We start from the raw sequence: 113,005 nt of genomic DNA on the forward strand, positions 1-113,005 counted from the left end.
ATCTCGCCCAGCATGAAGGACCAGTGGTCCGGGAAGATCTTGCGGAGGTTGGCCCTGGCCAGGGAGTAGATCCCCAGCCGGCCGTCCGTCCAGTCAGCGGCCTGCTCCCACTTGTTGGCGGGCTTGGCGCGCGTACTGGCGGGCTTGGCGGCACCGGACGTGGTGCTGCTCGCGCTACTCATCGAGCACGCTCCCAGTAGCTCGGGCCGACGGGCTCGTCGAAGTCGCCGGTGGCGACCAGGAAGCCCTTCTCGTCAGTGGTGATCTTCAGCTGCGGCAGCGGGTGGCCGGCCGGGCCGAAGATGACGCGTGCGCCGTCCGCCAGGTCGAAGGTCGACTGGTGGCAGGGGCAGAGCGCGTGGTGGGTCTGCTGCTCGTAGAGGCTGATCGGGCAGCCGACGTGGGTGCAGATCTTCGAGTAGGCGAGGATGCCCTCGAAGCCCTGCTCCCGGGAGCGGTCGTCCTTGATGTCCTCCGGCGCGATGCGCACCAGCATCAGGGCGTCCTTGGCGATCTGCTGCTGGAAGTCCTCGTCGTGGACGTGCAGACCCTCCGGCATGGCGAAGGTCAGCGAGCCGACGATGATGTCCTCGGCCTTCATCGGCGTGTTGGTGTTCATGTTGATGAGCTGCAGCGGCTTGGCCTCGGTGGCCTCGCGCCAGCCGGTGTGCGCCAGCTTGTCCTCGGGCAGCGGGCCCAGGTCGCGGAGCAGGACCACGCCGGAGAGCGGGACCAGCGCCATCGAACCGATGAGGGTGTTGCGGATCATCTTGCGGCGGCCGAAGCCGGACTCGGCGGCACCGGTCTTGAACTGGTCGATGACGTCCGCGCGGACCTCGTCGTCAGCCTCGATCGGGTGACGCTCGGCCGGCACCTCGTGGTCGGACATCAGGGTGCGGGCCCAGTGGACCGCGCCCGCGCCGATGCAGAACAGCGCCACACCCAGGGTCAGGCCCAGCGCGAAGTTCAGCGCGCTGATGTGACCCAGCGGGAAGACGTAGACGATCTTGTCCGGGTCGATGGCCACGTAGGAGGCGATGAAGCCCACGGTGGCGAGCATCGAGACCACGAACATCAGCGAGACCTGGCGCTCGGCCCGCTTGGCGGCCCGCTCGTCGATGTCGGTCCGGCGGGGTTCGTGGGCCGGCAGGCCCGGGTCGGCGAACGGGTCGCCGTGGGCGGCCACCTCGTGGTGCCCGGCGGAGCCGTGCGGCTCCGGCAGCTTCTCTTCTGACATGTCGTGGCTCATGACTTCTTGGCCTTGGTGGTGTGGGCGGCGACCCAGATCGCGACCGCGATGAGCGCGCCGAGACCGAAGATCCAGCCGAACAGGCCCTCGGTCACCGGACCGAGGCTGCCGAGCGTGAGACCGCCGGGGTTGGGCTCATCGTTGGTGGCGTGGCGAACGAAGGCCACGATCTGCTTCTTCTGCTCCTCGGGCATGGTGGTGTCCGGGAACGACGGCATGTTCTGCGGGCCGGTCTGCATGGCCTCGTAGATGTGCTTGGCGTCCACGCCCTCCAGCGACGGGGCGTACTTGCCCTGGGTCAGGGCACCGCCCTGACCGGCGAAGTTGTGGCACTGGGCGCAGTTGGTGCGGAACAGCTCGCCACCCTTGGACACGTCGTCCGGGTTGGTCGAGGTGTACTGCTCCGGGTCCGGCCGCACCGGGCCGGGGCCGAGCGAGGCCACGAAGGCGGCCAGCTGGTCGATCTCCGACTGCGAGTAGATGTTCTTCTTGCGCGGCACCTGGGCGCCGGGCTGCTGGGCCGGCATGCGGCCGGTGCCGACCTGGAAGTCGACCGCGGCGGAGCCGACGCCGACCAGGCTGGGACCGTCGCTGCTGCCCTGACCGTTCAGGCCGTGGCAGGAGGAGCAGCCCACGGCGAAGAGCTTCTTGCCCTCATCGATCGCGAGCGACTGCGCGGCGACGTCGGCCTGCGCCTTGTCGGCGGGCGCGAACGCGGCGTACAGCCCCCCGGTTGCCGCCAGGGCGAGAAGTAGGACGACCAGCGCCGCCAATGGGTGGCGCCGTCGTGCGGAGAGCTTTTTCACGGAATAACCCCGGTGTCAGGATCTGGTCGACTGGTGGGTGCACCCGGCGGCCGGTCTGGCCGGCACGAGGCTGCCTGTTCTAGGGCTGCGCGCGCGGTCGGTCGGTGGGAGCGTCGGCACCGGCAAAGAGGCCCGTCGCCGGTGAGGGCGGGGACCGGAGCCGGTGGCCAGTGACCTGATCAGCTGGTTACTTGATCAGGTAGATGGTCGCGAACAGGCCGATCCACACGACATCGACGAAGTGCCAGTAGTACGACACCACGATGGCTGCGGTGGCCTGCTCGTGCGTGAAGCGCTTGGCTGCGTACGTCCGTCCCAGGACCAGCAGGAAGGCGATCAGACCACCCGTCACGTGCAGACCGTGGAAGCCGGTGGTCAGGTAGAACACCGTGCCGTACGGGTCCGAGGACAGCGAGAGGCCGTCCTTCTTGACCAGCTCGGTGTACTCGAAGATCTGGCCGCCGATGAAGATCGCGCCCATCACGAAGGTGATGACGAACCACGAGCGGAGCTTCTTCACGTCCCCGCGCTCGGCGGCGAACACGCCGAGCTGGCAGGTCAGCGAGGAGAGCACCAGGATCGTGGTGTTGACCGAGGAGAAGGGCACGTTGAGGGCGTGCGCCTTCTCGCTCCAGAACTCGGCTCCCTTGACGGAGCGGAGCGTGAAGTACATCGCGAAGAGGGCCGCGAAGAACATCAACTCGGAACTGAGCCAGACGATCGTTCCGACGCTGACCATGTTCGGCCGGTTGACCGATCCGTGCGCGTGCCCGGTTTCTACTGCTGTTGCTGTCGCCACGACGGACATTATGTCGGTCCCTTATTCCGTCTTCACGCCGGGGGGTGTCCCTCGGAGTGTCCGGTGCGTGCGGTATGCCCCCCCGGGGGCCGACGGGGCGTCCGGATGGCGGCTGAGCAGCGGCGTGTCCCTTTTCTGACGGTTCTTCGAAGGCCCCTTCGACCCTGTTGCCCTGCGTGTCGCTGCATGGTTCGGGGGTGGGTGGGGAGTAAAGGAGGGGCCGCCGTGTCGACCGTACGGGTGACTGCGAGGTCTGGGGTGACGGGCCGTCCTCCGACTGGGTGAGTCGTGGGCGCGGCGGCTTGAGAAGGGATCGCGCGGGAGGGACCGGCGGCAGGTGATCGGGAGTAGCATCCGGATCAGGCGAACGTGGTCCGGATCACACTTGAGGGAGCAGGGCCCATGGCGTACAAGACCGACGAGACGCTCACCGTTCTCGTCTACAGCCACGACCGCAACACCCGCGAGCAGGTGCTGACGGCGCTCGGCCGTCGGCCCGCCGAGGATCTGCCGGAGCTGTCCTACCTGGAGTGCGCGACGACCCCTGCCGTGCTCAAGGCGCTGGAGAAGGGCGGGGTGGACCTCTGCGTCCTGGACGGCGAGGCGGTGCCGGCCGGCGGCCTCGGCCTCGGGCGGCAGCTGAAGGACGAGATCTACGGCTGCCCGCCGGTGCTGGTGCTGATCGGACGGCCGCAGGACTCCTGGCTCGCCGCCTGGAGCCGGGCGGACGCGGCGATCTCCCGCCCGGTGGACCCGGTGGCGCTGGCCGAGTCCGCCGCCACCCTGCTCCGCGCCCGGCTGGAGAAGCGGGCGCCGGTCGCCCGCTGAGCGGTGCCGTCTCACTCCTAGAGAAGGCGGGTGCCGGGGCGGACCGGGGGACCTCGCCGCTCGATAGGCTGATTCCATTCCTACGGATGTCCCCGACCCCGGGGAACCGACAAGAGCTGGAGTCAGCCATGGTGAACGTGCACCCTGCGAACGGCGGCAACGACCCCGCGCAGGTGGTCCGCACCTGGCCGGACATCCTGTCGGCGCTGCTGAGGGGCGAGCACCTGAGCCGGTCGGCCACCGCCTGGGCGATGGACCGGATCATGAGCGGCGAGGCCTCCCCGGTCCAGGTGGCCGGCTTCATGGTGGCGCTGCGGGCCAAGGGCGAGACGGTCGACGAGATCTCCGGCCTGGTGGACTCGATGTACGCGCACGCCGAGCCGCTGGACATCCCCGGCCCGGCCGTCGACATCGTCGGCACCGGCGGCGACCGCGCCAAGACCGTCAACATCTCCACCATGTCGGCGATCGTCGCGGCCGCGGCCGGCGCCAAGGTGGTGAAGCACGGCAACCGGGCCTCCTCCTCGGCCAGCGGCTCCTCCGACGTGCTGGAGAAGCTCGGCATCGGCCTCGACCTCTCCGCGCGCCGGGTCGCCGAGGTGGCGGAGGAGGTCGGGCTCACCTTCTGTTTCGCCGCCAAGTTCCACCCGGCGATGCGGCACGCCGCCCCGGCGCGGCGCGACCTCGGGGTGCCGACGGCGTTCAACATCCTCGGCCCGCTGACCAACCCGGCCAGGGTGACCTCGCACGCGATCGGCTGCTTCGACACCCGGCTGGCCGGGCTGATCGCCGGGGTGCTGGCACAGCGCGGCTCGAACGCCCTGGTCTTCCGGGGCGACGACGGTCTGGACGAGCTGACCATCTCCACCACCTCGCAGGTCTGGATCGTGCGCGACGGTGTCGTCACCGAGGAGTCCTTCGACCCGCGCCAGGTCGGCATCGAACTGGTCGGCATCGAGGCGCTGCGCGGGGCGGACGCGGCGTACAACGCGGAGGTCGCCCGTCGGCTGCTGGCGGGGGAGCACGGGCCGGTGCGGGACGCCGTCCTGCTCAACACGGCGGCCGCGCTGGTGGCGCTGGAGCTGACCGGTGCCCCGCTCGCCGAGCAGCTGGCGGCCGGGATCGAGCGGGCCGCCGAGGCCATCGACTCGGGCGCGGCGCAGGACGTCCTGAAGCGCTGGTCGGAGGCCACCGCCCGGGCGTGAGAAGGCAGTTGGGGCCGGTGGCGGCGGGTCGCCACCGGCCCTTCGGCGTCTTCGCGGGGTGTCCGGATGGTGAAACCGTGTTTGACCGCCCGGCGGGCGCGACCTAGAGTCTTCGCCAGGTCATGAGTGACAGCGCAAAGCCCCAGCTGGCTGTCCGGCAACCCTCCGTCCGTGGCGGGGTGCCCTGGGTGAGGACCGGGTCACGCGGCAAACCGTCCGGGTGGCAAGCGCGGACACCCGGACGACACGCACTCCCGGGGTCCTGGACCCAGAAGGAGTGCATTCCCATGTCCCTCTCCACCGAAATCTGCGCCCCGCTCGCCGTCCTCGGTCAGGACGTTCAGGTCCCGCTGGTCAGTGGCGAGAAGGTCACCTACGCGGCGCTCGACTACGCGGCCAGCTCCCCGGCGCTCCAGCGGGTCTGGGACGACGTCGCCGCCTACGCCCCCTACTACGGCAGCGTGCACCGCGGCGCCGGCTACCTCTCCCAGCTCTCCACCGACCTGTTCGAGCAGAGCCGCCGCACCGTCGGCGAGTTCCTCGACCTGCGCGAGGGTGACCAGGTGGTCTTCACCCGGGCCACCACCGACTCGCTCAACCTGCTCGCCGGGGCCGTCCCGGCCGGCACCCGGGTGTTCGCCTTCGAGACCGAGCACCACGCCTCGCTGCTGCCCTGGCGCCACGCCGGCCTGGCGGTCAGCTACCTGCGCGCCCCGCGCTCGCACGCCGAGGCGGTCGCCGCCCTGGACGCCGCGCTGGCCGAGGCGCCCGAGGGCCCCAAGCTGCTCTGTGTCACCGGCGCCTCCAACGTCACCGGTGAGCTGTGGCCGGTCGCCGAGCTCACCGCGACCGCCCACCGGCACGGCGCCCGGGTGGTGCTGGACGCCGCCCAGCTCGCCCCGCACCACCGGGTCTCGGTGCGCGAGCTGGGCGTGGACTGGATCGCCTTCTCCGGCCACAAGCTGTACGCGCCGTTCGGCGCCGGGGTGCTGGCCGGCCGAGCCGACTGGCTGGACGCGGCAGAGCCGTACCTGGCCGGCGGCGGTGCCACCCGGACCGTGGCCCGGGAGGCCGACGGCTCGGTGGCCGTCCAGTGGCACACCGGCCCGGCCCGCCACGAGGCCGGTTCGCCGAACGTGATCGGTGTCTACTCCATCGCCTCGGCCTGCCGGGCGCTGACCGAGGCCGGTTTCGACGCGCTGGAGGCCCGGGAGCAGCAGCTGATCGCCCGGCTGAAGGCGGGCCTGGCGGACGTCCCGCAGGTGAAGGTGCTGAACCTGTTCGGCGCCGACTCGGCCCGGGTGGGCGTGCTCTCCTTCGTGGTCCAGGGCTGGAACAGCTCGCACTTCTCGGCCGCGCTCTCCGCCGAGTACGGCATCGGCGTGCGGGACGGCCTGTTCTGCGCGCACCCGCTGGTCCGCACCCTGCTCGGCGACGAGGACGTCGCGCCGTCCGAGTGCGGTGCGCCCGAGCCGTCGCTGCCGGGCGAGCGAAGCCTCAACGCGATCCGGGTCAGCTTCGGCGCCGGCACCCCGGACGAGCACATCGACCGCTTTCTGACCGCCGTCCGCGAGCTGGTCACGGACGGGGCGGCCTGGAACTACCGCAACGAGGGCGGCCGCTGCGTCGCGGACACGCGCCGCGCGGGCTGATCGTCCCGCTATTCGTCCAGGCCGAGGGCGAAGGCGGCTTCCAGGTCGTGCTGGGAGTAGGTGCGGAAGGCGATCTGGGTCTCGGTGTGGGCCACCCCCGGGACCTTGTTCAGCCGGCCGGGGATGACCTCGGCCAGGTCGTCGTGCCGCCGCACCCGCACCATCGCCACCAGGTCGTAGCCGCCGGTGACCGAGTAGACCTCGCTGACGCCTTCGATGGCCGCGATCGCCTCGGCGATCTCCGGGATGCGGTCGACGCTGGTCTTGATCAGGACGATGGCGGTGATCACTGTTCGGGCTCCTTTGTGGGGTGCCGCCAGGGTATCGGGCGTCAGACGGGCCGTCGCGGGGGGCGGCCGGCCGGTGTGCAGGCGTACAGGAAGCCGGCCGAGAACCCGATGACATGGACCAGGTAGGCGACGCCGGGGCCGGCCGAGTGGACCGACCACCACTGCAGGGCGAACCAGAGCCCGAGCACCAGCCAGGCCGGGAACCGCAGCGGCAGGAAGAGCAGCAGCGGGACGAGCGTGGTCACCCGGGCCCGCGGGTGGAGCCGCAGATAGCAGCCCAGCGCCGCCGAGATCGCCCCCGAGGCGCCGATCAGCACCGTGGTCGAGCCGGGCGAGTGCGCCTGGGCCAGTGCGAAGCCGTAGGTGGCCAGGCTGCCGGCCGCCAGATAGAAGACGGCGAAGCGGGCCCGGCCCATCCGCTTCTCCACGGTGGGGCCGAAGACGTAGAGGAAGAGCAGGTTGCCCAGCAGGTGAAGCCAGCCGGCGTGCAGGAAGAGCGCGCTGAGCACGGACAGGGCCGGGTGCTTGCCCGGGGTCGGGGCGGCCGGGCAGCCGGGCGCCGGGTCGGGGGCCTCGGCCAGCTGTCCGGCGGTCAGCGGGCGGCCGGCCAGCAGCTCGGCCGGTACCGCGCCCCAGCGCTGCTCGTACCGCTGCTCCGCGCAGACCCTGGCCTGGCCGCGGCCGTAGAGCGGGTTGAGCCCGGCGGCCGGGCCGAGCAGGAAGACCACCGTGTTGAGCGCGATCAGGGCGTAGGTGACGGCCGGGGCGGGCGCGGCCGGGGGCCCGCCGCGTGCGCCGGTGTGGTCGAGGACCGTGATCGCCATGCGGCCAAGCATCCCTCCGCCCGGCGCGGGCGACACCGCGCTGTACGGCAGGTGGGCTACCGTCCCGATCGCCGCGACCGGTGGTCGGGACGGTTGCCTCAGGCAATAGGCTTGGGGCGGGCATTCCCGCCTCCCGCCGCCGACGCCGGGGCTCCGGGGGGAGCGCCTGAGCCCACCCAGGGACCACCCGAGAGGACCCCCGATGACCGTCCCCGCCCTGACCGCTGAGACGCGCTGGCGCTGCACCCTGTGCGGCAACCTGACCCGCTTCGACGTGACCCGCTCCGCCCGGGTGACCGAGTACCTGCACTTCGACCTGGCCGGCGAGTCCAAGGTGGAGGAGACCGAGGTGCTCAGCGAGACCATCGAGTCGGTGCGCTGCCGCTGGTGCAACGCGGTGGACCAGGTCGAACTGGTGGCCCGTCCCGGGGCCGAGGCCGGAGAGGCCGCCGCTGAGCAGGGCTGACGCCCGGTCCGTGGGGTGGACGGTGCGCGGCCGTTCACCGCACGGGGACAATACAGACAGAACGCACGGAGCGTGACGACGAGGGCGACGGCCGCGGGCCGTACCCCGCTGGACGAGGATCGGAGCCGAGGACGTGGTGGACGCAGCGAAGGAGCCCGCCGGGCCGCAGGGGCGGCAGCCCGCTGTGGACGGGCAGGCGCCGGACGCGGCCGAGGCCGCCCCGTCCGGTACCGGGGCCCCCGCCGAGGAGTCGGGCGGTGACGAGCCGGCGGCAGACCGGGCCGTCGAGACGCTCGACCGGCCGCTGCCCGAGGGTGTGCGCCGCCGGGTGGTGGGCCTCGCCGCCGACGCGCTCGGGGGGCTGCCGCCCGCCGAACTGCCGCAGAGCCTGCGGCAGTACGCCAAGTTCACGCCGGCCCGGCGGGCCAAGTACGCGGCCACCGCGCTGGCCGCCGCACTGGAGTCGGAGCCGGCCTTCCGGCTCCGGATAGCGGAGCGGCTGCGGCTGGGCCAGCCGGACCTGGTGAAGGCGCTGGAGGCGGGCCATGTGCCCGGCGCCGCCGACCCGATGGACGTGGCGGCCGCCGCCTATCTGGTGCGGTCGGCGGGCTGGAGCCGGCTGGTCGCCGAGGCGGGGGAGCAGGCCGAGCGGGCCGGCGCCGAGGGCGCCGCCGCCGAGGCGGCCCGGCTGGCGGAGAAGCTGCAGGCGGAGCTGGCGGAGGTACGGGCCTCCGCCCGGGCGGACCTGGACCGGCAGCGGGCCGAGTCGGAGGACGTCCGCAAGGAGGCCGAGTCGCTGCGCAAGAAGGTGCGGTCGCTGGAGAGCGACACCCGCCGGGCGCAGGCGGAGACCCGCCGGGTCACCGCCGAGCTGGAGGCGCTGAGGACGCAGGCGGCCGCCGAGCGCAGCGCGGGTGAGAGTGAGGCCCGGCGGCTGCGGCACCGGATCTCCGAACTGGAGACCGCCGCCGAGCAGGGCCGCCGTTCGGCCCGCGAGGGGCGCAGCGTCGAGGACATGCGGCTGCGGCTGCTGCTGGACACCGTGCTGCAGTCGGCGCAGGGCCTGCAGCGGGAGCTGGCGCTGCCGGTCTCCCAGATCCGCCCGGCGGACCTGGTGGAGGCGGTGGTGCCGGGCTCGGCCTCGCCGCACGACGTGGCCCGGCGCGGGCTGGCGGAGGACGATCCGGCGCTGCTGGACCAGCTGCTGGCGATCCCGCAGGTGCATCTGGTGGTGGACGGCTACAACGTGACCAAGACCGGTTATCCGGCGCTGCCGCTGGAGCAGCAGCGGATCCGGTTGCTGGGTGGGCTGGCGATGCTGGCCCAGCGCACCCAGGCGGAGGTCACCTGTGTGTTCGACGGGCAGGACCTGGACGTGCCGGTGATCATGGCGCCGCCGCGCGGGGTGCGGGTGCGCTTCAGCCGGACCGGGGAGACGGCGGACGAGCTGATCCGCCGTCTGGTGCGGGCCGAGCCGCAGGGCCGGCCGGTGGTGGTGGTCTCCACCGACCGGGAGGTCGCGGAGGGCGTGCGCAAGGCGGGCGCGCGCCCCGTCGCCTCCGTCCTGCTGCTGAACCGGCTGGCCCGGCCCTGATGCCGGAGGGACCGGAGTGACCGCTGGTCAGCGCCCGGTTTGCGGCAGTGTGTGGATCCCGTGAAGTCAGGCCGCCGGTGGAGGTTCACGCCATCGGGGGAGTGGCGGAAAGCGTGGATCTTCACTAGGGTCTGGCGTCAAACCTATTTTCCGGATCCTCACTCAAACGGGTGAGTCCGTTGGAAGAAGGAACCGATCACTTTGGCCTCCCACCGCCGTCCCAAGCAGCCGAGCCGCGCGCGGGTCTCCGTGCTCACCGCTGCCGCTGCGACCGCGGTCGCCCTCTCCGCCCAGGTCGGCGCCCACGCCGCGCCCTCCCCCAAGAAGGAGGACGTGAAGGCGCAGATCGACCAGCTGAACGAGGAGCAGGAGCAGGCGGCCGAGAAGTACAACGGCGCCAAGGAGCGGGCCGACCAGCTGCGCAAGCAGGCGGACCAGCTCCAGGACCAGGTGGCCCGCGGCCAGGACCAGATGACGCAGCTTCAGGCCGGGCTGGCCGAGGTGGCGGGCGAGCAGTACCGCACCGGCGGCATCGACCCGTCCGTGCAGCTGATGCTCTCCTCCGACCCGTCGGGTTACCTGGACAAGGCCTCCAGCGTCCAGCAGGCCAGCTCCAGCCAGTCCGAGGCGCTCAAGGGCCTGCAGGACCAGCAGCGCCGCCTGGACCAGCAGAAGGCCGAGGCGGCCGCCGTCCTCGCCTCCCTGGACAGCACCACCAAGGATCTGAACCAGGCCAAGGCGGACGTCAACCAGAAGCTCAAGGAGGCCCAGACGCTGCTGAACTCGCTCAGCGCGGCCGACCGGGCCGCCCTGAAGGCGCAGCAGCAGCAGGACGACCGGGCCTCGCGCGGCAGCGAGCGCACCGACCTGAGCAGCCTGCCGCAGGCCGGCGGGTACGCCGGGGTGGCCGTCGCCAAGGCGATGAGCAAGCAGGGCTCGCCGTACGTCTGGGGTGCCATCGGGCCGAGCACCTTCGACTGCTCCGGTCTGATGGTCTGGGCGTACAAGCAGGCCAATGTCTCGTTGCCGCGCACCTCGCAGGCGCAGGCCGGCGTCGGCACCCGGGTCCCCTCGCTGGACCAGGCGCAGCCCGGTGACCTGATCATCTACCGCGACGACCGCAGCCATGTCGCGATGTACATCGGCAACGGCATGGTGGTGCACGCGCCGCACACCGGTGACGTGGTGAAGGTGATGAAGGCCGACGCGATGAAGATCAACGCCATCCGCCGGGTCTGACGGTTCGTCGATTGGGGGCAGAAGCCCCCGATCCGGACATTCCCTGATAGGTCGACACGCCCGGCCGGGCCGGCCCGCTGCTGTGATGTGGGACACGCCCCGGTCGGGCGCTCTCGACCCGCATTGTGAGTAATGATCAGCCCCGCGTGCGGTTGTGATCACATTCGGTCATATTCACAAATGAACTTGGGTATTCTTCCGTCTTTTTTCTGACAAGGATTTGAACGGATCACGGTTCTGTTACTAGGGTCATGCCTCGAACCACCGTGCAGTCGATCACCCATCCCGGGTGACGGCGGGGGTTACCGTCGAGTTCGTGAAGCAGCGGGGCAGGTGACTGCCCGACGGGGAGTCCAGCAGTCGGGGACGCTGTGGAGCGGAGCCGGGGAACCAAGTTCCTCCGGGGTGAATCGGCGCCAGGTCGACCGGTGGAACGGTCGGTGAGGCGCCGTAGGGCACGCTTCCGGCCCGAACCCGTCAGCTCACCCGGTAGGCGGACGTAGGAAGAAGGAGTCCGCCTTCGTGGCGTCCCATCGTCGTCCCAAGCCCGCCGGCCGTGCCCGCGTCTCCATCCTGACCGCAGCCGCCGCAGCGGCCGTGGCCCTCTCCGCGCAGTCGGGCGCGCACGCCGACCCGACGCCGACCAAGGATCAGGTCAAGGAGCAGGTCGACAAGCTCAACGAGCAGGCCGAGGTCGCCACCGAGCAGTACAACGGCGCCCAGGCCAAGCAGCAGGAGCTGCAGAAGCAGGTCGGCGAGCTCCAGGACAAGGTGGCCCGCCAGCAGTCGCAGGTGACCGATCTGCAGGGCGGCCTCGCCGAGATCGCCGGCGAGCAGTACCGCAACGGCGGCATATCGCCGACCGTTCAGCTGATGCTCTCCTCCAGCCCGGACAACTTCCTCACCCAGGCCGGCACCCTGACGCAGGCCGGCAGCTCGCAGTCGGGCCAGCTGAAGGAGCTCCAGGAGCAGCAGCGCAGGCTCGACCAGGACCGCACCGAGGCCCAGAACAAGCTCGGCGAGCTGGAGGCCACCACCCAGCAGCTGAAGGCGTCCAAGGAGGAGATCCAGGGCAAGCTGGCCAAGGCCCAGGAACTGCTCAACACGCTGACCGAGCAGGAGCGCGAGGCGCTGCGCGCGGCCGAGGAGAAGGCCGCCGCCGAGGCCAAGGCCAAGGCGGACGCCGCCAAGGCGACCGCGAAGGCCGAGGCCGACCGGGCATCCCGCGACAACGGCCGCGGCGACCTGGGCACCCCGTCATCCTCGCCCGTCACCAAGCCGTCGGCGTCGTCCACGCCGTCCACGTCGTCCGCGCCCAGCGCCCCGGCCGCCAACGGCTCGCGGGCCGCCGCCGCGATCGCGGCCGCCGAGAGCAAGCTCGGCGCGCCGTACGTCTACGGCGCCACCGGCCCGAACTCCTTCGACTGCTCCGGCCTCACCAGCTGGGCGTACGCCCAGGCGAACGTGTCGCTGCCGCGCACCTCGCAGGCCCAGGCCAACGCCGGCACCCGGATCGGCTCGAACATCGCCAACGCCCAGCCCGGCGACCTGGTGATCTTCTACGGCGACAACCACCACGTGGGCATCTACGTCGGTGGCGGCCAGGTCATCCACGCGCCCAAGCCCGGCGCCTCGGTCCGCTACGAGTCGGCCTCCAACATGCCGGTCTCCACCATCGTGCGGCTCTGACCCCGAGTCAGGCTTTCGCAGGCCCGGTCTCCCTCGCGGGAGGCCGGGCCTGCGGCTTTTCCGGCCGGCCGGACGCCTGTCCGATTCAGGGTCAAATATTCGGGTTGGTAGGGGTTTGGACTCGCTCGCCCGGACTCGCTAACGTCTGCCACCGGACACCCGCTTCCAGAGCCGCCCGCACCGGAGCGGCCACAGGCCGGGACGCAGAATTGGAGCCGCAGTCGGATGGCCGTGCACCGCCGTTCCCCACAGTCGGGTGCGCACACCCTCGCCCGCGCGCTGGTGCTGACCGCGGCGGCCACCACCGTCCTGGGCGTGGCCGTGGGCGGCAGCGCCCATGCCGCCCCGGGCTCACCGGACGGGCCGCAGAACCGCAAGGACGTCAAGGTGCGGATCGACCAGCTGTACGACGAGGCCGAACAGGCGTCGGAGAAGTACAACGCGGCGCTGGACGCGCAGCAGCGGCTGCAGAGCGAGGCCGGCACGCTCCAGCAGCAGATCGCCGTCGGCCAGGACGAGCTCAACCGGCTGCGCGGCGACCTCGCCACCGTCGCCGGCGCCGAGTACCGGGCCGGCGGCCTGGCGCAGACCGTCCAGCTGATGCTCTCCACCGACCCCGAGGGCTATCTGTCCCGGGCGCGCTCCCTCGACCAGGCCGCCGAGCGGCAGAACGACACGCTGCACGAGGTGGTGTCGCGCCAGCGCCGGCTCGACCAGCGCCGGGCCGAGACCTCCGCCAAGCTCTCCGAACTGGAGCAGATCCGCCGTGCCCTCGCCGACAGCAAGCAACAGATCCAGCAGCGGCTGGCCGGGGCGCAGAAGCTGCTCAACGGTCTGAGCGCCACCGAGCGGGCCAGGATGGCGGCCCAGGACGCCCGGGAGGCCGAGCAGCGTGCCACCCGCGGTACCGACCGGCTCGACCTCGGGAGCGTCCCGCCCGCCTCGGAGCGCGGTGCCGCCGCGCTGGCCGCCGCCGTGAAGATGATCGGCTCGCCCTATGTGTACGGATCCGCCGGACCGCGAGCGTTCGACTGCTCCGGTCTGATGTACTGGAGCTGGCAGCAGGCCGGAGTGACCCTGCCGCGGACCTCGCAGGCCCAGGCGTTCGCCGGCCGGCGGGTCAGCCTCTCAGACGCGCGACCGGGAGACCTGGTGATCTTCTACCGGGACATGCACCACGTCGGCATGTACGCCGGCGGCGGGGTGATCGTGCACGCCCCCTACCCGGGTGCCAAGGTCCGCTTCGAGAGCGTCAGCGCGATGCCCGTCGCGGGGGTGGTCCGGCTCTGAGGCGGACCGGCCGGACCTCTGCCACCGACGCCGGAGCCCGCTGTGGCGTGCTGTCCCGGCGCGGTGCGCTGCTGCTCGCGGTGGGCGGACTGGCCCAGCTCTCGCTGCCCAGGGCCGCCCCGGCGGCGCCGGTCGCGGGCCGGGTGGCGGATGACGGGGCCGCGGTGGCGGCCCTGCTGACCGAGCGGGCCCAGGCGCTGGCGGGGTCGACGGGCCTGTCGCTGGTCGACCCGGGCTACCGGAACCTGGTGCTCGGCGCCGGTGCCGGGCCGGGCCGGCTCACCGCCGGGGCCGAACTGGCCGTCCGGGTGGCCGGCTACGACGACCAGCCGGTGGTGTACCCGCGCCGGCTCACCCTGCTGCGGACCGCGGCCGGCTGGCAGGTCGAGCGGGAGGAGAGCGCCGGCGGCCCGCCGCCGCTGTGGGACCTCGGCACCCTCCGGGCCGTACGGGGCGACCACTGCCTGGTGCTCGGTCTGGCCGACGGCCCCGATCCGGCGGAGCTCGCGGCCGTGGCGGACCGGGCCGTACCGGCGGTCAGCGCGGTCTGGGGCACCGGGTGGGCGGGCCGCCTGCTACTGGAACTGCCCGCCACCGAGGCCCAGTTCGTCCGGCTGCTGGAGGGCGAGCCGGCCGACTGGACGGGGATGGCGGCCGTCACCACCGCGGCGCCCGGGGCGCCCTGGCACACCCCGGCGGACCGGGTGCTGGTCAACCCCGGGGCGTACCAGCGGCTCAGCGACTTCGGCCGCCAGGTGGTCACCACCCATGAGGCGACGCATGTCGCGACCCGGGCGGAAACCCGGGCCTGGACGCCGCTCTGGCTCTCCGAGGGCGTCGCCGACTGGACCGGCTACCAGGGCTCCGGGCGCCTCCCGCGGCAGATCGCCCCCGAGCTGGCCCGTGACGTCGCCGCCGGGAAGGTGCCGGCCGCGCTGCCCGCCGACAGGGACTTCACCGCCGGCGCCACCGGCATCGCCCAGGCCTACGAACAGTCCTGGCTGGCCTGTGACCTGATCGCCCGCCGGTACGGGCCCGAGCGGCTGGTCGCGTTCTACCGGGCGGTCGGCGCGGCGGGCCCGGGCGCCGACCGGGACCAGCGGCTGGACCGGGTGCTCCGGGATCAACTGGGCCTCGGCCTGGCCGAGTTCACCGGGCTCTGGACGGCCGAGACGGTCCGGCTGCTGGAGCCCTAGCGCTCGGGGCGTCCCGAGCCCCGCTAGCGCCGTTCGGCCCGTGCGCCGGGCCGGTCGATGCCGTCCAGCAGGTCCTGCTCGTACGCGATGCCGGGCCGTACCGGGTAGGAGGCGGTCGTCGGAAGGGGCACCGAGGAGGCCAGCACGACGGTGGGCGGCAGCTGCGCCGGACCGCGGGTGGAGCGCCAGAGCCGGACGCAGGAGAGCACCGTGGCGACCAGCAGCAGCAGGTTGCGCAGGGTCAGGACGGTGACCGCCAGCGGGTCGCTGCCGACCACCTCGGTGAACATCAGCGGGAACTCCAGCAGGGTCAGCGGAGTGGCGGCCAGGACCAGCAGCACCACCGGCCGCTGGCTGCTGCCGCGCACGGTCAGGCAGACCGCCGCCACGCCGACCAGCCAGACCAGGTACTGCGGGCTGATCACCCGGCTGGTCACGGTGAAGATCAGCAGCGCGGTCAGCGCGGCGTCGTACATGGTGGCCGCGTTGCGGCGCTTGGCGGTGAAACGCCAGAGCAGCAGCCAGGCGAAGCCCAGCACGGTACCGGCCATCATGACCTTGCCGACCACGTCCACCCACGGCCCGAGCATCTCGACCGAGCCGTAGTTCATCATCACCCGGCCGTCCCAGGCCCCCGCGATCCGGGCGAAGTGCAGCGGCAGCGCGCCGACCGACTCGACCTCGACGCCGCGGTCCTTCTGGAACGTCAGGAACTCGAACGCGCCGTTCATCCCGGCCGCGAGCAGGAAGCCCACCGCGACGGCGGTGGCCGCCGCGGTCGTCCAGGCCCGCCGGGTGCGCCGGCCGGACGGTGTGCCGATCAGGGCGAGCAGCGGCCAGATCTTGATGATCCCGCCCAGGCCCAGCAGCAGTCCGCCGATCGCCGGGCGGCGGATCAGCGCCAGCAGGCCGGCCACCGCGATCGCGGTCACCACCACGTCGTACCGGTTGTAGATCATCGGGCCGAGCAGCGGCACGCCGGCCACCCAGACCCAGGCGCCGGTCAGCGCCCGACCCTTGCGCAGACCGGTCCGCACCAGCAGCGCCATCGCGACCGCGTCGGCGACCCCGCAGATCACCCAGAACGAGACCAGGTAGGACCAGGGCAGCAGCCCGGGCAGCAGGATGACCAGGGCGGCGCCGGGCGGGTACTGCCAGGTCACGTCGTCCAGCGGGAAGGTGCCGGTCTGCAGCACGCCGTACCAGCCGTGGTAGATCAGCCAGACGTCGGTGGTGATGTCCCCGCCGGCCATCTTCAGGACGCCGGTCATCAGCAGCACCAGCAGCGCCCGGGTGGCCAGCCAGCTCGCGCCGAGCGCGCAGAGCGCCCCGGCGCGCCCGGAGGGGCGCGCGGGTGCCTGCGGGGGCTCCTGGCGGACGGCCAGCGCCGTGCCGGGGCCTTCGGCGCCGCTGGGTGTACCGGACTCGGTGGCCGGGGCCAACTCCACTGCGCTCCCTCGTTCGTCTCGGACGTCCTACCGGAGGCGTCTCGCGACGGACGCCCGGGCCGTCGGTGGTGGGCACGGCGCGTTCGGCCGGGCCCCACCGGCTGCCTAGGTACTAGGACAGGCCCTGGGGTGAAACGGTTGCCGTGCGCGAATCCGTTCCCGGTGGGCCATGGTGTTGACCTATCGTACGGATCACCCAGCGGTACACCGAGCACCCCCCGACCGAGCGAGCCGTGGCCTGATGCACAGAACCTTGATCGTCACCAATGACTTCCCGCCGCGCCCCGGCGGCATCCAGGCCTTTGTGCACAACATGGCTGTGCGTCAGCCCGCCGGGAGCATCGTGGTGTACGCCTCGACCTGGCGCGACGGCACCGAGGTGGCCCGCTTCGACGCCGAGCAGCCGTTCCCGGTGATCCGCGACCGGACGAAGGTGATGGTTCCCACACCCCGGGTCACCCGGCGGGCGGCCGAGATCCTGAAGGCCGAGAAGTGCGACTCGGTCTGGTTCGGCGCCGCCGCGCCGCTCGGGCTGATGGCGCCGGCGCTGCGCCGCGCCGGGGCCGGCCGGCTGCTCGGCATGACCCACGGGCACGAGGCCGCCTGGGCCCAGCTGCCGGTGGCCCGGCAGCTGCTGCGCCGGATCGGCGCGGGCACCGACACCCTCACCTACCTCGGCGAGTACACCCGCTCCCGGATCGCCGACGCGGTCGGGCCCGAGGCGGCCGCGCGGATGGTCCAGCTGCCGCCGGGCGTCGACGAGCGGACCTTCCACCCCGACTCCGGCGGCGCCGAGCTGCGCCGGCGGCTGGGTCTGGCGAACCGTCCGGTGGTGGTCTGCGTCTCCCGGCTGGTGCCGCGCAAGGGCCAGGACACCCTGATCGAGGCGATGCCGCAGATCCTCGCCGACGTGCCGGACACCGTGCTGCTGATCGTCGGCGGCGGCCCGTACCAGGCGGACCTGGAGAAGCTCGCCGACGCCCGGGGGGTGCGGGCCGCGGTGCGCTTCACCGGCGCGGTGCCGTGGTCGGAGCTGCCCGCGCACTACGGCGCCGGGGACGTCTTCGCGATGCCCTGCCGGACCAGGCGGGGCGGGCTGGACGTGGAGGGCCTGGGCATCGTCTACCTGGAGGCCTCGGCGACCGGCCTGCCGGTGGTGGCGGGGGACTCCGGCGGCGCGCCGGACGCCGTGCTGGAGGGTGAGACCGGCTACGTGGTGCCCGGCGGATCGGCGCAGGCCGCGGCCGAGCGGATCGTCCGGCTGCTGAACGACGAGGAGCTGCGCCGCCGCCTCGGCGAGGCCGGACGGCGCTGGGTGGACCGCTCCTGGCGCTGGGACCTGCTGGCCGGGCGGCTGACCGCGCTGCTGGCGGGCTGACGGCGCGCGCGGGCCCCCGCCGGGGCGGGGGCCCGGAGACAGCGGGAGGTCAACGCTGGTAGAGCGCCTCGATGTCGGCCGCGAAGTCCTTCAGCACGAGGGTGCGCTTCAGCTTGAGCGAGGGCGTGAGGTGCCCGCTCTCCTCGGAGAACACGGTGTCCAGCAGCCGGAACTTCTTGACCGCCTCGGCGTGCGAGACGGCCGCGTTGCCGTCGTCCACGGCGGCCTGGACGGCGGCCAGCAGGTCCGGGTCCTCGCTCAGTTCGGCCAGCGTGGCGGTGGCCGGCTTGCCGTTCAGCTCCTTCCACTTGGGGAAGAAGTCCTCGTCCACGGTGACCAGACAGGCGACGAACGGCTTGCGGTCGCCGACCACCATGACCTCGCCGATCAGGGCGTGCGCCCGGATCCGGTCCTCGATCACCGCCGGGGCGACGTTCTTGCCGCCCGCGGTGACGATGATCTCCTTCTTGCGGCCGGTGATCGTCAGATAGCCGTCGGAGTCGAGCGAGCCGAGGTCACCGGTGGAGATCCAGCCGTCCTTCAGCGCCTCGGCGGTGGCCTCCGGGTTGTTCCAGTAGCCGGTGAACACCTGCGGGCCCTTGAAGAGGACCTCGCCGTCCTCGGCGATCCGGACGGCCGAGCCGGGCAGCGGCTGGCCGACCGTGCCGATCTTCGGCTTGTCCCACGGGTTGAAGGCGGTGGCCGCGCAGGTCTCGGTCAGGCCGTAGCCCTCCAGCACGGTGAAGCCGATGCCCCGGTAGAAGTGGCCGAGCCGCTCGCCGAGCGGCGCGCCCCCGGAGATCGCGTGGGTGGCCCGGCCGCCGAGCGCGGCGCGCAGCTTGCTGTAGACCAGCTTGTCGAAGATCTTGTGCTTGATCCGCAGCACCGGGCCCGCGCCGGCGCCGTCCAGCGCCCGGCTGTAGGCGACGGCGGTGTCGGCGGCCTTGTCGAAGATCTTGCCCTTGCCGTCGGCCTGGGCCTTGGCGCGGGCGGTGTTGTAGACCTTCTCGAAGACCCGGGGCACCCCCAGGATCAGGGTCGGCCGGAAGGCCGCCAGCTCCGCGGTGACGTCCTTGATGTCCGAGACGTGGCCGAGCTTGATCGGGGCCATCGCGGGGGCGATCTCGGCGATCCGGCCGAGCACGTGGGCCAGCGGCAGGAACAGCAGTACGGAGCTCTCACCGGTGCGGAAGAGCGGCGCCAGACGCTCCACCACGTTGCCGCACTCGGCCAGGAAGTTGCCGTGGGTCAGCTGGCAGCCCTTGGGGCGGCCGGTGGTGCCCGAGGTGTAGACGATGGTGGCGATCGAGTCGGCGGTGGCGACCGAGCGGCGCTCGGCGACGGTGGTGTCGGCGACCTTCCGTCCCGTCTCGGCCAGCGTGGCCAGCGCGCCGGCCTCGATCTGCCAGACGTGCCGCAGCTCCGGCAGCCGGTCCCGGACCTCGCCGACCACCGCGACGTGCCGGTCGGTCTCGGCGAGCACGGCGACCGCGCCGGAGTCACCGAGGATCCACTCGACCTGCTCGGCGGAGGAGGTCTCGTACACCGGCACGGTGATCGCGCCGGCCGACCAGATCGCGAAGTCCAGCAGCGTCCACTCGTACCGGGTACGGGACATGATGCCCACTCGGTCGCCGGGCCGGATGCCCGAGGCGATCAGGCCCTTGGCCGCGGCGTGCACCTCGACCAGGAACTGGGCGGCGGTCAACTCCTGCCAGCGGCCGTCCACCTTGCGGCTGAGCACCACGACGTCCGGGTGCCGCTCGGCGTTCTGGTGCACGAGGTCGGAGAGGTTACCGCCGCTCGGTACCTGGTAGAGGGCCGGAAGGCTGAAGTCGAGCAAGACTGCTCCTCGTTCGCGACGCTGCGGGACGGCAGGACGTTACTGCTCGGTAGGCAGCTTCGACCAGGGGGGTCGGCTCCGGTGTTCGAAGTGTCACACCTTTACCGGGTCCGACCAGGCCGTGACCGGGTCGTTCGAATGGCACCCTACGGCAGCACCGACGTGACCGGCCGGTAGCCCGCACCGCCGCCGGTCGCCCGGGGAGCCGAGCGGATCGCCGGTCGCGATAGCCTGCTCCGGGCGCACCCGACCGAGCACCCTCGGCCGGACCAGCAGGTTAGGGACGACGCGGAGGGCCATTCCATGGCGGAGCACACCAGGTCGAGCATCACCATCGACGCGACCCCGGCCACGGTCATGGCCGTGATCGCGGACTTCGCCGCCTACCCGGCCTGGACCGGCGAGGTCAAGGAGATCGAGGTGCTGGGCACCGCGGAGGACGGCCGCGCCGCCGAGGTGCGCCTGCTCCTCGACGCCGGCGCCATCCGCGACGAGCACGTCCTCGCCTACACCTGGGACGGTGACCGCGAGGTCTCCTGGACGCTGGTCCGCAGCCAGATGCTCCGCTCGCTGGACGGCTCCTACACGCTCGCCCCGCTCGACGGCGGCCGCACCGAGGTCACCTACCAGCTCGCCGTGGACGTCAAGATCCCGATGCTCGGGATGATCAAGCGCAAGGCCGAGAAGGTCATCATCGACCGGGCCCTGGCCGGCCTGAAGAAGCGCGTCGAGGGCTGACGCCGAGGAAACGGGGGGCTGTTCGGTATGACGGCACAGCGCACCATCCTGGTCAGCGGCGACGCGGCGGCCCCCACGGTGGCCGCCGCCACCGCCCTGCACGCCGCCGGACAGGGCCGGCGCACCCTTCTGCTGGCCGCCGACGACCCGCACCGCACCCTGGACACCGTCCTCGGCACCCGGCTGGAACCGGAAGGGACCCCGTACGCGCCCGGGCTCACCGTCGCCCGGATCGACGAGCAGGCCGCCTTCCGGCACGCCCTCGGCGAGATCGGCGGCCGGCTGAAGCCCGCCCTGGACCTGCTCGGTGCCGAACCGCTCGACCCCGAGGAGCTCACCGCCCTCCCCGGCACCGCCCGGCTCGCCCTGCTGCGCGCCCTGTCCGCCGTCGACGCGGACGTCCTGGTGGTGCTCGCCCCGCCGCCCGCCGAACTCGTCGCCACCCTCGCCCTGCCCGAGCAGCTGGAGCGCTACCTCGCCCGGCTCGCTCCCGAGCAGCGCCAGGCCGCCCGGGCGCTGCGCCCGCTGCTGGCCGGCCTCGCCGGGGTGCCGATGCCGGCCGACTGGCTGTACGAGGCCCGGGCCAAGGCGGTCGCCGCGCTGGCCGAGGCCCGCGCGGCGATCACCGCGCCGGGCACCAGCGTCCGCCTGGTCACCGCCGCCGACGGCCACCCGTACGAGGAACTGCGCCGGGTGCGCGCCGGGCTCGCCCTGCACGGGCACCGGCCGGACGCCGTGGTGGTGCACGGCGCGCTGCCGGACGGCGCGGCCGACTCGCCCGACCCCTGGCTGGCCGGGCTGGCCCGGCGCCGGCGGGAGGAGCTGGCCGCCCTCGTCGCCGCGAGCGACGTCCCGGTGCTGGTCACCGGCCTTGCCGAGGTCACCCTGGAGGCCGTCGCCGACCGGCTCTACGGGGCCGGCCCCGGCCCCGCGCGGCTCGCCCCCGAGCCGTGGACGGTCGAGGACCGGCTCGCCGAGGACGGCCTGCTGGTCTGGCACCTCGTTCTGCCCGGCGCCGAGCGGGCCGACCTGGACCTGGTCCGGCGCGGCGACGAACTCGTGGTCGGTCTCGGCGCCCACCGCAGGGTCCTCACCCTGCCCTCGGCGCTGCGCCGCTGCACCGTCGCGGGCGCCGGTCTGTACGACGGGGTGCTCGCGGTGCGCTTCGCCCCCGACCCGGCGCTCTGGCCCCGGGGCTGAGGTCCGCCCGGCCGGTCCGAGAGCCCGTCCGAGCCGGTCCTGAGCCGTGCCCGCGCGGGTTCCGCGCCCGGCTCCGCGCCCGCACGGGGCCGCCCGGCCGGTCCGGTAGCGTCGGGGCAGGTGGCCGCGGGTGCGGCCACAGCTGAGGAGGCGCCCGCGATGACCACCACCGACCGGACCGAGCCGACCGCCGAGCAGGGCGGCCAGGAGGGGCACCCGTTCGGGCCGGAGCTGGGCCCGCTGGTGGACGAGGTGCGCCGGCTCGCCACCGCGGTCGGGCAGAAGGCCCAGGAGGCGGGCGCCGAGACCCTGATCTCGCTGGCCGGCCTCGCGGACCAGCTGCGTGAGAAGCAGCCCGAGGTCTACGGCCATCTGGCTGCCGCCGGGGGTGAGCTGCTGGCCGCCTACCGGGCCGCCGTCGCCGGCCACGAGCACCGCTGGACCGCCGGCCGGAGCGCCGGCAGCGAGCGGATCGACCTCGACACGCCTGACGGGCCGTCCGACAAGGAGTGAAGTCGCGAGTGTCCTGTGGTGACACTGTGCTTCAGGTGTCTGACGGAACGGATGCGACTGTACGACTTTTGAAGAATTCGGCCGGGTTGGCGAATGATTGTCTTCGGTTAATGTATGCGACGGTGTGCACGGGGGGCAGGGTTGGGCGGTACCGTTCCGTCCAGCGGGAACGAGTGAATAGCTGAGGGACACATGGCTCTGACCATTGGCGTCGATGTCGGCGGGACCAAGATCGCGGCAGGCGTGGTGAACGAGGCCGGCGAGATCCTGGCCCGGACCAGGGTGCCCACCCCGGCCGACCCGCAGTGGGCGGTCGACGCCATCGCGCAGGCCGTGCGCGAGCTCAAGGAGGAGTACCCCGACGTGGCGGCGGCCGGTGTCGGCGCGCCCGGCTTCGTCGACCGCGACCGCTCCACGGTGATCTTCGCCCCCAACATCGACTGGGAGGACGAGCCGCTGCGCTCCCGGATCGAGGAGCTCACCGGCCTCGGCACCGTCGTCGAGAACGACGCCAACTGCGCAGCCTGGGCCGAGTTCCGCTTCGGCGCGGGCGCCGCGTACGAGGACATGGTGCTGATCACCGTCGGCACCGGCATCGGCGGCGGCATCGTCCTGGACGGGCGGCTGCACCGCGGCCGGTTCGGGGTGGCCGGCGAGATCGGCCACCTCAACATGGTCCCCGACGGCCTGACCTGCGGCTGCGGCGGCAAGGGCTGCTGGGAGCAGTACGGCTCGGGCCGGGCGCTGCGCCGCTACGGCCGGGAGAAGTCCGCCGCCGACCAGATCCGCGGCAAGCGGATGCTGGAGCTCAACGACGGCGTCGCCGAGACCATCCGCGGCATCCACATCACCCAGGCCGCCGAGGAGGGCGACCCGCTCGCCCTGGAGTGCTACGCGGAGCTGGCCGACTGGCTGGGCCGGGGCATGGCCGACCTCGCCGCGCTCTTCGACCCGGGCGTCTTCGTCCTCGGCGGCGGCGTCTCCGACTCCGGCCGGCTGCTGCTGGACCCGGTCGCCAAGGCCTTCGAGCACTATCTGACGGGTGGGGTGCACCGCCCGCGCGCCGAGGTCGTGCTCGCCTCGATGGGCTCCGCCGCGGGCATCGCCGGGGCGGCCGACCTGGCCCGCACCCGCTGACCCGACCTTCTCCGCCGGTGGCGGCGCGGACCGGGGCCGAAGGGCTCCCGGCCGTGCCGCCACCGGCGTGTTCCCCTGCTGCCGTACGGTCGTCACCGGACGAAAGGGGAGGACCATGACCACCGGCTCGACCGGACTGCCGCCCTCCGGCCCTGGGCCGGACGGCTCCCGCCGGGTGCGGCTGCTCAGCTACAACATCCGTTCGCTGCGCGACGACCGGCAGGCCCTGGTGCGGGTGATCCGGGCCTGCGAGCCCGATCTGGTCTGCGTCCAGGAGTCGCCGCGCTACTGGCGGCCGCAGGGCCAGGCCGCCTGGCTCGCCCGGCGCACCGGCCTGGTGATCCTGGCGGGCGGCGGCCGGATCGCGGCCGGCCCGCTGCTGCTCGGCCGGCCCGGCACGGACGTCCTCGCCGTCCATGACCGGCTGTTGCCCAAGACCCGCGGCCTGCATGCGCGCGGCTTCGCCTCCGCCCTGGTCCGGGTGGCCGGGTCGGCGCCGTTCACCGTCACGAGCTGTCATCTGAGCCTGGACGCCGATGAGCGCCTGGCCCAGTTCGAGCTGCTGCTCGACCAGGCCGGGATCGCCGAACTCGGCGTCGTGGCGGGAGACTTCAACGAACACCCGGACGGTCGGGGCTGGCGGCTGCTGGCCGCCCGGCTGCGGGACGGCCACCTCGCCGCGCCCTGGGGCGGCACCTTCACCTCGGTACCGGAAAACCCCTACCAGCGGATCGACGCGGTCTTCACCACCCCCGGCATCCAGGTCCTCGCCTGCGGCGTCCCGCACGGCCTGCCCGGCGTCGGCGAGGCCGACCTGCGGGCCGCCACCGACCATCTGCCGGTGCTCGCCGTGCTGGAGCTCCCGGCCGGCTGAGCCGCCGTCGGGGGCGGGAGGCCCGCTCCCGCCCCGACGGGCGGAACTCAGACAGGTGGAACTCAGACGACCGCGCCGCCGTGCGGGTCCTCGGGCTCGTCGTCGTCCCGGTCCTTCATCCGGACCACCAGGGTGGCGAAACCGCCCAGGAAGGCCGTGACGCCGACCCAGGCGGGCCAGCCGGAGACCTCGCGCCAGACCACCGCGTCGAACAGCAGCAGCGCCGGGCCGCCGAGCACCGCGAGCCAGGCGAACTTGGCGGTGACGTCGGCGGGCGGCAGCGGTGGCGGCTCCGGCGGGACGAAGTGCCCCTCGTCCGTCTCCTCGGCCAGCTCGAAGTCGCGCGGGCCGGAGCCTGCCGCCGGCATCACCGGCCGGGTCGAGCGGGGGCGGGGCTGCGGCGCCAGGTCCGCGAGGTCGCCCGGGCCGGTGCGGTTCTCGGTGCCGTCCTTGAAACCGCCCTTGAGCTCGCCGCGCGCCCGAAGGTCCTCGATTTCCGGCCAGTTCGGGTTGTTGAGGTCGACGGGATCGTCGAACTGGGCGACCAGCGCGGCGAAGATCTCGTCCTGCTCGGCCTGGCTGCGCTCGGGCGCACGCCGCGCCCGGGGCTCCTCGGGCGTCGCCGGGCCGGCGCCGTCCGCCGCGGGAAGCGCCTTCGCGCCGTCCGCCGTCCCCCCGCCCGCCGTGCCGCCGTCCTTTGCCACGCCGTCCTCGCGGGGTGCCTCGTCCTCGCCGCCCGCCGTGCTGCTCTCGTGCACTTCCGGCCCTTCAGCCTTGGTGATCGTCGGATTCGACCCGGGTGACGCCCGCCGCGTGCGCGGGAGCCAGCCGCCGGATGAAGGCCAGGCAGGCCGCGAATATTTCCGCCGCGTCGTGGTCCAGCGTCGCGACGTGGTAGCTGCGCTGGCACAGCCGTTCCGTCACATCGGTCGAGGATATCCGGGCCAGCACCAGTTCCGAGTTGGCCGGCGAGACGACATGGTCCTGCGGGCTGTGGAACAGCAGCACCGGCTGGGTCACCTCCGGCAGCCGCCGCTGGACGTCCTTCCAGAGCAGGGACAGCGACCAGGCCGCGTGCAGCGGCGTCCGGTCGTAGCCGAGCTCGACCGCGCCGGGGCGGGCGATGTCGTTGGCGATCCCGGGCAGGCTCGGCACCACGTGCCGCAGCGCCGGGAGCAGCACACTCGCGGGGTTGTCGGAGCGCACCGACGGGTTGACCAGCACCAGCCCGGAGACCACCGGCCCGTGCAGCGCGGCCAGCCGCAGCGCCAGCGAGCCGCCCATCGACAGCGCGCAGACGAAGACCTGCTCGCACTCGGCGGCCAGCGCCAGCAGCTCCCGCTCGACCTCGGCGTACCAGTCCTCCCAGCGGGTGACCTGCATGTCCTGCCAGCGGGTGCCGTGCCCGGGCAGCAGCGGCAAGGAGACCGTGAACCCCGCCGCGGCCAGCTCCTCGGCCCACGGGCGCAGCGACTGCGGCGAACCGGTGAAGCCGTGGCAGAGCAGTACGCCGACCGGCCCACCCCGGTGGCGGTACGGTTCGGCACCGGGCAGCGGCGGCATGGCGGGCTCCTTCGCGGGCAGGGACTGCGGGGAAGCGGAAGCTGGGCGGAGCTGGCTGGCAACGGAGAGGCTGCGGAAACCGCATCGTCCCACGGGCCCGCCCGTGCCGTACAGCCCTGTCCGGCACGCCGCCGGAGACCCGGCCGACGGCCCGGCGGGGCGGGGCGGGGCGCGGGCGGTGGCCGCGGGGCATTAGGATCGACCGGTCCGCATAACAGGAGGCCCGGGTTGTTCTACCGACTGATGAAGATGATCGTCGCGCCACTGCTACGGATCTTCTTCCGGCCGTGGATCGAGGGCGAGGAGAACATCCCCGCCGAGGGTGCCGCGATCATCGCGAGCAACCATCTCTCCTTTTCGGACTCCTTCTTCTTCCCCGCGCTGATCAAGCGACGGGTGACCTTCATCGCCAAGGCGGAGTACTTCAACACCCCGGGCGTGAAGGGCAAGCTGACGGCCGCCTTCTTCAAGGGCGTCGGCCAGCTGCCGGTGGACCGCTCGGGTGTGCGTGGCGCCGGCGAGGCGGCGATCCGCAGCGCGATCGCGGTGCTGGATCGCGGCGAGCTGTTCGGGGTCTACCCGGAGGGCACCCGTTCGCCCGACGGCAAGCTCTACCGCGGCAAGGTCGGCGGCCTGGCCCGCGTCGCGCTGGCCACCGGCGCGCCGGTCATCCCGGTCGCCATGATCGACACCGAGAAGGTGCAGCCGCCCGGCCAGGTGGTCCCCAACTTCGGTATCCGCCCGGGCATCCGGATCGGCCGCCCGCTGGACTTCTCCCGCTACCACGGCATGGAGAACGACCGTTTCATCCTCCGTTCGGTGACGGACGAGGTGATGTACGAGATCATGCGGCTCTCCGGCCAGGAGTACGTGGACATCTACGCGACCGCCGCCAAGCGGCAGATCGCCGACGACAAGAAGCGCGCCGACGCCGAGCGCAAGGCCGTCCAGAAGGCCGAGCAGGCCGCCGCCAAGGCCGAGAAGGCCGAAGCCGAGCAGGCCGAGAAGGCCGCCGAGGCAGAGCAGGCCGGGTCCGCGGAGACCGAGGCCGCCAAGGCGGAGCGGGACGAGAAGGAGACCGGGTCGGCCTGATCCGGCCGCCCGGGGGAGGGGCAGCGCAGATGACGGACGGCGGCAGAACCGGGGCGGTCGGGGGGACTCTCGCGGCCGGCGGCATGTCGGTCGAACTGCCCCTCTGGCGCGCCATCTCCTTGTTCCGGGTGCTCGCGCTCTGCTACGCTGTCCTGCGCTACTTCAACGCGTACCTGGGGTTCCTGCACCCCGTCGCCGGCTGGATCTACCTCGGCGCGCTCACCCTCTGGACGCTGGCCAGCACCCGCGCCTTCGCCGGCCCGCAGCGCTGCACCTGGTACGTGCTCGGCACCGACCTCACCCTGGCCGTCACCGGCATCGTGATGAGCGGGATGACCGACGACCCGGTCCGGATCGGCCACGGCGCGCCCACCCTCCCCACCATCTGGGCGGCCGGCACGGTGCTCGGTTTCGCCGGCAAGGGCGGCTGGCGCTGGGCGGCGGCGGCCGGTTCGGTGATCGGCCTGGCCAACATCCTCGGCCACGGCGGCCCCACCGGCGACAACATCCACAACATCGTGCTGCTGATGGTGGCCGGCTGCGCCATCGGCTACGTCATCGAGCTGGCCCGCGCCAGCGAGGCGACGCTCACCCGGGCGCTCCAGGTGGAGGCGGCCACCCGGGAGCGCGAGCGGCTCTCCCGGGACATCCACGACGGGGTGCTGCAGGTGCTCGCCCTGGTCCAGCGCCGTGGCGGCGAGGCCGGCGGGCCCGGCGGCGCGGACTTCGCCGAACTCGGCCGGCTGGCCGGGGAGCAGGAGCGCGCGCTGCGTGCGCTGATGAGCGGCGGCCCGCTGCCGGCCCAGCGCGAGCCGCTGGCCCCGCAGGACCTGCGTACCCTGCTCGGCCCGTACGCGGACGAGCGGATCACGCTCTCCGCCCCCGGCACCCCGGTGCTGCTGCCCGCCCCGGCCGCCGCCGAGCTGGCCGCCGCCGTCGGCGCGGCGGTGGACAACGTCCGCAAGCACGCGGGGGACGGGGCCCGGGCCTGGATCCTGGTGGAGGACGAGCCGGAGGCCGTCACGGTCAGCATCCGCGACGACGGCCCGGGTTTCGCCCCCGGGCGGCTCGGCGAGGCGGAGCGGGCCGGGCGGCTCGGCGTCTCCCAGTCGATCCGCGGCCGGCTGCTGGACCTCGGCGGCACGGCCGAGCTGTACTCGGCGCCCGGCGACGGCGTCGAGGTCGAACTGCGCTTCCCGAGGAGGGGTTCCGATGACCGACCAGCCGATGACCGACCGGCCGATGACCGACCGGCCGGGCACCGACCGGCCGCCGGTCCGGCCAGCTGACCGTCCGGTCGACCAACTGGCCGACCAGCCGGTGCGGGTCATGGTCGTGGACGACCACCCGATGTGGCGCGACGCCGTCTCGCGGGACCTCGCCGAGGCCGGGCTGGACGTGGTGGCCACGGCGGGCGACGGCGAGGAGGCCGTCCGCCGGGCCCGCGCCTGCGGCCCGCAGGTGGTGGTGCTGGACCTCAACCTGCCGGGCCTGCCCGGCGCCGAGGTCTGCCGCCAGGTGGTCGCCCAGGACCCGTCGGTGCGGGTCCTGGTGCTCTCCGCGAGCGGCGAGCACCAGGACGTGCTGGAGGCGGTGAAGTCCGGCGCGACCGGCTACCTGGTCAAGTCGGCCGGCCGGGAGGAACTGCTGGACGCGGTGCGCCGCACCGCCGTCGGCGACGCCGTCTTCACCCCGGGCCTGGCCGGCCTGGTGCTCGGCGAGTTCCGCCGGCTGGCCGCCGAGCCCGCCCGGGCCTCCGCGCCGGCCGCCCCGCAGCTGACCGCCCGGGAGACGGAGGTGCTGCGGCTGGTGGCCAAGGGACTGTCGTACCGGCAGATCGCGGACCGGCTGGTGCTCTCCCACCGCACGGTGCAGAACCACGTCCAGAACACCCTCGGCAAGCTTCAGCTGCACAACCGGGTCGAGCTGGTCAGGTACGCGATCGAGCAGGGCCTGGACGACGGGATCTGAGCGGGCGCGCCGGACGGCACGCCCGCTCGCGGACGCGGTTCAGCCGCGCAGCGCCGCCGCCTCGCGCAGCAGCCCGGCGACGATGTCCACGCCGTCGCGGGTGAGCACCGACTCCGGGTGGAACTGGAGCCCGGCGAAGCCGGCGCCGCGCAGCGCGTGCACGTCGCCGGTCAGCGCGTCGCGGGAGACCTCGATGCCCTCGGCGGCCAGCCGGGCCGCGTCCTCGTCGGAGCAGCGCGCGGTGAAGGTGTTGTAGAAGCCCACCGTGCGCCGGGTGCCGAAGAGGTCCACCGTCTCCTGCGCGCCCTGGTACGGGACGTTCTTGCGGGCCAGCGGCAGGCCGAGCGCGTCCGCGAGCAGCTGGTGGCTGAGGCAGACGGCGAGCAGCGGCGCGGTCCGGGCGCCGGAGCGGACGGCGGCCAGCGCGTCGGCGACGACCGGGCGCAGGACGGCCATCTTGGGGTCGTCGGCCACGGCCGGGTCGCCCGGGCCGGGGCCGAGCACCAGCGGGCCCCGGTGGGCGGCGACCCGCTCGCGCAGGCCCGGCTCGTCGTAGCGGACCACGGAGACCTGGTGGCCGAGCGAGGTCAGCAGGTGGGCGAGCATCGCGGTGAAGGTGTCCTCGCCGTCCACCACCAGGGTCGGCTCGACCTCGGTGATCTCGGCCGGCGCCTGCATCCGCAGCCAGAACGGGGCGAGGCCGGCGCGCCGGTCGTCCAGCGCGGCCTGGACCCGGTGGTCGTCGGCCAGCCGGGGGCCGGTCGGGTTCGGCACCCGGCCGGAGGCGGGGCGGGCGCCGATCGCGGTGAGCACCCCGGCGGCCTTGGCGTGGGTCTCGGCGACCTCGGAGTCCGGGTCGGAGTGGCGGACCAGGGTCGCGCCGACGCGGACCACCAGGCGCCCGGTGGCCGGGTCGATGTCGGCGGTGCGGATGCAGATCGGGGAGTCCATCAGCTGTCCGCCGCTGGCCGAGCGGCCGATCAGGGCGAGCGCGCCGGAGTAGTAGCCGCGTCCGCCGGGCTCGTAGCGCTTGATCACCCGGGTGGCGTTCTGGACCGGGCTGCCGGTGACGGTGGCGGCGAACATCGTCTCCTTGAGCACCTCGCGGACGTCCAGCGAGGTGCGCCCGCGCAGCTCGTACTCGGTGTGGGCGAGGTGGGCCATCTCCTTGAGCCGCGGGCCGAGCACCTGGCCGCCGAGGTCGCCGACGGTGCACATCATCTTGAGTTCCTCGTCGACCACCATGGTGAGCTCCTCCAGCTCCTTGGGGTCGTGCAGGAAGGAGAGCAGCGAGTCGATGTCCGCGCCGCCGGCCGGGTAGCGGTAGGTGCCGGAGATCGGGTTCATCACGACCGTCCCGCCGCTCTGCCGGACGTGCACCTCGGGCGAGGCGCCGACCAGTACGCGGTCCCCGGTGTGCACCAGGAACGTCCAGTAGGCGCCGCGCTCCTGCTCCAGTAGCCGGCGGAACAGCGAGAGCGCGAGCGCGGGGGAGAAGTCGTCCAGGGTGGCGCGGAAGTCGCGCCGGATCACGAAGTTGGCGCCCTCGCCGCGCCCGATCTCGTCCTCGATGACCCGGCGGACGATCCCGGCGTACTGCCGGTCGTCGATGTCGAACGAGCCGCCGGACAGCGAGACCGGCAATCGCGGCAGCACGGGGGCCACGTCGGCCAGCGGAAGGGCGTACTGCTCGGTGACCGAGAGCGCCTGCAACGGGGTCGCGTCGTCGTGCGCCTCGAAGCCGCGTTCGCGGATCTGCCGGTACGGGACGAGCGCGAGCAGGTCGTGCACCGGCCCGCCGGACGGCACCCCGTCGCGGACCGGCAGGTCGGCCAGGTGCTCGTAGCTGCCGACGGTGCCCAGCAGCACCTCGACGGTGTCCGGGGCGAGCCGGGGGGTGCGGCGGTGCAGCAGCGCGAACGCGGGGGCGTCGGGGCCGGTGAGTCGGGCGATCAGGTCGGCGGCGGTGGTCACGGTGGCGGCTTCCTTCCGGGGGAACTGCGGGGTGCGGTGCTGGGTTCCGCTCCCGGGAAGGCCGTCTGTCCAGACGTCGACGGCCGCCCCGAGGGGCGGCCGTCGTGTTCGTCTAGGAACGCGTGATCGGTGGGCCACCCTTGGGGTTGGCCCACCACCAGGAGTGGCTGTGCGGCGCGTTCATGCTTTGAGAGTAGCGGATGGCCCGATGGGGTGAGGCGGATCACGTGATTGTCCGAGATGTGTCTCACCCACCGGGCAGCGGTCACGAATTGGCTGCCGCACCCCGTAGCCTTGCGGTGTGACCGTGACGAATCCCCACTCCTGGCAGTCCCTGCCCGCGGCGCAGCAGCCTGAATGGCCGGACCAAGAGGCTCTGCGCAAGACCCTTGCGGAGCTTGCCTCCTATCCGCCGCTCGTCTTCGCGGGCGAGTGCGACCAGCTGCGCGCCCGGCTCGCTGCCGTCGCGCGTGGTGAGGCGTTCCTCCTGCAGGGCGGCGACTGCGCCGAGGCCTTCGACGGCGTCTCGGCCGAGCACATCCGCAACAAGCTGAAGACCCTGCTCCAGATGGCGGCCGTGCTGACGTACGCCGCCTCGGTGCCCGTGGTGAAGGTCGGCCGGATCGCCGGTCAGTACTCCAAGCCGCGGTCCAAGTCGACCGAGACCCGCGACGGGGTGACCCTGCCGGTCTACCGGGGCGACTCGGTGAACGGCTTCGACTTCACCCCCGAGTCCCGGATCCCGGACCCGGAGCGCCTGAAGCGGATGTACAACGCCTCCGCCGCGACGCTGAACCTGGTGCGCGCCTTCACCACCGGTGGCTACGCCGACCTGCGCCAGGTGCACGCCTGGAACCAGGACTTCGTGCGCAACTCGCCGGCCGGCCAGCGCTACGAGCAGCTCGCCCGCGAGATCGACAACGCGCTGGCGTTCATGAACGCCTGTGGCGTGGCGCCGGAGGAGTTCAGGACGGTCGAGTTCTACTCCTCGCACGAGGCGCTGATCCTCGACTACGAGACCGCGCTGACCCGCGTGGACTCGCGCACCGGCGAGCTGTACGACGTCTCCGGCCACATGGTCTGGATCGGCGAGCGCACCCGCCAGCTGGACCACGCGCACATCGAGTTCGCGTCGAAGGTCCGCAACCCGATCGGGGTGAAGCTCGGCCCGACCACCTCGGTCGACGAGGCGCTCACCCTGATCGAGAAGCTCGACCCGGAGCGCGAGCCCGGCCGGCTCACCTTCATCACCCGGATGGGCGCGGGCAAGATCCGCGAGCACCTGCCCACCCTGGTGGAGAAGGTCACCGCGTCCGGCGCCCAGCCGGTCTGGATCTGCGACCCGATGCACGGCAACACCTTCGAGGCGTCCAGCGGTCACAAGACCCGCAGCTTCGACGACGTGCTCGACGAGGTCAAGGGCTTCTTCGAGGTGCACCGCGCGCTCGGCACCCACCCGGGCGGCATCCACGTGGAGCTGACCGGCGACGACGTCACCGAGTGCGTCGGCGGTGGCGACGAGGTGCTGGTCGACGACCTGCACCAGCGCTACGAGACGGCCTGCGACCCGCGCCTCAACCGCAGCCAGTCGCTGGACCTGGCGTTCCTGGTGGCGGAGATGTACCGCGGCGGCCAGTGACCGGTCCCGCCGTAACGGCCTGATGTGACGAAGGCCCCTCCGGATTCGGTTCTTCCGAGCCCGGAGGGGCTTTTTCGTACCCGGATCGCCAGGTAAGGTGAGGCTTAGTGAACTAAGGCAACCCTTAGTCAAGATCGTTCCGCACCACCCCGGGAGAGTCCTCGATGTACGTGTGCATGTGCCATGCGGTCACCGAGGACCAGGTGAAGAAGGCGATCGACGCCGGCGCCGACACCCCGCGCCGGATCGCCAAGGGCTGCAAGGCCGGCACCGACTGCGGCTCCTGCGTCCGCCGGATCCAGGCGCTGCTCGGCGAGTACGGCGCCCGGCCCTGTCCGACCGCCCGGCTGGCGGCGAAGCTGGGGCTGGCGGACCCGGAGACCGTCGATCGGGCCCCGGCCGCGGTGCCGGACCGGCCGGCTCCGCTGCGCGCGGCCTGAGCCGCCGCCTTCCCGCTCCGCCGTGGCTCAGGAGTCCGGCTGCTCGATCAGCTGGGCGATGTAGAGCGCCTCGCCGAGCTTCTCCACCAGTTCCAGCTGGGTGTCGAGGTAGTCGATGTGGTGCTCCTCGTCCGCCAGGATCGACTCGAAGATGTTCGCCGAGGTCACGTCGTTCTTGGCCCGCATCACCACGATCCCGCGCTTGAGCCGGTCGATCGCCTCGACCTCGACCTGGCGGTCCGCCTCGAACATCTCCTTGACGGTCTGGCCGATCCGGACGTGGAAGAGCCGCTGGTAGTTCGGGAGCCCGTCCAGGAAGAGGATGCGGTCGGTGAGCACCTCGGCGTGCTTCATCTCGTCGAAGGACTCGTGGCGGGTGTACTTGGCGAGCTTCGTCCAGCCGAAGTTCTCCTGCATCTTGGCGTGCAGGAAGTACTGGTTGATCGCGGTCAGCTCGGCGGTGAGCTGCTCGTTGAGGAATTCGATGACCTCTGCGTCGCCCTTCATGGCGGCTGCCTTCCTGCTCTGCGTCCGGGAACCACGGCCGTACCGTCCGGCTGCACGCATCCTGGCACCGCTATGGGAGGAAATTCCAGTAAGTTCACACTCACTAGGACATGTGTCGGAATATCCCATTTAGGCACCTATTGGCCTGTGTGGGCGGGCGCGCGACCTCGGAAAGGGGCGCGCGCAGATGGTTGTCCGCCGTCTGTCACCATGGACTCATGGGTCAGTCCGAATACGAAAAGCTCCCGCCGTCTGACCCGAGACTCCCCCCGGGGCAGCGCCCGCAGCGCGGCTGGCCCGCCCTGCACTACGGACCCGTGCCCCGTTTCAAGCCGCTGACCTGGGACTTCCAGGTGTTCGGGGCGACCGCCTCGGCGGAGAAGCACAGGTGGGACTTCGCCGGCTTCAACGCGCTGCCGCGCACCACCGTGCGGGCCGACTTCCACTGCGTCACCAAGTTCTCGGTGCTCGACAGCGACTGGACGGGCGTGTCGGCCTCGGTCGTCCTCGACGAGGTGCCCCCGGCACCCGGCGTCACCCATGTCATGGTCTGGGCCGAGTACGGCTACAGCGCCAACCTCCGGCTCGCCGACTTCGCCGACCCCCGGACGGTCTTCGCCACCCACCGCAACGGCGAGTCGCTCACCGCCGAGCACGGCTTCCCGGTCCGTCTGGTCGTCCCGCAGCTGTACGCCTGGAAGGGGCCCAAATGGGTCAGGGCGGTGGAGTACATGCGGGCCGACCGCCGCGGTTTCTGGGAGGAACGCGGCTACCACAACCTCGCCGACCCCTGGCGGCAGCAGCGCTACTCCCACCAGGAGGAGCCGGGCGACGGCCCGCTGCGCTGACGGACATCCTCTAGAGGAACGGGAAGCTGACCGTTACCACCGTGTGCTGCGGGCGGCGCTCGCCGGCGGCGGGGGACTGGCTGGAGACCTTGCCGGTGCCGAACAGGTTGACGCCGCTGCTCTGCATGGCGAACCCGGCGGCCTGGAGCGCCTTGGCGGCGTCGTCCTTGGACATCCCGGTCACGTCCGGAACGGGCACCATGCCCTTGCTCACCACCAGCGAGACCGGGGTGTTCTCCGGCAGCCGCTGCCCGGCCGCCGGCGAACTGCTGATCACCGAGCCCTCCGGCACGGTGTCGTCGTACGTCTCGGTCACGCCGCCCCGGGCCAGCTGGACGCCGGAGAGGGCGGCCGCGGCCTGCTCGGCGGACTTCCCGGTGACGTCCGGCACGGCGATCCGCTTGGGACCCCGGGAGACGGAGACGGCGACGGCGTCGCTCTTGCGGGCCCGCGCCCCCACCCCCGGATCGGAGGAGATGATCTGCCCGGCCGGGACGGTCTCGCTGTACACCTCGGTGAAGCGCCCGTGCATGCCGACGCCGTCCAGGATGCGCTGCGCCTCCGCGCGGTCCTTGCCGAGCACGCTCGGCACCGTCCCGTACAGCGCACCGGAGAGCGCGTACGTGGTGCCGCCGACCAGCAGCGCCAGGACCGCCAGCACGGAGGCCCAGATCAGCGGGGTGCGCGGCAGCCGGCGCAGCGGGCCCGGGCGCCGGGTGCGCACCGGCGCCGGCTCGTCGTACGGGCGGGGCTCGGTGAGCAACTGGTCCATCAGCTCCGGCGGGACGTCCAGCACGCTGGTGCGCTCGGTCTCCGGGGCGGCGGGACCGGCCGCGGGGCGGATCACCGAGGTCGGCTCGCTGGTCGGGTACTGCGGGCTGGGCCGGGTGGAGGCGGGCGGCTCGGCGTCCAGCCGGGCCGGGGTGAGCGTGCGGCGTACCCGCTGGAGGGCGGCCAGCAGCTCGACCGCGTCGTACGGGCGGGCCTTCGGGTCGCGCGCGCAGGCGCCGGCCACTATGGCGTCGAGCTCGGGGCCGACCCCGGGGACGGCCAGGGACGGCGCGGGGACGTCCTCGTGCAGGTGGCGGTACATGACCTGGACGGGGTTCTCGCCGGTGTGCGGTCGGTGGCCGGTGAGCATCTCGTACAGCAGGATGCCGGCCGCGTAGACGTCCACCCGCTGGTCGGTCCCGGCGCCGGGGCGGATCTGTTCGGGGGCCAGGTAGGAGACGGTGCCCAGGACGGTGCCGGCGGTCGCGGTGGTGGAGGTGGCCGCGCCGTCGGCGGTGTTCAGCACCCGGACCAGGCCGAAGTCGGCGACCTTGACCAGGCCGTCGTCGGTGATCAGCACGTTCTCCGGCTTGACGTCCCGGTGGACCAGACCGGCCCGGTGGGCGGCGCCGAGCGCGGCCAGCACCGGCTCCAGGATGTCCAGGGCGGCCCGGATGGAGAGCGCGCCGCGGTCGCGCAGCAGGTCGCGCAGGGTGCGGCCGGGCACGTACTCCATCGCGAGGAAGACGGTGCCGCCGTCCGCGCCCTGGTCGAAGACGTTGACCACATTGGGGTGCGCCAGCCGGGCCACCGCCTTGGCCTCGCGGATGAACCGGCCGGTGAAGCCGTCGTCCCCGGCGAGCGAGGGGTGCATCACCTTGAGGGCCACGACCCGGTCGAGCCTGGTGTCGGTACCCCGGTACACGGTGGACATCCCGCCGGCCGCGATGCGCTGCTCGACCCGGTACCGGCCGTCGAGCAGGGTACCGATCAGCGGGTCGTGCAATGCCATGTCCACCCGGTGATTCTAGTGGCGCGGGCAGGGGCGGGACCCCGGGCGACACCGCGCCCGGGGCCTCTGTGCCCGGCTTGTGACACGCCCCGGCGCGCCCGGGTCAGAACGCCGGGTGCTCGCGGGTGTCCAGGTCGGCCCGGCCGGCCATGGCCGAGGAGGCCTCGGCGTGGAAGCGGCGCGGGATCCGGCCCGCCCGGTACGCCAGCCGGCCGGCCTCGGCGGCGTGCCGCATCGCGTCGGCCATCAGCACCGGGTCCTGGGCGCGGGTCACCGCCGAGGCCAGCATCACCGCGGCGCAGCCCAGCTCCATCGCCAGCGCCACGTCCGAGGCGGTGCCGGCGCCCGCGTCCAGGATCACCGGGACCCGGGCGCTCTCCACGATCAGCTGGAAGTTGTGCGGGTTGCGGATGCCCAGGCCGGAGCCGATCGGGGAGCCCAGCGGCATGATCGCCGCGCAGCCGACGTCCTCCAGCTTCCGTGCCAGCACCGGGTCGTCGTTGGTGTAGGGCAGCACGGTGAAGCCGTCGTCGACCAGGGTCTCGGCGGCGTCCAGCAGCTCGATCGGATCGGGCAGCAGGGTCCGCTCGTCCGCGATGACCTCCAGCTTCACCCAGTCGGTGCCGAGCGCCTCGCGGGCCAGCCGGGCGGTCAGCACCGCCTCGCCGGCCGTGAAGCAGCCGGCCGTGTTGGGCAGCACCCGGATGCCGTTGCGGACCAGCACGTCCAGGACGGAGCCCTGGGTGGTGGCGTCGACCCGGCGCATCGCCACCGTGGTGAGCTCGGTGCCGGAGACCCGCAGCGCCTGCTCCAGGATCTCCAGGCTGGGCGCGCCACCGGTGCCCATGATCAGCCGGGAGCCGAACGTGGTCCCGGCGATGTCCAGCAGGTCGTCCGCCATGGTCAGCCTCCCTGGACGGCGGTGAGGATCTCGATCCGGTCACCCGCGGCGAGCCGGGTCCGCGGCCACGAACCACGCGGCACCACGGTCTCGTTGAGCGCGGCGGCGACGCCGGAGTTGGCGGCGCTCAGCGCGGCCACCACCTCGGCGAGGGTGGTGGTGGCGGGCACCTGCCGGGGCTCGCCGTTGACGGTCAGTGCGATCTCGCTCATGCGGGGGCCTTCGTGGTGGAGCGGGCGGGGGAGAAGCGGGTGGGGGTGAACGGCGCCGCCAGGGCGGGCGTCTCGCCGGTGGCCAGGTACTCGGCGACCAGATCGGCCGTCACCGGGGTGAGCAGCACGCCGTTGCGGTAGTGGCCGGTGGCGGCGACGAGGCCGGGCAGGGCGGTCGGACCGATCAGCGGGGCGTTGTCCGGGGAGCCGGGGCGCAGTCCGGCGGAGGTCTCCACCAGGGGCAGCTCGGTGATGCCGGGGACGAGCTCGTGCGCGTCGCGCAGCAGCTCGTACACCCCGCCGGCGGTGACGGTGGTGTCGTACCCCTGCTCCTCGCTGGTGGCACCGATCACCAGCTCGCCGTTCTCCCGGGGCACCAGATAGAGGTGCCGGCCGCGCACCACCGCGCGCACGTTGCGGGAGAGGAACGGCCGGTACGGCTCGGGCACCCGCAGCCGCAGGATCTGCCCCTTCACCGGGCGGATCGCGGGGAGCACGCCCTCGGGCAGGCCGGGCAGCCGGTGGCTGTGCGGACCGGCGGCGAGCACGATTCGGTCGGCGGTGACGGTCTCCAGTGTGTCCAGCCGGGCGCCGACCGCGCGGTCGTTCTCGACCAGCAGTTCGGTGGCCTCTGCGCGGTGCAGCAGGACGCCGGCCCGCTCGCAGGCGAGGACCAGCGCCCTGACCAGCCGGCGGCCGTCCACCTGGTGGTCGTCGGTGACGTGCAGACCGCCCCGGACGCCGGGGGCGAGCATGGGTTCGAGCCTGCGGGCCTCGCGGCCGGTGAGCCAGTGCGAGTCCAGGCCGAGCCGCTGGTGGAAGGCGTGCAGTTCACGCAGTTCCGCGCGGTCGTCGGAGTCCAGGGCGACGGCGACGGTGCCGCACTGGCGGTAGCCGGTGTCCTGGCCGCCGCTCGCCTCGGTGAGTTCGGCGGCGAAGGCGGCATAGCGCTCGTTGGATGCCATCCCGAGGCGGAGCAACGGCTCCTCGCCGTACTGGAGTTCGGTGACGGGGGCGAGCATGCCGGCCGCGACCCGGGCGGCGCCGCCGCCGTGCGCCGGGTCGATCACCACGATGTTCCCCAGCCCGCGCCGGGCCGCGCGCCAGGCGACGGCGAGGCCGATGATGCCCCCGCCGATCACCAGGACGTCGGCATGCGCGCCCTTGGCCAAGCGTGTCAAAGTCGCTGCTCTCCCTTCGCCGGTATGACCCGGATCAGGTTCGGACGGTCGCAGGCCGTGTCAGCCCGCCTCTCAGCCCGGTCCGCCGGGCTCCCGTGAATTGGTGCCACCACCTTAACTCCGCGTCCCGCCCCGGCCGAAGGCGCGTACGAGGGGTGGACCCGAGCCCGGGTGGGGCCCGGACGGACGGCCGCCGCTGAGTACAGTGACGGCGTGGCAGAGCTGAGCGGGACGGATCAGGTGGTCGTGGTCGGGGCCGGGCTGGCCGGGGCGCAGTGCGCCGCGGGGCTGCGGCAGGGCGGCTGGCGGGGGCGGATCGTGCTGGTCGGCGAGGAGCCCCACGCGCCGTACGACCGGCCGCCGCTCTCCAAGGAGGTGCTGCTCGGCAAGGCCGATGCCACCACCCTCGACCTCGACTTCGCGGACCTGGGCGTCGAACTGCTCACCGGCCGCCGCGCCACCGGCCTCACCCCCGGGGTGCTGCACACCGACGCCGGCGATCTGCCGTACGGCACGCTGGTGATCGCCACCGGTGCCGCCCCGCGGGCCCTGCCCGGCGCCGAGCGCGCGCACCTGCTGCACACCCTGGACGACGCGCTGGCGCTGCGTGCCCTGCTCCGGCCGGGCCTGCGCCTGGTGCTGGTCGGTGCGGGCTGGATCGGCGCCGAGGTGTCCACCGCCGCCCGGGCGGCGGGGTGCGAGGTCACGGTCGTCGAGATGGGCCCGGCGCCCGTCCCCGGCGCGCTGCCCGCCGGGATCGGCCGGGCGATGGCCGCCTGGTACGCCGAGGCCGGGGTGGACCTGCGCTGCGGCGTCGGGGTCGCGGCGGTGGAGCCCGGCGCGGTGCTGCTGGCGGACGGCTCGCACCTGCCGGCCGACGAGGTGCTGGTCGGGATCGGCGCCCGGCCGGCCACCGGCTGGCTGGCCGGCTCCGGCGTCGAACTGGACGCGGCCGGTGCCGTCCTGGTGGACGAGCGGCTGCGCACCAGCCTGCCCGGCGTCTTCGCCGCGGGGGACTGCGTCAGCTATCCGTCGGCGCGCTCCGGCGTCCGGCTGGCCGTCCAGCACTGGGACCACGCGCTGCAGTCCGGCGCGGCGGCGGCCGCCGCCGTCCTCGGCGCGCAGGCGCCCTACGATCCGGTGCCGTACTTCTGGTCGGAGCAGTTCGGCCGCATGGTCCAGTACGCCGGGCGGCACGGGGCCGGTGACGAGCCGCTGTGGCGCGGTTCACCCGGGGAGCCGTCCTGGTCGGTGCTCTGGCTGCGCGACGGTGTGCCGCGCGCCCTGCTCGCGGTGGACCGTCCGCGCGACCTCGCCCAGGGCCGCCGGCTGATCGAGCGCGGTACGGCGCTGGACCCGGCCCTGGCGGCGGACCCCGCGGTGCCGCTGAAGTCGGCGCTCGCCGGGTAGCGCGGCGGGGCCCGCAGGCGGCCGCCCGGTGCTCGACGGACCTGTGACGGGTGTGCGGCGGGTGGTGAGTGGTGCGCGGCGGGCCGTGGAGGTGGCAGTCTGGTGGCGTGAGTGAGATCGAAAGCAAGATTGAAACCCTCGTTTCCGAGTGGATGTACCTGCCCGACATCTCGGAGCAGTGGGGCGTGCGGGTCACCGAGGTCCGCGACCTGGTCCGCAGCGGCGGGCTGATCGCGGTCCGGCGCGGCCCGAACAAGTCGCTGCAGGTGCCTGCCGCGTTCATCGACGGCCAGGGCCTGGTCAAGCACCTGTCGGGCACCCTGACCGTCCTGCGCGACTGCGGGTACAACGACATGGAGATCCTGGAGTGGCTCTTCACCGAGGACCCGTCGCTGCCCGGCAGCCCCATCCAGGCGCTGTGTGAGAACCGCGGCACCGAGGTGAAGCGCCGCGCCCAGGCGATGCTGATCTGATGGCGGCGGACACCCCGCGCCGGCGGCTCGCCGACGCCCGGCTCTACCTGTGCACCGACGCCCGCCGCGAGCAGGGCGACCTCGCCGAGTTCCTGGACGAGGCGCTGGCCGGCGGGGTGGACATCGTCCAGCTGCGGGACAAGGGCCTGGAGGCCAGGCAGGAGCTGGCGGCCCTGGAGGTCTTCGCCGACGCCTGCCGCCGCCACGGCAGGCTGCTGGCCGTCAACGACCGCGCCGACGTCGCGCACGCCGCCCGCCCCGACGTGCTGCACCTCGGGCAGGACGACCTGCCGGTGCCGGCCGCCCGGGCGATCCTCGGCGAGGACGTGATCATCGGACGGTCCTGCCACGCCGAGTCCGAGGTGGACGCGGCGATCGCCGAGCCCGGCGTGGACTACTTCTGCACCGGGCCGGTCTGGCCGACCCCGACCAAGCCCGGCCGCCACGCGCCGGGCCTCGGCCTGGTCTCGTACGCGGCCGCGCGGGACACCGACCGGCCGTGGTTCGCCATCGGCGGCATCGACCTCGGCAACCTGGACCAGGTGCTGGCGGCCGGCGCCCGCCGGATCGTGGTGGTGCGCGCCATCACCGGCGCGGACGACCCGCGGGCGGCCGCCGCCGAGCTGTCCCGGCGGCTGCGGGCCTGACCCCGCCGGGCCCGCCGCCGTCCGCCCGTACCCGCCCGCCGTACCCCCGGTACCGGTCAGTACTTGCGGACGGTGGCGGCCTCGGCCAGCGCCAGCAGCACCTCGCGGGCCCGCTCGTCCGCCAGCGGCGCCGCCTCCAGCGCGCCGAGCGCCTGGCGCATCAGCTCCTCGATCCGCCGCTCCACCAGCCCGGGCGCGCCGCTGCGCTCCACCAGCGCGCGCAGCCGGGTGACCTCCTCGGTCGCCAGGTCCGGTGCCCCGAGCCGCTCGTCCAGGTGGCGGGCGTCGGCCGCGGACAGCCCGCGCATGGCGTGCGCCACCAGCAGGGTGCGCTTGCCCTCGCGCAGGTCGTCCCCGGCCGGCTTGCCGGTGACGGCCGGGTCGCCGAAGACGCCCAGCAGGTCGTCCCGGAGCTGGAACGCCTCGCCCAGCGGCAGGCCGAACGCCCCGTACGCCTCGACCAGCCCGGGCCCGGCGCCGGCGAGCAGCGCGCCGATCTGGAGCGGGCGCTCGATGGTGTATTTGGCCGACTTGTAGTGCAGGACGGTCTGGGCCCGCTCCAGCGCGCCCGCGTCGGCGGAGTCGCCGGCGACCGGCTCCAGGACGTCCAGGTACTGGCCGACCATGACCTCGGTCCGCATCAGGTCGAACACCGGCTTGGCGGACAGCACCGCGGCCGGTTCCAGGCCCGAGCGCAGGAACAGCTCGTCGCACCAGATCAGCAGCAGGTCGCCGAGCAGCACCGCCGCGGAGGCGCCGTACTGCTCGCGGTCGCCGCGCCAGCCGCTCTCGCGGTGCAGGGCCTCGAAGCGGCGGTGGACGGAGGGCAGGCCGCGCCGGGTGTCGCTGCGGTCCATCAGGTCGTCGTGGACCAGCGCGCTGGCCTGGAGCAGCTCCAGAGCGGCCGCCGCGTGCGCGATGCCGTCGCCCCCGGCCGGGCCGCCGGCGCCGCGCCAGCCCCAGTAGCAGAACGCCGGGCGCAGCCGCTTGCCGCCGTCGAGCAGGAAGTCGCGCAGGGCGTCGGCGGCGGGTGCCAGCCGCGGGGAGATCTTCCCCAGCAGCGCCGACTGGCCGTCCATGAACCCGGCGAGCGCGGCGTTCACCCGCTCGCGCACGTCCTCCACGTCAATGGGGCTGGCCGGGCGGCTGGTGGGCGAGGTCACGATGAGGCTCCGGAGGTTCGCTGGGGTGCGGCAAGCCTAGCCGGGCGGCTGGGAACGCCTGTACGGACGACGGCCGGCCGGGATCCGGAATGCCGTCCACCGATTGTCTCAATCCGTGGACCTCGGTTGTCCGGGTCCTTTGCCCGACGGTTAACCTGCCAGCATGGCACTCGGCGTCGCTTCCACCAGAACAGACCGCGCGCAGACGGTTCGCGAGCTCCTGGCGGCTGGCAAGCGCTCCTTCTCCTTCGAGTTCATGCCGCCGCGCACCGAGGTCGGTGAACAGCGGCTCTGGGACGCCATCCGGCGGCTCGAACCGCTCGACCCGAACTTCGTCTGCATGACCTACGGGGCCGGCGGCTCCTCGCGCGAGCGCACGGTCAACATGGTCGGCCGGATCGCCACCGAGACCACGCTGACGCCGGTCGCCCACCTGACCGCGGTCGACCACTCGATCGCCGAGCTGCGCAACATCATCGGCCACTACGCCGACCAGGGCGTACGCAACGTCCTCGCGGTGCGCGGCGACCCGCCCGGCGACCCGACGGGCGAGTGGGTGAGCCACCCGCAGGGGGTCACCTACGCGTACGAGCTGGTGGAGCTGATCAAGGGGATCGGCGACTTCTGCGTCGGCGTCGCCGCCTCCCCGAACATGCACCCGCGCTCGACCGACTGGGACGAGGACATCCGGCACTTCGTCGGGAAGATCCGCGCGGGCGCCGACTACGCGATCACCCAGATGTTCTTCGAGGTCGACGACTACCTGCGGCTGCGCGACAGGGTCACGGCGGCCGGCTGCGAGGCGCCGATCATCCCGGAGATCATGCCGGTCACCAACGCCAAGCAGCTGGACCGCTTCCCCCAGCTGAGCGGCTCGGCCTTCCCGGCCGACCTGGAGGAGCGGCTGCGGGCCGTGATCGACGACCCGGTGGCGCTGCGCGAGGTCGGTATGGACCACGCCACCGCGATGTCCGAGCGGCTGCTCGCCGAGGGCGCCCCCGGCCTGCACTTCATCACGCTCAACCACTCGACCGCGACGCTGGAGATCTACCAGAACCTCGGTCTGCACCAGCGCTGAGCGGCCCGGCCGCCCCGGCCGGAGAAGTGCCGGGGGCGGCCGGGAACGCGATGCGGTACCCGGGCCGTTGAACCGGTACAGTCGCCGCACACGCGCGGCGCGCGCGGGCACGCGACTGGAGGTAGCGGGCGGATGGGTGTCGGATACCTGCTGCTGTACGCCGCGTTGGCGGTGGTGGCGCTCTGGCTGGTGGCCGAGCTGCTGCTGCAGAACCGGGCCCCGATCCACTGGCGCGGTCTGGCCCTGGGCGGCTTCCTCGGGGTGGCCGCCGGGATGGCGATCGGCTCGGTCGTGGTGATCGGTGCGGGCGCCGCGCTGTTCGCGGTCGGCCAGACCTTCGTCACCCTCTCGGTCAAGCGCGGCTACACGTCCGGCTGGTCGCTGCGCAAGGCCGACGGCGGCCTGCCCGGACCGCTGGCCAAGGTCCCGCTGCTCGGGGCGCTGACCGGCGGCGGCGCGGTGGCCGCGGCCACCGTGGCGGCGGCCAGGATCGGCGAGGTCGGCGCGGTCGAGGAGCCCCCCGGGCCCGCCCCGGTGGCGGCCGAGGCCGTCCCGGCCGTCGAGCAGACCGCCGCCTTCGAGATGCAGGAGCTCGCCGCGGACGGCGTCTACGCCCCCGCCTACTACGAGCAGCAGCACGAGCAGCAGCAGGCCGTCCAGCCGGACCCGTACGCCGGGGCCTACCAGTCCGGCTACGACGTCCAGCAGCAGCCGCAGCCGCCGGGCTACGACCAGCAGCAGTGGCAGACCCAGCAGCAGCCGGCGTTCACCTACGACCAGGGCTACGGCGGCTACCAGCAGCAGCCGGACCCGTACGCGGGCTATCAGCAGCAGGAGCAGTACGCGGGCTACCAGCAGCAGCCCGCCTGGGACCCGAACGCCCAGCAGCAGTGGCAGCCCGAGCAGCACCCGCAGCACCCCGAGCAGCACCCGCAGCAGCAGCCGGTCATCCCCCAGCAGCCGTCCTACGACTACGGCTACCAGCAGCAGAACACCTGGCAGCAGGGCTGACGGCCGCCGGGCGTGGCCCTGGGCGGGCAGGCCCTAGGCGGGACCGACCAGGTTGGCCACGATGCAGGCGGACATGCCCACCCTGGCCAGCCCGCCGCCGGGGTGGGCGGCGCCGCCCACCAGGTAGAGACCGGGGAAGTCCTCGTTCGGCGCCTGGAGCAGCGCGCCGTCGGCGCCGGCCAGGGCGGGCGGGGGCACCGAGCCGAAGAAGGAGGCGGTCTCCCGCTCGGTCTCCTCGGGCGTGCGCACCACCCGCCACAGCACCCGCTCGCCGAGGCCCAGGCCGGCCGCGTCGACGTGGGCGAGCATCCGGTCGGCGAAGCGGTCGGCCGCGCCGGGCGCGCCCCAGTCGAAGTCCAGTGAGGGCGTGGTCGCGGTGAGCACCACGCTCTCGTGGCCCTCGGGGTGGAGCGACGGGTCGTCGGGCCGCAGCACCTGGACGGTCGGCCGGTCCGCGAGCGGGGCTCCGGGGGTGAAGATCCCGGCGAGTTCGGCGGCCGGGTCCGCCGCGTGCACCACCGTGCGGTGCGCGGTGCCGGCCGGACGGGCGCCGCGCAGCGCGAGCAGCACGCTGACCCGCCCGGGCACGCCGTGCAGCCGCTGGGCGGCGGCGGGCCAGTCGTCGGACGACTCGGCCGGGCCCGTCCAGCCGGTGTGCAGCACCCTGGCGTCCATCGAGGAGACCACCAGATCCGCGTCGAGCCGGTCGCCCTTGGTCTGGACGCCGCAGACCCGGCCGTCCCGGGTCGCCACCTTGGTCACCGGCGTGTCGAAGCGGAACGTCACCCCGCGCTGCTCGCACCGCCGGTACACCGCCTCGGCCAGCGCGCGGATGCCACCGCGCACGTACCAGACGCCGAAGGACTGCTCCATGTACGGCAGCACGGTGGCGCTCGCCGGGGCGGTGCGCGGGTCGAGGCCGAAGCGCAGCGCGTGCTCGTGCAGCAGGGCGGTCGGGCCGGGGTGGCCGCCGAGTTCGCGGGCGGCGACGTCGGCGAGGGTCCACGGGCGGGGCCGGCGCAGCCGGGCCAGGCCCTGGCGGGGCGGGGTGGGGTAGGGGTCGCCGTGCAGCGGGGCCGGGTCGGCCGGGAGGGGCTCCTCCAGCAGCGGGCGGCGGGTGGTCTCCCAGACGGTGCGGCCGTGGTTCATCACCTCGCTCCAGCGGGCGCCCGAGCCAGGGCCGAACGCGGCGTCCAGGGCCTGGATGTAACCGGCCCGGGAGGCGTTGGGCAGGGTGAGGACGGTGCCGTCCGGGAAGAGGTGCAGGCTCTCCGGGTCCACCGGGACCAGCTCGACCAGCTGCTCCAGCGGCTCCTTGCCGGTCTTCAGCGCGAGGTCGCGGTAGACGGCCGGGAGGGTGAGCAGACCGGGGCCGGTGTCGAAGGCGAAGCCGGCCCGCTCGTACCGGCCGACCATGCCCCCGTACGTGCCCCCGGCCTCGCAGACCGTCACCCGATGTCCGAGGGTCGCCAGCCGGGAAGCCGCCGCGAGCCCGCTCATTCCTGCGCCGATGATGACGATCCGTGCCATGGCACCCGATCCTATGACCGCGCCGCCCACGATCCTTCCCCCACCTCACCGGCCGCGGCCTCCGCCGGTCGCGGGCCGGCCGCGCGGGCGGCCCTGCGCTCGCGGCGGCGGGCCCGGAAGCGGCGGATCCGGCTGATCGCGAACCAGACCAGCAGCAGGCCGACGGCCAGCAGCACGGCGGCGACCGACGCGGCCAGCCACGGGTGGAAGATCGCCAGGGTGACCAGCCCGGCGACCGAGACGTCCTCGGCCAGGCTGACCACGATGTTGCTGGCCGGTTCGGGCGAGGTGTTGACCGCCATCCGCAGCGAGGCCTTCACCAGATGGCTGACCAGCGCGGTGGTGCCGCCCATGGCGCCCGCCGCGACCTCGCCGAGCGAGCCCGGGTCGGCGCTCGCGAGGAGCGCGCCGACGGTGGCGCCCGCGACCGGGCGGATCACGGTGTGGACGGCGTCCCAGACGCTGTCCACGTAGGGGATCTTGTCGGCCACCGCCTCCAGCAGGAACAGCGCGGCGGCGGCGATCAGCACATCGGTGCGCTCCAGCGCCGACGGCACCGAGTCGGCCCCGGCGAACCGGCCCAGCAGCCCGAGCAGCAGCACCACCGCGTACGCGTTGATCCCACTGGCCAGCCCGCTGGTGAAGATCAGCGGCACGATCGTCATCGGTCTCCCTCCTCGGAGCGCCTGCCGGGTCCACCCGGTCTCGCCGTACCGTACCCGGGACGCCGGCCGGGGGCGGCCGGTTCCTGGCCCGGAAGGGACTGAGTACGGATACTCAGAAAAGCGGTTGAGTATCTGAGCGGATGGCCTCCGACCTGCGGGGACGGGACAGTAGGGGCACCGGGACGGAGAGCGCGTCGGGCGCGCCGGACCGGGAGGCGGACAGGTGCCGTCCACCGGCCGTGAGAGGCCGGCGGGACGGCACCGGCGGGTCCGTACGGGAGCCGGCCGGAGGCCGCGCACCGCCGACACGGGGCGGCGGAGCACGGCCGGGGGGCGGCGACGGGGGAGAGCCGGAACGCCGTCCGTGGGGGGACGGCGCTTCGGCCGGTGCGGGGCGGTGGTGCGGGGCCGGGAGGACCGGCCGATGCCCGCCGCCCACACGCACGCCCGCACGCCCGAGGGCGGCTATCCGGAACCGGGCCCGTTCATACGCAAATACGCACGCCCACCCGAATCACGCCCACCCGCACGCCCGGACGTACGCCCGCGCGCACACCTGTGCGCCCGCACGGCGAGTGGCCGCGCCATCGCTCGCGACCGCGTTGTCAGTGGTCCGGTTCACGATGGAGGAGCACGGGCCACCCGGCTCGCGCGCTGCCTCGGACCGGGGGAGACCATGACCATCAGCCACCCTGAGCCCGTCACCGCCCGCCTCCACCCCGCCTCCCACCCACCGGCCTCCCCCCAGCCCGCCGCCCGTCCGGGCCGCGGGGACGTCCACCCCGTGCCGCGCCGGGCCGCCGCCCCGCCGGCCGCGCTGGACCTGCTCGCCGACGCCCACCGCACGCTCGACCGCGCCCGCGCCCTGGAGGACCCGCTGGAGCGGTACGCCGCCGCGCATCTCGCCGCGCTGCGCACCGTCGCGGCCGTGCTCGCGGTGCGCGGGCGGCCGGAGAAGAGCCCCCGGCGGCGCAAGGCCATCCGCAGCGCCTGGGAGGTGCTGCCCGAGGTGGCGCCGGAGCTCGCCGAGTGGGCGGTCTACTTCGCGGCCGGCGCCCGCCGCCGGGCCGCCGCCGAGGCCGGGATCAGGGGCGCCGCCTCCGCCCGCGACGCCGACGACCTGATCCGCAACTCGGCCCTCTTCCTGCGCCTGGTCGAGCGCCTGCTCGGCCTGCGCCCCGCGCCGCCCGCCCCGAGGCTGCCGCTGGACGACGACGGCGGCGGCAGCGACAACGGCGGTGCTGACGGCGGTGCCGACGACGACGGCGGTGACCGCCCGGCCCGCCGCCGGTGACCGGCGGCGCGGCCCGGTCCGCGGCCGACGGCCGGCGGCGCGGCCCGGCCCGTCGGCCCGGACTAAGGTGGAGGCATCCTGATCGATCTGCATGTGCCGAGGAGCCCCGCCTTGTACCCGACGCGTCCCCGCAGCGCCCTGCGTACCGCCGTGGTGTGGGAGGTGGTCCGCACCGCCCTGGAGAAGCGGGCGGCCGAGCTGGACCAGCCCGTGCTCGACGTGGTCGACACCGGCGGCGGCACCGGCAACTTCGCCGTGCCGGTCGCCCGGCTCGGCCACCGGGTCACCGTGGTCGACCCGAGCCCCGACGCCCTGTTCGCGCTGGAGCGGCGGGCCGCCGAGGCCGGTGTCACCGACCTGGTCCGCGCCGTCCAGGGCGACACCCAGACGCTCCCCGAGCTGGTCGCGCCGGGGACGGTCGACGCGGTGCTCTGCCACGGCGTGCTGGAGGTCGTGGACGACCCGGCCGAGGCGCTCGGCAGCCTGGCCGGCACCCTGCGCCGGGGTGGCCTGGTCAGCCTGCTGGCCGCCAACCGCAACGGCGCGGTGCTGGCCCGCGCGCTCGCCGGCCACTTCACCGAGGCCCGGACGGTGCTGGGCGCCGCGGACGGCCGCTGGGGCGAGAACGACCCGATGCCGCGCCGCTTCACCGGCGAGGAGCTGGGCCGGCTGGCCGACGGCGCCGGTCTGCGGGTGGAGTCGGTGCACGGTGTCCGGGTCTTCGCCGACCTGGTGCCCGGTGTGCTGGTGGACACCGAGCCGGGCGCGCTGGAGGCGCTGCTGAAGCTGGAGGAGGCCGCCGCCGGGCAGCCCGCCTTCCACGCCGTGGCGACCCAGCTGCACGTCCTGGCGACGCTGGCCTGACCCCCGGCGGAGACGTTTCGCACACCCGCCCCACACACCCGCTCCGCAGAGGTTTCGCACACCGTCCGCCGGGTGTCCGGCGGCGGTTCGCCCACCGGTCTCCTGCCGGTCGTCTCCGAAGGTCCCCAGGTCTCGGCCGATTCCATCGGATCGGGCACTTGTCCGGGGTGTGCGGCGTTGGGCACAGTGCGGCCGGGACCGGTCGGGGTGGCCCGGCCCACGCGAAGCCGACCACCCCGTAACAGGTCCGTGGACCGTATGATCTGGGTAAAGCCGGAAAGCATGACAGCCGGACGCATGGGGCATATGGACGACACGGGTCGGGTCCCCCCGCACAGGCGTCCGACCGCGTGCCCTGATGGCTGATTGGACTTGCCTCCCCGACCGGGGCGGCGGACCGGTCGCACCCGCGACCGACGAGTAGGAGGACTCCGTGCCGCTCTCGGAGCACGAGCAGCGACTGCTCGACCAGATGGAGCGAGCGCTGTATGCCGAAGATCCCAAATTCGCGTCGGCGCTTGAGGGAACCGGGCTGCGCACCTACACCCGCCGGCGGGTCTACCTGGCCGTCGGGGGATTCGTGGTGGGCATCGGCCTGCTGATGGGCGGAATGGTCGTCCCCGACCAGATCTGGGTCAGCATCGTCGGGTTCCTGGTGATGCTGGGGTGCGCGGTCTTCGCCGTGACGGGCTGGCGCCGTGGTCCGGCGAGCCAGGGCTCCGGCCCCCGGCCGGCCGCCGCGCCGCGCCGCAAGGCCGGGATGATGGACCGGGTCGAGCAGCGCTGGCAGCGCCGCCGGGACGAGCAGAGCGGGCTCTGAGCCGAAGGGCCGGAGCCGTCGGGGCCCGCGGTTGAACGGTCACACCTGGAACAGCCGCCGAGGGCGGGCAGTCGGACCGACTGCCCGCCCTCGGCGTTCCGTCCCGGGGGCGTCCCTCAGGACTCCCCGGACTCCCCGCCGCCCTTCCGGCGCCGTAGCCCGCCCCAGGCCCGGCGTACCGGCCCGGTGACCGCCCCGGTCACCCGGGAGACCCGGCCACGGACGGCGAGCCGGGCGGCCAGCACGGCGTCGGAGATCCGCCACGACAACTGGGCCGAGGACGGCGGCAACAGCATCGCCCTGGTCCGGCCGGTCCGGCCGGCTCCGGCCCACAGGCCGTCCCGGGCGGTCCGGACGTCCGCCGCCAGCGGCGCGGCGATCCGGGCGTCGCGGGCGTAGAGCACCCGCTCGGCGGCCAGCGCCACCCGCCCGGCGGCCGCCGCCGAGGCCTCGTCCAGCTCGGCGGTCTCGGAGATCCGGCGGGCGGCGGACCTCGGGGTGCGCGACTCGTCCGGCGGGATGCCGAGGTCCCAGGCCGAGTCGACCAACTCGTCCCAGGCGGCCAGCACCTGTTCGTCGGTCAGCTCCGCGGGCCCGCTGCCGCCCGGCCGGCGGCGCCCGCCCGGACCGATCCGGCGCCGGCGCAGCATCGTCCGCCAGAACATCGGGGTGAGCAGCAGCGCGATCAGTACCAGGACCCCGGCGAGGGTGCCCAGCACCTGCCAGGACAGCAGCCAGGACTCCTCGTGGGCGCCGGCGGCGGTCTTCTTCCGGTCCTCGCACTCGCCCAGCCGACGCAGCCTGGGGTCGCAGTCGCTGCCGACGGAGGGCGCGGCCACCGGGGCCGTGCTCTGCGCGGCGGCGGTCGGCTGCTGGGTCGGAGCGGTGGCGGGGGCGGAGACCGGGTCGGCGTAGCTGGGCTGCACGCCGCGGCTCTTGGTGGGCTCGAAGCGCGTCCAGCCGAAGCCCTCGAAGTACAGCTCGGGCCAGGCGTGGTACTTCTGCCCGGTCACCGAGAACTGGTTGCCGCCCTTGGCGTCGCCGGGGGTGAAGCCGACCGCGACCCGGGCGGGGATCTTCAGTGTGCGGGCCATCGCCGCCATGGTGGAGGCGAAGTGGACGCAGAAGCCCCTGCGGTCCCGCAGGAAGGTCTCGATCGCGGAGCTTCCGGTGCCCGGCTGGATCTTGGTGTCGTAGGTGAACTCGGGACCGGTGAACCACGACTGCAGGGCCAGTGCCTTGTCGTACGGGGTGCGCGCCTTCGCGGTGACGGCCAGCGCCTTCTCCGCGACGACCGGGGGCAGTTCCCTGGGCAGCTCGGTGTAGTGCTCGACGATCTGGGCCGGGGCGGCGGGCGCGGTGCGCAGCTCCGTGGCGGTCGGCCGTACGTCCAGGGCGCTGACCTGGTACTTCAGGCCCTTGATCGCCTTGTCCTTGGTGGGCTGCACGGTGTCGGTGAGGGCGTCCACCTGCCAGCTGTCGGGGTTGGGGACGGTGATGCTCCTGGCCGGGTAGGGCACCGGCAGCCAGGCCGACTCCAGCCGGTCGGTGACCTCGAAGTCGCCGTCGATCGTGGGGAGGTCGGCGTCGGTGAGCCCTGCGGGGCGGGGGAGGTTCTTGAGGTCGCCCAGCCCGGTGCTCACGAGCTTCCACGAGGCGCCGTCGAAGGTGTCCAGCGAGCCGGTGCGCAGGTAGGTGGACTGGGCCTGGTCGCCGTCCATGCGGTAGTTGAGCAGCACCTCGTCGCTGGGGCTGTTGAACGCGGCCTCCAGCGTGACCAGCGGGTCCAGGCTGGCCGCGCCCCCGGAGCCGGAGCCCTTGCCCGAGCCCGGGCCGGACGTGCCGTGGATCAGGCCGGCGTCCCAGCGCGGCAGGAAGACCGGCAGCAGCAGGGCCAGCGCGAGGGCCAGTACACCGACCCGCTGGCCGCCCTGGCTGAGCGCGCCGGTGCCCCCGGTGCCGCGCGAGCTGCCGCGGAAGACCCGGCCCCAGCGGGAGACCCGGTCCTGGCCCTCGGCGAAGAGCAGCACCAGGTAGCCGCCGGCCGCCAGTGCGAACCAGATCCAGCTGCCGCCGCTGCCGGCCAGGCCGTTGCCGACCGAGTACAGGGCCAGCAGGGGCAGCCCGGCCAGCGCCGAGCGCCGGTAGGTCACCGCGACGGTGTCCACCACGACGGCGATCAGCCCGACGGAGGCGACCAGGATGAGTCGCAGGCCCGGGTTGGGCGGCGCCGGGATGGCGTACTCCTGGATGTTGTCCAGCCCGGTGCCGAGGACCTGGCCGAGGGCGTGCACCGACCGCGGCCCGGGCACGACGCCGCCCCACACGGCGGTGGAGCCGGCGAAGCCGACCAGCAGCAGGACGAACAGGACGAGGAGCTGCCCGAGCGGCACCGTCCAGCGGTAGAAGGGCGTCCGGCGCAGGCCTGCGCCGACCGCCGCGACCGCCGCGATCACCACGAAGGCGTTGATGATCCAGCTCTTGGTGGTGAGCAGCGGGGTCAGGCAGAGCGCGGCCAGTGCGGTGGCCAGCGCCGAGTACACGGTCAGTTTGGCCCGGGTGGTCACGCGCCGGCCTCTTCTCGGTAGGGGGAGGACGCCTTGGCCCGGTCGGCGGCCTGCCAGAGGTCGGGGGCGGAGTCCCCGGCGCGGACCGGCAGCACCGTCCAGCCGGCCTCGCGCAGCTGCTGGACGCGGGCGCGGAACTCGTCACCGCCGGTCTCGGGGGCGAGCAGCCGCAGGCCGGCCCAGGTGTCGGTGTCGAGCAGGAAGACCACGGCGCCGCCGGTCCGGCCGCGCAGCCGGGCCAGCCGGGCGGTCTGGGCCTCGTCCAGCTCGCCGAGGACGGCGACCAGCAGGCCCTCGCCGGAGGCCCGCAGCGGTTCCTCGGCGCGGGAGAGCCCGCCGCCGTCGGAGAGGTCGACCACCGCGAGCGCGTCCAGGATCAGACCGGAGGCGTCGGCCGCGGTGTTGCCGCCGCCGGCGGCCGGGCCGGGCACGCAGTGGCCGGTGTCGGTGAGCAGCCGGGTCTGGTAGCCGCGTTCCAGCAGGTGGACGGCGACCGAGGCGGCGCAGCCGACCGCCCACTCGAAGGAGGACGCGGGGCCGTTGCCCCGGTGGCCGACCTCCCGGGTGTCCAGCAGGACGCTGGCCCGGGCCTTCTGCGGCTGCTCCTCGCGCCGCACCATCAGTTCGCCGTACCGGGCGGTGGACTTCCAGTGCACCCGGCGCAGGTCGTCACCGGGCCGGTACTCGCGCAGGATCACGTCGTCGTCCCCGGCCAGCGCGAGGGTGCGGGTGTGGCTCTCGCCCTGGCCGGCCCACTCGCCGCTCAGCCGCACGTGCGGCAGGGGCTGCGCCTGCGGGACGACGGTCAGGGTGTCGGAGGCGGTGAAGGAACGGTTCAGCTCGCACATCCCGAACGGGTCGGAGAGGCGCAGCTGGAGCGGGCCGAGCGGGTAGCGGCCGCGCAGGTCGGAGCGGACCCGGTAGGAGACCTCGCGGTTGCCGCGCGGCTCGACCCGGTCCAGGACGAAGCGCGGGCGCGGCCCGAGTACGTACGGGACCTTGTCCTCCAGCAGCAGCAGGCCGGTGGGCACCCGGGAGACGTTGTCGACCCGCAGATGGACCCGGGCCTCCTGGCCCGCGGTGGCGCGGCGCGGGCTGAGCCGGCGGCCGCTGGCCACCCGGTAGCGGGTGCTGGCCAGCAGCAGCGCGGCCGCCAGCGGCAGCGCGGCGAGCAGCACGCCCACGCGCAGCAGCGCGTCCTGGTCGAGGAGGTAGGCGCAGACCACCGCGGTCAGCCCGGCGGCGAGGAAGGAGCGGCCCCGGGTGGTGAGGCCGCGCAGGCCGGCGCGCAGGCCTGACGGTGCGTCGGACGGCCCCACCTCAGCCCCTCCGGACGGCCGGGCTGCCCTGCGGGCGCGGCAGCGGCAGCCGGGCGACCAGGTCGACCACGATCTGCTCGGCGGTACGGCGGCTGAGCTGGGTCTCCGCGGTCGGCATCAGACGGTGGGCGAGCACCGGGACGGCGAGCCGCTGGATGTCGTCCGGGGTGACGTAGTCGCGTCCGTCCAGGGCGGCGGCGGCGCGGGCGGCCCGCACCAGGTGCAGGGTGGCGCGCGGCGAGGCGCCGAGCCGCAGCTCGTGGCTGCTGCGGGTGGCGGCGACCAGGTCGACGGCGTAGCGGCGGACCGGCTCGGCGATGTGCACGGTGCGCACCAGCTCGATCAGCTTGAGGATGTCGGCGGCGTGCGCCACCGGCTGGAGGTCCTCCAGCGGGCTGGCACCGGCGTGCACGTCGAGCATCGCGAGCTCGGCCTCGGTGCTCGGGTAGCCGATCGAGATCCGGGCCATGAAGCGGTCCCGCTGGGCCTCCGGGAGGGGGTAGGTGCCCTCCATCTCGACCGGGTTCTGCGTGGCCACCACCATGAACGGCGAGGGCAGTTCGTAGCTGGTGCCGTCGATGGTGACCTGCCGCTCCTCCATCGACTCCAGCAGCGCGGACTGGGTCTTCGGCGAGGCCCGGTTGATCTCGTCGCCGACCACGATCTGGGCGAAGATCGCGCCCGGGCGGAACTCGAAGTCGCGCTGGTGCTGGTCGTAGATGTTGGTGCCGGTGACGTCGGAGGGCAGCAGGTCCGGAGTGAACTGGATGCGCCGCACGGTGCAGTCGACGGACCGGGCCAGCGCCTTGGCGAGCATGGTCTTGCCGACGCCGGGGACGTCCTCCAGCAGCAGGTGGCCCTCGGCGAGCAGGACGGTCAGCGCGATCCGGACGGCCTCCGGCTTGCCCTCGATCACGCTCTCGATGTTGGCGCGCACCCGGTCGACGACCGCGCCGAGCTCGGGCAGACCGGCCGGGTGGGATTCCCCGGTCCGCCGGCCGCCTCCCGCACGACCTTCGAGACCGGCCTGATCGTTGTAGCTCGTCACCCGTTCGCTCCCTGGCACGCTGTGCCCGCCTCACCCCGAGACCGGCCCCCACCCCATGCTTGACGCGGCCCCTCCGGGAGCGGTTCCGAACAGGGAGCCGGTGCCGGGGTACGGCCTGCGGCCTGGCCGCCCCAGGTGGTTCGGGGTCAGACCGGCAGGCGCATTCTCCCCCGGGCGGTGGCCAGAAGTCACCATCCGGCCCGGAAGCACCGGGGAAGCGGTCAGGGGCGGAGCGGAAGCGCTCCGAGACGGTACGGGCGGACGCCCGGCGGGGCCCGGGCGACGCTGGCCGGGCCTGGACGTGGCCGGTGGGACGGGAGGGGTCAGCCGATCTCGCGGAGCAGCCCGGTGTGGACGTCGAAGACGAAGCCGCGCACGTCGTCCGTGTGGAGCAGGAACGGCGAGGTGCGGACCCGCTGCATGGACTGCCGGACGTCGCTGTCGAGGTCGGTGAAGGCCTCCACCGCCCACTGCGGGCGCTGGCCGACCTCCTGCGCCAGCTCGCGGCGGAAGTCCTCGGTGAGGCCCAGCAGGCCGCAGCCGGTGTGGTGGATCAGCGCGATCGAGCGGGTGCCCAGGGCGCGCTGACTGATGGTGAGCGAGCGGATGGTGTCGTCGGTGACGACGCCGCCGGCGTTGCGGATGACGTGGGCGTCGCCGAGTTCGAGGCCGAGCGCCGCGAACAGGTCGAGCCGGGCGTCCATGCACGCCACCACGGCGATCTTCTGGACCGGACGGGCGTCCATGCCCCCGTCGCGGAAGGTCACCGCGTACTCGCGGTTCGCCGCCACGAAGCGGTCGATGATGGTCGGCTTGGCGGAGCCGGCAGCGGCGGTCGGCGTGGGCCGGTCGGGGGTCACTGTCATGCTGGAGACGTTAGTGCGATTTCCGCGCTCGTGGTGGGGTGGGGGGCTACAGAGCGGGCGGCTGTGACCGAGCGCATATCCACAACGCGGCAGGTCCCGGAGGTGCTGGTCAGGGCGTTCTGACCCCATTCGTCCGGATTCCCGGAGGCCCGGCGGGCCGGTGTGCGGGGCAGTCCCGCGCGCCTCCGGGGCTGCGCCGACGGCGGTCCGCCCCGGCGCTCGCGACCTGCGGCGATCCGTACCGCCGCCCGGGTGGTGCGCCGGAGCGGGCCATTGACTGACCGGGTGCGCGCGATAGAGTTGCCGCGCAGTGGAGCACACCCGCCGGACCCCGTCAACCGGGCCTTTCCGGCCGGTGCCGCGGTCGACGCGGCCCGTGGCCTCCACCCGCTCCGTGCCACCTGGCGCACCTTCCCCGGCGCCGGGCGGTCACGACCTTCCCCTTGAGCGGGCGGGGACCACGGGCCGCGTCACGGCCCCATGCGTCGGCTCCGGTGCGCGGTGGGCCAAAATGGTCGGAGCTCCCGGACATCGGGCTGCTTCGCACCGAGGAAGGGCGCCACCGCGCATGAGCACCAACGATCCGGCCCCCAAGCACGTCCCTGTGATGCTGCAGCGGTGCATGGACGCGCTGGCCCCGGCGATCTCGCGGCCGGGCGCCGTGGTGGTGGACGCCACCCTCGGCCTCGGCGGGCACAGCGAGGCCCTGCTGACCCAGTTCCCGGACGTCCGGCTGGTCGCGGTGGACCGTGACCCGGCCGCGCTGAAGCTCTCCGGCGAGCGCCTCGCCCCGTTCGGCGACCGGGCCACCCTGGTGCACGCCGTCTACGACGAGATCCCCGAGGTGCTGGAGCGGCTCGGCATCGCCGAGGTGCAGGGCATTCTGTTCGACCTCGGCGTCTCCTCGATGCAGCTGGACGAGGCGGAGCGCGGCTTCGCGTACGCCCAGGACGCCCCGCTGGACATGCGGATGGACCAGACCCGCGGCCTGAGCGCGGCCGAGGTGCTGAACACCTACAGTCACGGGCAGCTGGCCCGGATCCTCAAGGTCTACGGTGAGGAGCGGTTCGCGGGCAAGATCGCCTCGGTGATCGTGCGGGAGCGCGAGAAGGAACCGTTCACCACCAGCGCGCGTCTGGTCGATCTGGTACGCAACGCCATCCCGGCCGCCACCCGGCGCACCGGCGGGAACCCGGCCAAGCGCACCTTCCAGGCGCTGCGGATCGAGGTCAACGGCGAGCTGGAGGTGCTGGACCGCGCGATCCCGGGGGCGCTGGACGTGCTGGCGCTGGGCGGGCGGATCGCCGTGATGTCCTACCAGTCGCTGGAGGACCGTCTGGTCAAGCAGTACTTCGCGGCCGGGGCGACCAGCAGCGCCCCGCCCGGGCTGCCGTTCATCCCGGAGGAGCACCAGCCCTGGCTGAAGCTGATCACTCGCGGTGCCGAACTGGCTACCGAGGAGGAGATCGAGGAGAACCGGCGTGCCGCGCCCGTGCGGCTGCGGGTGGCGGAGAGGATCAGGGACCGAAGCACCCGGGGCTGACCAGGCTCCGGGGCGGTCCGAAGGGCGGAGGAAGAGCGTGGGGCCGGTGGCCGGAGGCGGGGCGGGGAGAGCAGTGCTCCCCGGACAGGGCGGCAGGGCGCGGATCACGGTCCGGCCGGGGCGGCGCTCCCGGGGGCGGACGCCGTTCGCCGTCCTGGTGGTGGTCCTGCTGGCGGCGGGGATGCTCGGGCTGCTCGCGCTGAACACCGCGCTCAACGAAGGCTCCTTCGAGCTGTCCAAGCTGCAGCGGCAGACCACGGTGCTCACCGACGAGCAGCAGGGCCTCCAGCACCAGATCGACCAGAGCTCCGCGCCGGACGCGCTCGCGCGCCGGGCCGGCGAGCTGGGCATGGTGCCGGCCGGCGGGATGGCCTTCCTCGATCTCCAGAACGGTGGCACGGTGATCGGCAAACCCGGTCCGGCCCAGGACAGCCCCCCGGTGAAGCGGTCCACCGCCGAACCGTGGCCGGGCAGGCAGCCCGCGCCGAGTGCGCAGCAGAGCGCCCCGGCGCCGGCGGCCACCGTCGGTGACGGCACCGTCCAGATCAACCCGGCGCCGCCCGCGAGCGGAGGTGCGGGCCGATGAGCACGCCCCGACAGCCCACCGGCGGCACGGGCGGCCGGCGGCCGCCCGCCCCGCGCGGCCAGTCCGGCAAGGCCCAGTCCGGCAAGGCCCAGCCCGGCAAGGCGCAGCCGGCCAAGCCCCAGTCCGCGCGGTCGAAGCAGCCCCCGAAGACCCAGGCGCCCAAGGGGCAGCCCCCCAGGGCGCAGCAGCCGTCCGCCGCGAGGACGCCCCGGGCCCCGCAGCAGCGCCGCCCGACGGCCCGGGGTCAGGCGGGCGCCAAGCCGCGCCCCAGGCCCCGCCCGCCGCAGCGGCCGAAGGGGATCCGGCTGGCCGACCCGCGCCGCCGGCTGCGGGTGATCACCGTCGTGATGTCGCTGGTGTTCTCGGTGTTCGCCGGCCGCCTGGTCCAGCTCCAGCTGCTGGACTCGGACGCGCTGGCCGCCGACGCCAACACCAACCGCTACCAGAGCATCCCGATCACCGCCGAGCGCGGCTCGATAACGTCCGCCGACGGCGTGGCGCTGGCCACCACCGTCGACGCGTACGACATCACCGCCGACCCGGCCATGTTCACCCCGGCGTCCTCCGGGATCCCGGACGCGCCGGAACAGGCGGCCGCGCTGCTGGCACCGATCCTCGGCCTGCCCAAGGAGAAGATCGCCGCCGACCTGCACACCCCCAAGACGCGCTACAAGCGGCTCGCCGCCCAGCAGACCCCGGACACCAAGAACCAGATCAGCGACCTCAAGTCGAGCCTGGAGAAGAAGGCGAACTCCAAGGCCTGCCTGGCCCAGAAGCGGCTGCTGAACAAGCCGGCCGAGGAGGGCGGGCGGACCAGGGTGGACAACGAGTGCGCCAACCCGCTGGCCGGGGTCTTCAACCGGGACACCCAGAAGCGGGTCTACCCCTCGGACGGCCTCGCCGCCAACCTGGTCGGCTTCGTCAACGCCGAGGGCGAGGGCGCCGGCGGCCTGGAGCAGCAGTACCAGAAGCAGCTGGCCGGCAAGGAGGGCCACAGCAGCTACGCCCAGGCGGGCGGCCGGCTGGTGCCCACCGCCGGGGGCTCGCTGGACCCGGCCGTGCCCGGCACCGACCTGCGGCTGACCATCAACCGGGACATCCAGTGGGCCGCCCAGCGGGCCATCACCGACCAGGTCGCCAACTCCGGGGCGGAGAAGGGCTATGTGATCGTCCAGGACGTGAAGACCGGTCAGGTGCTGGCGATGGCCTCCTCGCCCGGCTTCAACCCCAACGACCTGAGCACGGCCAGGTCCTCCCAGCTCGGCAACCCCGCGCTGCAGGACGCGTACGAGCCCGGCAGCACCGCCAAGCTGATGACCATGGCCGCCGTGCTGGACTCCGGCAAGGCGACCTGGGACACCAAGGTCACCGTCCCCAACCGGCTGGTCCGGGCCGGCCAGGAGTTCAAGGACGACATCGACCACAGCACCTGGTACCTGACGCTGGCCGGGGTGCTCGCCAAGTCCTCCAACATCGGTACCATCGAGGCCGCCGAGACGCTCGGCGCCGACCAGGCCGAGGCCAACCGGATCCTCGACGGCTACATGCGCAAGTTCGGCGTCGGCGAGCCCACCGGTCTCGGCTTCCCCGGGGAGACCGCCGGAGGGCTCAAGAAGCCGGAGGACCTGGTCGCCTCGGAGAAGTACAACATCTCGTTCGGCCAGGGCCCGCTGACGGTCAACGCGCTGCAGGCCACCTCCGTCTACTCCACGATCGCCAACGGGGGCGTGCGGGTGGCGCCCAGCGTCGTCCAGGGCACCACCGCGCCCGACGGGAAGTACACCCCGGCCGCGCCCGGCGCGGAGTCCCGGGTGGTCAGCGAGCAGACCGCCAAGACCCTCACCGAGATGCTGGAGTCGGTCGTCTCCGACGAGCAGGGCACCGGCGGCAAGGCGGCCATCCCCGGCTACCGCATCGCGGGCAAGACCGGTACGGCCAACCGGGGGGCGGCGAACGGCAAGGGCTACGACGGCTACACCGCGTCCTTCATCGGCTTCGCCCCCGCCGACGCTCCCCGGGTGACCGTCTCCTGCGTGCTCCAGGGCCCGGTCAACGGCCACTTCGGCGGCCAGCTCTGCGGTCCGGTGTTCAAGCAGGTGATGGAGTTCACCCTGAAGACCCTGCAGGTGCCGCCGAGCGGTAGCGAGGCGCCCAAGCTGGCCGTCGAGTGGAAGCCGTGATCGACCATGAGCAACGAGCGGGCGGGGTGGGACGACGGCGCGGCGAGGGCCCGGTTTGGCCCTGGACACCCTTCGGCGGATAGCCTTCCCGCCGTGCCGAAACCCGATCAAATCACCGTGAGCCCGCCCCGCCCGGCCGAGACGGCCGCCCTGCCGCTCGCCGAGCTGGCCCGCCTGCTGGGCCTCGCGCCCGTCGAGGGAGGCCCGGTCACCGGCGTCACCCACGACTCCCGCGCGGTGCGCCCGGGCGACGTGTACGTGGCCTTCCCGGGCGCCAACCACCACGGCGCGGCCTTCGCGGCCCAGGCCGCCGCGGCGGGCGCGGTGGCGCTGCTCACCGACCCGGCCGGCGCCGAGCTGGCGGCCGGCACCGGCCTGCCGCTGCTGGTGGTCGACCGGCCGCGGGCCCGGATGGGCGAGCTGGCGGCCGCCGTCTACGGCCGGCCCTCCGAGCGGCTGCTGATGCTCGGGCTGACCGGTACCAACGGCAAGACCACCACGTCCTACCTGGTCGAGGGCGGCCTGCGCGGCGCCGGGCGCAACCCCGGGGTGATCGGCACGGTCGAGATGCGGGTCGGCAGCGAGCGGATCAAGAGCGAGCGGACCACCCCCGAGGCCACCGACCTGCACGCGATCCTCGGCGTGATGGGCGAGCGCGGCGCGGACGCGGTGACCATGGAGGTCTCCAGCCACGCGCTGGTCTTCGGCCGCACCGACGGGGTGACGTACGACGTCGCCCTGTTCAACAACCTCACCCCCGAGCACCTCGACTTCCACCCGGACATGGAGGACTACTTCCAGGCCAAGGCCCGGCTCTTCCAGCCCGGCAAGTCCCGGCGCGGCGTGGTCAACCTGGACGACCAGTACGGGCGCAGGCTGGCCGCCGAGGCGAAGATCCCGGTGGCCTCGTTCTCCGCCAACGGCGCGCCCGAGGCCGACTGGCGGGCCGTGGACGTCCAGCTCGGCCCGGTGGGCTCGACCTTCCGGGTGCTGGGCCCCGACGGCGCCGAGGCCGACGCCGCCGTCCCGCTGCCCGGTCCGTTCAACGTCGCCAACGCGCTGGCCGCGATCACCGTGCTGGTCACCGCCGGGCTGCCGCTGGAGCAGGCCGTCGCCGGGATCGCCGCGGTGCCCGGGGTACCGGGCCGGCTGGAGCGGGTGGACGCCGGACAGCCGTTCGTCGCGGTGGTCGACTACGCGCACAAGCCCGACGCGCTGCAGGCCGTCCTCGCCTCGCTGCGCGAGGTCACCAAGGGCCGGCTGCACGTGGTGGTCGGCTGCGGCGGCGACCGCGACCCGCACAAGCGCGCCCCGATGGGCGCCATCGCCGCCAGGCTGGCCGACACCGCCCTGCTGACCAGCGACAACCCGCGCAGCGAGGACCCGGTGGCGATCCTCGCCACCATGCTGACCGGCGCCGCCTCGGTGCCGGAGGCCGAGCGCGGGGCCGTCCTGGTCGTCCCCGACCGCGCCGAGGCGATCCACCTCGCGGTGGCCCGCGCCCAGGCCGGGGACACCGTGCTGGTGGCCGGCAAGGGCCATGAGCTCGGCCAGTACGTACGAGACGAGATCCGCCCCTTCGACGACCGGGAGGTGCTGCGCGAATCCATCACGCAGACCACGGCCGCCCGGGGCACCGGAGGAGTAGAGCAGCCGTGATCGCACTGACCCTGGCCGAGGTGGCCGCAGCAGTCGGAGGCACCCTGGACGGCGCCGACCCCGCGACCCCGGTGACCGGCCCGGTCGAGGTCGACTCCCGCAAGGTGCGCCCCGGCTGCCTGTTCGCGGCCTTCGCCGGCGAGCACGTGGACGGACACGACTACGCGGAGCGGGCCGTCGCGGCCGGCGCCGTCGCGGTGCTGGCCTCCCGGCCGGTCGGTGTGCCCGCCGTGCTGGTCGACAGCGTGGTGGACGCGCTGGGCAAGCTGGCCCGGACCGTGGTCGCCCGGGCCGAGGCGACCACCGTGGTGGCGCTGACCGGCTCGGCCGGCAAGACCAGCACCAAGGACCTGATCGCCCAGCTGCTCCAGCGCCTGGGCGACACCGTCTACCCGCCCGGCTCGCTCAACAACGAGATCGGGCACCCGATGACCGCGCTGCGGGTCGAGCCCGGCACCCGGCACCTGGTGATGGAGATGGGCGCCCGGCACAAGGGCGACATCGAGTACCTCACCTCGATCACCCCGCCCCGGATCGGCCTGGTGCTGAACGTCGGCACCGCGCACGTCGGCGAGTTCGGCTCCCAGGAGGCGATCGCCGAGGCCAAGGGCGAGCTGGTCGAGGCACTGCCCGCGGACGGCGCCGCGATCCTCAACGCCGACGACCGGCTGGTGCGCGCGATGGCGGACCGGACCAGGGCCAGGGTGGTGCTGTTCGGGGAGTCGCCGGACGCCCACGTCCGCGCACAGGATGTTCGCCTGGACTCCACCGGACGGCCATCGTTCACGCTGACCACCCCGGCCGGTTCCGCACCCGTGCAGCTGCGCCTGTACGGTGAGCACCACGTCTCGAACGCCCTCGCCGCCGCAGCGGTGGCGGTGGAGCTCGGGATGTCCGTCGACGACGCCGCCGAAGCGCTGAGCGAGGCGGGTGCGCTGTCCCGCTGGCGCATGGAGGTCGTCGACCGGGCCGATGGTGTCACCGTCGTCAATGACGCCTACAACGCGAACCCCGACTCGATGCGGGCCGCGCTGCGGGCGCTGGTCTCGATGGGAGGGCGCGGTCCGGAGCGCCGCCGTACCTGGGCGGTGCTCGGCGAGATGCGGGAGCTCGGCGAGGAAAGCCTGGCCGAGCACGACGCCATCGGGCGGCTCGCGGTCCGGCTCGACGTCACCAAGCTGGTGGCGGTCGGCGGGCGTGAGGCGGCCTGTATGGAACTGGGCGCTAGGAACGAAGGTTCGTGGGGTGAGGAGTCGGTGCTGGTGTCCGACGCGGACGCGGCGGTCGAGTTGCTGCGCAGTCAGCTGCGGCCGGGGGATGTGGTCCTGGTGAAGGCGTCCCGTTCGGTGGGGCTGGAGAAGGTGGCCGAAACGCTGCTCGCGGACGGTGCGGCCAACTGATGAAGCAGATCCTCTTCTCCGGCATGATCGGCCTGGTCCTGTCGCTGCTCGGCACCCCGGCCCTGATCAAGCTGCTCGCCAAGCACGGCTACGGCCAGTACATCCGTGACGACGGCCCCAAGGCCCACCACAGCAAGCGCGGCACGCCCACGATGGGCGGTATCGCCTTCATCCTGGCGACGCTGATCGCCTACTTCGCGACCAAGGCGATAACGGGCGAGACCCCGACCGCCTCCGGTCTGCTGGTGCTGTTCCTGACGGTGGGTCTGGGTCTGGTCGGCTTCCTGGACGACTACATCAAGGTCGTCAAGCGCCGCTCGCTCGGCCTGCGGGCCAAGGCGAAGCTGTTCGGCCAGTCCTTCGTCGGCCTCGCCTTCGCGATCCTCTCGCTGCAGTTCGCCGACGACCGCGGGCTCACCCCGGCGTCCCAGCACCTCTCCTTCGTACGGGACTTCAGCTGGTCCGTCGGCCCGGTGCTGTTCGTCATCTGGGCCTACTTCATGATCGCCGCGATGTCGAACGGCGTGAACCTGACGGACGGTCTGGACGGCCTGGCCACCGGCGCCTCGGTGATGGTCTTCGGCGCCTACACCTTCATCGGCGTCTGGGAGTACGGCCAGAGCTGCGCCTACTCGATCTCCGCCACCGCCAACTGCTACGACGTCCGCGACCCGCTGGACCTCGCGGTGGTCGCCGCCGCCCTGATGGGCTCGTGCTTCGGCTTCCTCTGGTGGAACACCTCGCCGGCCAAGATCTTCATGGGCGACACCGGCTCGCTGGCCCTCGGCGGCGCCCTGGCCGGCCTCGCGATCTGCTCGCGCACCGAGATGCTGCTCGCGCTGCTCGGCGGCCTCTTCGTGATCATCACCCTGTCGGTGATCATCCAGGTCGGCTCGTTCCGGATGACCGGAAAGCGCGTCTTCAAGATGGCGCCACTGCAGCACCACTTCGAACTCAAGGGCTGGAGCGAGGTCCTGATCGTGGTCCGGTTCTGGATCATCCAGGGCCTCTGCGTGGCCGTCGGTCTCGGCCTCTTCTACGCGGGATGGGTGACCGGATGACCGACCTCGCCTGGGCCGGACTGCCGGTCACCGTCGCCGGGCTCGGCGTCTCCGGCATCAGCGCCGCCCGCGTGCTGCGCGGCCTCGGCGCCCGGGTCACCGTCGTGGACGGCGGCTCCGGCGAGGGCCTGAAGGCCCGCGCGGACGAGCTGGAGCAGCAGGGCGTCACCGTCCGCCTCGGTGACGGCGACACTCTGCCCGAGGGCACCCGGCTGGTCGTCACCTCGCCCGGCTGGCCGCCCAGCAGCCCGCTGTTCGCCGCCGCCGAGGCGGCCGGCGTGGAGGTCTGGGGCGACGTCGAACTGGCCTGGCGGCTGCGCAAGCCGCTGGAGTCCACCGGCGAGCCCGCCCCCTGGCTGGCCGTCACCGGCACCAACGGCAAGACCACCACCGTCCAGATGCTCGCCTCGATCCTCACCGCCGCCGGCAGGCGCACCGCCGCCGTCGGCAACGTCGGGGTCTCGGTGCTGGACGCGGTGCTCGCCGAGGAGCCGTACGACGTGCTCGCCGTCGAGCTCTCCAGCTACCAGCTGCACTGGGCTCCCTCGCTGCGCCCGTACTCGGCGGCCGTGCTCAACCTGGCGCCCGACCACCTCGACTGGCACGGCTCGATGGAGGCGTACGCCGCCGACAAGGGCCGGATCTACGAGGGCAACGTCGTCGCCTGCGTCTACAACCTGGCCGATCCGGCCACCGAGGCGCTGGTCCGCGAGGCCGACGTCGAGGAGGGCTGCCGGGCGATCGGTTTCGGCCTCGGCTCGCCCGGCCCGTCGAACTTCGGCGTGGTGGACGGCCTGCTGGTGGACCGGGCCTTCGTGCCGGACCGCGCCAAGAGCGCCGCCGAGCTGGGCTCCGTCGAGGACGTGAACCCGCCGGCCCCGCACAACGTCGCCAACGCGCTCGCCGCCGCCGCGCTCGCCCGGGCGTACGGCGTCGAGCCGGCGGCCGTCCGTGAGGGCCTGCGGGCCTTCCGGCCGGACGCCCACCGGATCGCCGAGGTCGGCGTGGTCGGCGGGGTCACGTACATCGACGACTCCAAGGCCACCAACACCCACGCCGCGGCGGCCTCGCTGGCCGCCTACCGGCCGATCGTCTGGATCGCCGGCGGACTGGCCAAGGGCGCCACCTTCGACGACCTGGTCCAGGGCGCGGCCGAGCGGCTGCGCGCCGCCGTGCTGATCGGTGAGGACCGCGCGCTGATCCGCGAGGCGCTGGCGCGACACGCGCCGGATGTCCCGGTGATCGAGGCGGCCGAGGGCCAGACTGGCGCGGTGGCGATGGCCGAAGTGGTTCGTACGGCCGTGTCACTCGCCCAATCGGGTGACACGGTGCTGCTGGCCCCGGCCTGCGCCTCGATGGACATGTTCACCAACTACGGCGAGCGCGGCGACCTCTTCGCCGCCGCCGTCCGGGAGCTGGCGGACAGCTGAGCGCACGGCTCGTGAGTCGAAGGGCCGCGCCGGTGTCGAGAGGGATGGAGCGAGGAGGCCCTGAGGTACGAGGGGTCTTGGAGCGACGACCGTCGGCACCGGATCCGAGCGGCCCGGAGGCGAGCGAGCCACAGAAGAGGGAGAGCAGGGCGTGGTGGCGGGTCAGGGCAGGGAGGGCGGCTCCGGTGCGCCGGAGCAGGGCGCCGCCAACCCGTGGCGGGTGATCTCGGCCACTACGACCGCGTACAAGTCCGCCGGCCCGGTGGCCCGGGTGCAGGCCTTCCGGGCCCGGCTCCGGTACGCCCTGGACCGCCCGCTCACGCCCTATCTGCTGATCATCGGCTCGACGCTGCTGCTGGTCGTGCTCGGCCTGCTGATGGTCTTCTCGGCCTCGCAGATCCTCGCCCTGGGCCAGCACCACTCGGCCCAGTACTACTTCCTCAAGCAGCTGATCGCCGCCCTGCTGGGCCTGGTGCTGCTGATCGGCTTCGCCTCCGTGCCGCTGGCGGTGCTGCGGGTGATCGTCTACCCCGTGATGTTCGGTGTGATCGGCGCGCTGGCCCTGGTCGCCATCCCCGGGATCGGGATGGAGATCAACGGCAACCGGAACTGGCTGGATTTCGGCTTCTTCCAGTTCCAGCCGTCCGAGTTCGCCAAGCTGGCCCTGGTGCTCTGGGGCGCGGACCTGCTGGCCCGCAAGCAGAAGGCCGGCACCCTGAGCCAGTGGAAGCACCTGCTGGTGCCGCTGGTGCCGGGCGCGCTGCTGCTGCTCGCGCTGATCATGGTCGGCGGGGACATGGGCACCTCGATGATCCTGGTCGCCATGCTGTTCGCGATGCTCTGGATGGTCGGCGCCCCGCTGCGGCTGTTCGTCGCCACCGTCGGCGTCGCCGTCGTGGTCTGCACCGCGCTGGTGGTCACCGTGCCGCACCGGGCCGAGCGGCTCGGCTGCATCGGCGTCACCAAACTCGATCCCGAGGGGGCCTGCTTCCAGGCCCTGCACGGCGTCTACTCGTTCGCGCTCGGCGGTCCGTTCGGTTCCGGCCTCGGTGCCGGCGTCGAGAAATGGGGCCAGCTGCCCGAAGCGCACACCGACTTCATCTTCGCCGCGACGGGCGAGGAACTCGGTCTGGTGGGGACGCTGTCGGTGATCGGTCTCTTCTCGGCACTAGGCTACGCGGGTATCCGTGTGGCCATCGGTACGAAGGATCCCTTCGTCAGGTACGCCGCGGGAGCCGCCACCACCTGGATCATGGCGCAGGCCATGATCAACCTGGGGTCGGCGCTGGGACTGCTGCCCATCGCGGGCGTCCCGCTCCCGCTGTTCTCCTACGGCGGTTCCGCCATGCTGTCGGCCATGTCCGCGATCGGTGTGCTGCTCTGCCTCGCACGCAGCACCTCGGGCGCGAAGGCGGCCCTGGCCGCCCGGAGCAAGAACTCCCGGATCAGGAGACGACTGGCCCGGGTGCTGCCACGACGACGAACCACAGCGCGCCCGGCCCCGCGGCCGGCACGCAGGGAGCGGTGAATTTCGGTGCATGTCGTACTCGCCGGCGGGGGGACCGCCGGTCACATCGAGCCGGCCCTCGCCCTCGCGGACGCCCTCCGCAGGCACGACCCGTCCATCGGGATCACCGCCCTGGGTACCGAGCGCGGTCTGGAGACGCGGCTGGTACCCGAGCGCGGCTACCATCTGGAGCTGATCCCGGCCGTCCCGCTGCCCCGCAAGCCCACTCCCGAGCTGATCACCGTCCCGGGCCGGCTGCGCGGCACCGTCCGGGCCGCCCAGGAGATCATCGAGCGGGTCAACGCCGACGCCGTGGTCGGCTTCGGCGGCTATGTCGCGATGCCCGCCTACCTGGCCGCCAAGCGGGCCGGGGTGCCGATCGTGGTGCACGAGGCCAACGCCCGGCCCGGTCTGGCCAACAAGATCGGGGCCCGCTACAGCGACTTCGTCGCCGTCTCCACGCCGGACAGCAAGCTGCGCGACTCCCGGTACATCGGCATCCCGCTGCGCCGGACCATCGCCACTCTGGACCGCAACGCGGCGCGCCCGGAGGCCCGGCACTACTTCGGCCTCGACCAGCGGCTGCCCACCCTGCTGGTCTCCGGCGGCTCGCAGGGCGCGCGCCGGCTCAACGAGACCGTGCAGACCATCGCGCCGCGCCTCCAGCAGTACGGCGTGCAGATCCTGCACGCGGTCGGCCCGAAGAACGAGCTGCCGCAGGTGGACGACATCCCCGGGATGCCGCCGTACCGCGCGGTGCCCTACGTGGACCGGATGGATCTGGCCTATGCCGCCGCCGACCTGATGCTCTGCCGGGCCGGCGCCATGACGGTGGCCGAGCTGGCGGCGGTCGGTCTGCCCGCCGCCTTCGTCCCGCTGCCGATCGGCAACGGCGAGCAGCGGCTGAACGCCCAGCCGATGGTCAAGGCGGGTGGCGGTCTGCTGGTGGACGATGCCGAGCTGACCCCGGACTGGGTGCTGCAGAACGTGCTGCCGGTGCTCACCGACCCGCAGAAGCTCTGGGACATGAGCCGGGCCGCCGCCGAGTTCGGCCGCCGGGACGCCGACGAGCTGCTGGTGGGCATGGTGTACGAGGCGATCGAGGCCGCCCGAGGTGGTCGCCGCCGTGGCTGACGGCCGGCTCGCCGATCCGCTGGACGAGGAGCTGGAGGCCGAGGAGTCCGCTCCCCGGCTCCGGCTCTCCCGGCGGGGCATCGTGGTGCTGGGCGTGCTCGGCGCCACGGTGCTGGGCGTGCTGGCCTGGCTGGTGTTCTTCTCCTCGGTGCTGGACGTGCGCAACGTCTCGGTCCAGGGGGCGGAGGACGAAAAACTGACGGTCGACCAGGTGCGGGCAGTGATCGGCGGGGTCGGTGACGGCCCGCTGGCCCGGGTGGACCTGGACGACGTCAGGCAACGGGTCGAGGCCATCCCTCGGGTGGCCAGGGCCGAGGTCTGGCGGGGCTGGCCGCACACCCTGCGGGTGAAGGTCACCCAGCGCAAGGCGGTCGCCGCTGTCAAGGGGGAAGACGGCCAGTTCACCCAGGTCGACGCCACCGGAGTGAGCTTCGCCACCGAGCCGGCCGCCCCCGAGGGGGTACCGGTGGTGGAACTCCAGCTCGGTCAGCCGGCCCTGGACGCGGGCGGGGTGATCACCCGTCCGCAGTTGGTGCAGGGCGCGGTGACGGTGGCGGCCGGCCTGCCGGCCGAGGTGGCGGCCCGGGCCGGCGCGGTGCTGGTGCACTCCTACGACGACATCCAGCTGCAGCTCAGCGGGGGTGCCACGGTTCGCTGGGGGAGCCCGGAGCAGACCGACCGAAAGGCCCGGGTGCTGGTGGCGCTGATGAACCAGAAGGGTACGAACTACGACGTCAGCGCTCCTGAGGCGCCGGCGGTGTCGGGATGATCCGGTAGGTTCTCTGCCACAAGGGTGCGCGGAGCGCGCCGCCGAAAAGGTGGCGGTGGGCGACGGGCGGGCTTGACGCTTTTCGGTGTCGGCCCGACCCTTGGTGGTCACCCCCGGTTTCGTTAGCCGGCCGATGATCACATAGGCTCAAAAGAAAAAGGGAAGCTCGGCGTGTTCGTTGAAACACGTGCCTGGAGCCACCTAGTGTCCTGTGTCACCAGACTGTGTCCCTTGGTGATGTGACGGAGACACAGGACTAACCCTAAAGGTCAAGTTTAGGGTTGGGGTCGGCGGTCGGCATTTCGGACATTCAGTCAGAAACCAGGCTCCCTACCCATCGACATCCGTCGGTACGGCACCCCACGGGGTCCGGGCCGACCCGGAAATTCGAGGCGAGAGGCCTTCGACGTGGCAGCACCGCAGAACTACCTCGCAGTCATCAAGGTCGTCGGTATCGGCGGCGGTGGTGTCAACGCCATCAACCGGATGATCGAGGTCGGTCTCAAGGGCGTCGAGTTCATCGCGATCAACACCGATGCGCAGGCCCTCCTGATGAGCGACGCCGACGTCAAGCTCGATGTGGGCCGTGAACTCACCCGGGGCCTCGGCGCCGGCGCCAACCCCGAGGTCGGCCGCAAGGCCGCCGAGGACCACCGTGAGGAGATCGAGGAGGTCCTCAAGGGGGCCGACATGGTCTTCGTCACCGCAGGCGAGGGCGGCGGCACCGGCACCGGCGGCGCGCCCGTCGTGGCCAACATCGCCCGCTCGCTCGGCGCGCTGACCATCGGCGTGGTCACCCGCCCCTTCACCTTCGAGGGCCGCCGTCGCGCCAACCAGGCCGAGGACGGCATCGCCGGCCTGCGGGAAGAGGTCGACACCCTCATCGTCATCCCCAACGACCGGCTGCTGTCCATCTCGGACCGCCAGGTCAGCGTGCTGGACGCGTTCCGCTCCGCCGACCAGGTGCTGCTCTCCGGCGTCCAGGGCATCACCGACCTGATCACCACCCCGGGTCTGATCAACCTCGACTTCGCCGACGTCAAGTCCGTCATGTCGGACGCCGGTTCGGCGCTGATGGGCATCGGCTCGGCCCGGGGCGAGGACCGCGCCAAGGCGGCCGCCGTGATGGCGATCTCCTCGCCGCTGCTGGAGGCGTCCATCGACGGCGCCCGCGGTGTACTGCTCTCCATCTCCGGCGGCTCCGACCTCGGCCTGTTCGAGATCAACGAGTCCGCCCAGCTGGTCAGCGAGGCCGCGCACCCCGAGGCGAACATCATCTTCGGCGCGGTCATCGACGACGCGCTCGGCGACGAGGTCCGGGTCACCGTGATCGCCGCCGGCTTCGACGGCGGCCAGCCGCCGGCCATCGTCCGCGACCCGGTGGTCAAGTCCACCCCGACCGCCCCGGCCACGCCGCCGGCCGCCCCCGAGCGTCCGGCGAGCCGGCCCTCGTACGGGAGCATCGGCTCGGTGACGTCGCGTTCGGAGAACGAGTCGCACGCCGAGCGGCGTCCGGCCGAGACGCCCACCGTGACCGCCGCCCCGGTGCCGCCGCAGGTGCAGCCGGCCCGTCAGCCGTACGTCGAGAGCCCCGCGGAGGAGCTCGACGTGCCGGACTTCCTGAAGTAAGCGCGGACTGAAACAGGCAGTGGTGGATCACGCAGTTCGCAACGGTGCTCACTTCGCCTTCACCGACCGGTGGGGCGGGGTGAGCACTTCGCCGTACGGGGAGCTCAACCTCGGCGGTGCGGTGGGGGACGACCCGGCCGCCGTCCGGGAGAACCGGACGCTCGCGGCCCGCTCGCTGGGGCTGGACCCGGCGGACGTGGTCTGGATGAACCAGGTGCACGGCGCCGACGTCGCGGTGGTGACCGGTCGCCAGCCGGTGGGGGAGGCCCCGACGGTGGACGCGGTGGTCACCGCCCGGCCGCTGGCGCTGGCGGTGCTGACCGCCGACTGCACCCCGGTGCTGCTGGCCGACCCGGTGGCGGGTGTGGTGGGCGCGGCCCACGCGGGCCGGCCCGGGCTCGCGGCCGGGGTGGTGCCCGCGGTGGTCCGGGCGATGACGGAGCTGGGGGCCGAGCCCGGGCGGATCACCGCCGCCACCGGCCCGGCGGTCTGCGGTCGCTGCTACGAGGTGCCGGCCGCGTTGCGCGCCGAGGTGGCCGCGCTGGTGCCGGCCGCGTACGCCGAGACCTCCTGGGGGACCCCGGCCCTGGACGTGGCGGAGGGAGTGGCGGCCCAGCTGGCCGCCGCAGGCGTCACCGAGGTGGTGCGATCATCGGTCTGCACCCTCGAATCCGCCGATCACTACTCCTATCGCCGCGAGCAGCGCACCGGCCGGCTCGCGAGCTACGTCTGGTTGGGCTCTGAACTCTGATGACGAATGACATCTACGGACCGTTCCCCGGGGACGCCCCCGGTTTCCCCGACGCGGCCTGGCTGGCCGCGCTGACGGAGGGCCAGCGCGCCCGGTACGAAGAACTGGGGACCAACCTGGAGGTGGTGGAGCGTCGGATCGCCGACGCCTGCGCCGCCGCCGGGCGGCCGCGCGAGGAGGTCAGGCTGGTGGTCGTCACCAAGACCTACCCGGCCGAGGACACCGCGCTGCTGGCGGCACTGGGCGTCACCGATGTCGCCGAGAACCGCGACCAGGACGCCGCGCCCAAGGCGGAGCAGTGCAGAAACCTTCCGCTGGACTGGCACTTCGTCGGCCAGCTTCAGACCAACAAGGTCCGCTCGGTGGTCCGGTACGCGAACCACGTGCACTCGGTGGACCGGCTGCGGCTGGTGGAGTCGCTCTCCGCCGCGGTGCTCAAGGCCGAACGCCCGGAACTCGGCTGCCTGGTGCAGGTCGCGCTGGAGAAGGAGCACGGCGCGGGCGAGGGCCGGGCCGGGGTGGCGCCGGAGGACGTCGAGGCGCTGGCCGACGCGATCGCCGACACGCCCGGGCTGCGCCTGGACGGTGTGATGACCGTCGCTCCGCTGGCCGGACCGCTCGCCGGGAACCCGGCCGAAGCATTCGCGCGGGTGGCGGAAATCGCAACCTCCGTACGGACGGCCCATCCTGCTGCCACCATGGTTTCCGCAGGAATGAGCGGTGACCTGGAGCAGGCCGTGGCTGCCGGGGCGACACATGTGCGCGTCGGAACGGCGGTACTCGGAGTGCGGTCACCCCTCAGGTAACGTCACCGGGTAGTAGATCAGACTGCAGGACAAAATAGGACAGAAGCTAGCAGCTTTCCAGAGCGCTAGCGAACCGTGGATCGCAACTCCGCGGCCCCCACCCACAATTTCTGACCGGCCGTCGGCCTGACGGACCGTCGTGGGCGGACCGCGGAATCCGCAGGCAGGGCCGTACGGCCTGACCGCCGGTGACGGAGCCGATTCACCACGGAGCGAGCGGAGCGAGCGACCAGCGAAGGGCGCGCGCCCGTGAAGCGCCCACCGAGCGCAGCGAGGTGGGAATGAGCGGAGGAGACAGGAGCATGGCCGGCGCAATGCGCAAGATGGCGGTCTACCTCGGCCTCGTGGAGGACGAGACGTACGACGGCCAGGGGTACGACCCCGACGACGACTACGACGCGGACCCCGAGCCGATTCGCACGGGGCGGACGGAGGACATCCCCCGGCCGGCCGCCGCGCCTTCGCCGGTCTCCTCGATCACCCCGCAGCCGGTGCCGGCCGCGGTCCCGATCCGCCAGGAATCCCCGAGGATGGCCCCAGTGTCGTCCATCACACCCGAACGTCGCCACAACCTGGAGAAGAGCGCACCGGTGATCATGCCCAAGGTAGTGAACGAACGAGAGCCCTACCGCATCACCACGTTGCACCCCCGGACCTACAACGAGGCCCGTACCATCGGGGAACAGTTCCGTGGCGGGACCCCGGTGATCATGAATCTGACCGAGATGGACGACACCGACGCGAAGCGGCTCGTAGACTTCGCCGCTGGACTCGTCTTCGGTCTGCACGGCAGTATCGAGCGCGTGACACAGAAGGTGTTCCTGCTGTCGCCTGCTAACGTCGATGTCACGGCGGAGGACAAGGCTCGGATCGCCGAGGGTGGGTTCTTCAACCAGAGCTGACCCGGCCACGACTTTACGTGTGGATCTGATCAACAGTGAGTTAGCGACAGGCGGCAGGCCCAAGGGGCCGAGGACCGGGGAGAGGGAAGCGCGTGGGGATCGTATGGGCGGTGCTCTATTACGCGCTGACCGTCTTCCTGGTGTTTCTGCTTGTGCGGCTGGTGATGGACTGGGTCTTCCAGTTCGCGCGTTCGTGGCGGCCCGGCAAGGCCATGGTCCTGGTCCTGGAGGCCACGTACACTGTCACGGATCCGCCGCTCAAGCTTCTTCGGCGGTTTATTCCGCCGTTGCGTCTCGGGGGCGTGGCGCTCGACCTGTCCTTCTTCGTACTGATGATCATTGTGTATGTCCTGATCTCGCTTGTGCGGCCCTAGTCGTAGGTGAGCGATGCGACAGGATGCCGGTGTGCCGACGATCACGTTGAGGTGAAGAGATGCCATTGACCCCCGAGGACGTTCGGAACAAGCAGTTCACGACCGTCCGCCTGCGCGAAGGCTATGACGAGGACGAGGTCGATGCCTTCCTCGACGAGGTCGAGGCGGAGCTGACCCGCCTTCTGCGCGAGAACGAGGACCTGCGTGCCAAGCTGGCCGCCGCGACCCGTGCCGCCGCGCAGAACCAGGCCAACATGCGCAAGGAGCCGCCGCAGGACTCGCGTCCCGGTGCGCCCGTGCCGGCCGCCATATCCGGTCCGCCGGTGCCCGGGCAGCAGCAGGGCCCCGGTCCGCAGCAGATGGGCGGCCCCGGCGGCCCGCAGCAGCAGATGGGTGGCCCGCAGCAGCAGCAGATGGGCAACCAGCCGCTCGGCCTGCCGTCCGGTGCCCCGCAGCTCCCGGCCGGTCCCGGTGGCCCGCAGCAGATGGGCGGCCAGCAGCAGCAGATGAACCAGACCATGGGCGGCCAGCAGCAGCTGGTCCAGCCGATGGGCGGTCAGATGCTCCAGCCGATGGGCGGCCCGATGGGCCAGCAGGTCCCCGGCCAGGGCAACCCGATGGGCCAGGGCATGGGCCAGCAGCAGATGCAGCAGATGGGTGGCCCGATGGGCGGCCCGCAGCAGATGGGCGGCCCGATGGGCGGCCCGATGCAGCAACAGCAGCAGCCCGGTGGCGACAGTGCCGCCCGCGTTCTGGCGCTCGCTCAGCAGACCGCCGACCAGGCGATCTCCGAGGCCCGTTCCGAGGCCAACAAGATCGTCGGCGAGGCGCGCAGCCGGGCCGAGGGTCTGGAGCGCGACGCCCGGGCCAAGGCCGACGCCCTGGAGCGGGACGCGCAGGAGAAGCACCGGGTCGCGATGGGCTCGCTGGAGTCCGCGCGGGCCACGCTGGAGCGCAAGGTCGAGGACCTGCGGGCGTTCGAGCGTGAGTACCGGACGCGTCTGAAGTCGTACCTGGAGACCCAGCTGCGCCAGCTGGAGTCGCAGGCGGACGACTCGCTCGCCCCGCCGCGCATTCCGGCCACCGCCTCGCTGCCGCCGGCCGCGTCGTCGATGGCTCCGGCCGGTGCGTCCGCGATGAGCAGCGGTGCGCCGGGCTTCGGTGGCAACCAGCCGTCCTTCGGCGGGAACCAGCCGTCGTTCGGCGGGCAGAGCTCCTTCGGCGGCGGCAACAACGGTGCGCCGAGCTTCGGCGGGCAGTCCTCCGGTGGCAACTCCGGTGCCCCGCAGATGCAGCCGGCCGGGATGACGCAGCCGATGGCCGCCGTCCGGCCGCAGCCTCCGCAGCCGATGCAGCAGGCGCCGGCGCCGATGCGCGGGTTCCTGATCGACGAGGACGGCGACAACTGAGGTTGTAGCCGGACAGTACATCGAGGGCGCCCCCTCCGTGACCTTGCGGTCATGGCGGGGGCGCCCTCGTTTTCCACGGCGGTCCGGAGACCGCGACGCGGGTACGGCGAAGCGGCCGCCGTCTCCCCGGGGAGACGGCGGCCGCTTCGGTCGGTCAGGCCTTGCGGAGCTGGAAGGCGAGGCCGAGGGAGTCGTCGGAGAAGGTCTCCGACTCCCAGTCGGCGGCGCCGGCCGCGAAGTCGGTGGCCAGCACCTCCTCGGCGACCAGCGGGCCGTGCTCGGCGATCGCCTCGGCGGTCTCCTCGTCGGTGGCCCGCCAGCGGAGCACGATCCGGTCGGCCACGTCCAGGCCGGAGTTCTTCCGGGCCTCCTGGATCTGGCGGATCGCGTCGCGGGCGACGCCGAGACGCTTGAGCTCCGGGGTGATGGCCAGGTCGAGCGCGACGGTGGCGCCGGACTCGTTGGCGACCGCCCAGCCCTCGCGCGGGGTCTCGGTGATGATCACCTCGTCCGGGCTCAGCGTGACGGTCTCGCCGTTCAGCTCGACGCCGGTGCTGCCGTCGGCCCGCAGTTCGGTGGCCAGCCGGGCGGCGTCGGCGGCGGCGACGGCCTTGGCCACGTCCTGCACGCCCTTGCCGAAACGCTTGCCCAGCGCGCGGAAGTTGGCCTTGGCGGTGGTGTCGACCAGCGAACCCCCCACCTCCGCCAGGGACTCCAGGGTGGCGACGTTGAGCTCCTCGGCGATCTGCGCGCGCAGGTCGGCCGGCAGTTCCTCCCAGCCCTGGGCGGCGATCAGCGCCCGGGAGAGCGGCTGGCGGGTCTTCACCCCGGACTCGGCACGGGTGGCCCGGCCGAGCTCGACCAGCCGGCGCACCAGCGCCATGTGGCGCGAGAGGTCGGCGTCGACCAGCGACTCGTCGGCCTCCGGCCAGGCGGCCAGGTGGACCGAGGCCGGGGCGTCCGGGGCGACCGGGACGACCAGGTCCTGCCAGATCCGCTCGGTGATGAACGGGGTCAGCGGGGCCATCAGCCGGGTGACCGTCTCCAGCGCCTCGTGCAGGGTGGCGAGTGCGGCGGCGTCGCCCTGCCAGAAGCGGCGGCGGCCGCGGCGGACGTACCAGTTGGACAGGTCGTCGACGAAGCCGGAGAGCAGCTTGCCGGCCCGCTGGGTGTCGTACGCCTCGAAGGCCGCGTCGACCTCGCGGACCAGGGTGTTCAGCTCGGAGAGCACCCAGCGGTCCAGCTGGGGGCGGTCGGCCGGGGCCGGGTCGTTCGCCGAGGGGGCCCAGCCGGAGGTGCGGGCGTACAGGGCCTGGAAGGCGACGGTGTTCCAGTAGGTGAGGAGGGTCTTGCGGACCACCTCCTGGATGGTGCCGTGGCCGACCCGGCGGGCCGACCAGGGCGAGCCGCCGGCCGCCATGAACCAGCGCACCGCGTCCGCGCCGTGCTGGTCCATCAGCGGGATCGGCTGCAGGATGTTGCCCAGGTGCTTGGACATCTTGCGGCCGTCCTCGGCCAGGATGTGGCCCAGGCAGACGACGTTCTCGTAGCTGCTCCTGTCGAAGACCAGGGTGCCGACGGCCATCAGCGTGTAGAACCAGCCGCGGGTCTGGTCGATCGCCTCCGAGATGAACTGCGCCGGGTAGCGCTTCTCGAACAGCTCCTTGTTCTGGTACGGGTAGCCGTACTGGGCGAAGGGCATGGAGCCCGAGTCGTACCAGGCGTCGATCACCTCGGGCACCCGGGTGGCGGTGCCGCCGCACTCGCGGCAGGCGAAGGTGACGTCGTCGATGTACGGGCGGTGCGGGTCGAGGTCGCTCTGGTCGGTGCCGGTGAGCGTGGACAGCTCGGCCAGCGAGCCGACGCAGGTCAGGTGGCCCTCCTCGCAGCGCCAGATCGGCAGCGGGGTGCCCCAGTAGCGGTTGCGGCTGAGCGCCCAGTCGATGTTGTTGTTCAGCCAGTCGCCGAAGCGGCCGTGCTTGACCGTCTCCGGGTACCAGTTGGTGGCCTCGTTCTCACGGATCATCGCGTCCTTGACGGCGGTGGTCCGGATGTACCAGGAGGGCTGCGCGTAGTAGAGCAGCGCGGTGTGGCAGCGCCAGCAGTGCGGGTAGCTGTGCTCGTACGGCAGGTGGCGGAAGAGCAGGCCGCGCTCGTCGAGGTCCTGGACCAGGGCCTCGTCGGCCTTCTTGAAGAACTGGCCGCCGATCAGCGGGACCTCGGGCGCGAAGGTGCCGTCGGCGAGCACCGGGTTGACCACCGGCAGGCCGTAGCGGCGGCAGGTCGCCAGGTCGTCCGCGCCGAAGGCGGGGGACTGGTGGACGATGCCGGTGCCGTCCTCGGTGGTGACGTAGTCGGCGTTGAGGACGTAGTGCGCGTTCTCGATCTCGACCAGGTCGAACGGGCGCCGGTAGGCCCAGCGCTCCATCTCGGCGCCGGTGAAGGACTGGCCGGTGGCCTCCCAGCCCTCGCCGAGCGCCTTGGCCAGCAGCGGCTCGGCGACCACCAGCTTCTCGGTGCCGTCGGTGGCCACGACGTAGGTGACGCCGGGGTGGACGGCGGCGGCGGTGTTGGAGACCAGGGTCCACGGGGTGGTCGTCCAGACCAGCAGCGCGGCCTCGCCGGCCAGCGGGCCGCTGGTCAGCGGGAAGCGGACGAAGACCGAGGGGTCGACCACGGTCTCGTAGCCCTGGGCCAGCTCGTGGTCGGACAGGCCGGTGCCGCAGCGCGGGCACCAGGGGGCGACCCGGTGGTCCTGGACCAGCAGGCCCTTGTCGAAGATCTGCTTGAGCGACCACCAGACGGACTGGACATAGGACGGGTCCATCGTCCGGTAGGCCTCGTCGAGGTCCACCCAGTAGCCCATACGGGTGGTGAGCTCGGTGAAGGCGTCGGTGTGGCGGGTCACCGACTCACGGCACTTGGCGTTGAACTCGGCGATGCCGTACGCCTCGATGTCCTGCTTGCCGGAGAAGCCCAGCTCCTTCTCGACGGCCAGCTCGACCGGGAGGCCGTGGCAGTCCCAGCCGGCCTTGCGGGCGACGTGGTAGCCCTTCATCGTCCGGTAACGCGGGAAGACGTCCTTGAAGACGCGGGCCTCGATGTGGTGGGCGCCGGGCATGCCGTTGGCGGTCGGCGGGCCCTCGTAGAACACCCACTCGGGGCGGCCCTCGGACTGCTCCAGGCTGCGCTGGAAGATCTTGTTGTCCTGCCAGAAGGACAGGATCTGGTGTTCGAGGGCGGGCAGGTCGACCTGCGCGGGGACGGAGTTGTAGGAGCTCATCGCGGGTGTCATACCTCCGGCGGACATGGACGGGATCCGACGGAGGGACGAGACGGCATGCCGCCCCGCGGTACCACCCTCCTTGGCCGCGGTGCTGACTGCGGCCCTCTTGTTTGGGCTTGCTGCCGGGTCTAGTGGGCTACTGCGACCTGCGTCGCTGGCCGTTCTTCCGGCGGCTCCGGGGTGATCTTCCCGTCGTGCACACCCCCGGGCTCGCACCGTCCCCGGGTCGCTGGTGGCTGCGTACGTCGGTACTCGTCCCATCTGCGCCTTGCAGGCCCAGTGTATCGGCCGTCGCAAGTCGGTTTGTCCGGCGCGCGAGGGGTGGTTAGGCGGGGGTGTTCTGGGCACACATCTGGTCAGCGTGCGGGGCGTGGCGGCTGGGGCGGCTGCCTGGGTGGGAACATGGTGAGGTGCCGGTATGTCATGTTGTGACCGGTTTTGATGGGGATTATCGTTCCGGCACTGGAGGCCGCCGGGAACCGGCGGCTCGATTCGTTCGTAGATGGGGTCGAAGCCATGGCTGAGAAGACAACCGTCGCGGGTACCGCCACCAAGCGGGCGCGCAAGGCTGTGGCAGGCGATCCAGGGGAGGGGACCGTGACCACTACCGCACGGCACAAGACCAGTAACGACACCGCTCGCGTCGCCGCCGGCCGCACCCGGACGCCGGCCGCCCCCGGCGCCCGCGGGGGCGCCGAGTCGGTGGACCCGGCCGAGCTGCCCGTCCGTCCGGGCGAGGAGCCGTGGACCGGGGAGGAGGTGCGCGAGCTGCACGCCGAGCTGATCAGCGACCTGGAGCGGCTGCAGAACGAGATCGACGCCTCCGAGGCCACCATCTCCGGGCTGATGCGTGACTCCAACGACGGAGCCGGTGACGACCAGGTGGACGCCGGTACGAAGAACATCTCGCGGGAGAGCGAGCTGGCCCTGGCCAACAACGCCCGCGACAGCCTCGCCCAGACCGAACACGCCCTGGCCCGCCTGGAGACCGTCGGTTTCGGCGTCTGCGAGTCCTGCGGCCAGGCCATCGGCAAGGCCCGGATGCAGGCCTTCCCCCGGGCCACGCTCTGCGTCCAGTGCAAGGCCAAGCAGGAGCGTCGCTGATCGGGCCGACCGGGGCGGCGAGGGCGTGCGGGCTTGCCGTACGCTCAACCCCGTAACGTCGCCCGACTCGTCCCGGTCGGCGATCACCGGCCCACTCTCCCCCCGCCTTTCGGTCCGGGGGGACCTCCATCGGCAGCGGAGCGGATCATCAGTACGCAAGGTTCCCCCCAGATGCGGGACGAGTCCGTCCCGACTCCCGCCGACGCTGTGGAGGAGGCCGTGGCCGAGCCCGGCGAGGTGGCCGCACCGGCCGAGGAGACGACGCCGAAGGGGCGCCGGCGGATCGGCGTGCTGCTGGTGATCGCACTGTTCGCCTTCCTGATCGACCTCGGCAGCAAGCTGCTGGTGGTGGCCCGGCTGGAGAACCACGCGGCGATCAAGGTGATCGGCGACGTGGTGACCTTCCAGGTGATCCGCAACTCCGGCGCCGCGTTCGGTATGGGCCAGGCCCTGACCGTCGTCTTCACCATGATCGCCTCGTCCGTCATCGTGGTGATCTGGCGGATCGCCCGCAAGCTCTACAGCCTGCCCTGGGCGATCGCGCTCGGGCTGCTGCTCGGCGGGGCGCTCGGCAACCTCACCGACCGGCTGTTCCGCTCGCCGGGCGTCTTCCGCGGCCACGTGGTCGACTTCATCTCGGTACAGCACTTCGCGGTCTTCAACCTCGCCGACTCGGCGATCGTCTGCGGCGGCATCCTGGTCGTCCTGCTCTCCTTCCGCGGCAGCAACCCGGACGGCACCGTCCACCAGCAGGCGGACAAGAGCGAGTAGGGGCGGGCTCCGCGTCCGGCATACTCGTACGGGTGAGTACCGCAGCGCAGATCCGCAGCCTTCCCGTACCCGACGGCCTGGAGGGTGAGCGTCTCGACGCCGCCCTCGCCCGGATGTTCGGCTTCTCCCGGACCAAGGCCGCCGAGTTGGCCGCCGAGGGCAAGGTGACGCTCGACGGCGCCGTGGCCGGAAAGTCGGACCGGGTGACCGCAGGCTCCTGGCTGGAGGTCGAGATCCCCGCCCCCGCCGCGCCGGTGCGGATCGTCGCCGAGCACGTCGAGGGCATGCACATCGTCCACGACGACGAGGACATCGTGCTCGTCGACAAGCCGGTCGGCGTCGCCGCGCACCCCAGCCCCGGCTGGACCGGCCCGACCGTGATCGGCGGCCTCGCCGCGGCGGGCTACCGGATCTCCACCTCGGGCGCCGCCGAGCGCCAGGGCGTCGTGCACCGCCTCGACGTCGGCACCTCCGGCCTGATGGTGGTCGCCAAGTCCGAGCGCGCCTACACCGACCTCAAGCGGCAGTTCCACGACCGGGTGACCGAGAAGAAGTACCACACGCTGGTGCAGGGCCACCCGGACCCGATGAGCGGCACGGTGGACGCGCCGATCGGGCGTCACCCCAGCTCGGACTGGAAGTGGGCGGTGACCAAGGACGGCAAGGCGTCCGTCACCCACTACGACCTGATCGAGGCCTACCGCGCCGCCTCGCTGCTGGACATCAAGCTGGAGACCGGCCGTACCCACCAGATCCGGGTGCACATGTCGGCGCTGCGCCACCCCTGCGTGGGCGACCTGACCTACGGCGCCGACCCGACGCTGGCCAAGCGGCTCGGGCTGACCCGGCAGTGGCTGCACGCGGTCTCGCTCGGCTTCGAGCACCCGGCGGACGGCGAGTGGGTGCAGTTCTCCAGCGAGTACCCGGCGGACCTGCGCAAGGCGCTCGACATCATCTCCTCCGAGAGCTGAGGGACGGCGGGATGAGCGCTTTCGCGGTACGGATCAGGGTCGCCGGGAGCGCGGACGACCTGGCGCTGGTCCGCGCGGTGCGGCGCGAGGTGTTCATCGTCGAGCAGGGCGTGCCGGAGGAGCTGGAGTACGACGACCTCGACGCCACCTCCGAGCACCTGCTCGCGGTCGGTCCGGAGGACCAGCCGCTCGGCACCGCCCGGCTGATCCACGGCGAGCAGGCGCGCGGGCTCACCGACGGGATCGAGGGCCGGGTGCTGCTCGGCCGGCTCGCGGTGGTGCGCGCGGCGCGCGGGACCGGGCTGGGCGCCGGGCTGGTGCGCGCGGTGGAGGCGGCCGGGCGTGGGCGCGGTGCCCGCGAGGTCGAGCTGCACGCGCAGGTCCAGGCGCTGGGCTTCTACGAGCGGCTCGGTTACACCGCCGAGGGCCCGGTCTACGACGACGCGGGGATTCCGCACCGGACCATGACCCGGGTGCTCTGACCGCCCTGTGAGCCCTCTCCCGTGCGCGGGGGAGGGCTGGGTCGTCCAGTGGGGGCGGGGCGCGGGTCTCTCCAGCGGCTTTACCGGACGCCTACCCGCCCGGCGGATACGATCACCGACCATGGAGCTCGGTGGCGCATGGCGCCGGTGGCGCGGCCGCGGGACGGCGGCCGGACGGAGGGTGCTGGCCGGTGCCGTGGCCCTGGTGGCGGTGGCCGGAGTCGGGACGGCGGTGGCCGTGGCGGCCGGCGGGGAACAGGCGGTCCGGCAGGAGGATCGTTTCCTCAGCATGCCGGAGACCCCTGGCAGCAGCCGGCAGATCCAGCTCGACACCTCGTACTTCACCACCGGATCCGACCCCCGGCCGGCGATCCTGCTCGCCCACGGCTTCGGCGGCTCCAAGGAGGGCGAGCGCGAGCGCGCCCAGCAGCTCTCCCGGCAGGGCTACGCGGTGCTGACCTGGTCGGCGCGCGGCTTCGGCCACTCCGGCGGGAAGATCGGCCTCAACGCACCCGACCGCGAGGTGGAGGACGTCAGGCACCTGGTCGACTGGCTCGCCCAGCGGCCCGAGGTGCAGCAGGACGCCCCCGGAGACCCGAGGGTCGGCATCACCGGCGCCTCGTACGGCGGCGCGGTGGCACTGCTCGGCTCCGCGTACGACCACCGCATCGACGCCGTGGCCAGCCAGATCACCTGGTGGAACCTGGCCGACGCGCTGTTCCCGCAGGGGGTGCGGGGCTCCGGCGCCGTCGACGGGGTGTTCAAGAAGCTCTGGGCCGGGATCTTCTTCACCACCGGTTCGGCCGGGGACCTCGGCCCCTCGGGCGGCGCGCCGCGCGCCACCTCCGGGCCGGGGGCGGCCGAGGACGCGCCGGTCGGTTGCGGGCGGTTCCTCGACACGCTCTGCCAGATGTACGACCGGGTCGCCACCACCGGGCACGCCGACCCCGAGGCCGTGGCGCTGCTGGACCGCTCCAGCCCCTCCTCGGTGGCCGGGCAGCTCAAGGCGCCCACCCTGGTCGTCCAGGGCCAGCAGGACTCACTGTTCCCGCTCGACCAGGGCGACGCCATCGCCCGGGCCGTCGCCGCCAACGGCGCGCCGGTGGCGGTGGACTGGTTCGCCGGCGGCCACGACGGCGGCACCGACACCAGCGCGCGGGTGGACGACCGGGTCGGCGCCTGGTTCGATCACTTCTTGAAGGGTGGCAGCTCGAAGAGCGGCAGCCTGAAAGGTGACGACCCCAAGGACGCGGGCGCCGGCACCGGGCCCGCCTTCCGGGTCACCCGCACCGGCGGCGTCGACTCCACCGGCTTCCAGGCCGTGCTGCGCGGCGCCTCCGCCGACGCCTACCCCGGCCTGGCCGGGACCGGCTCGCGCGACGTCGAGCTGACCGGCGGACCGGCCGGCGCCGAGCAGACCTTCGCCAACCCGCCCGGCGGCGCCCCGCCCAACATCTCCTCACTGCCCGGCATCGGCGCGCTCGGCCAGGCCGCCGCGCTGGGCGCCGGGCTCTCCCTGGACTTCCCCGGGCAGCACGCCTCCTTCGAATCCGCGCCGCTGGACGGCCCGCTGCACCTGACCGGGCAGCCCACCGTCGCCGTCCGGGTGCAGGCGGACCGGCCGGACGCGGTGCTCTTCGCGAAGCTGTACGACGTCGGCCCGGACGGCAAGGCGAGCCTGCCGCAGCAGCTGGTCGCCCCGCTGCGGGTCACCGGCGCGGACGCGGCCGGTGGCCGGACCGTCACCGTCGCGCTGCCCGCCGTCGACCACACCTTCGCCGCCGGACACCGGCTGCGGCTCGTGCTGGCCAGCACCGACCTCGCCTACGCCTCGCCGGCCGAGCCCGCCACCTACCGGGTCGCGATGGCCGGGGCGCTCACCGCGCCGACCGTCGACGGCCTGGTCACCGAGGCCGCGCCGCTGCCCGTGCGGACCTGGGTACTGCCGCTGGTGGCCGTCGCCGCGGCGGCCGCGCTGCTCCTGGCGCCCCGGCTGCGGCGGCGCCGCCGCGCGGGCCGGGCACCGGCCTACGACCCGGCGCTGGCCGGGGTGCCGCTGCAGATCACCGGCCTCAGCAAGCGCTACCGGGGATCCACCGACCGGTACGCCGTCCGGGAGCTGGGCTTCCGGGTCGAGCAGGGCCAGGTGCTGGGCCTGCTCGGGCCCAACGGCGCAGGCAAGACCACCACGCTGCGGATGCTGATGGGTCTGATCCGGCCGGACGAGGGCGAGATCAGGATCTTCGGCCACCTGGTGCGCCCCGGTGCGCCGGTGCTCTCCCGGGTCGGCGCCTTCGTCGAGGGCGCGGGCTTCCTGCCGCACCTCAGCGGCCGGGCCAACCTGCGGCTCTACTGGCAGGCCACCGGCCGCCCGGACGAGGACGCCCACCTGGACGAGGCGCTCGCCATCGCCGGACTCGGCGAGGCGCTGGACCGCGCGGTGCGCACCTACTCGCAGGGCATGCGCCAGCGCCTCGCCATCGCCCAGGCCATGCTCGGCCTGCCGGACCTGCTGATCCTGGACGAGCCGACCAACGGGCTCGACCCGCCGCAGATCCGCGAGATGCGCGAGGTGATGATCCGCTACGCGGCCGCAGGACGGACCGTCATCGTCTCCAGCCATCTGCTGGCGGAGGTGGAGCAGAGCTGCACCGACCTGGTGGTCATGGACCGGGGCCGGCTGGTCACCACCGGTGCCGTCGCCGAGATCGTCGGCGGGGGCGAGCTGCTGCTGGTCGGCACGCCCGCCTCGTACGGGCCGGACGAGCTGGCGGTGGCCGCCGAGAAGACGGGCGCGCTGGCCGGTGTCGGCTCGGCGGAGGCGGTCGAGGGCGGGCTGCTGGTGCGGCTGGACGGCATGGCGGCCGGCCGGCTGATCGCCGAGCTGGTGCGGTTGGGTGTGCCGGTGGAACGGGCCGGGCCGCACCGCCGGCTGGAGGACGCGTTCCTGTCGCTGATCGGAGGTGCGGCATGACCGCCGTTGTTTCGCCGGATGGTGTTTCGCCGGGGGCCACCCGGTCCGGAGGGGTGTCGCCGGACCACGCGCCCGGTTACCGGGCCGGGCGGACGCTGCCGCTGCGGATCGAGGCCATGCGCCAACTGCGGCGCCGGCGCACCCTGGTGATCGGCGGGGTGCTGGCCGCGATGCCGTTCGTCATCCTGGCGGCGTTCCAGATCGGCGGCACCCCCGGCCGTACCGACCGGACCACCTTCATCGAACTGGCCACCGCCTCCGGGCCCAACTTCGCGACCACGATGCTCTTCATGGGCACCGGCTTCCTGCTGGTGATCCCGGTCGCGCTGTTCTGCGGGGACACCGTGGCCTCCGAGGCGAGCTGGTCCTCGCTGCGGTACCTGCTGGCCGCGCCGGTGCCCCGGGCCCGGCTGCTGGCCCGCAAGTTCGCGGTGGGGCTGGCGTTCTCGGCGGCGGCCGTGGTGCTGCTGCCGGCGATCGGGCTGCTGGTCGGCACCGCCGCGTACGGCTGGGGCGACCTCAAGCTGCCCGCCGGGGTGAGCCTCCCGGCGGGGGAGGCGCTGCCCCGGCTGGCGATCGCGGTGGCCTTCGTCCTGCTGAGCGAGGTCGTGATCGCCGCGCTGGCGTTCTGGCTCTCCACCGCGACCGACGCGCCGCTGGGCGCGGTCGGCGGGGCGGTGTTCGCCTCGATCGTCACCGGGGTGCTGGACGCCGTCACCGCGCTCGGGGACCTGCGGGAGTGGCTGCCCGCCCACTGGCAGTACGCCTGGGCGGACGCCCTGCAGCCGCAGTTGGAGTGGGGCGGCATGATCCAGGGCGTCTCGCTCTCGCTGTCGTACGCGGCGGTGCTGCTGGCGCTGGCGTTCCGCGGCTTCGCCCGCAAGGACGTGGTGTCGTAGCGGGCAGCGCGGGGTGCGGGATCATGGAGGTCCTGACCTGAAGCTCTAAGGAAGCCGAACCGTGGCCCAGATCGTCCTCTTCCACTCCGTCTACGGGCTGCGCTCCGCCGTCCACGCCGCCGCCGACCGGCTGCGCGCCGCCGGGCACACCGTGCACACCCCCGACCTCTTCGACGGCCGGACCTTCGACGACGTCGAGGCGGGCATGGCGTACAAGGAGGAGGTCGGCAGCGACGAGCTGCTGCGCCGGGCCGTCGGCGCCGCCGCCCCGCTGCTCACCCCGGTCAACGGCGAGGCCCCGGTCGCCGAGGGCCTGGTCTACGCGGGCTTCTCGCTCGGCGGCTCGCTCGCCCAGAACCTCGCCCTCGCCGACGAGCAGGCGTGCGGGCTGCTGCTTCTGCACGGCACCTCCGACCTGCGGGAGGACGCGGCCACCTCGATCCCGGTCCAGCTGCACGTGGCCGAGCCCGACCCGTTCGAGACCGAGGACTGGCTGAACGCCTGGTACCTGCGGATGCGCAAGGCCGGCGCGGACGTCGAGATCCACCGCTACCGGGGTGCCGGGCACCTCTTCACCGACCCCGACCTGGCCGACTACGACGCCGAGGCCGCCGAGCGGACCTGGGCCGTCGCGCTGGACTTCCTGGCCGAGCTGGACGGCTGAGGGCCGGGGCGGGGGAGTGGTGACAGGCGACAGGGCGCGGTGCGGACTCGACTACGCGCCGGCCGGGACGCTGCCCGGGCTGCTCCAGCGCGGCCGGGGGCTGGGCGCCCGGATGGCCGCGGAGGATCCGTCGGCCGCCGCCGGGCTGGTGTACGGCTGCGTCCGGTGGGACTGGCGGTGGGACGGCCAGGCGGACAGCCGGCACCTGTACCTGGCCCGGCTGATCCGGGACCTGGGACTGTCCCCGGAACCGGTGACCGCGCTGCTGACGGCGGACCGGGACACCTGCGAGCGGGCCACCCGGGTGCTGGAGCTGCTGGCGCTCGGCGGCTCGGCGCAGGCCCGGGAGGCACTGCGCGAGCACGTCCGGGAGGGCGGGCACGGCCTCGGTCCGCAAGCACCGCCACGGGGCGACCACCGGCCCGACCCTGGGCCCGACCTCGACCCCGGGGTGCCGGCGCTGGTGGCGGAGCTCGAACGGTGCTGGGTGGAGCGGCAGTGGTGCGGCCCGGACGGTACGGCGCTCGGGCTGGCGAGGTTCGGGGCCGGGGCGGGTGGGGCGGTGTCGCTGCTGCGCCGGTTCTGGCTCTGGACGCCGCACTCGTACGAGCGGACCGCGTACCTGGAGGCGCTGGCCGCGATCGGCCCGGCCGGGCTGGCCGACGCGTATGCGGAGTGTCTCTGGGACTGCGAGGAGAGCGCCCGGCTGCTGGGCGTGGAGCGGGCGCCGGACGGGCCGGTGGTGCGTGAGCGGCTGGCGTATCTGCGCGACGATCCGATGGAGGAGGCCGCGGTGCGGGCGGCCGCGCGGGTGCGGCTGGCGGTGTTTGCGGGGGGCTAGAGTAGGGGGGTGAACGTGTGAGGTCGGTCCGGGCGCTGGTGCAGGCTCGGGCCTCAGTTGTTTCAGCGTGGCGTGATCATCCGCTGTGACCTGCGCGTTCGCCGGCCAACCAGACAGCACGAGCCTCCGGAGGCCCCGCCGTGAGCGATCAGCCGTACGCGCATCTGCACGTCCACACCGAGTACTCGATGCTGGACGGTGCCGCCCGGCTGAAGCAGTTGTTCAAGGAAGTCGAACGGCTGGGGCAGACCCATGTCGCGATGACCGACCACGGCAACATGTACGGCGCCGCGGAGTTCCACAAGCAGGCCACGGCCGCCGGGATCACGCCGGTGATCGGCATCGAGGCGTACGTCGCGCCGGATTCGCGCTCCAACACCAAGCGCATCCTGTGGGGGCAGCCGCACCAGAAGCGGGACGACGTCTCGGCGTCCGGTGCCTACACCCACAAGACCATCTGGGCCCGCAACAAGCAGGGGCTGCACAACCTCTTCAAGCTGACCTCGCGCTCCTACGCCGAGGGCTGGCTGGTGAAGTGGCCCCGGATGGACAAGGAGATCATCTCCGAGCACGCGGCCGGCCTGATGGCCACCACCGGCTGTCCCTCCGGCGAGGTGCAGACCCGGCTGCGGCTCGGGCAGTTCGACGAGGCGCTGAAGTCGGCCGCCGACTACCAGGAGATCTTCGGCAAGGAGAACTACTTCCTGGAGCTGATGGACCACGGCCTGGACATCGAGAAGCGGGTCCGCGACGGGCTGATCGAGATCAGCAAGAAGCTGAACATCCCGCCGGTGGTCACCAACGACTCGCACTACACCACCGAGGGCGACGCCGGCGCCCACGACCTGCTGCTCTGCGTGCAGACCGGCAAGAACCTCTCGGACCCGGACCGCTTCCGCTTCGACGGCACCGGCTACTACATCAAGTCGGCCGCCGAGATGTACGCGCTGGACTCCTCGGACGCCTGGCAGGAGGGCTGCCGGAACAGCCAGTTGCTGGTCGCCTCCCGGGTCGACACCGCCGGCATGTTCGAGTTCAAGAACCTCATGCCGCGCTTCCCGATCCCGGAGGGCTTCGAGTCCGAGGCGGACTTCTTCAAGTCCCAGGTGTGGAAGGGCATGGACTGGCGCTTCCCGAACGGGTACGACGAGGAGCACAAGAAGCTCGCCGAGTACGAGATGGACACCATCATCCAGATGGGGTTCCCGGCGTACTTCCTCGTGGTCGCCGACTTCATCATGTGGGCCAAGGAGCAGGGCATCGCGGTGGGCCCCGGCCGTGGCTCGGCGGCCGGTTCGCTGGTCGCCTACGCGATGGGCATCACCGACCTCGACCCCATCCCGCACGGTCTGATCTTCGAGCGCTTCCTCAACCCCGAGCGCATCTCCATGCCCGATGTCGACATCGACTTCGACGAGCGCCGGCGCGGTGACGTGATCCGGTACGTGACGGAGAAGTGGGGCTCCGACAAGGTCGCCATGATCGTCACGTACGGCACCATCAAGGCGAAGGCCGCCATCAAGGACTCCTCGCGGGTCCTCGGCTACCCGTACGCGATGGGCGACCGGATCACCAAGGCGATGCCGCCGGACGTCATGGGCAAGGGCATCCCGCTGTCGGGCATCACCGACTCCTCGCACCCGCGGTACAGCGAGGCCGGCGAGATCCGCGGGCTGTACGAGACCGACCCGGACGTCCGCAAGGTGATCGACACCGCGCGCGGTATCGAGGGCCTGATCCGCCAGCCCGGTGTGCACGCGGCCGGTGTCATCATGTCCGCCGAGCCGCTGACCGACCACATCCCGGTCTGGACCCGGCACACCGACGGCGTCACCATCACGCAGTTCGACTACCCCACCTGTGAGGGCCTCGGCCTTCTCAAGATGGACTTCCTCGGCCTGCGCAACCTGACGATCATGGACGACGCCGTCAAGGCGATCGAGAAGAACAAGGGCATCAAGATCAACCTGCTTGATCTGCCCCTCGACGACAAGCCGACGTACGAACTGCTCGCCCGCGGTGACACGCTCGGCGTCTTCCAGCTCGACGGCGGGCCGATGCGTTCGCTGCTGCGCCTGATGAAGCCCGACAACTTCGAGGACATCTCCGCCGTTCTCGCGCTGTACCGACCGGGCCCGATGGGCGTCAACTCGCACACCAACTACGCGCTGCGCAAGAACGGCCAGCAGGAGATCACCCCGATCCACCCGGAGCTGGAGAAGCCCCTGGAGGAGATCCTCAAGCCGACCTACGGCCTGATCGTCTACCAGGAGCAGGTGCAGAAGGCCGCGCAGATCCTGGCCGGCTACTCGCTCGGCCAGGCCGACCTGCTGCGCCGCGCGATGGGCAAGAAGAAGAAGGAGATCCTGGAGGCGGAGTTCGTCCCGTTCCAGAGGGGCTGCCGCGAGCACGGCTACTCCGACGCGGCGATCCAGGCGGTCTGGGACGTGCTCGTCCCCTTCTCCGGCTACGCGTTCAACAAAGCGCACACCGCCGGGTACGGGCTGGTCTCGTACTGGACGGCGTACCTCAAGGCCAACTACCCGGCCGAGTACATGTCCGGCCTGCTCACGTCCGTCAAGGACGACAAGGACAAGTCGGCGGTGTACCTCAACGAGTGCCGCAAGATGGGCATCCAGGTGCTCCCGCCGGACGTCAACGAGTCGGACTCGGACTTCACCCCGCACGGTGACGAGCTGGTGCGGTTCGGTCTGACGGCCATCCGCAACGTCGGCGGGCCGGTGGTGGACTCGATGATCCGCACCCGGAAGACCAAGGGGAAGTTCAGCTCCTTCCCCGACTTCCTGGACAAGGTCGAGTCGGTGGTCTGCAACAAGCGGACCGTCGAATCCCTCATCAAGGCGGGCGCGTTCGACTCGCTCGGGCACACCCGCAAGGGCCTGACCGCGCAGTTCGAGCCGATGATCGACAACGTCGTCGGGGTCAAGCGCAAGGAGGCCGAGGGGCAGTTCGACCTCTTCGGCGGCGACACGGTGAGCGACGAGCCGAGCTTCGGGCTGGACGTGGTCTTCTCCGAGGAGGAGTGGGAGAAGTCCTTCCTGCTCACCCAGGAGCGGGAGATGCTCGGCCTGTACGTCTCCTCGCACCCGCTGCACGGCATCGAGCACGTGCTCGCCGACAAGGCGGACTGCGCGGTGGCCGACCTCGCCGATCGGCCGGACGGCACCATCATCACCATCGGCGGCATCATCTCGGGCCTCCAGCGGAAGATGACCAAGCAGGGCAACGCGTGGGCGATCGCCACCGTGGAGGACCTGGCCGGCTCCATCGACTGCATGTTCTTCCCCGCCAGCTACCAGCTGGTCTCCTCCCAACTCGTCGAGGACACCGTGGTGTTCGTCCGCGGCAAGCTCGACAAGCGGGAGGACGTGCCACGGCTGATGGGGATGGAGCTGTCCGTCCCGGACCTCTCCAACGCGCACGCCGAGGCGCCGATCATCATCAACATCCCCAGCGTGAGGATCACCCCGCCGCTGGTCGCCCGGCTCGGCGAGGTGCTGACCCACCACAAGGGCACCACCGAGGTCCGGCTGCGGCTGGAGGGTCACCGGCGCACCACCGTGCTGCGGCTCGACCGGCACCGGGTGAAGTCCGACCCGGCGCTGTTCGGGGACCTCAAGCAGCTGCTCGGGCCGAGCTGCCTGGCCAGCTGAACCAGGCCGCGGCGGCGGGTCGTCGAGGACTCACGACCCGCCGCCGAGGCCCGGCGGGACGGCCGTGTGCAGGGCCGAGACGAAGGCCGAGATCGCCGGGTGCGAGCCCGCGCCCGCGCGGAAGGCGGCCCGGGTGCGCCGGTACATCGGCAGCCGGGTGAGCACCACGCCCGGCGGTGGCTGCGCGGCGCCCAGCTGCGGCACCAGCGCCACCCCCTGACCGGCCGCCACCAGGGCCAGCACGGTGGTGAAGTCGTCGATCTGATGCCGGATCCTGGGCGTGAAGCCGGCGCCCTCGCAGGCCCGGACGGCCATGCCGTGGCAGAGCGTGCCCGGCGGCGCCATGATCCACGGGGCGGCACGCTGCTCGGCGACCGTGCCCGCCGCGCGGGCCGCCAGGTACATCGGCTCGGTGAACACCGGCCGGGTGAGCGCCAGGCCCGGCTCCGGTTCGGCCGGCACCAGGTCGTACTCGTGCACCAGCGCCACGTCCAGCTCGCCCGCGCGCAGCGCCGCCGCCACGCCCGCCGGGTCCACCTCCGTCACCATCGGCTCCAGGCCGGGGTGCCAGGCCGCCAGCTCGGCCAGCACCGCCGGGATGATCGCGCGGGCCGCCGAGGGGTAGGTGCCGATCCGCAGCGGACCGGCCAGCCCCTGCCTGGCGTGGGCGAGTTCGGCGCCGGCCTGTTCCAGCCGGGCCAGCACCGCCTCGGCGTGCCGGACCAGGTTCCACCCGGCGGGCGTCAGGGCGACCCGCCGCCCGGTGCGCTCCAGCAGCGGGACACCGGCCTCCTTCTCCAGCACGGACAACTGCTGGGAGACCGCCGAAGGGCTGAACGACAGCGCCTCGGCGACGGCGGCGATGGTGCCGAGATGGGCCAGTTCGCGCAGCAGACGCAGGCGTCGTACATCGAGCATCGGATCAGCTTACGAGAAGCCTCGGAAATCTGAACTGGACCTGGGGGATCGATGGATCGCAGGATCGTGACCATGGAACTCAAGGGCATCCACGTCCCGCTGGTCACCCCGTTCGCCGAGGACGGTTCGGTGGCCCTGGACGCACTCGACCGCCTCGCCCGCTCGGTGCTCGACGACGGCGCGGCCGGCCTGGTCGCGCTCGGCACCACCGGCGAGCCCGCCGCGCTGAGCGCGCCGGAGCGGCAGGCGGTGGTCGAGGTCTGCGCGGCGGCCTGCGCCGAGCGCGGCGGGCAGCTGGTGGTCGGCGCCCACGGCGGCGACACCCGGAGCGTCGGGGAGGCACTGGCCGTCCTCGGCAAGCAGGTGCCGCAGGCCGCGGCGGCGCTGGTCACCGTCCCCGCCTTCCTGCGGCCCGGCGAGGCCGGGACGGTCGAGCACTTCCGCCGGCTCGCCGAGGTGAGCCCGCTGCCGCTGGTCGTCTACCACATCCCCTACCGCACCGGGCAGGCGCTCTCCGCCGCCGCGCTGCTCCGGCTCGCCGCCGTACCGGGCGTGGTGGGCGTCAAGTACGCGACCGGCGGGCTCGACCAGGACGCCGTGGAGCTGCTCGCCGCCGCACCGGCCGGCTTCGCGGTGCTGACCGGGGAGGACGCCTTCCTCTCGCCGATGCTGGCGCTCGGCGCGGCCGGCGGCATCCTGGCCTCCGCCCAGCTGGCCACCGCCCGGTTCGCCGAACTGGCCGCCGCCTGGGAGGACGGGGACGTGCCGCGGGCCCGGGCGCTGGGCCACCGGCTCGCCGCGCTGGCGGGTGCCGTCTTCGCCGCGCCCAACCCGGCCGTGGTCAAGGGGGTGCTGCACGCCCAGGGGCGGATCCCCACCCCGGACGTGCGGCTGCCGCTGCTGCCGGCCGGCGCGGCGGAGGTCGCGGCGGCGCTGGACCTCGTTACTGGTCCGGAGTTCGCCAGTGGTCTGGACCACTAGGGCTGGTCCGCCCTCTCACACCGTGGAATGACAGGTCGCCCCACCCCCGTGACAAGGCATGATGGGCAGAGTGCGGCTGTGAACAGCGACATCAAAGAGGAGTAGTCGGAATGAAGATCGGCATTGTCGGTGCCACCGGCCAGGTCGGCGGCGTCGTCCGCGAGATCCTTGCGGAGCGCAACTTCCCGGTGGAGCAGCTGCGGCTGTTCGCCTCGGCCCGTTCGGCCGGGCGCACCCTGCCCTGGCAGGGCACCGAGGTCACCGTCGAGGACGCGGCCACGGCCGACTACACCGGCCTGGACATCGTGATCTTCTCGGCCGGGGGCTCCACCTCCAAGGCCCTCGCCCCCAAGGCCGCCGCGGCCGGTGCGGTCGTGATCGACAACTCCTCCGCCTGGCGCCGCGACCCCGAGGTCCCGCTGGTCGTCTCCGAGGTCAACCCCGAGGCGATCGCCGACCGCCCCAAGGGCATCATCGCCAACCCGAACTGCACCACCATGGCCGCGATGCCGGTGCTGCGCCCGCTGCACGAGGAGGCCGGCCTCGCCGCCCTGGTCGTCTCCACCTACCAGGCCGTCTCCGGCAGCGGCGTGGCCGGTGTGGCCGAGCTCCAGGAGCAGGCCGCCAAGGTCGTGGACGGCGCCGCCGCGCTGGCCCACGACGGCTCGGCCGTCGAGTTCCCCGCGCCCAAGGTGTACGCCCGGCCGATCGCCTTCAACGTGCTGCCGCTGGCCGGCTCCGTCGTCGACGACGGCTCCAACGAGACCGACGAGGAGCAGAAGCTCCGCAACGAGAGCCGCAAGATCCTCGGCATCCCGGAGCTCAAGGTCGCCGGCACCTGCGTGCGCGTCCCGGTCTTCTCCGGCCACTCGCTGCAGATCAACGCCCGCTTCGAGCGCCCGATCAGCGTCGAGCGCGCGGTCGAGCTGCTGGCCGCCGCCCCCGGCGTCGAGCTGAGCGACATCCCCACCCCGCTCCAGGCCGCCGGCCAGGACCCGAGCTACGTCGGCCGCATCCGGGTGGACGAGACGGTGGAGCACGGGCTGTCGCTGTTCGTCTCCAACGACAACCTGCGCAAGGGCGCCGCGCTCAACGCCGTCCAGCTGGCCGAGCTGGTCGCCGCCGAGCTGCGGGGCTGACGCCCCCGTAACCCCTGGCGGGCCCCGTCGTTGGACGGGGCCCGCTTTGCGTTTCGTTGGGACGCCTGTTGCGGGACCGCGACATCCGCCGAGGTTCGGCGCGCGAACCAGGGGTAAAGGTGACCCAACGATCGGGCGGCTGCGGGCCCCCCTCACCCCCGCCGCCGCCGCGGCGCCGGGCCGGTCGTGCCCACCCCGTACCGCCGACCCCCCGGCGGCCTGACCCGAGGGCGAGCGAAAAGAGGTGCGCGATGGATCGCTGTGTCGTCCTGGTGGATGCCGGATACCTGCTGGGCGCCGCCGCCAGCCTCCTCGCCGGGGACGCGTCCCGCTCCCGGGTGACGGTCGACCACACCGCGCTGATCACCGCACTTCGTGAGCGGGCCGAGGCCGAGACCGGCCTGCCGCTGCTGCGGATCTACTGGTTCGACGCCGCCCCCGACCGCCGCCCGATGCCCGAGCACCGCCGGCTCAGGGTGCTGCCCAGGGTGACCGTCCGGCTCGGCGCCCTCACCCGCGCCGAGGGCCGCTGGGTGCAGAAGGGCGTGGACGCCGCCATGCACGCCGAACTCTCCGAACTCGCCCGCAACCGGGCCTGCGCCGACGTCGTGCTGATCACCGGCGACGGCGACCTGCTGCCGGGCATGATGTCCGCCAAGGAGCACGGCGTGGTCGTCCACCTGTGGGCGCTCCAGGCCGCCGACGGGGACTTCAACCAGTCCGAGGACCTGGTCGGCGAGGCCGACGAACGCCGGGTGCTGGACCGCGAGTGGATCGAGGGCTCGTTCAGCCCGCGCGAGAGCGCGGCCGTCTTCCCCGCCCCGGGGCCGCGCCACGAGATCGCCAAGATCCTCGCCGCCCCGCCCGCGGCCGCCCCGGTGCCCGGTGTACGGCCCGCCGCCCTGCCCGAGCCCGCCGTCGCGGCCGTCCCCGCAGCGAACGGGCACGCGCAGCCGGCCGCCACCGCCCTCAAGGTCGTCCCGACCCCCAAGGACCTCGCCGGGCGGGCGGCCCCCGCCCAGACCGCGACCCTGGCGAGCCAGACCGGCCCGGTGCTGCGCTGGTCCTCCGACCGGGGCTGGGTCGAGCGGCCCACCGCCGAACCCGCCGTCACCGCGGGCGACGGCCTGCCCACCCTCGCCCAGCTCACCACCTCCGAACAGCGCTGGGCCGACCGCGAGGAGGACATCACCTCCGTCGGCGGCGACGCCCACGAGGTCGGCCAGGTCTTCGCCCGCCGCTGGACCGAGCGGCTCGGCGACGTCGAACGGCTCACCGTGCTCTGGCCCGACTATCCGCGCATCCCGCACCGGGTGGACGGCGAACTGCTGCGCTACGCCGCCCGTTTCGGCCTGCTCGCGCACAAGGACGACCAGATCGACGAGCACGACCGGTACGCGATCCGGGCCGGCTTCTGGAAGGAACTGGCCGCCCGCGTCCCCGGCGGCGACCTGGTCGCGGACGACTAGGGACGGCTAGGGACGGCCGCCCCGCCTCCCGGTGATCAGGACCCGTCGTCGGGTTCGGGCGCTCCACCGCGTAGAGTCTTCGCTCGTGAGTGAGACGGCCAGGCGGGCACCCCGGGAGACCTCGCCGTGCTGTGCCGTACGGGACCTGGTCAAGACGTACCGCGCCGGGCGCGGCGGCGCCGCCACCGAGGTCCGGGCCAATGACGGCGTCGGCCTGACCGTCCGGCGGGGCGAGATCTTCGGGCTGCTGGGGCCCAACGGGGCCGGCAAGTCCACCCTGGTCCGCCAGCTCACCGGGCTGCTGCGCCCGGACTCGGGCTCGATCGAACTCCTCGGTCACGACGTGGTCCGCCACCCCGAGCGGGCCGCCCGGCTGCTCGGCTACCTGGGTCAGGAGTCCACCGCGCTGGACGAGCTGACCGTCGCGCTCGCCGCCGAGACCACCGGCCGGCTGCGCGGGCTCAGCCGGGCGCACGCCCGCGCCGAGACCGCCGAGGTGCTCACCGAGCTCGCCCTCGAACCGCTCGCCCACCGGCCGCTGGCCAAGCTGTCCGGCGGGCAGCGCCGGCTCGCCTGCTTCGCCGCCACGCTGGTGGGGGAGCGGCCGCTGCTCGTGCTGGACGAGCCGACCACCGGCATGGACCCGGTCGCCCGCCGCTCCGTCTGGAGCGCCGTCGACCGGCGCCGGGCCGAGCGCGGCACGACGGTGCTGCTGGTCACCCACAACGTGATCGAGGCGGAGACCGTCCTGGACCGGGTCGCGGTGATGGACGAGGGCCGGGTCATCGCCTGCGACACCCCGGGCGGGCTCAAGGCACTCGTCGACGGCGACGTCCGGCTGGACCTGGTCTGGCGGACGGAGGCCCCGCTGGACGTGCCCGCCGTCGCGGCCCTCGCCGAGCGGGCCGAGCGCACCGGCCGCCGCTGGACCGTGCGCACCAGCCCCGAGCAGGCCCGCGAACTGGTCGCGGCCGTCACCACCGGCCCCGCCTTCGCCGCCCTGGACGACTTCACCCTGGCCACCCCGAGCCTTGAGGACGCCTACCTCAAGCTGGGCGGCCGCCACGGAGGACTGGCCAAGTGATGCTGCGAGAGAGCCGCCGGTGCGCCACCGGCGGCGTGTGGGGAGATGGCCGCCGATGACGCTGCTCTCGGTGCCGCCGCAGGCCGCCGCCGTCGCCGACGGCGGGCCCGCCCCGCTGGCGCCCGCCGCCCGGCTGCTGCCCGCGCTGGCCGCCGTCTACCGGGCGCAGCTGGCCCGGGCCAAGGTGGCGCGGATCCCGCTGCTGTTCGTGGCCACCTTCCAGTCGCTCGGCATCCTGGTGATGATGCGCGGCGTCGTGGACCCGGGGCAGACCTCGGCCGCGCGCTCGGTGGTGGCCGGTTCCAGCGTGCTGGTGGTGGCGTTCGTCGCGCTCAACCTGCTCGCCCAGTACTTCGGCCGGCTGCGGGCCACCGGCGGCCTCGACCACTACGCGACGCTGCCCGTCCCGGCCGCCTCGGTGGTGCTCGGGGCGGCCGCCGCGTACGCCTCGTTCACGCTGCCCGGCACGCTGGTGACGGCCGCCGCCGGGGCCTGGATGTTCGGGCTCCCGGTGACCCACCTGTGGGTGCTGCTCGCCGTGGTGCCGCTCTCCGGCGCGGCGCTGTCCGGGCTCGGCGCGGCCTGCGGGCTGCTCGCGCCCCGGCAGGAGATCGCCACCATGCTGGGCCAGCTCGGCATGTCGGCGGCGCTGCTGCTGGGCGTGCTCCCGGTGGACCACCTGCCGCAGCCGGTGCTCTGGCTGCGCGACCTGCTCCCGTCCACGTACGGCGTCGAGGCGTTCGCCCGTACGTTCACGGCCGATCCGGACTGGGCGCTGGTCGCGGGCGACCTGGCGGTCTGCGCCGGCGTGGGCGTGGTGTCGCTGGCCGTCGCCACCTGGGCGTACCGGCGGGCCACCACCCGGTAGCGGAACGATCCTGCGGTACGGGTGCCGGGGCCGTTCGGGCGGCGATCGTGAAACGATGGGCCCCGTGACCGTACCGAACACACCTCCGGATCCCTCGCGGGCCGCCGCGGACGCGACCGCCGGAACCGCCGCGGACGCACCCGTCGACCGGGCCCCGGCCGCCGCGGCGAACCCGTACGGGGCGCCGCCCGCGTACGGGCCGCCGCCGGGCCTGGAGTTCGCGCCCGTCCGCAAGGCCGACCCGCGGGCGTCGCTGCGGCGGCTGCTGCCCGAGCTCCAGGTCGGGGCGATCATGGTGCTGGTCTGTCTGCTGCTGGGCCTGGCGATGGCCGGGCTCTGGGTCTGGCTGGCGCCGAAGGTGCCGCTGGTGGTGGACGGCAACCGGATCCTCTACGGCGACCCGGAGGGCGAGCAGCGGGCCGGGGCCGACAGCGTCTTCGTGCTGATCGGGCTGGGCCTGGGCATCCTGACCGCGCTCGGGGCGTTCCTGGTGACCCGGCGGCGCGGCGGCGGCATCGCGGTCGCGGTCGGGCTGACGGTCGGCGGCCTGCTGGCCTCGCTGGGCGCCTGGGGGCTGGGCCGCTGGCTCGGCCCCAGCCGCGACCTGGTCGCGCAGGCCCGGAAGGTCGGCGACGGCGGGCACTTCAGCGCCGACCTGGACCTCGGGGCGTACGGTGCCGTGCTGGTCTGGCCGATGGCCGCGATGGTGGTGCTGCTGGCCCTGTCGGCCGCGTTCGGCAAGCGCGAGGAGGACCCGCCGCCGTACTGGGCCGGGCCGTACGGACTGCCCGCGGCCACGGACGGGGCACCCGGAGCGGGTGGCCCGCCCGCGGTGGCCGGCGGTGCGCCGGTGGACCAGCCGCACCCGGTGGACCGGCCCGGCGGCGTGGAGCAGCCCCTCCACGGGGCGCAGGCGCACCCCGTGGAGCAGCCGTTCGACGGGCGGAAGCCCTGAGGCAGCCCTGAGCAGCCCTGAGCTGCCCTAGCGGCCGATCGGGGCGGTCCGGGCGCCGGTGAGGGTGATCAGGTCGGCGGGGGCGAGTTCGACCTCCAGGCCGCGCCGGCCGGCCGAGACGTACACCGTGGGGTGGGCCAGGGCGCTGTCGTCCACGACGGTGCGCAGCGGGCGGCGCTGGCCGAGCGGCGAGATGCCGCCCAGGACGTAGCCGCTGCTGCGCTCGGCGGCGGCCGGGTCGGCCATCGCGGCCCGCTTGCCGCCGACGGCGGCGGCGAGGGCCTTGAGGTCCAGCTGGCCGGCCACCGGGACGACGCCCACCGTGAGGACGCCGTTCACGTCGGCGACCAGGGTCTTGAACACCCGGTCGGCCGGGACGCCCAGCACCTCGGCGGCCTCGCCGCCGTAGGAGGCGGCGGCCGGGTCGTGCTCGTACGCGTGCACGGTGAACGCCACGGCGGCGTTCTCCAGGGCCACGGTGGCGGGCGTGCCCTGGCCGCCCTTCTTCGGCTTCTTGGCCATACCGGTTCTCCAGGGGTGGGCGGGCCGCGACGGGCCCGCCGGGTCGGTCGGGTGCTCGGGTCGGGTTGGTCGTTCGGGCCGGTCAGTTGGGGCTGAAGGACTGGCGGGTGAGATCCACCGCCGGCAGCGACGGGAGCCAGCTGAGCACCGCCGTCTCGCGGCGCAGCAGCTCCAGTTCGGAGCGCAGCCGCTGCGCGGTGTCCGGGCAGGCCAGCAGCTGCTGCTTGACCGGGGTCTCGAACACGGTGGCCGCGGCCACCAGGTAGGAGAGCACCTGCGGGTCGGCCGGCAGCTCCTGCCGGCCGACGGTGCTGGCCTCGTTGGCCCCGGCGAGCCGCTTCTGGTACGTCCGGAAGGCCCGCTCGACGCCCGCGGCCAGGGCCCCCGCCCCCTCGCCGGACTGCTCCTCGACCGTTTCGGTCTCGCCCGTCAGGTAGGGGCCGCCGGTGTCCACCGAGCGCAGCCGGAACCGGGTGGTGCCGGTGACCAGCAGCTCGTACTGCCCGTCCGGCTGCTCCTGCGCCGAGGCGAGGTCGGCCACGCAGCCGATGTGGTACAGCGCCTCCAGCGGGTCGCCGGTGGCGGTGCCCAGGCCGTCCAGCGGCCCGGCCGGGCCGTCGTCGGCGCGGACCGGCGCGACCTCACGGCCGTCCTTGATGGCGAGCACGCCGAACCGGCGCGGCTGGTCCTCGGGGAGGGCGAGCAGGTCGGCGACCAGACGGCGGTAGCGCTCCTCGAAGACGTTGAGGGGCATCACCAGGCCCGGGTAGAGCACGGTGTTCAGCGGGAAGAGCGGCAGCCGTTCTGTCACGGCGGACAGCGTAGTTCCCCGGAGCGGGCGAGTGCTCCCGGGTTCTCCACCGGCGCATCCGGGGTCATCCGCGCTGGAGCATCCGGGTGGCGCCGGCGGCGACCGTGGTGGCGAGCACCCAGCCGACGATCACCAGACCGGAGGAGACCCACTGGGCGGTGCCGCCGGGGTTCCAGCCCTGCTGGCCGAGGTCGACGACCGGGAGCAGCTGGCCGAGCGCGTAGAGGACCGGGTTCCAGTGCGGGCGCTCGTCGGCCTTCAGCGGTTCGAGCCGGTGGGTGGCGAAGTAGAGGCTGCCCAGCGCCCAGGCGAGCAGCAGCCAGAGCGCGGCCCGCCCGGGGCGGAAGCCGTAGCCGACGGTGACGTCCTGGATCCGGCCCCAGACCCGGGCGGGCAGCGGCAGGCTCTGCCGGCGGCGGCGCTGCTTGGCGTAGAGCACCTCGCGGGCGTCGTCGTCGGCGCCGTCCCGGCGCAGGGCGGTGGCCAGCTGCTCGTACGACTCGGGCTGGAACTCCACCGAGGAGCCCTCCAGCCAGGCGATCCGCTGCTGGACGGTGAACGGGACGGCCGGGCGCAGGCACTCGTAGGTGAAGCCGGTCAGACCGAGGCTGCGGCCGTGCGGCCAGGAGCCGGGGGCGTCGACCAGGTTGCCGATCCGGGCGCGGGAGAGCGAGACGGCGCCCTCGTTCGGGAAGCGGCAGGTGAAGCGCAGTTCGGGGGTCTGGATGCGGCGCAGTGTGACCTCGTCGTCCGGGCCGAGGTGGAACTCGGCGTCGGAGAGCAGACAGGCGTTCTCGAACCGGCCGTCGGAGAGCCGGACCTGGCCGAAGGCGCGGAACGGGGTGCTGGGCGAGCCGGGTGGCGGGAGTTCGCCGTAGCCGGAGCCGTAGTAGGACTGCGAGCCGTACCAGCCGCCGTCCGCCGAGCCGCTGAGGTACAGGGTGTGGCCGACGGTTATTCGGACCGCGTTGAGGGCGTTGCGGTTCTCCGGGACGGCGTGCAGCTGGGCGCCGCGCAGGGAGAGCCGGCCGCCGATCCGCGCGGTGCGCAGGCTGATCTCGCCGCGGGACTCCAGCCGGTCGGCCTCGAAGTCCTGGTGGACCGCCATGCCGTCGGCGGACAGCGCCCGGCCGAACCGGTCACCGCCCAGGACGGCCTGGTTGAGCAGCAGGTCGGTGCCGATCCGGGCGTCGGTGAGCCGCAGGCCCTGCGGGAGCCGGCAGCGGGCGAGGTGCAGATCGCCCGAGGTGACGAGGCGGGAGGCCTCCAGCCGCGGGATCAGGCACCGGACCAGGCGCAGGGTGGCGGCGTCGGCCTCGGAGATCAGCACCTTCCGCTCGAAGCGGCAGTCGCGCAGTTCGACGTACTGCCGGATGGTGCCGCCGGCCAGGTTCAGCGGGCCGGTGATCCGGACGCCGGTGAGCCGGAGCGAGGCGACCCGGCCCGGGGCGGGGGCGGGACCGTCCAGCAGCAGGTGGGCCAGGACCTCGGCGCGTACGCTGCGTCCGGGCCCCCAGACGGCGGTGCCGAAGGGGGCGTCCAGCTCGGCGTCGCCGGTGCTCAGGTCGTACACCTCGCCCTGCCGGAACGCCTCCCAGAGGCCCTGTTCGACCGGACTCCAGCCGTCCGGTGCCGGTTCTGCCATGGTCCCCCCGCTTCCCCCGGTCGTCTCGCCTTTCGTATCACGGACTGAAATGCGGGGCCGGTGGTTCCGGCCACTCCTTACACTGGGTGGCGTGATCTCTCGAATCGACCTGCGCGGCTCGCTCGACGACCCGCGTGACCTGCTGCCCCGTGCCGAGTTCGACGTGGCGGCCGCCCTGGAGAAGGTGCGGCCGATCGCCGAGGACGTGAGCCATCGTGGGGTCGCGGCGCTGATCGAGATCACCGAGCGGTTCGACGGTGTGCGGCTGGAGTCCACCCGGGTGCCGGCCGAGCAGATCGCCGAGGCCCTGGAGACGCTGGACCCGAAGGTGCGCGCCGCGCTGGAGGAGTCGATCCGCCGCGCCCGCCTGGTCCACGCCGACCAGCGCCGCGCCGGGCACACCACCCAGGTCGTGCCGGGCGGTACCGTCACCCAGCGCTGGGTGCCGGTGGACCGGGTCGGCCTGTACGTGCCGGGCGGCCTCGCCGTCTACCCGTCGTCCGTGGTGATGAACGTGGTGCCCGCGCAGGAGGCCGGCGTCACCGGCATCGCGGTGACCTCGCCGCCGCAGAAGGCGTTCGGCGGCCGGGTGCACCCGACCATCCTGGCGGCCTGCGCGCTGCTGGGCGTCACCGAGGTGTACGCGGTCGGCGGGGCCCAGGCGGTCGCCATGTTCGCCCTCGGCACCGAGGAGTGCGAGCGGGTCAACCTGGTCACCGGCCCGGGCAACATCTACGTGGCCGCCGCCAAGCGCTACTTCGCCGGCCGGATCGGCATCGACTCGGAGGCCGGGCCGACCGAGATCGCCGTCCTCGCGGACGACAGCGCCGACCCGGCGGAGGTCGCCGCCGACCTGATCAGCCAGGCCGAGCACGGCCCGACCTCGGGCTCGGTGCTGGTCACCGACTCGCCCGCGCTGGCCGAGGCCGTCGAGGCCGAGCTGAAGACGCAGGTCGCCCGGACCAGGCACAGCGAGCGGGTGGCCGAGGCGCTGGGCGGCCGGCAGTCCGGCATCATCCTGGTCGACGACCTCGACCAGGGCCTCGCGGTGGTCAACGCCTACGCCGCCGAACACCTGGAGATCCAGACCCGCGACGCCCACGCGGTCGCCGCCCGGGTCCGCAACGCCGGCGCGATCTTCATCGGCCGGTACACCCCGGTCTCGCTCGGCGACTACGCGGCCGGCTCCAACCACGTGCTGCCGACCGGCGGTTGCGCCTGCCACTCCTCGGGGCTGTCCGTGCAGACCTTCCTGCGCGGCGTCCAGGTCGTCGAGTACGACCGCGAGGCCCTGGCCGGCATCGCCGCGCACGTGGTCAACCTCTCCGAGGCCGAGGACCTGCCGGGTCACGGCGACGCGATCAAGGCCCGCTTCGAGTGGACGGTTCCCGGTTCATGAGGATTGACGATCTCCCCATCCGTGACGAGCTGCGCGGGCAGTCCCCGTACGGTGCGCCGCAGCTCGACGTGCCCGTCCAGCTGAACACCAACGAGAACCCGTACCCGCTGCCCGAGGAGCTGGTGGCCCGGATCGCCGAGCGCGTCGCCGAGGCCGCCCGCCACCTCAACCGCTACCCCGACCGGGACGCGGTCGAGCTGCGCGAGGGCCTGGCCGGCTACCTGACCCGGACCACCGGGTTCGCCCGCACCCGCGAGCAGGTCTGGGCGGCCAACGGCTCCAACGAGGTGCTGCAGCAGCTGCTCCAGACCTTCGGCGGGCCCGGCCGCAGCGCGCTCGGCTTCGAGCCCTCCTACTCGATGCACGCCCTGATCTCCCGGGGCACCGGCACCGAGTGGATCTCCGGCCCGCGCAACGAGGACTTCACCATCGACCTGGCGGCCGCCGAGAAGGCCATCGCCGAGCACCGGCCGAACGTGGTCTTCATCTGCTCGCCGAACAACCCGACCGGCACCGCCGTCGCCGCCGACGCCGTGCTGCGGCTGTACGAGGCCGCGCAGGCCGCCGGGCCCAGCCTGGTGGTCGTGGACGAGGCGTACGTCGAGTTCTCGCACCGCGCCTCGCTGCTGCCGCTGCTGGAGGGCCGCCCCAACCTGGTGGTCAGCCGCACCATGTCCAAGGCCTTCGGCGCGGCCGGGCTGCGCCTGGGCTACCTGGCGGCCGACGCCGCCGTGGTGGACGCCGTGCAGCTGGTCCGGCTGCCGTACCACCTGTCGGCCGTCACCCAGGCCACCGCGCTGGCCTGCCTGGAGCACACCGACACCCTGCTCGGGTACGTCGGCCGGCTCAAGGACGAACGCGACCGGCTGGTGGACGCGCTGCGCGGCCTCGGGCTGGACGTCACCGACTCGGACGCCAACTTCGTCCAGTTCGGCCGCTTCGCCGACACCCACGCCGTCTGGCAGGCCATCCTCGACCAGGGCGTCCTGGTCCGGGACAACGGCGTCCCCGGGTGGCTGCGGGTGACCGCCGGCACCCCCGCCGAGAACGACGCCTTCCTGGACGCCGTCCGCACCGTGATCAAGGAGCTGTAGATCCGCCATGTCCCGTATCGGACGCGTTGAGCGCACCACCAAGGAGACCTCGGTCCTCGTCGAGATCGATCTCGACGGCACCGGCAAGACCGACATCTCCACGGGCGTCGGGTTCTACGACCACATGCTCGACCAGCTCGGCCGCCACGGCCTCTTCGACCTCACCGTGAAGACCGACGGCGACCTGCACATCGACACCCACCACACCATCGAGGACACCGCCCTCGCCCTGGGCGCCGCCTTCAAGCAGGCGCTCGGCGACAAGGTCGGCATCTACCGCTTCGGCAACTGCACCGTCCCGCTGGACGAGTCGCTCGCCCAGGTCACCGTGGACCTCTCCGGCCGCCCCTACCTGGTGCACACCGAGCCGGAGCGGATCGCGCCGATGATCGGCAGCTACGACACCACGATGACCCGGCACATCCTGGAGTCCTTCGTGGCCCAGGCGCAGATCGCCCTGCACGTCCACGTGCCGTACGGGCGCAACGCGCACCACATCGTGGAGTGCCAGTTCAAGGCGCTGGCCCGGGCCCTGCGCTACGCCGCCGAGCGTGACCCGCGCGCGGCCGGCATCCTCCCGTCGACCAAGGGTGCGCTGTGAGCAAGGCCGCGATCGTCCTCATCTTCGTCGGGCTCTTCCTGGCCGGCGGCGTGATCTCGTTCTGGAAGCAGAAGATCCCGAAGGGCGTCATCGCGGTGCTCGCCATAGGCTCGGTGCTCTGCCTGGCCTCCGGCGTCATGCGCATCTGAACCCGTCGAGAGACCCCACAGACATGGACACCTGAACATGGGCAAGAACGTCGTCGTACTCGACTACGGGTCGGGCAACCTCCGCTCCGCCCAGCGCGCCGTCGAGCGCACCGGGGCGAACGTCACCGTCACCTCCGACTTCCAGGCCGCGCTGGACGCGGACGGCCTGCTGGTGCCCGGCGTCGGCGCCTTCGAGGCCTGCATGCGCGGGCTGAAGGCCGTTCGCGGCGAGCAGATCATCGGCCGCCGGCTCGCCGGGGGCCGCCCGGTGCTGGGCATCTGCGTCGGGATGCAGATCCTGTTCGAGCGCGGGGTCGAGCACGGGGTGGAGACGGCCGGCTGCGACGAGTGGCCGGGCACCGTCGAGCCGCTGGACGCCCCGGTCGTCCCGCACATGGGCTGGAACACGGTCCAGGCCCCGGAGGGCAGCCGGCTCTTCGCCGGCCTCGACCCCGACACCCGCTTCTACTTCGTGCACTCCTACGGGGTGCGCCACTGGGAGCTGGAGGTCCACAGCGCGCGGATGCACGCCCCGCTCGTCACCTGGGCCACCCACGGGCAGCCGTTCGTCGCGGCCGTCGAGAACGGCCCGCTCTGGGCCACCCAGTTCCACCCCGAGAAGTCCGGCGACGCCGGCGCCGCCCTGCTGACCAACTGGGTCAACACCCTCTGACTAGCTGAGAGTTGCCAACACGATGAGCCGCCTCGAACTCCTCCCCGCCGTCGACGTCCGGGACGGCCGGGCCGTCCGCCTGGTCAAGGGCGCGTCCGGTACCGAGACCTCCTTCGGCGAGCCCCTCGCCGCCGCCCTCGCCTGGCAGAGTGCCGGCGCCGAGTGGCTGCACCTGGTCGACCTCGACGCCGCCTTCGGCACCGGCAGCAACCGTGACCTGCTCCGCGAGGTCACCGGCGCGCTGGACATCAAGGTCGAGCTGTCCGGCGGTATCCGTGACGACGAGTCGCTGGCCGCCGCCCTCGCCACCGGCTGCACCCGGGTCAACCTCGGCACCGCCGCCCTGGAGAGCCCCGAGTGGGTCGCCAAGGTCATCGCCGAGCACGGGGACAAGATCGCCGTCGGTCTGGACGTGGTCGGCACCACCCTGCGCGGCCGCGGCTGGACCCGCGACGGCGGCCAGCTCTTCGACGTGCTGGCCCGCCTCGACGCCGAGGGCTGCGCCCGCTACGTCGTCACCGACGTCAACCGGGACGGCACCCTGACCGGCCCCAACCTCCAGCTGCTGCGCGACGTCTGCGCCGCCACCGACCGCCCGGTCGTCGCCTCCGGCGGTGTTTCTTCGCTCGACGACCTGCGGGCCATCGCCACGCTCGTCGGCGAGGGTGTCGAAGGCGCGATCGTGGGCAAGGCACTCTACGAGCAGAAGTTCACCCTCGAAGAGGCCCTGGAGGCGGTTTCAGGATGACGGAACGTCGGATCGTGCGCGGTCGGGTCGCCGGATGCTCCCCCTGGGAGGAGCAGTTCGGCTACTCGCGGGCGGTCGCCGCCGGGGACCACGTGCACGTGGCCGGCTCCACGGCCTGGGTGGACGGGAAGATCGAGCACGAGGGCGACCCGTACCACCAGACCCTCGCCGCCTTCGGCGTCGGCCTCAAGGCCCTGGCCGCGTACGGTCTGACGGCGGACGACGTGGTCCGCACCCGGATGTACATCACCCACGTCCGCGACGCCGACGAGGTGGGCCGTGCCCACCACGCGCTCTTCGACGTCGCGCGCCCGGCGGCCACCATGGTGGTGGTCGAGGGCCTGATCGACTCCCGGATGATGGTCGAGGTCGAACTCGACGCCTACCGTGCCGGGCTCGCTAGCACTCTGGAAGGCAAACAGCCGTGACCCTCGCAGTACGTGTCATCCCCTGCCTGGACGTCGACGCCGGCCGGGTGGTCAAGGGCGTCAACTTCCAGAACCTGCGGGACGCCGGCGACCCGGTGGAGATGGCCAAGCTCTATGACGCCGAGGGCGCCGACGAGCTGACCTTCCTCGACATCACCGCCTCCTCCGGGGACCGCGAGACCACCTACGACGTCGTCCGCCGCACCGCCGAGCAGGTCTTCATCCCGCTCACCGTCGGCGGCGGCGTCCGGGCCGTCGAGGACGTCGACAAGCTGCTGCGGGCCGGCGCCGACAAGGTCGGCGTCAACACCGCGGCGATCGCCCGCCCGGAGCTGATCCGGGAGATCGCCCGGCGCTTCGGCCGCCAGGTGCTGGTGCTCTCGGTGGACGCCCGGCGCTGCCCGGAGGGCACCGAGACGGCCTCCGGCTTCGAGGTCACCACCCACGGCGGGCGCCAGGGCACCGGCCTGGACGCCGTCGAATGGGCGGGCCGCGCGGCCGAGTTGGGTGCCGGTGAGATCCTGCTCAACTCGATGGACGCGGACGGCACCAAGGACGGCTACGACCTGGAGCTGATCCGGGCCGTCCGCAAGACCGTCTCCATCCCGGTGATCGCCTCCGGCGGCGCCGGGAAGCTCGCCGACTTCGCCCCCGCCGTGGCGGCCGGCGCGGACGCGGTGCTCGCCGCCAGCGTCTTCCACTTCGGCGATCTGCGGATCGGCGAGGTCAAGAACGCGCTGCGGGAGGCCGGGCACCCCGTCCGCTGACCGCGTCCACCGACCGCGGCAGGGCCCGCCCCCGGTGTGGGAGGCGGGCCCCGTGGACGGCGCCGTCCTACGGCAGCGGCAGCACGTGACGCAGCGCGGTGACGGCGTCCGGCGGGCCGTCCACGGCCAGCTCGGCGCGGGCGCCGCGGCCGTAGACGAAGAGCACCAGCTCGCCCGGCTCGCCGGTGATCCGCACGGTCGGCGACCCGGCGGGGCCGACCGTCAGGCTCCGCCCGTCCGGGCGGCGCAGCTCCAGCCGGACGGGGGAGCGGCGGCCCGCCTCCAGCCTGGCGAGCAGCGGCAGCCGGCGCCAGAGCGCCTCGGCCCGCCCGGGCGGCACCGGCTGCGGCGGCCACTCCTCGCCCGCCCGGCGGACGTCCTCGGCGTGCACGAAGTACTCGACGGTGTTGGCGGCCTCGTCGGCGCCGGGCAGCGCGAACGGGGAGAGCAGCGGCGGGCCGGCCCGGAACAGCCGCAGCAGCTCCTCGTACGGGCGCTCGGCGTAGCCGGCCTGCACCCGGTGGGTCCAGTCGGCGAGGGCGCCGACGCGGATGCCGGCCGCCGCGTCCGGCCGGTGCTCCCGGACCACCAGGTGGGCGGCGAGGTCCCGGGTGGACCACCCGGCGCAGAGGGTGGGGGCGTCCGGCCCGGCGGCGGCCAGGAGTTCGGTCAGCCGGTGGCGCTCGGCGAGGGCATGGTTCGACATGCCGCTCAGCCTAGGGCGTGCCTGACGGCTCCCGCCGCGCGCGCGAATCGTCGGACACGCCCCGGGTTTCTCCCACGGGCCGTCAGCGCAGGTGGCCGCTGAGCTTGGTGGAGCCCTGACGGTTGCTCGCCGTCATGGTGCAGGTGTAGTCCCGCCAGCCCTGCTGGTAGTAGGTCATGGACGGGCCGAACGGGTAGCCGTAGTACGGTCCGCCGCCGCCCTGGCGGGCCTCGGCGGCGGCCAGCGTCTCCTTGCAGCCCTCCCGCATCGCCTTGGCGAGCTGGTTGTCGCCGGTCAGGCCGTCCGGCAGCAGCTGGTCGGCGATCACCTCGCCGTCGTGCTCGCCCTCGCAGGGCCGCGGTTCGGGCTTGGTGATCGTCTTGCTCAGCTGCGGGTGGTCGAAGCAGGAGCCGACCGGGAGGAAGGTGTACGGCACCACCCGGCTGGGCGTCGGGCTCGGCGTGGGGGTCGGCGTCGGGGTCGCGGTGGGGGAGGGCGGGGGTGGCAGCGCGGCCGGCTTCTTCTCGGGCCAGAGCAGCACGGTGGCCACCACCGCGAGCAGCACGGCCAGCACGGCCACGACGGCGAGGACCAGGCCCCGCGACGGGCGGGTGGCGGCGGGTTCGGGCGGCGGCTCGGAGGTCATGGCCACGAGAATGACCCACGCCGGGGCTTTCCGGCAGGCGGTTGGCACAACTCGTACGAGCGGATCGGTCGGACAGATAGCACCGGAGGGGCCGGGTGCGCCCGACAGGCCCGGACCGGGAGCCCGGCGCGCCGGGCTGACACAATGGGACCCATGTCCTCCACACCCGCCGCCCCCGGCACCACCGCCCTGGCTCCCGCGATCGCCGCCCGCCTCAAGCGGACCGAGGACGGTCTGCTCCCGGCCATCGCGCAGCAGTACGACACCGGCGAGGTGCTGATGCTCGGCTGGATGGACGACGAGGCGCTGCACCGTACCCTCACCACCGGCCGCTGCACCTACTGGAGCCGCAGCCGCCGGGAGTACTGGGTGAAGGGCGACACCTCGGGCCACGTCCAGCAGGTCAAGTCCGTCGCGCTGGACTGCGACGGCGACACCCTGCTGGTCCGGGTCGACCAGACCGGCGCCGCCTGCCACACCGGCGACCGCACCTGCTTCGACGCCGACGTGCTCCCGCTCGCCTGACCCCGCCCCGCCGAAACGACCAGAAACGGTGCCGCTCCCCATGGATCTCGAAACCTTCCGCAAGCTCGCCGTCGACACCCGGGTCATCCCGGTCACCCGCAGGCTCCTCGCGGACGGTCTCACCCCCATCGGCCTCTACCGCAGCCTCGCGGCCGAGCGCACCGGCACCTTCCTGCTGGAGTCCGCCGAGCAGGGCCGCAGCTGGTCCCGCTACTCCTTCGTCGGCGTCCGCAGCGGCGCCACCCTGACCGCGGGGCCGGACGGCACCGCCCGCTGGCTCGGCACCCCGCCGGTCGGCATCCCCACCACCGGCGACCCGCTCCAGGTGCTGCGCGCCGCGCTGGAGGCCCTGCACACCCCGCGCCGTACCGACGACGGCCTGCCCCCGCTCACCGGCGGCCTGGTCGGCTACCTCGGGTACGACATCGTCCGCCGGCTGGAGAAGCTGCCCGACCTCAACCCGGACGACCTGAAGCTCCCCGAGCTGACCATGCTGCTCGCCACCGACCTGGCCGTGCTCGACCACGTCGACGGCACGGTGCTGCTGATCGCCAACGCGGTCAACCACAACGACCTGGCCAGCGGCGTCGACGAGGCCTACGCGGACGCGGTGGCCCGGCTCGACGCGATGGAGACCGACCTGCTCAAGCCGGTCGACCCGGGGCTCGCCACCTTCACCCCGTCCGGCCCCGGTGACGTCCGCTCGCCGTTCGGCGGGGCGCCGTACCGGGCCGCCGTCGAGGAGGTCAAGGAGCGGATCCGGGCGGGCGAGGCCTTCCAGGTCGTGCCCTCGCAGCGGTTCGAGGCGCCCTGCCCGGCCTCCGCGCTGGACGTCTACCGGGTGCTGCGGACCACCAACCCCAGCCCGTACATGTACCTGTTCCGCTTCCCCGGCCCGGACGGCACCGCCGAGGGCGGCTTCGACGTGGTCGGCTCCAGCCCGGAGGCGCTGGTCAAGGTCACCGAGGGCGAGGCGATGGTGCACCCGATCGCCGGCACCCGGCACCGCGGCGCCACCCCGCACGAGGACGCCGAGCTGGCCGCCGAGCTGCTCGCCGACCCGAAGGAGCGGGCCGAGCACCTGATGCTGGTGGACCTGGGCCGCAACGACCTCGGGCGGGTCTGCGAGCCGGGCAGCGTCGAGGTGGTCGACTTCATGCAGGTCGAGCGCTACAGCCACGTCATGCACATCGTCTCGACCGTCACCGGCCGGGTGGCGCCCGGGCGGACCGCCTTCGACGTGCTGACCGCCTGCTTCCCGGCCGGCACCCTGTCCGGCGCGCCGAAGCCGCGCGCGATGCGGATCATCGAAGAGCTGGAGCCCACCCGCCGGGGCCTGTACGGCGGCTGCGTCGGCTATCTGGACTTCGCCGGGGACTCCGACACCGCGATCGCCATCCGCACCGCCGTCCTGCGCGACGGCACCGCCTACGTCCAGGCGGGCGCGGGAGTGGTCGCCGACTCCGACCCGCACGGCGAGGACACCGAGTGCCGCAACAAGGCGGCCGCCGTCCTGCGCGCCGTCGCCACCGCCAATACGCTGCGCACGCCGACGGTGTAGGACCGGCGGCGCGGGGCCGAAGGAGCAGCAGGATGCCGGACGAACGGCAGCAGATCGTCACCGCGGCCAGGGCCCAGATCGACGGCCAGCTGGCCGGCCGGGGCGCGGTCCGCCAGGACGTCGTCGTCCGGGCGCCGTCCGGGCGGAGCGGGCGGGCCGCCGAGCTCGCGGTGGTCGCGCCGGGTGCGGAACACGCCGCCGGAGGCGGCTACCGGGCCGCCGACCTGGAGGCGGTGCTGGAGGTCACCGACCGGTCGCGGCGGGCCGGTGACCCGGCCGGCCGGCACCGCTTCCTCGCCGAGTGCGGGATCCCGCTGTACGTGGTGGTCGACCCGGTGGCGGCGGTCTGCACCGTGCACAGCGCGCCGCAGCCGGGCGGGACGTACCGGGAGGCGGAGCGGGTGCCGTTCGGCAACGACCTCTTCCTGCCGCTGGCGGAGCGGACGCTGGTGCTGCGGACCGACGACTTCCCGGTCGGGCCGGCCACCCCGGATGCGGAGCCGGGCGGCGGCCGGGGGATAGTGGACGGGTGAGCGCCTCTCCCCAGCCCCGCCCCGACGCCGGGCCCGCCCCCGCCCCCGCCGCCGCCCCCGCCAAGGCCGGGCGGCGGACGCTCGGCCTGATGCTGCTGCTGACCGCGCTGGGCGCCGTCCTGGTGCTGACCGCGGTGAGCCGGGTCTGGGCCGAGGGCCGGGCCGGGACGCTGGCGGTGTCCGTCACCGGCGGCCGGATCTCCGAACTGCCCGGCGGGCTGGCGCTGGTGGCGCTGGCGGCGGCGGTCGCGGTGTTCGCGGTCCGCGGCGCAGGGCGGGTCGCGGTCGGCGTGCTCACGCTGCTGGCCGGTCTCGGCGCGGCCGCGAGCGCGGCGGCGGGCGCCGGCGACAGCGCCGCGCTGGACAGCGAGGCGGCCCGGATCCTCGCGCTCTCCGGGACGACGGCCACCGAGGTCAGCCGCTCGGCCTGGCCGTGGCTCGCCCTGTTCGGCGGGCTGCTGCTGGCCGCGGCCGGGCTGCTCACCGTCCGCTTCGGCCGGTCCTGGCCGGCCATGGGCAGCCGTTACGAGGCGCCGACCCGCAAGGCCCCGGCGAAGGCCGCCGAGACGCCGGCCGACCTGTGGAAGGCGCTGGACCGGGGCGAGGACCCGACGGCCGTCTGAGCGGCCCGCCCGGGGCGTCCGGGGCGGGCCGGGCGCTGTGACGCGATAGACCCGCCACCCCCTTTGGGGTGCCGGTGTGTGGCCCGGCACAATGGAACACGTCAACCCGCGAGGGGCCCGCAGGCCCGGCCGGGGCCCGGAGAAGCAAGGAGCACCATCAGATGTCGGCAGCAGCACACGGCCACACCCCCGCCGCCTGGACCGGCGTGACCATCTCCTTCATCGGCTTCGCGATCGCGGGCGTCGCCATGATCCTCCCGTCCGTGCCGGTGGTCTGGGGCGGCCTGGCGGTCATCCTGCTCGGCGGCGTGGTCGGCAAGGCCATGTCGATGGCGGGCATGGGCAAGCAGCCGAGCGTCAACGTGGAGACCGCCGAGGACCGCGCGGCCGCCGCCGTCACCGCCTGACCCCGGAGTTCGCACGGCTGAACGGCGGGCGCCACGCCCGCCGTTTCGTTCTGCTCCCCGCTTGCACCGAACGGGCACAATCAGGGGCGTGAACGCCGCCCCCACCGCCTCCGCCCGGCCGCCCGCAGTGCGCCGGCTGGGCCCTCCGCTGGCCGCCCTGGCCGCGGTGGCCCTCCCCACCGTGTACATCGCGGTGGTGGATCCCAACGCCCCCGGTCACTACCCGACCTGCCCGTTCCTGGCCGCCACCGGCTGGTGGTGCCCGGGCTGCGGCGGCCTGCGCTGCGTCCACGCGCTCAGCCACGGGGACCTGACCGGCGCGCTGCACGACAACGCGCCCGCCGTCCTGCTGTTCGCCGTCCTGGCGGTGCTGTGGCTCCGCTGGGTGTGGGCCGCGGTGAGCGGCGGTCCGGCGCCCCGGGTCTCGGTCGGGGCGCGGCGCTGGGCGCTGATCGCCCTGCTGGTGCTGGTCTTCACGGTGGTGCGCAATCTGCCGGTCGGGGCGGGACTGGCGCCACCGCTGGTCTGAGGCCCGGTACCGGCGTCGCGTCCGGGGTGTTCGTGAGGGATCGGCCGAGGTGGGGGGCGTCCGGCCCGCGAGACGCGCGCCGGGCTGCCGCGCCCCGCGCTCCCCGGTGCCGATACCATCGAAGAGCCGGCCGACCCACTGGCCGTCCGGCTCTTCGCCAGCCGAACTAGCAGAACATGATGGGGGCGCAAGAGTGAGTGTGCTCGACAAGATCATCGAAGGTGTCCGTGAGGACCTCGCCGAGCGGCAGGCCCTGGTCTCGCTGGACGAGCTCAAGGAGCTCGCGGCCAAGGCCCCGGACGCCAAGGACGGCGTCGCCGCCCTCAAGGGCGACGGTGTACGCGTGATCTGCGAGGTCAAGCGCTCCAGCCCGTCCAAGGGCGCCCTGGCCGCGATCGCGGACCCGGCCGCCCTGGCCACCGACTACGCGGCCGGCGGGGCCGCCGCGATCAGCGTGCTGACCGAGCAGCGCCGCTTCGGCGGGTCGCTGGCCGACCTGGACGCCGTCCGGGCCGCGGTGGACACCCCGCTGCTGCGCAAGGACTTCATCGTCACCGCCTACCAGCTCTGGGAGGCCCGCGCCCACGGCGCCGACCTGGCCCTGCTGATCGTCGCCGCGCTGGAGCAGCCGGCCCTGGTGTCGCTGATCGAGCGCGCCGAGTCGATCGGCCTCACCCCGCTGATCGAGGTGCACGACGAGGAGGAGATCGCCCGCGCGGTGGACGCCGGCGCGCGGATCATCGGCGTCAACGCCCGCAACCTCAAGACCCTTGAGGTGGACCGCAACACCTTCGGCAACGTCGTCCACGCCATCCCGGACGGTGTCGTCAAGGTCGCCGAGTCCGGCGTGCGCGGCCCGCTGGACGTGATCTCGTACGCCAACCTGGGCGCCGACGCGGTGCTGGTCGGCGAGTCCCTGGTGACCGGCAAGGACCCGCGGGCCGCCGTGGCCGACCTGGTCGCGGCCGGCGCCCACCCCGCCCTGCGGCACAAGGACTGACCCCGCCGCCATGAAACTCGCCTCCCGTCTCGCCCCCGGTTGCCGCCCGCGCGGCTGCCGCGCGCCCGCACGCCGGGTGCTGGGCAGGCGGGTGCGCTATGTGATCGGCTGCGAGCCCGGGCAGGTGCAGGGCCGCCGATGGCGCAGGACGCCCGGCTGATCCCAGCCGTTCCGACGTCACTGCCGTCATCTTCCAGAAGGACTTCACCATGTCCGAGAAGGACTACCTGCCCGGTGCCGAGGTACCGGACGCCCGCGGCTACTTCGGCGCCTACGGCGGCCGCTTCATCCCGG

105 protein-coding genes, 1 pseudogene and 3 riboswitches (1 of these 109 cut by a window edge) are annotated in these 113,005 nt (G+C 73.3%); of the genes and pseudogenes, 76 read left to right on the plus strand and 30 right to left on the minus strand.

What is annotated here, in order from left to right:
* The 4 genes and pseudogenes from AB0P06_RS12725 to AB0P06_RS12740 form a co-directional block, all read right to left on the minus strand.
* A pseudogene (locus AB0P06_RS12725) lies at window positions 1–182 on the minus strand (ubiquinol-cytochrome c reductase cytochrome b subunit); the annotation flags it as partial.
* A complete protein-coding gene (locus AB0P06_RS12730) occupies window positions 179–1,237 on the minus strand; it encodes a Rieske 2Fe-2S domain-containing protein (protein ID WP_363607252.1) in 1,059 nt (352 codons plus the stop codon). The pseudogene AB0P06_RS12725 and the gene AB0P06_RS12730, both read right to left, overlap by 4 nt.
* An 8-nt stretch (window positions 1,238–1,245) precedes the next feature.
* On the minus strand, window positions 1,246–2,055 hold the full coding sequence (locus AB0P06_RS12735; protein WP_363607253.1) for a c-type cytochrome: 810 nt from the start codon (window positions 2,053–2,055) through the stop codon (window positions 1,246–1,248).
* A gap of 187 nt (window positions 2,056–2,242) precedes the next feature.
* Window positions 2,243–2,863: a heme-copper oxidase subunit III gene (locus AB0P06_RS12740; protein ID WP_360184421.1), complete on the minus strand. Its 621-nt coding sequence runs from the start codon at window positions 2,861–2,863 to the stop codon at window positions 2,243–2,245.
* A gap of 393 nt (window positions 2,864–3,256) precedes the next feature.
* Between AB0P06_RS12740 and AB0P06_RS12745 the strand changes: the two genes are divergently transcribed.
* From AB0P06_RS12745 to AB0P06_RS12755, 3 genes are all read left to right on the plus strand, one after another.
* A complete protein-coding gene (locus tag AB0P06_RS12745; protein ID WP_363607255.1) occupies window positions 3,257–3,682 on the plus strand; it encodes a hypothetical protein in 426 nt (141 codons plus the stop codon).
* Window positions 3,683–3,810: 128 nt separating this feature from the next.
* A complete protein-coding gene (gene trpD, locus AB0P06_RS12750) occupies window positions 3,811–4,887 on the plus strand; it encodes an anthranilate phosphoribosyltransferase (protein ID WP_363607257.1) in 1,077 nt (358 codons plus the stop codon).
* A gap of 118 nt (window positions 4,888–5,005) precedes the next feature.
* Window positions 5,006–5,123: riboswitch (SAM riboswitch) on the plus strand.
* Window positions 5,124–5,174: 51 nt separating this feature from the next.
* Complete coding sequence (locus tag AB0P06_RS12755; protein WP_363607258.1) at window positions 5,175–6,539, plus strand: aminotransferase class V-fold PLP-dependent enzyme; 1,365 nt, start codon at window positions 5,175–5,177, stop codon at window positions 6,537–6,539.
* Between the two features lie 8 nt (window positions 6,540–6,547).
* Here AB0P06_RS12755 and AB0P06_RS12760 read toward each other — a convergent pair whose 3' ends face one another.
* Window positions 6,548–6,829, minus strand: a complete 282-nt coding sequence (locus AB0P06_RS12760) for an Lrp/AsnC ligand binding domain-containing protein (protein WP_030240061.1) — start codon at window positions 6,827–6,829, stop codon at window positions 6,548–6,550.
* 41 nt (window positions 6,830–6,870) lie between these two features.
* The gene (locus AB0P06_RS12765; protein ID WP_363607260.1) at window positions 6,871–7,653 is read right to left on the minus strand and encodes a rhomboid family intramembrane serine protease; all 783 of its coding nucleotides are present in this window, start codon (window positions 7,651–7,653) and stop codon (window positions 6,871–6,873) included.
* Window positions 7,654–7,855: 202 nt separating this feature from the next.
* On the opposite strand from AB0P06_RS12765, the gene AB0P06_RS12770 reads away from it, so the two are divergent.
* From AB0P06_RS12770 to AB0P06_RS12795, 6 genes are all read left to right on the plus strand, one after another.
* A complete protein-coding gene (locus AB0P06_RS12770; RefSeq protein WP_363607262.1) occupies window positions 7,856–8,119 on the plus strand; it encodes a hypothetical protein in 264 nt (87 codons plus the stop codon).
* A 133-nt stretch (window positions 8,120–8,252) separates the two neighbouring features.
* Window positions 8,253–9,713 (plus strand): NYN domain-containing protein, encoded by a 1,461-nt coding sequence (locus AB0P06_RS12775; RefSeq protein WP_363607263.1) that lies wholly within the window; start codon window positions 8,253–8,255, stop codon window positions 9,711–9,713.
* A 201-nt stretch (window positions 9,714–9,914) separates the two neighbouring features.
* Window positions 9,915–10,952, plus strand: a complete 1,038-nt coding sequence (locus AB0P06_RS12780) for an NlpC/P60 family protein (protein ID WP_363607265.1) — start codon at window positions 9,915–9,917, stop codon at window positions 10,950–10,952.
* Window positions 10,953–11,309: 357 nt separating this feature from the next.
* Window positions 11,310–11,464: riboswitch (cyclic di-AMP (ydaO/yuaA leader) on the plus strand.
* Between the two features lie 10 nt (window positions 11,465–11,474).
* A complete protein-coding gene (locus AB0P06_RS12785; protein WP_363607267.1) occupies window positions 11,475–12,641 on the plus strand; it encodes an NlpC/P60 family protein in 1,167 nt (388 codons plus the stop codon).
* 225 nt (window positions 12,642–12,866) lie between these two features.
* Window positions 12,867–13,931, plus strand: coding sequence for an NlpC/P60 family protein (locus AB0P06_RS12790; RefSeq protein ID WP_363607268.1), 1,065 nt, complete (start codon window positions 12,867–12,869; stop codon window positions 13,929–13,931).
* Between the two features lie 47 nt (window positions 13,932–13,978).
* Window positions 13,979–15,127 carry a hypothetical protein gene (locus AB0P06_RS12795; protein ID WP_363607269.1) on the plus strand — a complete coding sequence of 383 codons (1,149 nt, stop codon included), beginning with the start codon at window positions 13,979–13,981 and terminating at the stop codon, window positions 15,125–15,127.
* A gap of 23 nt (window positions 15,128–15,150) precedes the next feature.
* Here AB0P06_RS12795 and AB0P06_RS12800 read toward each other — a convergent pair whose 3' ends face one another.
* Window positions 15,151–16,575: a glycosyltransferase 87 family protein gene (locus AB0P06_RS12800; RefSeq protein WP_363607270.1), complete on the minus strand. Its 1,425-nt coding sequence runs from the start codon at window positions 16,573–16,575 to the stop codon at window positions 15,151–15,153.
* Between the two features lie 241 nt (window positions 16,576–16,816).
* On the opposite strand from AB0P06_RS12800, the gene AB0P06_RS12805 reads away from it, so the two are divergent.
* A complete protein-coding gene (locus AB0P06_RS12805) occupies window positions 16,817–17,953 on the plus strand; it encodes a glycosyltransferase family 4 protein (RefSeq protein WP_363607271.1) in 1,137 nt (378 codons plus the stop codon).
* A 49-nt stretch (window positions 17,954–18,002) separates the two neighbouring features.
* Here AB0P06_RS12805 and AB0P06_RS12810 read toward each other — a convergent pair whose 3' ends face one another.
* Window positions 18,003–19,796, minus strand: coding sequence for a long-chain fatty acid--CoA ligase (locus AB0P06_RS12810; protein ID WP_363607272.1), 1,794 nt, complete (start codon window positions 19,794–19,796; stop codon window positions 18,003–18,005).
* A 303-nt stretch (window positions 19,797–20,099) separates the two neighbouring features.
* On the opposite strand from AB0P06_RS12810, the gene AB0P06_RS12815 reads away from it, so the two are divergent.
* From AB0P06_RS12815 to AB0P06_RS12835, 5 genes are all read left to right on the plus strand, one after another.
* Window positions 20,100–20,534: an SRPBCC family protein gene (locus tag AB0P06_RS12815; protein WP_363607273.1), complete on the plus strand. Its 435-nt coding sequence runs from the start codon at window positions 20,100–20,102 to the stop codon at window positions 20,532–20,534.
* Window positions 20,535–20,561: 27 nt separating this feature from the next.
* Window positions 20,562–21,734 (plus strand): ArsA-related P-loop ATPase, encoded by a 1,173-nt coding sequence (locus AB0P06_RS12820; protein ID WP_363607274.1) that lies wholly within the window; start codon window positions 20,562–20,564, stop codon window positions 21,732–21,734.
* Window positions 21,735–21,893: 159 nt separating this feature from the next.
* Window positions 21,894–22,247: a DUF5304 family protein gene (locus tag AB0P06_RS12825; protein ID WP_363607275.1), complete on the plus strand. Its 354-nt coding sequence runs from the start codon at window positions 21,894–21,896 to the stop codon at window positions 22,245–22,247.
* Between the two features lie 192 nt (window positions 22,248–22,439).
* Entirely contained in the window at window positions 22,440–23,384 is a 945-nt protein-coding gene (locus AB0P06_RS12830) for an ROK family glucokinase (RefSeq protein WP_363607276.1), read from the plus strand.
* A 115-nt stretch (window positions 23,385–23,499) separates the two neighbouring features.
* The gene (locus tag AB0P06_RS12835; RefSeq protein WP_363607277.1) at window positions 23,500–24,258 is read left to right on the plus strand and encodes an endonuclease/exonuclease/phosphatase family protein; all 759 of its coding nucleotides are present in this window, start codon (window positions 23,500–23,502) and stop codon (window positions 24,256–24,258) included.
* A 62-nt stretch (window positions 24,259–24,320) separates the two neighbouring features.
* Here AB0P06_RS12835 and AB0P06_RS12840 read toward each other — a convergent pair whose 3' ends face one another.
* Complete coding sequence (locus AB0P06_RS12840) at window positions 24,321–25,016, minus strand: hypothetical protein (RefSeq protein WP_363607278.1); 696 nt, start codon at window positions 25,014–25,016, stop codon at window positions 24,321–24,323.
* A 10-nt stretch (window positions 25,017–25,026) separates the two neighbouring features.
* Window positions 25,027–25,821: an alpha/beta fold hydrolase gene (locus tag AB0P06_RS12845; RefSeq protein WP_363607279.1), complete on the minus strand. Its 795-nt coding sequence runs from the start codon at window positions 25,819–25,821 to the stop codon at window positions 25,027–25,029.
* 228 nt (window positions 25,822–26,049) lie between these two features.
* On the opposite strand from AB0P06_RS12845, the gene AB0P06_RS12850 reads away from it, so the two are divergent.
* The 3 genes from AB0P06_RS12850 to AB0P06_RS12860 all read left to right on the plus strand — a co-directional run bounded on the left by AB0P06_RS12850 (window position 26,050) and on the right by AB0P06_RS12860 (window position 28,884).
* Entirely contained in the window at window positions 26,050–26,913 is an 864-nt protein-coding gene (locus tag AB0P06_RS12850) for a lysophospholipid acyltransferase family protein (protein ID WP_363607280.1), read from the plus strand.
* Between the two features lie 83 nt (window positions 26,914–26,996).
* A complete protein-coding gene (locus AB0P06_RS12855; protein WP_363607281.1) occupies window positions 26,997–28,202 on the plus strand; it encodes a DUF5931 domain-containing protein in 1,206 nt (401 codons plus the stop codon).
* A 40-nt stretch (window positions 28,203–28,242) separates the two neighbouring features.
* Window positions 28,243–28,884: a response regulator transcription factor gene (locus tag AB0P06_RS12860; RefSeq protein WP_363607382.1), complete on the plus strand. Its 642-nt coding sequence runs from the start codon at window positions 28,243–28,245 to the stop codon at window positions 28,882–28,884.
* A gap of 39 nt (window positions 28,885–28,923) precedes the next feature.
* On the opposite strand, the gene AB0P06_RS12865 is transcribed toward AB0P06_RS12860, so the two are convergent.
* A complete protein-coding gene (locus AB0P06_RS12865; RefSeq protein ID WP_363607282.1) occupies window positions 28,924–30,858 on the minus strand; it encodes an anthranilate synthase family protein in 1,935 nt (644 codons plus the stop codon).
* A gap of 301 nt (window positions 30,859–31,159) precedes the next feature.
* Between AB0P06_RS12865 and AB0P06_RS12870 the strand changes: the two genes are divergently transcribed.
* Together AB0P06_RS12870 and AB0P06_RS12875 are read left to right on the plus strand one after the other, a co-directional pair.
* The gene (locus AB0P06_RS12870; RefSeq protein ID WP_363607283.1) at window positions 31,160–32,497 is read left to right on the plus strand and encodes a class II 3-deoxy-7-phosphoheptulonate synthase; all 1,338 of its coding nucleotides are present in this window, start codon (window positions 31,160–31,162) and stop codon (window positions 32,495–32,497) included.
* A 164-nt stretch (window positions 32,498–32,661) separates the two neighbouring features.
* Complete coding sequence (locus tag AB0P06_RS12875) at window positions 32,662–32,937, plus strand: (2Fe-2S)-binding protein (protein ID WP_363607284.1); 276 nt, start codon at window positions 32,662–32,664, stop codon at window positions 32,935–32,937.
* 27 nt (window positions 32,938–32,964) lie between these two features.
* On the opposite strand, the gene bfr is transcribed toward AB0P06_RS12875, so the two are convergent.
* Window positions 32,965–33,444 carry a bacterioferritin gene (bfr, locus tag AB0P06_RS12880; protein WP_363607285.1) on the minus strand — a complete coding sequence of 160 codons (480 nt, stop codon included), beginning with the start codon at window positions 33,442–33,444 and terminating at the stop codon, window positions 32,965–32,967.
* A 218-nt stretch (window positions 33,445–33,662) separates the two neighbouring features.
* Between bfr and AB0P06_RS12885 the strand changes: the two genes are divergently transcribed.
* Window positions 33,663–34,292: a molybdopterin-dependent oxidoreductase gene (locus tag AB0P06_RS12885; RefSeq protein ID WP_363607286.1), complete on the plus strand. Its 630-nt coding sequence runs from the start codon at window positions 33,663–33,665 to the stop codon at window positions 34,290–34,292.
* 10 nt (window positions 34,293–34,302) lie between these two features.
* Here the strand turns inward: AB0P06_RS12885 and pknB are convergent, their stop codons facing one another.
* The 4 genes from pknB to thiO form a co-directional block, all read right to left on the minus strand.
* On the minus strand, window positions 34,303–36,075 hold the full coding sequence (pknB, locus tag AB0P06_RS12890; RefSeq protein WP_363607287.1) for a Stk1 family PASTA domain-containing Ser/Thr kinase: 1,773 nt from the start codon (window positions 36,073–36,075) through the stop codon (window positions 34,303–34,305).
* A 103-nt stretch (window positions 36,076–36,178) separates the two neighbouring features.
* Complete coding sequence (locus AB0P06_RS12895; protein ID WP_363607288.1) at window positions 36,179–36,976, minus strand: thiazole synthase; 798 nt, start codon at window positions 36,974–36,976, stop codon at window positions 36,179–36,181.
* 2 nt (window positions 36,977–36,978) lie between these two features.
* Entirely contained in the window at window positions 36,979–37,188 is a 210-nt protein-coding gene (thiS, locus tag AB0P06_RS12900; RefSeq protein ID WP_363607289.1) for a sulfur carrier protein ThiS, read from the minus strand.
* Complete coding sequence (thiO, locus tag AB0P06_RS12905; RefSeq protein WP_363607290.1) at window positions 37,185–38,369, minus strand: glycine oxidase ThiO; 1,185 nt, start codon at window positions 38,367–38,369, stop codon at window positions 37,185–37,187. Before thiO ends, thiS begins: the two co-directional genes overlap by 4 nt.
* Window positions 38,364–38,476, minus strand: a riboswitch (TPP riboswitch). (Overlaps the previous gene by 6 nt.)
* A 106-nt stretch (window positions 38,477–38,582) precedes the next feature.
* Between thiO and AB0P06_RS12910 the strand changes: the two genes are divergently transcribed.
* The 3 genes from AB0P06_RS12910 (at window position 38,583) to thiE (ending at window position 40,899) form a co-directional block, all read left to right on the plus strand.
* A complete protein-coding gene (locus AB0P06_RS12910) occupies window positions 38,583–39,779 on the plus strand; it encodes an FAD-dependent oxidoreductase (RefSeq protein WP_363607291.1) in 1,197 nt (398 codons plus the stop codon).
* A gap of 107 nt (window positions 39,780–39,886) precedes the next feature.
* Entirely contained in the window at window positions 39,887–40,252 is a 366-nt protein-coding gene (locus tag AB0P06_RS12915) for an Rv2175c family DNA-binding protein (protein WP_363607292.1), read from the plus strand.
* Window positions 40,252–40,899, plus strand: a complete 648-nt coding sequence (gene thiE, locus AB0P06_RS12920) for a thiamine phosphate synthase (RefSeq protein WP_363607293.1) — start codon at window positions 40,252–40,254, stop codon at window positions 40,897–40,899. Before AB0P06_RS12915 ends, thiE begins: the two co-directional genes overlap by 1 nt.
* Before the next feature lie 56 nt (window positions 40,900–40,955).
* On the opposite strand, the gene AB0P06_RS12925 is transcribed toward thiE, so the two are convergent.
* Window positions 40,956–42,062: a polyprenyl synthetase family protein gene (locus tag AB0P06_RS12925; protein ID WP_363607294.1), complete on the minus strand. Its 1,107-nt coding sequence runs from the start codon at window positions 42,060–42,062 to the stop codon at window positions 40,956–40,958.
* Window positions 42,063–42,225: 163 nt separating this feature from the next.
* On the opposite strand from AB0P06_RS12925, the gene metF reads away from it, so the two are divergent.
* The gene (gene metF, locus AB0P06_RS12930; protein WP_363607295.1) at window positions 42,226–43,140 is read left to right on the plus strand and encodes a methylenetetrahydrofolate reductase [NAD(P)H]; all 915 of its coding nucleotides are present in this window, start codon (window positions 42,226–42,228) and stop codon (window positions 43,138–43,140) included.
* A 132-nt stretch (window positions 43,141–43,272) separates the two neighbouring features.
* Complete coding sequence (locus AB0P06_RS12935; protein ID WP_363607296.1) at window positions 43,273–44,151, plus strand: hypothetical protein; 879 nt, start codon at window positions 43,273–43,275, stop codon at window positions 44,149–44,151.
* Between the two features lie 33 nt (window positions 44,152–44,184).
* Here AB0P06_RS12935 and AB0P06_RS12940 read toward each other — a convergent pair whose 3' ends face one another.
* The gene (locus AB0P06_RS12940) at window positions 44,185–45,681 is read right to left on the minus strand and encodes an NAD(P)/FAD-dependent oxidoreductase (protein WP_363607297.1); all 1,497 of its coding nucleotides are present in this window, start codon (window positions 45,679–45,681) and stop codon (window positions 44,185–44,187) included.
* Between the two features lie 11 nt (window positions 45,682–45,692).
* Window positions 45,693–46,346, minus strand: coding sequence for a DUF4126 domain-containing protein (locus tag AB0P06_RS12945; RefSeq protein WP_363607298.1), 654 nt, complete (start codon window positions 46,344–46,346; stop codon window positions 45,693–45,695).
* A gap of 676 nt (window positions 46,347–47,022) precedes the next feature.
* Between AB0P06_RS12945 and AB0P06_RS12950 the strand changes: the two genes are divergently transcribed.
* The 3 genes from AB0P06_RS12950 to AB0P06_RS12960 all read left to right on the plus strand — a co-directional run bounded on the left by AB0P06_RS12950 (window position 47,023) and on the right by AB0P06_RS12960 (window position 49,324).
* The gene (locus AB0P06_RS12950) at window positions 47,023–47,640 is read left to right on the plus strand and encodes an SAV_6107 family HEPN domain-containing protein (protein WP_363607299.1); all 618 of its coding nucleotides are present in this window, start codon (window positions 47,023–47,025) and stop codon (window positions 47,638–47,640) included.
* A 111-nt stretch (window positions 47,641–47,751) separates the two neighbouring features.
* Complete coding sequence (locus AB0P06_RS12955; RefSeq protein WP_363607300.1) at window positions 47,752–48,504, plus strand: methyltransferase domain-containing protein; 753 nt, start codon at window positions 47,752–47,754, stop codon at window positions 48,502–48,504.
* Window positions 48,505–48,937: 433 nt separating this feature from the next.
* A complete protein-coding gene (locus AB0P06_RS12960) occupies window positions 48,938–49,324 on the plus strand; it encodes a DUF3040 domain-containing protein (RefSeq protein ID WP_363607301.1) in 387 nt (128 codons plus the stop codon).
* Window positions 49,325–49,440: 116 nt separating this feature from the next.
* Here AB0P06_RS12960 and AB0P06_RS12965 read toward each other — a convergent pair whose 3' ends face one another.
* The 4 genes from AB0P06_RS12965 to AB0P06_RS12980 all read right to left on the minus strand — a co-directional run bounded on the left by AB0P06_RS12965 (window position 49,441) and on the right by AB0P06_RS12980 (window position 55,124).
* Window positions 49,441–51,891 (minus strand): transglutaminaseTgpA domain-containing protein, encoded by a 2,451-nt coding sequence (locus tag AB0P06_RS12965; protein WP_363607302.1) that lies wholly within the window; start codon window positions 51,889–51,891, stop codon window positions 49,441–49,443.
* Window positions 51,888–53,210, minus strand: a complete 1,323-nt coding sequence (locus AB0P06_RS12970) for a DUF58 domain-containing protein (protein ID WP_363607303.1) — start codon at window positions 53,208–53,210, stop codon at window positions 51,888–51,890. Before AB0P06_RS12970 ends, AB0P06_RS12965 begins: the two co-directional genes overlap by 4 nt.
* A 1-nt stretch (window position 53,211) precedes the next feature.
* The gene (locus AB0P06_RS12975) at window positions 53,212–54,177 is read right to left on the minus strand and encodes a MoxR family ATPase (RefSeq protein WP_363607383.1); all 966 of its coding nucleotides are present in this window, start codon (window positions 54,175–54,177) and stop codon (window positions 53,212–53,214) included.
* Window positions 54,178–54,581: 404 nt separating this feature from the next.
* On the minus strand, window positions 54,582–55,124 hold the full coding sequence (locus AB0P06_RS12980; protein ID WP_363607304.1) for a carbonic anhydrase: 543 nt from the start codon (window positions 55,122–55,124) through the stop codon (window positions 54,582–54,584).
* A 568-nt stretch (window positions 55,125–55,692) separates the two neighbouring features.
* Here AB0P06_RS12980 and rsmH point away from each other — a divergent pair.
* The 16 genes from rsmH (at window position 55,693) to AB0P06_RS13060 (ending at window position 74,264) form a co-directional block, all read left to right on the plus strand.
* The gene (gene rsmH, locus AB0P06_RS12985) at window positions 55,693–56,667 is read left to right on the plus strand and encodes a 16S rRNA (cytosine(1402)-N(4))-methyltransferase RsmH (protein ID WP_363607305.1); all 975 of its coding nucleotides are present in this window, start codon (window positions 55,693–55,695) and stop codon (window positions 56,665–56,667) included.
* Window positions 56,668–56,740: 73 nt separating this feature from the next.
* Window positions 56,741–57,253, plus strand: coding sequence for a cell division protein FtsL (locus tag AB0P06_RS12990; RefSeq protein ID WP_363607306.1), 513 nt, complete (start codon window positions 56,741–56,743; stop codon window positions 57,251–57,253).
* Window positions 57,250–59,433 (plus strand): penicillin-binding transpeptidase domain-containing protein, encoded by a 2,184-nt coding sequence (locus AB0P06_RS12995; protein ID WP_363607307.1) that lies wholly within the window; start codon window positions 57,250–57,252, stop codon window positions 59,431–59,433. Before AB0P06_RS12990 ends, AB0P06_RS12995 begins: the two co-directional genes overlap by 4 nt.
* A gap of 93 nt (window positions 59,434–59,526) precedes the next feature.
* A complete protein-coding gene (locus tag AB0P06_RS13000; RefSeq protein ID WP_363607308.1) occupies window positions 59,527–61,092 on the plus strand; it encodes a UDP-N-acetylmuramoyl-L-alanyl-D-glutamate--2,6-diaminopimelate ligase in 1,566 nt (521 codons plus the stop codon).
* Window positions 61,089–62,492 carry a UDP-N-acetylmuramoyl-tripeptide--D-alanyl-D-alanine ligase gene (gene murF, locus AB0P06_RS13005; RefSeq protein WP_363607309.1) on the plus strand — a complete coding sequence of 468 codons (1,404 nt, stop codon included), beginning with the start codon at window positions 61,089–61,091 and terminating at the stop codon, window positions 62,490–62,492. Before AB0P06_RS13000 ends, murF begins: the two co-directional genes overlap by 4 nt.
* Window positions 62,492–63,553, plus strand: coding sequence for a phospho-N-acetylmuramoyl-pentapeptide-transferase (mraY, locus tag AB0P06_RS13010; protein WP_363607310.1), 1,062 nt, complete (start codon window positions 62,492–62,494; stop codon window positions 63,551–63,553). The genes murF and mraY overlap by 1 nt, the downstream gene beginning before the upstream one ends.
* Complete coding sequence (murD, locus tag AB0P06_RS13015) at window positions 63,550–64,983, plus strand: UDP-N-acetylmuramoyl-L-alanine--D-glutamate ligase (protein WP_363607384.1); 1,434 nt, start codon at window positions 63,550–63,552, stop codon at window positions 64,981–64,983. Before mraY ends, murD begins: the two co-directional genes overlap by 4 nt.
* 262 nt (window positions 64,984–65,245) lie before the next feature.
* On the plus strand, window positions 65,246–66,511 hold the full coding sequence (ftsW, locus tag AB0P06_RS13020) for a putative lipid II flippase FtsW (RefSeq protein ID WP_363607385.1): 1,266 nt from the start codon (window positions 65,246–65,248) through the stop codon (window positions 66,509–66,511).
* A 6-nt stretch (window positions 66,512–66,517) separates the two neighbouring features.
* Complete coding sequence (gene murG / locus AB0P06_RS13025; protein ID WP_363607311.1) at window positions 66,518–67,624, plus strand: undecaprenyldiphospho-muramoylpentapeptide beta-N-acetylglucosaminyltransferase; 1,107 nt, start codon at window positions 66,518–66,520, stop codon at window positions 67,622–67,624.
* The gene (locus tag AB0P06_RS13030; RefSeq protein WP_363607312.1) at window positions 67,617–68,393 is read left to right on the plus strand and encodes an FtsQ-type POTRA domain-containing protein; all 777 of its coding nucleotides are present in this window, start codon (window positions 67,617–67,619) and stop codon (window positions 68,391–68,393) included. Before murG ends, AB0P06_RS13030 begins: the two co-directional genes overlap by 8 nt.
* A gap of 408 nt (window positions 68,394–68,801) precedes the next feature.
* Window positions 68,802–70,022: a cell division protein FtsZ gene (gene ftsZ / locus AB0P06_RS13035; RefSeq protein ID WP_363607313.1), complete on the plus strand. Its 1,221-nt coding sequence runs from the start codon at window positions 68,802–68,804 to the stop codon at window positions 70,020–70,022.
* A gap of 19 nt (window positions 70,023–70,041) precedes the next feature.
* The gene (gene pgeF, locus AB0P06_RS13040) at window positions 70,042–70,773 is read left to right on the plus strand and encodes a peptidoglycan editing factor PgeF (protein ID WP_363607314.1); all 732 of its coding nucleotides are present in this window, start codon (window positions 70,042–70,044) and stop codon (window positions 70,771–70,773) included.
* Entirely contained in the window at window positions 70,773–71,579 is an 807-nt protein-coding gene (locus AB0P06_RS13045) for a YggS family pyridoxal phosphate-dependent enzyme (protein WP_363607315.1), read from the plus strand. Before pgeF ends, AB0P06_RS13045 begins: the two co-directional genes overlap by 1 nt.
* A gap of 302 nt (window positions 71,580–71,881) precedes the next feature.
* Window positions 71,882–72,481: a cell division protein SepF gene (gene sepF / locus AB0P06_RS13050; protein WP_363607316.1), complete on the plus strand. Its 600-nt coding sequence runs from the start codon at window positions 71,882–71,884 to the stop codon at window positions 72,479–72,481.
* Between the two features lie 92 nt (window positions 72,482–72,573).
* Complete coding sequence (locus tag AB0P06_RS13055; RefSeq protein ID WP_148645520.1) at window positions 72,574–72,855, plus strand: YggT family protein; 282 nt, start codon at window positions 72,574–72,576, stop codon at window positions 72,853–72,855.
* Between the two features lie 59 nt (window positions 72,856–72,914).
* Window positions 72,915–74,264 (plus strand): DivIVA domain-containing protein, encoded by a 1,350-nt coding sequence (locus tag AB0P06_RS13060; RefSeq protein WP_363607317.1) that lies wholly within the window; start codon window positions 72,915–72,917, stop codon window positions 74,262–74,264.
* Between the two features lie 154 nt (window positions 74,265–74,418).
* Here the strand turns inward: AB0P06_RS13060 and ileS are convergent, their stop codons facing one another.
* Entirely contained in the window at window positions 74,419–77,547 is a 3,129-nt protein-coding gene (ileS, locus tag AB0P06_RS13065) for an isoleucine--tRNA ligase (protein ID WP_363607318.1), read from the minus strand.
* A gap of 600 nt (window positions 77,548–78,147) precedes the next feature.
* On the opposite strand from ileS, the gene AB0P06_RS13070 reads away from it, so the two are divergent.
* The 9 genes from AB0P06_RS13070 (at window position 78,148) to dnaE (ending at window position 89,930) form a co-directional block, all read left to right on the plus strand.
* The gene (locus tag AB0P06_RS13070) at window positions 78,148–78,654 is read left to right on the plus strand and encodes a TraR/DksA family transcriptional regulator (RefSeq protein ID WP_363607319.1); all 507 of its coding nucleotides are present in this window, start codon (window positions 78,148–78,150) and stop codon (window positions 78,652–78,654) included.
* A gap of 171 nt (window positions 78,655–78,825) precedes the next feature.
* A complete protein-coding gene (lspA, locus tag AB0P06_RS13075) occupies window positions 78,826–79,425 on the plus strand; it encodes a signal peptidase II (RefSeq protein WP_363607320.1) in 600 nt (199 codons plus the stop codon).
* Window positions 79,426–79,457: 32 nt separating this feature from the next.
* Window positions 79,458–80,396, plus strand: a complete 939-nt coding sequence (locus AB0P06_RS13080; RefSeq protein ID WP_363607321.1) for an RluA family pseudouridine synthase — start codon at window positions 79,458–79,460, stop codon at window positions 80,394–80,396.
* Between the two features lie 11 nt (window positions 80,397–80,407).
* Window positions 80,408–80,878: a GNAT family N-acetyltransferase gene (locus AB0P06_RS13085; protein WP_363607322.1), complete on the plus strand. Its 471-nt coding sequence runs from the start codon at window positions 80,408–80,410 to the stop codon at window positions 80,876–80,878.
* A 121-nt stretch (window positions 80,879–80,999) separates the two neighbouring features.
* On the plus strand, window positions 81,000–83,852 hold the full coding sequence (locus tag AB0P06_RS13090; protein WP_363607323.1) for an alpha/beta fold hydrolase: 2,853 nt from the start codon (window positions 81,000–81,002) through the stop codon (window positions 83,850–83,852).
* Entirely contained in the window at window positions 83,849–84,751 is a 903-nt protein-coding gene (locus AB0P06_RS13095) for an ABC transporter permease (protein ID WP_363607324.1), read from the plus strand. Before AB0P06_RS13090 ends, AB0P06_RS13095 begins: the two co-directional genes overlap by 4 nt.
* 61 nt (window positions 84,752–84,812) lie before the next feature.
* On the plus strand, window positions 84,813–85,415 hold the full coding sequence (locus AB0P06_RS13100) for a dienelactone hydrolase family protein (protein WP_363607325.1): 603 nt from the start codon (window positions 84,813–84,815) through the stop codon (window positions 85,413–85,415).
* Between the two features lie 19 nt (window positions 85,416–85,434).
* Window positions 85,435–86,256: a hypothetical protein gene (locus AB0P06_RS13105; RefSeq protein ID WP_363607326.1), complete on the plus strand. Its 822-nt coding sequence runs from the start codon at window positions 85,435–85,437 to the stop codon at window positions 86,254–86,256.
* 140 nt (window positions 86,257–86,396) lie between these two features.
* Window positions 86,397–89,930 carry a DNA polymerase III subunit alpha gene (gene dnaE, locus AB0P06_RS13110; protein ID WP_363607327.1) on the plus strand — a complete coding sequence of 1,178 codons (3,534 nt, stop codon included), beginning with the start codon at window positions 86,397–86,399 and terminating at the stop codon, window positions 89,928–89,930.
* A 30-nt stretch (window positions 89,931–89,960) separates the two neighbouring features.
* On the opposite strand, the gene AB0P06_RS13115 is transcribed toward dnaE, so the two are convergent.
* Window positions 89,961–90,848: a LysR substrate-binding domain-containing protein gene (locus tag AB0P06_RS13115; protein WP_363607328.1), complete on the minus strand. Its 888-nt coding sequence runs from the start codon at window positions 90,846–90,848 to the stop codon at window positions 89,961–89,963.
* 72 nt (window positions 90,849–90,920) lie between these two features.
* Here AB0P06_RS13115 and AB0P06_RS13120 point away from each other — a divergent pair, with 72 nt between their 5' ends.
* The 6 genes from AB0P06_RS13120 to AB0P06_RS13145 all read left to right on the plus strand — a co-directional run bounded on the left by AB0P06_RS13120 (window position 90,921) and on the right by AB0P06_RS13145 (window position 97,344).
* Window positions 90,921–91,829, plus strand: a complete 909-nt coding sequence (locus AB0P06_RS13120; RefSeq protein WP_363607386.1) for a dihydrodipicolinate synthase family protein — start codon at window positions 90,921–90,923, stop codon at window positions 91,827–91,829.
* Window positions 91,830–91,939: 110 nt separating this feature from the next.
* Entirely contained in the window at window positions 91,940–92,968 is a 1,029-nt protein-coding gene (locus tag AB0P06_RS13125) for an aspartate-semialdehyde dehydrogenase (protein ID WP_363607329.1), read from the plus strand.
* 251 nt (window positions 92,969–93,219) lie between these two features.
* Window positions 93,220–94,437 (plus strand): NYN domain-containing protein, encoded by a 1,218-nt coding sequence (locus AB0P06_RS13130; protein ID WP_363607330.1) that lies wholly within the window; start codon window positions 93,220–93,222, stop codon window positions 94,435–94,437.
* An 85-nt stretch (window positions 94,438–94,522) separates the two neighbouring features.
* A complete protein-coding gene (locus tag AB0P06_RS13135) occupies window positions 94,523–95,521 on the plus strand; it encodes an ABC transporter ATP-binding protein (protein WP_363607331.1) in 999 nt (332 codons plus the stop codon).
* 55 nt (window positions 95,522–95,576) lie between these two features.
* Window positions 95,577–96,389 (plus strand): ABC transporter permease, encoded by an 813-nt coding sequence (locus AB0P06_RS13140; RefSeq protein WP_363607332.1) that lies wholly within the window; start codon window positions 95,577–95,579, stop codon window positions 96,387–96,389.
* A gap of 64 nt (window positions 96,390–96,453) precedes the next feature.
* Entirely contained in the window at window positions 96,454–97,344 is an 891-nt protein-coding gene (locus AB0P06_RS13145; RefSeq protein ID WP_363607333.1) for a hypothetical protein, read from the plus strand.
* Between the two features lie 27 nt (window positions 97,345–97,371).
* Here AB0P06_RS13145 and ybaK read toward each other — a convergent pair whose 3' ends face one another.
* The 3 genes from ybaK to AB0P06_RS13160 all read right to left on the minus strand — a co-directional run bounded on the left by ybaK (window position 97,372) and on the right by AB0P06_RS13160 (window position 100,322).
* A complete protein-coding gene (gene ybaK / locus AB0P06_RS13150) occupies window positions 97,372–97,866 on the minus strand; it encodes a Cys-tRNA(Pro) deacylase (RefSeq protein WP_363607334.1) in 495 nt (164 codons plus the stop codon).
* A gap of 82 nt (window positions 97,867–97,948) precedes the next feature.
* Complete coding sequence (locus tag AB0P06_RS13155) at window positions 97,949–98,677, minus strand: LON peptidase substrate-binding domain-containing protein (protein ID WP_363607335.1); 729 nt, start codon at window positions 98,675–98,677, stop codon at window positions 97,949–97,951.
* Between the two features lie 64 nt (window positions 98,678–98,741).
* Window positions 98,742–100,322, minus strand: a complete 1,581-nt coding sequence (locus tag AB0P06_RS13160; protein ID WP_363607336.1) for an oxidoreductase — start codon at window positions 100,320–100,322, stop codon at window positions 98,742–98,744.
* A gap of 91 nt (window positions 100,323–100,413) precedes the next feature.
* Between AB0P06_RS13160 and hisD the strand changes: the two genes are divergently transcribed.
* Genes hisD through hisF form a run of 8 tightly spaced genes read left to right on the plus strand, consistent with a single transcriptional unit; the run spans window position 100,414 to window position 106,181 of the window.
* Window positions 100,414–101,721: a histidinol dehydrogenase gene (hisD, locus tag AB0P06_RS13165; protein WP_363607337.1), complete on the plus strand. Its 1,308-nt coding sequence runs from the start codon at window positions 100,414–100,416 to the stop codon at window positions 101,719–101,721.
* On the plus strand, window positions 101,718–102,815 hold the full coding sequence (locus AB0P06_RS13170; RefSeq protein WP_363607338.1) for a histidinol-phosphate transaminase: 1,098 nt from the start codon (window positions 101,718–101,720) through the stop codon (window positions 102,813–102,815). The genes hisD and AB0P06_RS13170 overlap by 4 nt, the downstream gene beginning before the upstream one ends.
* A 7-nt stretch (window positions 102,816–102,822) precedes the next feature.
* A complete protein-coding gene (hisB, locus tag AB0P06_RS13175) occupies window positions 102,823–103,416 on the plus strand; it encodes an imidazoleglycerol-phosphate dehydratase HisB (RefSeq protein WP_363607339.1) in 594 nt (197 codons plus the stop codon).
* Window positions 103,413–103,565: a hypothetical protein gene (locus AB0P06_RS13180; RefSeq protein ID WP_363607340.1), complete on the plus strand. Its 153-nt coding sequence runs from the start codon at window positions 103,413–103,415 to the stop codon at window positions 103,563–103,565. The genes hisB and AB0P06_RS13180 overlap by 4 nt, the downstream gene beginning before the upstream one ends.
* A 37-nt stretch (window positions 103,566–103,602) precedes the next feature.
* Window positions 103,603–104,238 (plus strand): imidazole glycerol phosphate synthase subunit HisH, encoded by a 636-nt coding sequence (gene hisH / locus AB0P06_RS13185; RefSeq protein WP_363607341.1) that lies wholly within the window; start codon window positions 103,603–103,605, stop codon window positions 104,236–104,238.
* 22 nt (window positions 104,239–104,260) lie between these two features.
* Window positions 104,261–104,986, plus strand: a complete 726-nt coding sequence (gene priA, locus AB0P06_RS13190; protein ID WP_363607342.1) for a bifunctional 1-(5-phosphoribosyl)-5-((5-phosphoribosylamino)methylideneamino)imidazole-4-carboxamide isomerase/phosphoribosylanthranilate isomerase PriA — start codon at window positions 104,261–104,263, stop codon at window positions 104,984–104,986.
* Window positions 104,983–105,414 (plus strand): RidA family protein, encoded by a 432-nt coding sequence (locus AB0P06_RS13195; protein ID WP_363607343.1) that lies wholly within the window; start codon window positions 104,983–104,985, stop codon window positions 105,412–105,414. Before priA ends, AB0P06_RS13195 begins: the two co-directional genes overlap by 4 nt.
* A complete protein-coding gene (gene hisF / locus AB0P06_RS13200; protein WP_363607344.1) occupies window positions 105,411–106,181 on the plus strand; it encodes an imidazole glycerol phosphate synthase subunit HisF in 771 nt (256 codons plus the stop codon). Before AB0P06_RS13195 ends, hisF begins: the two co-directional genes overlap by 4 nt.
* A gap of 67 nt (window positions 106,182–106,248) precedes the next feature.
* Here the strand turns inward: hisF and AB0P06_RS13205 are convergent, their stop codons facing one another.
* Both AB0P06_RS13205 and AB0P06_RS13210 read right to left on the minus strand, forming a co-directional pair.
* A complete protein-coding gene (locus AB0P06_RS13205; protein ID WP_363607345.1) occupies window positions 106,249–106,887 on the minus strand; it encodes a TIGR03085 family metal-binding protein in 639 nt (212 codons plus the stop codon).
* Between the two features lie 82 nt (window positions 106,888–106,969).
* Window positions 106,970–107,533 (minus strand): hypothetical protein, encoded by a 564-nt coding sequence (locus AB0P06_RS13210; protein WP_363607346.1) that lies wholly within the window; start codon window positions 107,531–107,533, stop codon window positions 106,970–106,972.
* Between the two features lie 153 nt (window positions 107,534–107,686).
* On the opposite strand from AB0P06_RS13210, the gene hisI reads away from it, so the two are divergent.
* From hisI to trpB, 8 genes are all read left to right on the plus strand, one after another.
* The gene (gene hisI / locus AB0P06_RS13215) at window positions 107,687–108,058 is read left to right on the plus strand and encodes a phosphoribosyl-AMP cyclohydrolase (protein WP_363607347.1); all 372 of its coding nucleotides are present in this window, start codon (window positions 107,687–107,689) and stop codon (window positions 108,056–108,058) included.
* Between the two features lie 40 nt (window positions 108,059–108,098).
* Window positions 108,099–109,619, plus strand: a complete 1,521-nt coding sequence (locus AB0P06_RS13220; protein WP_363607348.1) for an anthranilate synthase component I — start codon at window positions 108,099–108,101, stop codon at window positions 109,617–109,619.
* Window positions 109,620–109,651: 32 nt separating this feature from the next.
* Complete coding sequence (locus AB0P06_RS13225; protein ID WP_363607349.1) at window positions 109,652–110,152, plus strand: Uma2 family endonuclease; 501 nt, start codon at window positions 109,652–109,654, stop codon at window positions 110,150–110,152.
* The gene (locus AB0P06_RS13230; RefSeq protein ID WP_363607350.1) at window positions 110,149–110,775 is read left to right on the plus strand and encodes a TIGR02234 family membrane protein; all 627 of its coding nucleotides are present in this window, start codon (window positions 110,149–110,151) and stop codon (window positions 110,773–110,775) included. Before AB0P06_RS13225 ends, AB0P06_RS13230 begins: the two co-directional genes overlap by 4 nt.
* 161 nt (window positions 110,776–110,936) lie before the next feature.
* Window positions 110,937–111,182 carry an HGxxPAAW family protein gene (locus AB0P06_RS13235; protein ID WP_363607351.1) on the plus strand — a complete coding sequence of 82 codons (246 nt, stop codon included), beginning with the start codon at window positions 110,937–110,939 and terminating at the stop codon, window positions 111,180–111,182.
* A gap of 88 nt (window positions 111,183–111,270) precedes the next feature.
* Window positions 111,271–111,711, plus strand: a complete 441-nt coding sequence (locus AB0P06_RS13240; protein WP_363607352.1) for a DUF2752 domain-containing protein — start codon at window positions 111,271–111,273, stop codon at window positions 111,709–111,711.
* 193 nt (window positions 111,712–111,904) lie between these two features.
* Window positions 111,905–112,711 (plus strand): indole-3-glycerol phosphate synthase TrpC, encoded by an 807-nt coding sequence (gene trpC / locus AB0P06_RS13245; protein WP_363607353.1) that lies wholly within the window; start codon window positions 111,905–111,907, stop codon window positions 112,709–112,711.
* 209 nt (window positions 112,712–112,920) lie between these two features.
* Window positions 112,921–113,005, plus strand: the 5' end (the start) of a protein-coding gene (gene trpB / locus AB0P06_RS13250; protein ID WP_363607354.1) for a tryptophan synthase subunit beta. 1,166 nt of this gene lie beyond the right edge of the window; 85 of the gene's 1,251 nt are visible here — the first part of the coding sequence; it begins with the start codon at window positions 112,921–112,923; the stop codon falls past the right edge of the window.

The organism is Kitasatospora sp. NPDC088351 (genome assembly GCF_040685575.1).
In the GTDB taxonomy this organism is placed as follows: Bacteria; Actinomycetota; Actinomycetes; order Streptomycetales; family Streptomycetaceae; genus Kitasatospora.

What these genes read in the sequence shown, in the direction of transcription:
- trpD (WP_363607257.1), top strand. Translation starts at nt 3,811, where the DNA reads ATGGTGAACGTGCACCCTGCGAACGGCGGCAACGACCCCGCGCAGGTG.
- AB0P06_RS12765 (WP_363607260.1), bottom strand. Translation starts at nt 7,653, where the DNA reads ATGGCGATCACGGTCCTCGACCACACCGGCGCACGCGGCGGGCCCCCG.
- AB0P06_RS12825 (WP_363607275.1), top strand. Translation starts at nt 21,894, where the DNA reads ATGACCACCACCGACCGGACCGAGCCGACCGCCGAGCAGGGCGGCCAG.
- AB0P06_RS12995 (WP_363607307.1), top strand. Translation starts at nt 57,250, where the DNA reads ATGAGCACGCCCCGACAGCCCACCGGCGGCACGGGCGGCCGGCGGCCG.
- AB0P06_RS13170 (WP_363607338.1), top strand. Translation starts at nt 101,718, where the DNA reads ATGAGGATTGACGATCTCCCCATCCGTGACGAGCTGCGCGGGCAGTCC.
- ybaK (WP_363607334.1), bottom strand. Translation starts at nt 97,866, where the DNA reads ATGGCCAAGAAGCCGAAGAAGGGCGGCCAGGGCACGCCCGCCACCGTG.
- AB0P06_RS12935 (WP_363607296.1), top strand. Translation starts at nt 43,273, where the DNA reads ATGGGTGTCGGATACCTGCTGCTGTACGCCGCGTTGGCGGTGGTGGCG.
- AB0P06_RS12845 (WP_363607279.1), bottom strand. Translation starts at nt 25,821, where the DNA reads ATGCCGCCGCTGCCCGGTGCCGAACCGTACCGCCACCGGGGTGGGCCG.
- lspA (WP_363607320.1), top strand. Translation starts at nt 78,826, where the DNA reads ATGCGGGACGAGTCCGTCCCGACTCCCGCCGACGCTGTGGAGGAGGCC.
- rsmH (WP_363607305.1), top strand. Translation starts at nt 55,693, where the DNA reads ATGAGCACCAACGATCCGGCCCCCAAGCACGTCCCTGTGATGCTGCAG.
- AB0P06_RS12860 (WP_363607382.1), top strand. Translation starts at nt 28,243, where the DNA reads ATGGTCGTGGACGACCACCCGATGTGGCGCGACGCCGTCTCGCGGGAC.
- thiS (WP_363607289.1), bottom strand. Translation starts at nt 37,188, where the DNA reads ATGAGCGAGATCGCACTGACCGTCAACGGCGAGCCCCGGCAGGTGCCC.
- AB0P06_RS13125 (WP_363607329.1), top strand. Translation starts at nt 91,940, where the DNA reads ATGAAGATCGGCATTGTCGGTGCCACCGGCCAGGTCGGCGGCGTCGTC.
- AB0P06_RS12945 (WP_363607298.1), bottom strand. Translation starts at nt 46,346, where the DNA reads ATGACGATCGTGCCGCTGATCTTCACCAGCGGGCTGGCCAGTGGGATC.
- AB0P06_RS12980 (WP_363607304.1), bottom strand. Translation starts at nt 55,124, where the DNA reads ATGACAGTGACCCCCGACCGGCCCACGCCGACCGCCGCTGCCGGCTCC.
- AB0P06_RS12755 (WP_363607258.1), top strand. Translation starts at nt 5,175, where the DNA reads ATGTCCCTCTCCACCGAAATCTGCGCCCCGCTCGCCGTCCTCGGTCAG.
- priA (WP_363607342.1), top strand. Translation starts at nt 104,261, where the DNA reads ATGAGCCGCCTCGAACTCCTCCCCGCCGTCGACGTCCGGGACGGCCGG.
- AB0P06_RS13225 (WP_363607349.1), top strand. Translation starts at nt 109,652, where the DNA reads ATGCCGGACGAACGGCAGCAGATCGTCACCGCGGCCAGGGCCCAGATC.
- AB0P06_RS12770 (WP_363607262.1), top strand. Translation starts at nt 7,856, where the DNA reads ATGACCGTCCCCGCCCTGACCGCTGAGACGCGCTGGCGCTGCACCCTG.
- AB0P06_RS13220 (WP_363607348.1), top strand. Translation starts at nt 108,099, where the DNA reads ATGGATCTCGAAACCTTCCGCAAGCTCGCCGTCGACACCCGGGTCATC.
- AB0P06_RS12875 (WP_363607284.1), top strand. Translation starts at nt 32,662, where the DNA reads ATGTACGTGTGCATGTGCCATGCGGTCACCGAGGACCAGGTGAAGAAG.
- AB0P06_RS13120 (WP_363607386.1), top strand. Translation starts at nt 90,921, where the DNA reads ATGGAACTCAAGGGCATCCACGTCCCGCTGGTCACCCCGTTCGCCGAG.
- hisH (WP_363607341.1), top strand. Translation starts at nt 103,603, where the DNA reads ATGGGCAAGAACGTCGTCGTACTCGACTACGGGTCGGGCAACCTCCGC.
- AB0P06_RS12885 (WP_363607286.1), top strand. Translation starts at nt 33,663, where the DNA reads ATGGGTCAGTCCGAATACGAAAAGCTCCCGCCGTCTGACCCGAGACTC.
- AB0P06_RS13140 (WP_363607332.1), top strand. Translation starts at nt 95,577, where the DNA reads ATGACGCTGCTCTCGGTGCCGCCGCAGGCCGCCGCCGTCGCCGACGGC.
- AB0P06_RS13210 (WP_363607346.1), bottom strand. Translation starts at nt 107,533, where the DNA reads ATGACCTCCGAGCCGCCGCCCGAACCCGCCGCCACCCGCCCGTCGCGG.
- AB0P06_RS13160 (WP_363607336.1), bottom strand. Translation starts at nt 100,322, where the DNA reads ATGGCAGAACCGGCACCGGACGGCTGGAGTCCGGTCGAACAGGGCCTC.
- AB0P06_RS13060 (WP_363607317.1), top strand. Translation starts at nt 72,915, where the DNA reads ATGCCATTGACCCCCGAGGACGTTCGGAACAAGCAGTTCACGACCGTC.
- AB0P06_RS12940 (WP_363607297.1), bottom strand. Translation starts at nt 45,681, where the DNA reads ATGGCACGGATCGTCATCATCGGCGCAGGAATGAGCGGGCTCGCGGCG.
- AB0P06_RS12950 (WP_363607299.1), top strand. Translation starts at nt 47,023, where the DNA reads ATGACCATCAGCCACCCTGAGCCCGTCACCGCCCGCCTCCACCCCGCC.
- AB0P06_RS13090 (WP_363607323.1), top strand. Translation starts at nt 81,000, where the DNA reads ATGGAGCTCGGTGGCGCATGGCGCCGGTGGCGCGGCCGCGGGACGGCG.
- ileS (WP_363607318.1), bottom strand. Translation starts at nt 77,547, where the DNA reads ATGAGCTCCTACAACTCCGTCCCCGCGCAGGTCGACCTGCCCGCCCTC.
- AB0P06_RS13115 (WP_363607328.1), bottom strand. Translation starts at nt 90,848, where the DNA reads ATGCTCGATGTACGACGCCTGCGTCTGCTGCGCGAACTGGCCCATCTC.
- hisI (WP_363607347.1), top strand. Translation starts at nt 107,687, where the DNA reads ATGTCCTCCACACCCGCCGCCCCCGGCACCACCGCCCTGGCTCCCGCG.
- mraY (WP_363607310.1), top strand. Translation starts at nt 62,492, where the DNA reads ATGAAGCAGATCCTCTTCTCCGGCATGATCGGCCTGGTCCTGTCGCTG.
- AB0P06_RS13130 (WP_363607330.1), top strand. Translation starts at nt 93,220, where the DNA reads ATGGATCGCTGTGTCGTCCTGGTGGATGCCGGATACCTGCTGGGCGCC.
- AB0P06_RS12745 (WP_363607255.1), top strand. Translation starts at nt 3,257, where the DNA reads ATGGCGTACAAGACCGACGAGACGCTCACCGTTCTCGTCTACAGCCAC.
- AB0P06_RS12730 (WP_363607252.1), bottom strand. Translation starts at nt 1,237, where the DNA reads ATGTCAGAAGAGAAGCTGCCGGAGCCGCACGGCTCCGCCGGGCACCAC.
- AB0P06_RS13045 (WP_363607315.1), top strand. Translation starts at nt 70,773, where the DNA reads ATGACGAATGACATCTACGGACCGTTCCCCGGGGACGCCCCCGGTTTC.
- AB0P06_RS12835 (WP_363607277.1), top strand. Translation starts at nt 23,500, where the DNA reads ATGACCACCGGCTCGACCGGACTGCCGCCCTCCGGCCCTGGGCCGGAC.
- AB0P06_RS12790 (WP_363607268.1), top strand. Translation starts at nt 12,867, where the DNA reads ATGGCCGTGCACCGCCGTTCCCCACAGTCGGGTGCGCACACCCTCGCC.
- AB0P06_RS13195 (WP_363607343.1), top strand. Translation starts at nt 104,983, where the DNA reads ATGACGGAACGTCGGATCGTGCGCGGTCGGGTCGCCGGATGCTCCCCC.
- AB0P06_RS13235 (WP_363607351.1), top strand. Translation starts at nt 110,937, where the DNA reads ATGTCGGCAGCAGCACACGGCCACACCCCCGCCGCCTGGACCGGCGTG.
- AB0P06_RS12855 (WP_363607281.1), top strand. Translation starts at nt 26,997, where the DNA reads ATGTCGGTCGAACTGCCCCTCTGGCGCGCCATCTCCTTGTTCCGGGTG.
- AB0P06_RS12815 (WP_363607273.1), top strand. Translation starts at nt 20,100, where the DNA reads ATGGCGGAGCACACCAGGTCGAGCATCACCATCGACGCGACCCCGGCC.
- AB0P06_RS12895 (WP_363607288.1), bottom strand. Translation starts at nt 36,976, where the DNA reads ATGGCGGACGACCTGCTGGACATCGCCGGGACCACGTTCGGCTCCCGG.
- pknB (WP_363607287.1), bottom strand. Translation starts at nt 36,075, where the DNA reads ATGGCATTGCACGACCCGCTGATCGGTACCCTGCTCGACGGCCGGTAC.
- AB0P06_RS12820 (WP_363607274.1), top strand. Translation starts at nt 20,562, where the DNA reads ATGACGGCACAGCGCACCATCCTGGTCAGCGGCGACGCGGCGGCCCCC.
- murD (WP_363607384.1), top strand. Translation starts at nt 63,550, where the DNA reads ATGACCGACCTCGCCTGGGCCGGACTGCCGGTCACCGTCGCCGGGCTC.
- AB0P06_RS13095 (WP_363607324.1), top strand. Translation starts at nt 83,849, where the DNA reads ATGACCGCCGTTGTTTCGCCGGATGGTGTTTCGCCGGGGGCCACCCGG.
- AB0P06_RS12830 (WP_363607276.1), top strand. Translation starts at nt 22,440, where the DNA reads ATGGCTCTGACCATTGGCGTCGATGTCGGCGGGACCAAGATCGCGGCA.
- sepF (WP_363607316.1), top strand. Translation starts at nt 71,882, where the DNA reads ATGGCCGGCGCAATGCGCAAGATGGCGGTCTACCTCGGCCTCGTGGAG.
- thiE (WP_363607293.1), top strand. Translation starts at nt 40,252, where the DNA reads ATGGCGGCGGACACCCCGCGCCGGCGGCTCGCCGACGCCCGGCTCTAC.
- AB0P06_RS12740 (WP_360184421.1), bottom strand. Translation starts at nt 2,863, where the DNA reads ATGTCCGTCGTGGCGACAGCAACAGCAGTAGAAACCGGGCACGCGCAC.
- AB0P06_RS13205 (WP_363607345.1), bottom strand. Translation starts at nt 106,887, where the DNA reads ATGTCGAACCATGCCCTCGCCGAGCGCCACCGGCTGACCGAACTCCTG.
- metF (WP_363607295.1), top strand. Translation starts at nt 42,226, where the DNA reads ATGGCACTCGGCGTCGCTTCCACCAGAACAGACCGCGCGCAGACGGTT.
- hisB (WP_363607339.1), top strand. Translation starts at nt 102,823, where the DNA reads ATGTCCCGTATCGGACGCGTTGAGCGCACCACCAAGGAGACCTCGGTC.
- AB0P06_RS12805 (WP_363607271.1), top strand. Translation starts at nt 16,817, where the DNA reads ATGCACAGAACCTTGATCGTCACCAATGACTTCCCGCCGCGCCCCGGC.
- AB0P06_RS13085 (WP_363607322.1), top strand. Translation starts at nt 80,408, where the DNA reads ATGAGCGCTTTCGCGGTACGGATCAGGGTCGCCGGGAGCGCGGACGAC.
- bfr (WP_363607285.1), bottom strand. Translation starts at nt 33,444, where the DNA reads ATGAAGGGCGACGCAGAGGTCATCGAATTCCTCAACGAGCAGCTCACC.